We start from the raw sequence: 104,352 nt of genomic DNA on the forward strand, positions 1-104,352 counted from the left end.
GCAAGGTGTCGTTGGCGTTGCAGGCGAAGAGCACATCGCCGATCGGCAGGCCGATCTCGCGCGCCCACAGGCAGGCCACGGCATTGCCGAGATTGCCGGTCGGAACGATCACGTTCATCGGACCATCCGCATTCAATGACGCGTGGCCGAAGTAGGCCATCTGCGGCAGTAGCCGGCCAAGGCTGATGCTGTTCGCCGAGGACATCGGCACGTCGGCCTGGAGGGCGACATCGCCCAATGCGCCCTTCACGAGACGCTGGCAGTCGTCGAAGCTGCCTTCCACCCGCAAGGCACGCACGTTGCCGCCGAAGCTACCCAGCTGGTGGGCCTGGCGCGGCGACACGCGGTTGTCGGGGTAGAGAATGGCGACCCGCACGCCGGGCAGGTTGTGGAAGGCGGCACCCACCGCCGCACCGGTATCGCCCGATGTCGCGACAAGAATCGTCAGCGGCCGATCGCTGTCGCGACGCAGGCGACTCACGCAGGCGGCAAGGAAGCGTGCGCCGAAATCCTTGAACGCCGCCGTCGGCCCGTGAAACAGCTCGAGCACATGCGCCCCGTCGATACCCAGTTCGCGGCGGGGAGCGGGAAAGGCGAAGGCTTCCGCACAGATGGTCGGCAGGTCGTCCTCGAGGGGATCGCCGTCGAAAAACGGCTCGAGCATACGTAGCGCGGTACCGGCGAGGTAGCCGTTCGCTGGCGGCAACGCCACGCGCGGCATCTTCTCGGGTACGTAAAGGCCCCCATCGGGCGCGATACCCGCGGCGATCGCATCGGAAAGACGGGCGGGCGCGGCGCCGCCGCGCGTACTGATATAGCGCATGGTCAGAGCACGCGGGCGGCGGGGCCGTCGACAGGGGCGACGAGAACGTCGCTGTCGTGTCCGGCGGCTTTGAAAGCGGCGCGCATATCGTGCGAAGCGGCTTCGGCCGACGCACGATCCTCGAACCAGCCGAACACGCTCGGACCGGCGCCGGAGATGCTGGCACCCATCGCGCCATGATCCAGGGCGGCTTGCTTCACGGCGGCGAACCCTGGAATCAGTGGCGCGCGGCGAGGTTCGACCAGTACATCGGAAAGGCCTTCGCGAACGAGGGCGGCTTCGCCCCGATAGCAGCCAGCCATGACCAGCGCGAGGTTGGCACTCTGTGCAACGAATTCCCCCAGCGCGTAATGACCGGCGAGCGCGGCGCGGGCGCGGCGGGTTTCCAGCACCACGTGCGGATGAACCAGTGCGCAGTGCCACTCAGCCGGCACCGGAATGCGCACGAGGCGCTTGTCGGTGGCGAGTACGAGGCCGCCGAGCAGCATCGGTCCGAGGTTATCGCCATGACGGCTGCCGCTGGCGACGACTTCGCCGTCCAAGGCAAAGGGATATAGGGCTTCGCGCGGCAACGGATCATCCAACAGCGCGTTGGCGGCAACGACGGCGGCCACACAGGAGGCGGCGGAGCCCCCCATGCCAGAACCAAGAGCGATGCCCTTGTGCAGCACCAGCTCGAAACCGAAGGGCAGGTTCAGGCCGCGGATCATCGATAGCAGCGCGGCGCCGGCCGTGTTATCGGCGGCGGCCATCGGCAGGTCGGTGATCACGCCGTCGATGGCGACGATGCGTACCTCGCGCTCGGCGATTCGGCGTACTTCGGCGCGATCGCCGGCACCGGCGATGCAGTGGCCCAGGATGTCGAAGCCGATGCCGACATTGCCGACACTGGCATAGGCCTCGGCGACGGCGACATCCGCACGGACCAGGGGCGAGGATTCTTCTTTCAGCATGCGCACCGTTTTACTCCCATGGCACCGGCCACGCGCAGCAGGTCGGTGAAGACCGCCGCGGCAGTGACCTCGGGACCGGCACCCGGCCCCTGGACGACAAGCGCATTGTCGCAGTATCGGCGCGTGGCGAAACGCACCACGTTATCGGTGAGGCGCGAGTGGGCGAAGGCATGGTCGGCACCGATCACCTGGACGCCGACGGAGGCGTGGCGACCGTCGAGCCGGGCAACGTGGCGGAGTACACCACCGGCACCACGGGCGTCGGCGAGCAGGGCGGCCATGGGCGCATCCATGGCTTCGAGGTTGTCCATGAAGTCGTCGCGGCTACCGTCCGCGAGCGCGGCCGGGATCAGGCTGCGTACGTTCACGTCATCCAGCGAGAGGGCCACGCCGGCTTCGCGGGCGAGGATCACCAGCTTGCGGGCGACGTCCATGCCGGAAAGGTCGTCACGCGGGTCCGGCTCGGTGTAACCCATGGCATGGGCCTCACGGACCAGGGCCGAGAACGGCACCGAGCCGTCGAAGCGATTGAACAGCCACGCCAGCGTGCCGGAGAGCATCCCTTCCACGGCGAGCAACTCGTCGCCCGTGTCGATCAGGTCGCGCAGGGTCTGCACCACCGGGAGGCCCGCGCCCACCGTGCCTTCGTAGTGCAGGCGGGCGCCGCTGGCGTCCGATGCGCGGGCGATCTTGTGCCAGCGATCGAGGGGGCCGCTGGCGGCGCGCTTGTTCGGGGTGACGACATGGATGCCCGCGGCCAGCCAGCCGGCGTAGTGATTCGCAACGATGTCGCTGGCCGTACAGTCGGCCAGCACCGCCACTTCGCCCTCGCGACCGGCCACGTAGGCGGCGAACTCGTCGAGCTCGGCAGGGCGCCATATCTGGGCCCCATGCTGGCGGCCGTTGAGGGCGTCGTCATCGCAATCGAGCCACATATGGCGGCTGTCGCTGACGGCCCGCAGGGTGAGCTGCAGGTTGCACTCGCGTAGCAGGCGGGGTGCGGCCAGGCGCAGCTGGGTAAGGAAAGCACTGCCGACCTTGCCGGGACCGACCACGCCGATATTGACCACGAGGGGCGCGACGGCCGCGCGGACCGGCGCGACACGTAAGGGCGAACGGGGTAACGCGATAGCGATGGACACGATCAAAGCCTCCGGTGAGAGGCCCTTCGTCACATCAGGTGAGAGATCTTGGCTGGGAGTCCCGGCGCCGATCCCGTCCTGCGGGAGGTCGGGGCCGGCAGCGACAAGGAACTAGGCGCGCGCGAACTCCGATCCTCCGACCAGGGTAGTGGTCGTTGTCGTTGTAGTCGCGGTGGTGGATGCGGACGCAAGCGCGCCGGCCGGGAGGGCCGAAGTGGAACGCAGCGCTGGCGCGTTGGGATGCATGGCCCGACGTTATGCCCGCGTGTACGGGGCTGTCAAGCGGGTCGGTGCTGGCCGGATGGCCTATGTGGATTCCGGCAAGGCTGCCGGGGCCCCGCTCGGTAGGAGCCGATTTATCGGCGATGGGGGGCTATGGCGAGCACCCGTTCGCCGATAAATCGGCTCCTACCAAGCGCAGCGGTTCCTGCCGAAGCGCAGCGGTTGGTGTTTAGCGTTTGGAGAGATCCAGGGCGTAGACCGCGGTGCCGTCGCCGTTGTCGCGGAGCTGCTTGATGGCGAGGTGCTGCGCCTTGGCGACGTCTTCCTTGTTAGATGCCGCGGTGAAGACCACCGTGCCCTTGGTCTTGACCGGGATGAAGCTCCACGAACGCTTGTCGACGTCCTTGGCGGTGATGGTCTTCTTCGCTTCCACCCACTTGATCACGACTTCACGGTTGCCGTCCGGCGCGTTCAGCACGACGGATTCGCCATTCATGCCCGGGAAGCCGCCACCGCCATTCGCACGGTAGCTGTTGGTGACGACGATGATCGGCTGGCTGTCCTGGATCAGCTTGCCCTTGTAGCGGAGGTTGCCGATGCGCTGGCCTTCCGGCTGGGTGATGTCGATCGTGTAGGTGATGCCACCCTGCATCTGGTCGAAGTTGTACGCCACGAACTTGCCGGTCAGCGGCTGCTCGCCTTCCTTCGACGGATCGATCTGATTGAAACGTCGCGCCGACTCTTCCAGCCACGCTTTCACGCCGGCGCCGTCGATCTTCACCGCGGCGAGCGTGTTCGGATAGAAGTACAGGTCGGCCGCGTTGCGGATCGTCATCGGACCCTTCGGCACGTCGGTGTAGTCGTCCGGACCACCGAAACCCGTGCGGAACGCCGAGGCCGCGGAGACTACCGGGACGTCCTTCCACTCCGGGTGGGTACGGCTCAGTTCGTCACGTGCGTAGTCGGCCTGCGCGGCGTTGACCACGGCGATCGCGCTCATGTTGCCCTCGTCGGCGAAGTAGCTCGACAGATCGTGGTCGGTCGCGCCGATGGGCGTGTTGACGTAAGCGATCGCGGCTTCGTGCGCTTCCTTCACGATCGGCGCGATGGTCGGATCGACCGGCACGCATTCGTTCTTCTTCGGACAGATCGGCCGGACCTGGCTGTGGCTCTTGTCCTTTTCCACCACCCAGCGATCACCCTCGCGCTTGAGCGTCATGTTGATGACGCCGAGATCCTTGCCGAAGAAGCCGCCCATGACGGCAGGCACGCCGCGCACGATGCCGCGCTTCGCGTCCACGTCCTTCATGTCCATGTAGCGGGGGCCTGGGAACTCGGTATGCGAGTGACCGAGCAGCAGCGCGTCGATGCCTGGCACGCCGGCGAGGTACCAGCCGCCGTTTTCCATCTGCGGCGTATATGGCGCCGTGTTGAGGCCGCCGTGCAGGATCGCGACGACGAGGTCGGGCTTCTGCGCGAGCACCTCGGGCATGTAGCGGTTCGCGGCCTCGACGACGCCGTCGACGGTGACCTTGCCCTGCAGGTTGTGCTTGTCCCAATCCATGATCGGCGGCGGCGTAAAGCCGATAATGCCGATCTTCAGCGTCGTCGGCACCACCTTGCCTTTCGCCGTGGTCACGTTGACCGTCTTGGTCACGATGGTCCACGGCTTGAAGATGGGCTTGCCGTCGCGTGCGCTGTAGACGTTGGACAGCACCAGCGGGAATTTCGGGCCGGCGCACTGCTGTGCCTTGACGCCATCGACGTTCATCGCGGTATTGGTGACCTGCGCGAGGAAGGGCAGGCCGTAGTTGAACTCGTGGTTGCCGGCGGTTCCGCCGTCGTAGCCGACCGCATCCATCGCGGCGTAGATGCCCAGCTCCGTATCGCAACTCACCGGCTTGACCATGGCCTGGTAGTCGGCCAGCACGGAACCCTGGATGGTGTCGCCGCTGTCGAACAGCACCGTGTTCGGAAACTCCTGGCGGGCCTGACGAATCAGGGTCGCAAGGCGCTCGTAACCGAAGGTCGGGTCATCCTTCTGCTTGTAGTAGTCGTACGAAAGGATGTTCGAATGGACATCGGTCGTCTCGAGGATGGCCAGGTCCAGCGTGGCACCGTCGTTGATGGCGGCGGGCTGGGCGGTCTTGTCTTTCGGCGCGCCGGCGCAGGAGGCGAGCAAGGCGGCCGAGAGCGTGGCCATCGCGAGATGCTTGAGCATGGGGGTATCCGGTGGGACGGGGTTATCGGGCTGGAAAACTAGCAGAAACGCACGCTTATTGTAGGAGCCGATTCATCGGCGATCCCGCGGCAGCGGGCCGGGTTGCCGCGACCTGGTCTTCGCCGATGAATCGGCTCCTACAGTAAGCGCGTGTTTGGTCAGGGCAGGTGTTCGGCCTTGGCCTGGTCGAAGTACGTGTACACCTTGTCGTTATCGTTCAGCTGCTTGGTCTTGAGGACGAAGCGGTAGCCGGTGCGGTTCATCGGTGAACCGTCGACCCGGCGGACATCGAGACCGGTGGCACTGTCCGTGGTCACGTCGACGGGTTTCACCGCGAGGCCGTCGCTGCTGCGACCTTCGATCGCCTCACGCAGCACGCGACCGTCCGGCTTGCCGAAGTCCAGCTTGAGGACAGCCGCCAGCGTGGGCGCGAGATCCACGTTGCCGCTGGGCAGCTCGCTGCGTACGTTCCTGCGGAAGTCGGGGCCGCTGACCAGCAGCAGGTTATGCACGTCGACGGGACTGAAGCTGCCGTGCATGCCGCGCTCGTTCGACATGCTGGTGTAGACGGTGCCCTTGAAGCCTTGCACCGTCGCGTCTGCATCGAAGTCGTAACTGGCCACGATGTCCGGCGCGCGCTTGTTCGCCAGGTGCACGCTGCCGAGCGGCAGGGTGCCTGGGATCTTGCCGTAGCGTGCATCGACGAAGATCGCGCCGAACGCCTCCTGGCTCTGCAGGAAGCGCACGGCCTTGAGTATCTGCGCGCGATCGTGTTCGGGCTGATAGAGGTATTCGCTACCGCCGTTGGGTGCGATGACGAAGGCCTGCTTCGGCAGTTCGGCGGGCACCTTGTACGCTGGCGTGGTGTACGGACCCGGTTTGCCACAGAGCTTGCCATCGTCGTCGAACCGCGTCGGCCGCCTTGGTTTGCCATCGGCCGCGATGCCGGACATCACGGGTACGTAAAGGCAGCCGTAGCCGTCAAAAGCCGTAAAGCCCGCACGCGTCATTTCATCGGCCAGTCGGATAGCGCCGGAGACGGAGTAGCCCCACTCGCCATCGGCCTTGCCGACGCGGCCATCCGAGATCGTCCGTAGCGGGAACTGCTCTACCGGCGCCGACACGTTGCTGTGCGCATGGTCGGAGACGATGACCAGGTCGGTGTCCGCATCCATGCCCAGTTCCTTCAGGCGCGCCTGCAGCTTGCCGAGCAGTTCGTCCTGCGCGCGCAGCGCGAGGTGGAAGTTCGGCGAGCCGACGCCGTAGAGGTGCTCGGTGGAGTCGGGATTACGCAGCCAGACGAAGCTCACATCCGGCTTTTCCACCGGAAGGATGTACGTCAGGAAGGCATTCATCAGGTATGCGTTGGCCGCCGTCGGCGGCGCGCCCGCCGCATCGGACGCGTCGGAGGTCACGCCGTCCTTCAAGGTGACCAGGGGCAGCTGTGCGGTCGGCGTCCCATTGTCGGGCTCGAGCTGGAAACGATCCGCGTCGTAGGCGTGAACGGTGTTCGCGGGGAGTGGCAGACCCGCCTTGGTCAAGCGCCTGGCGAAATCCAGCGGCAGTGCCACGTTCTCGTCAAGGATGACGCCGCCCTCGTGGATGTCCTGCATGAACGCGGGTCCGGACTTGCCGACCACCGCGGTCTTCAGGCCGGCCTTGCGTGCGCGTTCGAGTAGCGTCGGCGCCTGCAGCAGGTCGTGGTGCCAGTGATCGTCGAGGGCGCGAAGGACGGCGTAATCCTCCGTATAGATCGGCGCGTTGTAATCGCTCGGCGCGCCCTTGGCGTCGAAGCCCGTGGCGCCCGGTGCCCAGAAACGGTTGCCGAAGAACCCGATCGTCCCCGGGAACGAGCCGGTGGCGAAGCTCGACGCGTTGATCATGGTGAAGGTGGGGTAGGTCGCGTGGTTGTCCGCGAAGAACGTGCCTTGCTTCGCCAGCCTGGCCAGGTTGGGCGTGTCGTCCTCGCTGATCGCATCCGGTCGCATACCGTCCCAGACGAAGACGATGACCCGATGCGCGTGGGCATCCACGGAGACCGCCGCAAGGAGGAGGGCGGCCAGTGTAGCGAGTCGACGCATGACGGGTTTCCGTGAGGATAAAAAGGTGAGCATGTTGACGACGGCGTGTTTCAGTTCGGGGACGGTGTGCCGGTAGTGGGATGCGCGTCACCCCTTCGCAAGAATCACATCGTTTCGTAAGAAAACATACATATCGCATCCGCAGGCTAGCCGGCTTCCCCCACGACGAGCTTCCTGTCGATGATGCTTTCCCGCCGTACCTTGTTCCTCGCCCTTGCCTCGGCCATGGCCCTCCAGGCCCACGCCGAGGACGTACCGCCGCCCGCTGCCGCCGACCAGGCACAACAGCTCGAAGGCGTCTCGGTGATCGGCCAGGGCGAGACACGACAGGTGCAGCGCATCACGCCCGCCGACCAGGCGATCCTGCCGCCGGGCACGAGCCCGCAGAAGATCCTGAACCGGCTGCCCGGCGTCTCCGTACAGTCCAACGATGCCTTCGGCGCCAACGAAGAGTCGCAGACGATCACCCTGCGCGGTTTCAACACAACGCGGCTGGGCTATACGATGGATGGCCTGCCACTCGGCGACAACGCCTATGGCAACTACAAGGGCCTGAACATCTCGCGCGCCCTGATCGCCGATAACATGGCCACGGTGGAGCTGTCCGAAGGCATTGCCGCGCTCGGCACGGCATCGACCAGCAACCTCGGCGGCGCGATCCAGTATTTTTCGTCGGATCCGGCGAAGACCTTTGGCGGCAAGGTCGCGCAGACCTTCGGCAGCGACCACAACCGTCGCAGCTATGCGCGCATCGATACCGGCGATTACAAGGGCTTCTCGATGTACCTGTCCGGCGCGCATACCGACGCGGACATGTGGGCCAACCCCAACTCACCGACCAACACCAAGCAGTTCAACGGCAAGGCCGTCTACGAGTTCGGCGAAGGCAATCGCATCACCGGCTTCGCCGATACATCGCGCACCAGTCAGGCGGATTATGCGTATCTCTCCAAGAGCGGCATGCAGCGGGGCCTCGGTTGGGACTGGAATCTTTATGCGCCCGACTGGAAGCGGGCGTTGGCGGCAGCGTATTGCGCGCCTGCCTATACCAAGGGTGGCGTGAGCGATCCGCGTTGCGGCTTCTCCGGTGGCGTCGACAATATCGACGATGCGTATTACCAGAGCCGTGCCTTGCGCAGCGACGACCTCTACTACCTTGCCGGCGACTTCGCGGTATCCGATGCAGGCACCCTGCACACTCAGGTCTACCATCACGAAGATGCCGGCCAGGGCCACTGGTGGTCGCCGGGCCAGAAATCGTATCCGGGCACCGCGCAGGAGCTACCGATCTCGATCCGTAGCACCAACTACACGATCAACCGTAACGGTGCGATCGCCTCGCTGGCGTGGGATCTCGGCGGCCATCATGTCGAAGGCGGACTCTGGTACGAAAAGAACGACCACCACGTCGAGCGTAACTTCTATTACATCGACGGCCCGGTGAGTGACGACCGCTATCTGTCCGACCCGAATCGCCGCCTGTTCGCCCAGGACTACGTGATCACAACCAAGCAGGCCTACCTGCAGGATAGCTTCAAGGCGTTCGACGATCGACTCAGTGTCGACTTTGGCGTGAAGAGCCCGCACACCACCATGACCGCGCGCGAGTTGCCCGGTGTGGAGAGCCCGTACGCCAACGGTACGCTGAAGGCCGAAAAATCCTTCCTCCCGCAGGCGGGCCTGGCCTACCAGCTGGCGCCCGGCCAGGAGCTGTTCCTGTCTTATGCCAAGAACATCGCTGCCTTCCAGGGCGGCGGTGCGGGTGGCCCACTCTCCGTATCGCAGGCCGCGTTCAACGGTACCAAGTCCAGCCTGAAGCCGGAGGAATCGCGCAGCATCGACGGCGGCTTCCGTAGTGTCGGTGCGTGGTACGAGGCATCCGTCGCCCTCTATGACGTGAAGTTCGATAACCGCCTGCTTTCACTCAACCCCTGCCCGAGCATCGAACAGGGCACGCGTCCCGAATGCAATACGGCCTTTGTCAACGTGGGCTCGGTCAGCAGCCGCGGTGCGGAGTTCACCTTTATCTGGAAGCCCATCCACGGCTTCCAGTGGTACAACTCGGCCTCGTTCAACCGCTCGAAATACGACGATAACTACATCGCCAACGGACAGGTCGTGCCGGTGAAGGACAAGACCACGGTCGATACGCCCAAGCGGATGTTCGCCAGCGAGATCAGCTATACCTATGGTCCGTGGTCGGCCAGCCTGCAGGGCAAGTACACGGGCAAGCGCTATTACACCTATACGAACGACCAGAGCGTTGCCGGTGCCACTGCCTTCGACTTCGGCGCGAGCTACAACTTCGGTCCGATCGCCAGCCTCAAGGCACTCACCCTGGCCCTGAACATCACGAACCTCACGGACCACCGCTATGCGACCAACCTGACCGCTTTCGCGGCCACGGATCCCAACGGCCGTGCGCTCGCCTTCCATGCCAGCGCCCCGCGCCAGAGCTTCGTCACCCTGACGGCGGATTTCTGATGAAGGAAGAAACACGCATCTTGCATGGCCACACCCCGGGTGCTCGCCTGCTAGGTGGCCGCTCGCTTCGTGCACTATCCTCGTGCGCTCTCGTCCTGGCGCTCGGAGCGTTCGCGATGTCCACGCATGCTTCACCTGCGAAGCCACTTGCCGCAAAGGTCCTGGTCATTGGCCACCGCGGTGCCAGCGCGCTGCGCCCGGAGCACACGCTCGCCTCCTACGCCGTCGCGATCCAGGACGGTGCGGACTTCGTCGAGCCTGACCTGGTTTCGACGAAGGACGGGGTGCTCGTGATCCGCCATGAAAACGAGATCGGCGGCACGACCGACGTCGCGGCGCATCCGGAATTTGCCGGGCGGCGCACGACGAAGACGGTCGACGGCGTGCAGATCACCGGATGGTTCACCGAGGATTTCACCCTCGCCGAGCTGAAAACCCTGCGGGCCCGCGAGCGCCTGGCTGATATCCGCAAGGCCAATACCGCGTTCGATGGTCAGTTCAGCGTGCCGACCTTCGACGAGATGATCGAGTTCGTCGCCGCGGAGTCATCGGCGCGCGGGCGTGTCATCGGGATCATTCCGGAGATCAAGCACGCCACGTATTTCCACGGCGTGGGCCTGCCGATGGAAGACAAATTGCTGGCGACCCTCGCGGCGCACGCCTATACGCGTTCCGCGCCCATCGAGATCCAGTCCTTCGAGATCGGCAACCTGAAGTACCTGCGTGGCAAGCTCGGCAAGGCGCATCCGAATATCCGCCTGCTCCAGCTGATCGACGACCCGGCGGAGCATCCGGCCGACGACGCCGGCACGACGTATGGCGCGATGATGACGCCGAAGGGGCTCAAGGCGATCGCCGCCTATGCCGACGCTATCGGTCCGTCCACGCGCAGCATCATCCCGCTGGGCAAGGATGGCCGGTTGGCGCCGGTGGCCCCGCTGGTCCACGACGCACATGCGGTGGGCCTCGAGGTCCATCCGTACACGTTCCGGCCGGAGAACCACTTCCTGGCTGCGGATTTCCGTAACGAGGCCGGCGATGCCGCGCGCAACGAGGCGGGGTCGGTGGCGGAGATCCGGGCGTACCTGGCCACCGGCATCGATGCCTTCTTCACCGACGATCCCGCCCTGGGCCGCAAGGCGCTCGACGGCAAATAGCTCGCACAGACGACAGGCCCCGGCCACACCGCTATGATCCCGGCTCAGCCAGTCCCAGGGATCCCCCGATGTCGTTAGCCAAGTTCCTCCGCCACAAGTCCGTCGAGCAGCTGCAGGCCGAGGTTGGCCAGCGCAAGGACTTCAGGCGGGTGCTGGGTCTGTGGCAGCTCACCGCCATCGGCATCGGCGGCATCATCGGCGTGGGCATTTTCGTACTCGCTGGCCAGCAGGCGGCGCTCAATGCCGGACCGGCGGTGGCGCTCAGCTTCATCATCGCAGGCCTGGGCAGCGCCTGCGCCGCGCTCTGCTACGCCGAGTTCGCCGGTCTGATCCCGGTGACGGGAAGCGCCTATACCTACGGCTATGCCGTCCTCGGCGAAGGCGCAGCGTGGATCATCGGTTGGGATCTCCTGCTCGAATATGCGCTGGTGGTCGCGGTCGTCGCCATCGGCTGGTCCGGCTACGTGCAGGTGTTGCTCTCGTCCGCAGGCGTGCACCTGCCCGAATGGGCGCAGAAGAGCATGAGCGCCGACACCATGACGTACTACTGGCAGCAGGCCATCGGCTCGTTGGGCGTGAGTGTCGCCCATCCCGTTGCCGCACCGACCGATGGACACCGATTCAACATCATTGCCGCCGGCATTTCGCTGTTCGTCGCCATCCTGCTTTCGGTCAAGACGGAGTGGGGCGCGCGGCTCAATACGGTCATCGTCGGTATCAAGGTGATCGGCGTGGCGTTGGTGATCGGCGTCGGCGCGTTCTACATCAATACGGCCAACTGGCACCCGTTCATCCCCGAGCGCGTGTTCGACGCCAAGGGCATGGGTCACTTCGGATGGCAGGGCGTGCTGACCGGCGCGAGCGTCGTGTTCTTCGCGGTGTTCGGCTATGACACGCTCACCACGGCCGCCGAGGAAGCGAAGAACCCGCAGCGCGATCTTCCACGCGCGGTGCTGCTGTCGCTGGCGGTCGCCATGGTGCTCTATATCGCGGTATCGCTGGTGCTCACCGGCATCGTTCCCTACGGCACGCTCAACGGCGAGGCTTCGGTCTCCGACGCCTTCAACGCCATCGGCCTGCCGTGGCTGAGCAATGTCATCGCCGTGGCCGCCGTCATCGGCGTCATCAGCGTGCTGTTCGCCTTCATGCTGGGTGCGGCGCGCATCTGGTTCGCGTTGTCGCGCGACGGGCTTCTTCCCGCCTGGTTCGCACGCGTGCATCCCCGCTTCGGTACCCCCGCACGACCGACCATGATCCTCGGCATCTTCACGGCCGTGGTCGCTGGCCTGTTGCCGATCGGCGAGGTGGCCGAGCTGGTGAACATCGGGACGCTGAGCGCGTTCATCCTCATCTGTGCGTCCGTGCTCGTGCTGCGCGTGCGCAAGCCGGACCTCGAACGGAAGTTCAAGACGCCGGCCGTATGGTTCGTCGCGCCGCTGGGCATCCTGTTCTCGCTGGCGCTGATCTGGGGCCTGCCGTGGATCACCTTCGAGCGCTTCGCCATCTGGATGGCGATCGGGTTGATCGTTTACTTCACCTACGGCGTGAAGCACAGCAAGCTCAACCGCGCGGACTGATCCGGTGCATGCGAGGGAGCGGTCGCCCAGCACGACCGCTCCCTTGCGCTCAGAACCTCATTTCGACGCTGGCACCCACGACGTTGGCGTTCACGTCTTCGTTCACCGAGTAACCTCGTCCGCTCGCCGAGTAGTGCGTCACGTTCAGGCCGAGGTCGATGTTCGAGGTCACGGCGTAGCCGACGCCGACGCCGGCATACATCGCGTTGCGGACGAGCGTAGCCCGGTGGGATGTCGATGTTTTGCCGGCATCGATCCGGTCGACCACGCGCGTGCGGGCGTGGGCGAGGCCAAGACGTCCCGTGAGTGACCACGCGGGGCTCATGTTCCATCGGACCGTCGGGCCGAAGAGGAAGCTGCGCGTGCCGAGCTCGCTACGGATGGTCACGGGCTGGCGGCTCCCGTTTGCTCTGAACAAGACGCCGTCGGAACGATCCTTGACCGTGCCGAGGTTCATGTAGCCGGCCTCGATACCGAGTGCGACCGGCTTGGAGACCTGCCAGCGGTAGCCGGCCGTGACACCGAAGGCGCGGGCGGACTTGCCGTCGTACTGTGTGCTGTCGATGTCGTAGTTCGCCTTGCCACCTTCGAGGCGAACGAATGCGCCGCTCGAGGTGGCCGTGGCGGCAACTGAAACGAGGCAGAGCGAGAGTGCGACCGCTGTCGCGAATCCTGTCCTTTTCATGACAAATCCCTATGTGATTGGATGACACACCGGCATCGATGCCGATGACCCCGCGGGGCACCGAAAGTCTACGTGCGATCGGTCGCTTGGGACGCCGCCGGGATACGTCCGAATTCTTCGCGTGACGGACGGACGACAAGCAGTCACCCGTGCGGCGCGGTCTCCGGGACATGCTCAGCGTCATCCCAGGCATCCGCGCACAAGTCGTGCTGCCAAAGCCCTACTCGACACCACGGTCATCGCCGAGATGAATCTTCAACTATGCCTACACGAGCTCAGGGCTGGTCTTGTCCGGAGCGCCGGAAGTGGCCGCTTTTTCGGCCGAGCCATTGAATCCGGTCCGTTGACGACCTACCTTCGAACTTCACGGCCCGAAGGAAAGGCACCATGTCAGATCTGTCCGCGTTCCCCATCACCTCGCGCTGGCCCGCCGCGCACCCCGACCGTATCCAGCTCTACTCGCTGCCGACACCCAACGGGGTGAAGACCTCGATCTTGCTCGAGGAACTCGGGTTGCCGTACGAGGTTCACCTCGTCGACATCATGAAAAACGAGAACAAGACACCCGAGTTCGAGTCGCTCAATCCGAACGGCAAGATCCCGGCAATGATCGATCCGAATGGTCCCGACGGTAAGCCGATCGGTCTTTTCGAATCCGGTGCGATCCTGCTCTACCTCGCCGAGAAGACCGGCAAGTTCATTCCGGCGGATGCGGCGAAGCGCTGGGAAACCATCCAGTGGGTGTTCTTCCAGATGGCTGCGATCGGGCCGATGTTCGGCCAGGTGGGTTTCTTCCACAAGTTTGCCGGCAAGGAGTTCGAGGACAAGCGTCCGCTGCAGCGCTATGTGGATGAGTCGAAGCGTCTTCTGGGCGTGCTGGATCGTCGTCTCGACGGTCGCCAGTGGATCGTCGGCGACGAATACACCATCGCCGACATCGCCACGCTGGGCTGGGTGAACAACCTGGTGACGTTCTACGGTGCACGTGAGCTGGTTGGCTTCGATGACTTCCCGAATGTCATTGCCTGGCTCGAACGGGGTACATCGCGACCGGGTGTGGAACGAGGGCTGACGATTCCGTCGCGTACCTGAGCGACTCGGATGCAGAAGAAAACGGCCGCGAAAGCGGCCGTTTTCGATCATACGGACTGGGGGTGGATCAGAAGCGGAATTCTGCCGCCGCGCCCCAGACGCCAACGTTCACCGTGCGTTTGTCATCGGTGATGCCCTGCGCCTTCAGCGAGTAGTTGTCGTAGTTGACCGTCACGCCGAAGTTCTTCGTGAAGTCGTAACCGAAGCCGACGCCGGCGTAGATGCCGTTGTCATTTGAGCCGTCGTGGAACGATTCCTTCTGGACCACGGTGCCGTCGATCGTCTCGTTGAACTTCGCATCATAGGACGTGTGCGAGTGAGCAAGGCCGAGGCGCGCCGTGATCGTCCAATGGTGCGGCAGTTCCCACTTGCCGTTGGCACCAACGAGGATGGCCCGGCCCTTGAGCTCGTCCTTTTCGTGGAAGGCGTCGACGTGTGGATTGGCGGCAGTGCCGAACGTTTCCGTCTCGTCGTACTTGCTGGTGATCTTGCCCAGGTCCACGTAGCCGGCTTCAACGCCGAGGTAGAACGGACGATCCACCGCCCAGCGATAGCCCACCACGGCGCCGAAGGCGGTATCGGACTTGTCGTGGAAATCGGAGTGGCTGATGTCGTAGTTGGTACGACCGCCATTGATACCGATGAAGGTGCCTTCGCTGGATGCCTGGGCACCGAACGAAGCGAACGTAAGTGCGGCAGCCGCGGCTGCCGTGAGGAGAAGCTTTTCCATGAGGATCCCTGTGTTCCTGATAGTGCGCACCGGCCCCTTCGCCGGGCGGCCCCTTAACTGGCCGCGCGATATTACGATCTTTTAACTTTCCACGCCAAGTACTTTTTGGGTCTGATCGCGTCGTAAGTTATTGCGATAGGGCGAATTATCCAGACAGGGCGCGCCCTGACCGCGACGCTGATCAGCCATGCGCCTGAGCGTCGTCCGTGACCTCTGGCATGGGGAACCCCGGCCCCCGGCGTTTAGCATCGAAGGCTTGCGCGAACCGCAGGGGCTCGCGCCGACCCGCTCGCATGGATGGCCGGGCGACCCACACGTTCCTCGGGAGAATTCAGTGAAATCCACCCTTCTTGCCTCCGCGCTGCTGGCGGCCCTCGCCGGCGTTGGCGCGACGGCTGTCCAAGCGGATGATGTCCCCGCTCCGCAGGACATTGCTTATAACGGCACCCTCAAGCTCGCTGTCGACGCGACCGATCTCGATCACCGCGTCCTGCGTGTCCGCGAGACCATTCCTGCGCAGGCGGGTCCGCTGACCCTGCTGTTCCCGCAGTGGATCCCCGGCCATCATTCGCCGACCGGTCCGATTGACCAGTTCGCCGGCCTCGTCGTGACCTCGGGCGGCAAGCGCATCGAGTGGAAGCGTGACGAATTCAACGTCTACGCCTTCCATGTGGATGTGCCGGCAGGCGCGTCTTCTGTCGATGTCGAGTTCCAGACGCTGACTCCGCAGGACACGCGCCAGGGTCGCATCGTCATGACGCCGGACATTGTCAATGTCGAGTGGAACCAGGTATCGCTGTACCCGGCCGGCTACCGCGCCGACCGCGTCCAGGTCGACGCGAGCGTGACGCTTCCGGCCGGCTTCCAGTACGGCAGCGCGCTGGAAGAAGCGAGCAAGAGCGGCGACACGGTCAACTTCAAGACGATCAATTACGACGACCTCGTCGACTCGCCGATCTTCGCCGGCCGCTACTTCAAGCGCGTCGATCTCGATCCGAACGGTCGCTCGCCGGTGCATCTGAACATCGTGGCCGACAACGCCAAGTCGCTCGAGATCAAGCCGGAAGCGCTGGAGATCCACCGCAAGCTCGTCCAGCAGATGGACAAGCTCTACGGTGCACGCCACTACAACCACTACGACTTCCTGCTCGCGCTGACCGACAAGCTCGGCGGCATCGGCCTGGAGCATCACCGCTCCTCGGAGAACAGCGCCGCGCCGGGCTATTTCACCGAGTGGGACAAGAACTGGCTCGGCCGCGACCTGCTCGCCCACGAGTACAACCACTCCTGGGACGGCAAGTACCGTCGTGGTGCCGATCTGGCCACGCCGAGCTTCAATGTGCCGATGGGTAACAGCCTGCTGTGGGTCTATGAAGGCCAGACGCAGTTCTGGGGCAATGTCGTCGCTGCACGTTCGGGACTGGTGACCCAGGACCAGGCGCGCGACCTGCTCGCCTTCGTCGCCGCGACGTACGACAAGGGTCGCCCAGGCCTGTCCTGGCGCACCATCGAAGACACCACCAACGATCCCACCATTGCCCAGCGTCGCCCGCTCTCGTATCGCAATTACCAGATGAGCGAAGACTACTATCAGGGCGGCCAGATGGTCTGGCTGGACGTGGATACCCGACTGCGTGAGCTGACCAAGAACAAGCGCAACCTGGACGATTTCGCCAAGGCGTTCTTCGGCATGAAGGACGGCGACTGGAAGGTCAATCCGTACACGTTCGAAGACGTGGTCTCGACCCTCAACGGCATCGCGCCATACGACTGGGCGACTTACCTGCGCGACCGTGTGGATGGCCACAAGGGCGACATCGAAGGCATCGAGCGCGGTGGCTGGAAGCTGGTCTACAACGACAAGCCTTCCGACGCGATCAAGGGCTTCGAGACGCGCCGCATGATGACCGACCTGACCTACTCGGCGGGTTTCGCCGTGTCGTCGAAGGGTGATATCTCCGACGTGCGTTGGGACGGTCCTGCGTTCAAGGCCGGCCTCTCGCCGGGCATGCACATCATTGCGGTGAACAGCAAGGAGTTCTCCGGCGACGTGCTGAAGGACGCCGTCACCGACGCGAAGACGAGCAAGGCGCCGATCCAGCTGCTGGTCAAGAACTTCGACCAGTACAAGACGATCAACGTCGACTACCACGACGGCCTGATGTACCCGCATCTGGAACGCGACAAGAGCAAGCCCGACTGGCTCGGCGAGCTTTACAAGGCAAAATAAGACAAAGGGCCCGCAAGGGCCCTTTCTCGTGATGTAGGAGCCGATTCATCGGCGATGCTCCTGACTTTGTGGAAGCCGATTCATCGGCGAAGCTCTTGTGGGAGCCGCTTCAGCGGCGATGCCTTCAGGCGCCTTCGCGAGCACCCATCGCCGATGAATCGGCTCCTACAACAGCTACAGCGGGCGGTCGCTTCACCGCTTTCAACCCGAACAGCGGCCGGATGAACGCCACGCGCCGGATCACGAATTCGTGCAGCACGTAGCAGCCGGCAATCGTCCCGCTGATCACCAGCGCCGGTTCCAGCCACGGCCCCAGAGACATCGGCTTCAGCCAGAACACCAGCAGGATGATCAGGCTCTGGTGCAGCATGTACCAGGGATACACCGCCTCGGTGCAGTACGGCAGCCAGCGGAAGGGACGGTCGAGGAAGACCTTGCCCCAGCCGAGAATCGTCAGCAGGGCGGTCCACAGGTACAGGCAATGCGACACCTCCGTCAGCCTGGTCCACAACGCGTCCGGTACGTGGTGCACCCAGGAATCGGCGGTGACCAGGTGCCCGGCCAGCCGCAGGCCCAGGTAGACCGCGATCGCCACGCCGGCCATCATCAGGGTTGCCTTGCGCATTGCCACCACGCGGGTCCAGAAACCCGCCTCACGGGCCAGCAGGTAACCGGCGAGGAAGATCGTCCCGTACTTGGCGTGCTGGTACCAGTCACCGACGAAGGCATTCGTTCCCGGGAAGAAAGGATCCAGGGTCAGGACGTAGAACTCGAGCAGCGCGGCCGGCGCGACGATCACGACCCAGGCTGGTGTGCGGCAGAACGCGGCGACGCCTGCACGCACGCGCGCCATCCCGAGCAAGGGCATCAAGGCGACGAGGCACAGCGTATACGTCCACAGGTAGGGCAGGTACCAGAGGTGGTTCCAGGTGATGCCGTACTGCCAGCCGCCGAAGCTGTCCTTCGGCCAGGGCTGGACGTGCCAGTAACGGACCAGGAAGTTCCAGAAGCCCGGACTCAGGTGGCCGTTGGCGACACCTTCGCAGTACGGCTGGATCGGCACCACCACGAACATGCCGAAGATCAGTGGCAGCATCAGTCGCCACGTGCGCTCCCTCGCGAATCGCCAGAGGCGGCCCTCGGGAGCGGCCAGGGCGATTGCCGCGCCGGAGATCAGGAACAGCAGGGACATCCGCCAGCGGTTCACGAAGAGCATCGGCCACTGCAGCCACTCGGCGGTGTAGGCGCTCTTGATGTGGAAATCCCAGCCGACAACGTAGGCCATGCCCGTGTGATAGAGGATCAGCAGTGCGAAGGCGAAGATGCGCAAGGCATCGATGTCGTGGCGGCGGGTCGTGCTCATGGCCATACGTCCTGTCGTGAAGGCGGGCGACAGGATTGGCTTCGCGACAGGTCTGGCACCATCGCGAAGGGCCGAAAACAAAGCTTTCAGGGACGAACGGTGGGACGGTGGGGATGGTTTTCCTAACAGGCCGCCACGACGACGCTATGATTCCCGCATGGAAGCGACTGCCCCGACACCCCCCGGTAAGGAACTGGACCAGGCCCATCGACGCCGTCGTTGGCTGATGATCGGTTTCTGGCTGCTGGTCTTCGTCACCGCCGCCATCGGCAACACGATGACCAGCCGGATGGACGCGATCCGCTACGACATCGCGGCGCCGACCTGGCAGATCGCCACCAACGAATTCAGCAGCATCACCATCGGCCTTTTCATCCTGCCCTTCCTGTTGTGGGCCTGCGATCGCTGGCCCTTGCATGCGGATACGTGGCGTCGCCGTTTGCCGTTGTACTTCCTGGGCAGCGTGGCCTACTCCGTCCTCCACGTGGTCGGCATGGATCTGATCCGGTTCGTCGTGTATGCCACGTTCGGATCGAGGTACGAGCCGGGCCCGTGGACCACCCAGGCGGTCTACGAGTACCTGAAGGATGTCCGGACGTTCTTCCTGATCGTCGCCGTCGGTCACATGGTGGAATGGTTCGGCCGGCATATAAAGGGCGAAGCCAGCCTGCTGGACGTCCCCGATGAGGGGCCGCCGGTGGAGGCCGTCGACCGCCCGGAGCGCTTCCTCGTTCGCAAGCTGGGACGGGATTTCCTCGTCGCCACGGCCGACATCGAATGGGTCCAGTCGGCGGGCAACTACGTCAACCTGCGGGTGCGTGGCCGGGACTATCCACTGCGCAGCACGCTCGCCGCACTGGAAACCCGGCTGGATCCGACCGTATTCGTCAGGGCGCATCGGAGCTATCTGGTCCAGTTGGCGCAGGTGACCGCCATCGAGCCGCTCGATGCGGGCGATGCCCGCCTGCACATGACGGACGGCACCGTCCTTCCGTGCAGCCGGCGCTACAGGGAAAGCCTGCGCGCCGCTGCGGGAGGCGCCGAACCCGCACTAGCCCGGGCCTGACCGCTCAGGCTAGGCCGCCCACGGTCATTCGGCTACAATCCCGGACCTGCAAGACGCGCTCGTAGCTCAGCCGGATAGAGTAGTGGCTTCCGAAGCCATTGGTCGGGGGTTCGAATCCCTCCGGGCGCACCATCTTCCTCAAGGCACCGCTCCCCCGTAGGAGCCGCTTCAGCGGCGAGCTCTTCCAGCCAGCCGCGCCCTGCCTCACCCCGCAAACCCACCCCCCTCGAGAAACGCCCGCTCTTCCGGCGAAGTCTCGCGCCCCAACTCGCCGTTCCGATGCGGGAACCGTCCGAAGCGCCGGATGATGTCCCGGTGTGTCGCCGCATACGGCTGAAACGCACCACCCAGCGCATCGAACAGCCTCACAGAAAGCTCCTGGTCCGCCATGTCTTCCGAATGCTCGAAAGGCAGGTAGACGAAGGCACGCATCTCGTGGTCCAGCTGCTGGTCGAAGCCTCGCTCCAGCACGTGCCGCGCAATCGAGCGCGCCAGTGGGTCGGTCGCGTACATATGACCGCAACCGCGGAAGGCGTTGCGCGGAAACTGGTCGAGAAGGATCAGCAGGGCGAGGCAGCCCTCGGCCGTCTCTCGCCACGCATTCAGATCGCCACGGGCAGCGGCAAGATGCGCCCCCATGAAGTGCTCGCTGAACACGCGATCGAAGCCGGCGTCGCTCTTGAACCAGCGATCGAAGCCGGCGTCGCGCCAGAAACGCACGACGCGTTCAGTCGTTTCGGGGAGGGGGAGGGAAGGGGTCATCGGCCATCCTGCGTCATGGGATCGCCCGATGATAATGCGCGGCGTCTCGCGGGGCGGCAGCGGATGGGCGAAATTTGCCAATCCTTCCCAGCGCACGCGTGCTCTGCTGTCTGGCGCCGCACAACGTCGACCTTCGTGGAGCACTGGTCATGAAAATGCGCGTATGCGCGTCGTTCTCAGCGATCATGCTGGCAGCATGGATCGGCTTGGCGCTCGCTTCGCCAGCCAAGGCCGCGACACCCCTTCCCGACCCGGCAAGAGCCGGCTTCGCCGATCGGCTGTATCGGCTGGATTGCGGCCGCTCCCTCGCGAACGACGAATCGGTGTGGACGCCGGGACAAAACGTCGGCAAGCCAATCGCGTTCTCCTCGACATGCTGGCTGATCAAGCACGGCGACACCTGGCTGATCTGGGATACCGGCGTGCCGGAATCCGCCTTGAACGACCCGAAAGGCTGGTCGACCCTTCCCCAGTTGATCGTGTACCACCTCGATCAGTCGATCTCCGGCCAGCTTTCCGCGATCGGCCTGACACCGGACGATATCCACTACGTCGCGATCTCGCATACGCACGGCGACCATATCGGGAACGTCGCACTGTTTCCGAAAGCGACGGTCCTTATCCAGCGCGTCGAGTACGCATGGATCCGTTCGCCGGATGGACCGAACGCCAACGTGAATCAACTGAAGGCGTTGGCGCGAAAACTGATGGGATCGCCGAAGCATCTCCAGCTTCTCGACGGCATCACGGCCGTGTTCGGCGACGGCAGTGTCACGCTCTTCCCCACGCCGGGACACACGCCGGGAAGTCAGTCCCTCCTCGTCCATCTGAAGCAATCCGGCTTCATCATCCTGTCGGGTGACGTCGCCCATTCCGCCGCGAATCTGCGCAACGACGTCGTGCCCAGCCTGAATACCGATAAGACCGCGTCGGTCACTTCGATGGATAACGTCAAGGTCATGATGGATCGATACCACGCGCAGCTATTCATCAATCACGACAAGGCGCAAACCGACACGCTGAAGATCCTCCCTGCCTTCTACGATTGACAGCGGCTCGTCACGTCACCATCGGTACGAGAAGCCCGCATAGATCTGTCGATCCGGCGTCACGCTGTTCACGCCCATATTGGCGCCCAGATCAAACTGGAAGTCAGGGCTCGCCAGGTAGGTGAACGCGATATCGGCGGACTCCTGCTTCACATGGCCCGAGGGATCGCGATTGTCCTGGCGCCAGTACTCCAGGGCCACGGAAAGCGCGTTGGTCAACGGGTGCGCGATATTCACGAGATTGGTCACGGCCAGATGTCGACCGCGCCCATCGGCGTCAGCCAAGGCATCGAGCTCCGGTCCGATCGTCAGCGTGAAGCCACCACCCACCGCGGCGCTGATCGGTGCCGCGACGCCGCCCTCCCAGTGGTCGTTACCGATGCCGTGCGATGCGGTCGGCGCTTTCACGAAGGGGATGATCGAGGCGTTGAACACGTCGCCGCTGTAGAGGCTGGTTTTCAGGCGAACCGTCAGGTCGCCCGCGCCGCGCGTGGTGTGACGGTCGCCGTCGCTCTTCGTCGTGACGCGCACGGCCGGTGCCCAGTTCACTTCGATGTCGGTATGCGCGCCGATGCCGTACTTGATGTATGGATTCACGAGGTACAAGGTGTCGGAGCTACTCCCTGCGCGCGCGTCGTGCGTGTCGTTGCCCACGTCGGTCTCGAGTTGCCACGTGCCTTCTGGCACGGTGCAGGCGCTATTGGCCTTGGTCGGACGGTCCGTGCAGATGGGAGGGGCATCGTCGGCGTGGGCAACGAAGACCGGGAGAACGGCTAGCAGGACGACGGGTAGGAGCATGGTACGGAGGATCATGGTCAAGCCTTGGGATCAGGAATGACCACCCATGCTAGGCATCGTCGTCTAAGGGCGGCGCTGTATTGGCCGCCCCGACATCAAGGCCCCATCAAGACGCCTTAGTCGAGGCCCGCCAGCCGATAGCCAACCTGGAGTTCGGTCACGAGGTGGCGTGGCCTTGCCGGTTCGTCCTCGAGCTTTTGCCGGAGGTTGGCCATGTAGACACGCACGTAGTGCGGTCGCGTGGCGTAACCCGGACCCCATACGTCATGCAGCAGTTGCCGATGGGTCAGCACCTTGCCCTGCCCGCGGACCAGCGCGGTCAGCAGGCGGAATTCGATCGGTGTCAGGTGCACGGCTTCGCCGCGACGCGACACTTCGTGCGTGGCGAGGTTCACTTCGATATCTCCGAAGCGAATACGCGCGCTGGCCTGGCCGCGATCGCCGGCCAAGCTCGCCCGGCGCAGCTGCGCACGCACCCGCGCCACCAGCTCGGGCACGCCGAAGGGCTTGGAAAGATAATCGTCCGCCCCCGCCTCCAGCGCGGCGACCTTCTCCGCTTCGCTGTCACGCGCGGAAAGCACGATGATCGGCGCCGACGACCAGCCGCGCACGTCGCGGATCACGGCCTTGCCATCGTCGTCGGGCAGGCCGAGATCCAGCACGATCAGGTCGGGCTGGCGGCTCGCAGCTTCGATCCGGGCACGCAAGGCATCGCCGGCTTCGAACACGGTCATGTCCTCGCGCTCGAGGGCCAGCTTGAGGAACCGACGGATGTCCGATTCGTCTTCGACGATCAGGATGCGCGGCTTGTTCATTCGGGGTCTTCCAGGTCGATCGTCGGCGGGTCGCCGGCGACCAGGGTGATTTCGAAGCGTGCGCCATGCGGGGTGACCCTCGACGCGGTGATGCTGCCACCGTGTGCTTCCACGATGCGCCGCGACAGCGACAGGCCGAGCCCGACACCGGGAATGGACGATTCGCGTGCGCCGCGGAAAAACGCGTCGAAGAGGGTATCCGCGTTGATGCCCGTCGGAAAACCCGGGCCGTCGTCCTCGACGGTCAAATGGAGACGCGTACCGACACGGTCGGCGCGGATGCGAAGCATCGCGTCGTCGGGGGTGTACTTGGTAGCGTTGTCGAACAGATTCGCCAGCACCCGCTCGAACAGGGTGGCGTCCAACGACACCAGCGGAAAATCTTGCGACATCTCGACCATGACGCGGCGCCCGCCGAGATCGATCGATGCCAGCGCGGAACCGACGACCTCGTCCAGCGCCTGCCATTGCAGATCGAGGCGTACGCCTTCGCCCTGCATGCGCGCCGCATCGAGAAGGTTCACCACCTGGCGTTGCATGCGGTCGGCCTGGTTCGCGATGGCACGGGCGACGTCGTTGTCGCCGAGCGTGCCTGCCATGCCACGGATAGCCGTCAACGGAGTGCGCAGGTCGTGGGACACGGCGGCGAGCAATGTATTGCGCAGCCGCTCACCTTCCATGCGTAGCTGTGTTTCGTGGGCCACGTCGACGAAATGCACGCGCTCGATGGCCAGGGCGACCAACGGCTGGAAGGCCCGGAGCAAGGCGACCTGACCGGCGTCCAGCGGCGCCTTTGTCGCGCGTTCGAGCATGAGGACGCCACGCGTGCGCATCGCGGTGGTAAGCGGAAGATACGTCGCATCGTTCGCAAGCAAGGTTTCTGTGTCGTGTCCCGCGGGAAGCCCTTGCTCGAGCACCCATTGCGCGATGCCGGCATCAGCGGTGCCCTGTGGCGGCATGCGGTCATGGCCGTCGGGAAGCAGGAGGGTCGCGCTGCCGTCGAACAAGGGGCCGATGCGTGTGGCGCATACCCGGGCGATGTCTTCGTTGCGAACGGCCACCGACAGGTCGGTCGCCACGGCGGCCAGTGCACTCGCGCGTTTCTCTCCGGCCGCCGCGGTGACGGCTTCGTCGCGCAGCCGGGCGGCGAGCTGTCCGATGACCAGGGCCACGACCAGCATCAGAAAGAAGGTAAAGACGTATTGCGTGTCCGAAACGTGGAACGACCAGACCGGCGGCACGAAGAAAAAGTCGAAGCTGCCGACGGCGACGAAGGCCGCCAAGGCGCCCGCGGCACGGCCCCAGCGCAGCGCCACGAGCACGACGGTGAGCAGGAACACCATCACCACGTTCGACAGGTCGAACACGCGCAACAGGAGTGCCGCGATGCCGGTGGTGGCGGCGCAGGCAGCCACCGCATAAGCCAGCACGCGGTAGCGGAACGGGCGCGGTGTCACCTCGAGGCTGTACGGAATCATGGTCAGCCATGATAGCGGCGCTCTCGTGGGTGCGGCTATCGGTACGGGGTCTCCGCGGCGTCGATTACCGCGACGCCGTCAGGTCGCTTGACAGCCTGCCGGCCCCCTTGCGATCTTCCGTCGCACAGCGCCGACGGACCATTCGCCGGCCCACCAGGGGGCAGCATGGAAGACAAGGGAACACCTGACGATTTCGCGCGCGCAATGGCAGACAGGCTCAAGAAGCCTGAGTACGCCACGGGTACGTATGAACCACCGAAGCGTAAGGGCGGGAAGTCCGCCGTCATGGCGAAGATCGAGAGTCGCGCTGACGCGCTGGCGATCGTCAGGGAAACATCGATCCTGTTTCTATGCCTTGCGGGCCTTCAGGCGTTCCTCGCGATGTTTATCGGCCGTGCCTTGATCATCGACGCGGTGATCTACGTGGTGCTCGCCGGTCTGCTCTGGCGCTTCAATAGTCGGGCCGCCGCGAGCATCCTGGTGCTCTTTGCCGCCTTGGTCGCGGCTGTGACGGTGGCCCACCTGATGGGTGCCAAGATGCCTGGTGGAACCAACGTCTTCCTTGCGGGCATAGCGCTTTGGTCGGCGATCCGCGCGGTGGAAGCCACCTACAAGCTGCGCGGACAATTCGCCTCCGCGGATGCTGCGGCACCCACGTAACGATCGATCACCCGGGCGCTTGTGCGCTCGGGGCCGCCATCAACATCGCCGCTTCATCGGCGATGATTTGCGCCGCTTCCTGCACGTACGGATCCTTCGACGGTTTGGTCGGCTCGGGGCGCTTGTCCAACGCGACGCTGCGCTCTTCCGGATCCAGGCCGTCGTCACCCTGAAGCGCGGTGTCGTCGTCGGTGGGAAGGCCATCCGCCAGATTCAGTGCCTTGCGACGCGCGCGGAAGTCCGCCGAGACTTTCAGGTCGGCCTCGCGGGTCGCCTTGCGCTCATCGAGATTCAGTGAGACGGTCGTGCGCGCCGCCGTCGCCTGGAAGGCGGCGAGCTCGTCGATGGTGAGCTGCCAGCGTGCCGTGTGCTGTACGCGTGCCAGGTGCGCGCTATCGAGTCTGGGGAAGAGCGGCGCGAGCGTCTTGTCCTGCGCGTGCGGAACGGCCGCGATCGACGACGCTGGTAGCGCGTTCTTATAGGTCGACTCGCCGAAATCCTTCTCGTCTTCCGTCGCCGGGAACGCGATATCCGGCGTCACGCCGAGGAGCTGCGTGCTATCGCCGTTGATGCGATAGAACTGGGCGATCGTCATCTTCAGCTCGCCGAGATTGCCGTCGTGCGCGTCCTCCACGGCCTCGTCGAGGTCGAGCAGGTTCTGCACCGTGCCCTTGCCGAACGTGCGCTGGCCGAGGATGACGCCACGACCGCGGTCCTGGATCGCCGCGGCGAAGATTTCCGAGGCAGAGGCCGAGCCATGATTCACGAGAACGCCCAGCGCACCCGACCAGGCCGGTGCGGCGTTGGTGGCACCTTGCACCTCGACCTTGCCGTCCGCGCTGCGCACCTGCACGACCGGGCCGGCACCCGTGAACAGGCCGACCATGTCCGAGGCTTCAGTCAATGATCCGCCGCCGTTGTCACGCAAGTCGATGACCACGCCGTCGACCTTCTGCTTCTTCAGCTCGCCGAGCATGCGCGAGACATCGCGCGTCACGCTACGGTAGTTCGCGTCGCCCGCACGCCTTGCGTCGAAGTCTTCATAGAACGACGGCACGGTGATGATGCCCAGCTTGTGAGCATGGCCCGGTTCGCCGACCTGGAGCACGGTCTGCTTCGCGGCTTCGTCCTCGATGCTGATGTGGCGGCGGGTGAGGGTGATGGTGTGCGGGGCGACATCGCCCTTGCTCTCGTCGGGAAGCAACTCGACGCGTACAGAGGTGCCGCTCTTGCCTTTGATGAGCGCAACGACATCGTCCGAGCGCCAGCCGATCACGTCGGTCAGCGGACCGGCGGTGCCCTGGCCTACGCCGGTGATGCGGTCGCCGACATGGATCTTCCCGGACTTCGCGGCCGGACTGCCCGGGATCAACTCGGTGACCTGGGTGTATTCGTCGTGCTCGCGCAGATAGGCGCCGATGCCTTCGAGCGACAGGGACATTTCCGTGTTGAACACGGTCGCGGCCTTCGCCGCGAAGTAGTCGGTGTGCGGATCGGTCGACTCGGCGTACGCCGTCATGAACAACTGGAAGGCGTCGTCGGTGCTGGTCTTCTCGATGCGCGAGATGAGGTTTGCGTAACGATGGCCAAGCGTCTTGCGGATGGCATCGTCACCTTGTCCGGCCAGTTTCAGGCGCAGCCAGTCTTCCTTGGCGCGTTCACGCCACAGTTCATGGAGTTCGTCGGTCGACGCAGGCCACGGTGCGGCCTTCCGTTCGGTAGCGATGGACTCGTGGGCCGTGAAGTCGAAGCCATCCTTCAGCAGCGACTGCGCGTAGCGCGCCTCGTCGACAACGCGATTGAGATAGAGATTCACCGGCTCAAAGGCGGGCGTCAGGTCACCCTGGTCGATGGCGTTGCCAAGTGTGGGCCGAAGCGGCGCGAAATGAGCGATGTCGGCCTGGGTGAAGTAGCCGCGCTCCGGGTCGAGCGTTTCGACCAGCTTGTCGAAGACGACGGCGGAGAACGTCGCATCCAGCGGTCGGGGCCGGTAGTGGAATCGGCTCAGGAATAGGGTGGCAACCTTGCCGGCGACGGCTTGCTGGTCGCTGGCGACGAGCGCGATCGGTCCCTGGGTATCGGCGTGCGCCGCTGCGCCCGTGCTGGTCGGTGCCGCCTGGGGTGCGCCGGTGGCTGTGGCGAGAGCTAAGGTTGCACAGAGCGCCAGGGCGGCGAAGACGGTGGTGCGGGGCGAGGTCATTGGGGGGAATTCGGTCGGGATGCGATGGGGTCATTCTGGCATGGGCAACCCGGATGGAGGGGGCAAATGGCAGCGAGTTCTTGCGTTTCCGTGAGGTGGTGAGGGTGCTGGGGATCGCCGATGAATCGGCTCCTACAAGGCGCGGGTGGAGTGGGTGGCCTGGGATTGGCCGCGTAGTGCGCCGGCGCGGCCGGGTGACTCGGCAAGTGCGGTCTTGAAGGCGGTCGCGGCGAGGTCGGGCTGGTTCTGCACAAGGAGCAGGTCGCCGAGTTGCTCTCGCGCGGGAAGGATCGGGCCGGGGGTCACCGGTCGCTTCTCCAGCGCATCCTCCTTGTCCGCCGCCGAGGTGAGTAGCGCCACGGCGTTCGCGCTGTCACCCGCGGCCTGCGCCGACCATGCCTTGACTTCATCCGCCAGCACGGCGGTCTGTACCGACCAGTAGGTGTCGCCGCTATCGCTCAGCTGTTTCGCGATCTGCTCGAGGCGCGTCGCCTCCCGGCCTGCGTCGTTGGCGTGGCCGGTACGGGCCAAGCCCATGCCTCTGGCCCACACGGCGATGGCGACCACCGAGGGTGGTGCACYCGCGGGGTCCTTGATGGTGCTTGCCGCCACCCAGAGACCCTGTTCGACCGCGACGCGGATCGGCATGGCGGTGGCCGCATAAGCGACGCCGAAATCGGTCATGTCGAGCGATGGCATGGCGCGCATGTCGTTCACGACGCCCGCCGCGTCCTTGGCGCGACCGGTCTGCATGTACGCATAGACCAGGTAATCCATCGCATGCAGTTGGCCCATGACATCGCCGTGTTCACGCGCGGACGTCTCCGAGGCGAGATTGGATCGAACCGAGTCGTCCCACAGGCCCAGCCGCGTGAAGATGTGCGAGGGCATGTGCAGGGCATGCGGTGCGGACGGCGCGATGCCCGCGTACTTCCTGGCGGCGGGAAGGCCGCGCTGCGCCAGCTCGGCGCTGTCGCAGGCGTGGATCAGGTAGTGGGCGATGCCCGGATGGTCGGGATTCACGCGAAACAGCGGCTCGAGAATATCGATGGCCTGCTTCTGCTTCGCGTGGGTCTTGTCGGAAGGAGCGGCATTGGACAGCAGTGCCAGGGCGTAGAACACCTGCGCCTCGACGTCCTTCGGGTTGTCGTGGGCCAGCACCGCCATGGCCTGTTCGTATGCCAGCGTGCGCTGCGCGGGTTTCAGGCCGGGATCGACCTTGTAGAGCTGACTGAGCGCTCCGATGAACTGCTTCTCGCGGGGGCTCGTGGCGCCCAGGCGGGTCGCCTCGAGCATGGCCTTCTGGCCCGCCGCGAACGTGTCGGGTGGAAGCGACGGTGCCCAGACCGGATGGAAATAGGTCATCGCCTCTCCCCAGTGCGCCATGGCGCAGGTCGGGTCGGCGGCGGCGATATCGCGAAACGCCTTGGCGGCGGGCCCATAGGCAAAGGAGTGCAGCAGGGCGACCGCACGGTCGAAAGGCTGCTGCACCTTGGGATCGCAGGAGATGGGAAACGTGACTTTCCCGAGTTTCTCGGGCATCCCGTGGTCGTGCATCTCCTGGCCATGTGCCGCTGCGGCGATCAGCAGCGACACCCACACGAACCACGACCGACGAAACATACGCATCTCCGTTCGTTACCGGGAGCCACGGGCGTCGTGGCTCGCGATAATTTACGCCGGTCGGGCGCTGGCGCACATAGCCATTCCGGCCATGTGTATCGACCTCAGACGAGGGTGGTTACGATGTCGATGTTGCCGTGCAGCGCCTTCGAGTAGGGGCAGGTGCGGTGCGCGGTGTCGACGAGTGACTGGGCCACCTCGCGATCCAGGCCCGGCAAGCTCACGTTGAGACGGGCCTGCAGGAAGTACTGGTCGCCGGCCGTGCCGAGGTCGACCTCGGTATTCACTTCGGTGTCCTTGGGCAGGGCCGCGTGCTGCGCACGGGCGGCCAGGCCCATGGCGCCGATGAAACAGGCGGACCAGCCGGCGGCGAGGAGCTGCTCGGGATTGGTGCCTTCGCCGGCCGTGCCGGGCGGGGACAGCTTGATGACCAGGCGGCCGTCGGAACTGCGCGACTCGCCGTCGCGGCCGCCGGTGGTGCGGGTCTTGCCGGTATAGAGGACGTTTTCGATGCGTGTCATGGTGGTCTCCCGTTCGGTTTGAGGTGGTGACTAGGAGACGCCCGTGGCGTATCCCGGTTGTGTCGCCATGCCTGCCGAAACGCGTCGGAATGTGTAGCGGCCACCGCGGGATACATTGGGATACATACGGGTTGGCCCGCTACGTTGCGATACAAAACGGCACTCCCGGCGACACGCCCGGGATACGTGGCGGGGCTTCAATAAGTCATCCTCATTCACAGGTGACGCGCCATGACCTCCTCCCGTCTTCTCATCGGCTTCTCTGCGATCTGCCTCGCCCTGATCGCCGCCTGGCCCGCCGGCTGGGCCCGCGACCGTGCCGGCGACACCACAGCCGCTTCCGCGTCCGTGCCTGCGCCGGATTTCGTCGGCATCGACCACTGGTTCAATTCGCAACCGCTTTCCGTCAAGGACCTGCATGGCAAGGTCACCCTGGTGGAGTTCTGGACGCACGAGTGCATCAACTGCGTGCATGTCGTGCCGCATACCGAGGCGCTGTACAAGAAGTACGCGAACGACGGTCTGGTCGTGGTCGGCGTGCATACGCCGGAGTACGACGAAGAACATGAGCTTCCCGGGATCGCATCGGCCATCAAGGCGCAAGGCATCACGTATCCGGTGGCCGTCGACAACGGTTACGCCACCTGGAACGCCTATGGCAACCGGTTCTGGCCTGCGCTATATCTGATCGACCAGAACGGCAAGATTGTCTACAGCCACTATGGCGAGGGAAACTACGACGAAACCGAAGCACGCGTCCGCCAGCTCTTGGGCAAGGCGTGACCAGGGCCTGACTCTGCCTGACATCACCCACGGGAGCCTTTCATGGACCACGTCGACCATATCCTCGTCGTCGATGACGATCGCGAAATCCGCACGGGTGTCGCGCAGTACCTGCAGAAGAACGGGCTGCGCACCAGCGTAGCGGCCGATGGTCGCGAGATGAACGCCCTGCTCGATACCACCGCGGTGGACCTCATCGTGCTCGACATCATGATGCCTGGCGATGACGGGCTGGTGCTCACCCGTAACCTGCGCGCGAGCAAGCACCGGGCGATTCCGGTGCTCCTGCTCACGGCGCGCGACGACGAGACCGACCGGATCATCGGCCTGGAGATGGGCGCCGACGATTACGTGGTCAAGCCGTTCTCGCCGCGCGAACTGCTGGCGCGCATCAACGCGGTGATCCGCCGCACGCGCATGCTGCCGCCGAACCTCCGCGTGACCGAAGCCAGTGGCATGCTCGGCTTCGGTCGCTGGCGCCTGGACACCACCGCGCGCCACTTGCTCGACGACGAGGGCACCATCGTGTCGCTGAGCGGTGCGGAATTCCGCCTGTTGCGCGTGTTCCTCGATCACCCGCAGCGCATCCTCTCGCGCGACCAGCTGCTCAACCTCACCCAGGGGCGCGACGCGGAGCTGTTCGATCGCTCGATCGACCTGATGGTGAGTCGTCTCCGCCAGCGCCTCGTCGATGACGCCCGCGAGCAGGCCTATATCAAGACCGTGCGCAACGAAGGCTATGTCTTCACCATGCCGGTTGTCGTGCTCGGGGAAGCGTCGTGAATGCGACGCTGGCGCGCTGGATGCCGAAGAGCATCGCATCGCGCCTGTACCTGATCATCTTTGCCGGGTTGCTGCTGGCGCACGGCATGTCGTTCGGGCTGCTGTTCTTCGAGCGCTACCAGAGCGCGAAGACGGTCATGCTCAATACCCTCGAGCACGACGTCGGTACATCGGTGGCGATTCTCGATCGCCTCCCGGCTGCGGAGCGCCCGGCGTGGCTGGGTCGGCTCCAGCGCGACAACTACCGCTACATCCTCGGTCCGGGCCAGGGTGGCACCGATCCGATCTCAGAGCGTGCGCGTGTCGTCACCGGTCTGATCCAGCGCGAAGTCGGCCCGTCGTTCGCGGTCAGGGCGAACACCGTCGCGATGGGGCCGGAGCGTTACCAGGTGCATCTCACCCTGCACGACGGCGCCCCCCTGGCTATCGAAGTCACGCCGCGCGTGATGCCCCTCGCCGACTGGCTGCCCTTCGTCTTCATCCTGCAGATGATCGTGCTGGTGGTGATCACCTGGCTGGCCGTGCGCCTGGCTACGCGTCCGCTGGTACGACTGGCTCGTGCCGCCGAGTCCATCACCCCGACGAACGAAGGACCGCGCATGGCCGAGGACGGGCCGACCGAGGTGGCGCAGGCGGCGGTGGCGTTCAATGCCATGCAGGATCGCATCGCGCTCTACGTGAAGGAGCGCCTGCAGATACTCGCCGCGATCTCGCACGATCTGCAGACGCCGATCACCCGCATGCGTCTGCGCGCCGAGGCTCTCGACGATTCACAGGAGCGCGGCAAGCTGCTACAGGATCTGCACGAGATGGAGCACCTGGTGCGCGAAGGCGTGGCGTATGCGCGCAGTGCGCATGGCGCCAYGGAGACGCCGCGCAAGATCGATCCGGCCGCGTTCGTGGAAAGCCTCGTCTTCGACTACCAGGACACCGGCAAGGCCGTGAGTCTTTCCGGCAGCGTCGACGGCACCGCGATCGTCCGGCCGCAGGCACTGCGACGGGTGCTCGGCAACCTGATCGACAACGCGTTGAAGTACGCCGGCACGGCGGAAGTAGGCATGGCGCGCACCGCGGCCGGCACGTTATGCATCGAAGTCGCCGATCGCGGTCCGGGGATTCCCGAGGACGAACTGGGGCGCGTGCTCGAGCCGTTCTACCGGCTGGAGAATTCGCGCAACCGCGATACGGGTGGAACGGGCTTGGGCCTGGCGATCGCCGCGCAGCTGATGCTGTCGATCGGCGGGCGGCTTACCCTGGCGGCTCGCCCCGGCGGCGGTTTGATCGCGCGCGTGGAGTTGCCTTGAGGTAGGAGCCGATTCATCGGCGATGGGGCAGCGATCACCCCACCAGATCCTCGCGATACGCATAGAGGCCAGGCTGCCCACCCGTCGCAATGAACAACACATGCTCGCCATCGCGCACGGTCCCATCGCTAAGCGCCTGCACCAACCCCGCGAACGCCTTCCCCGAATACACCGGATCCAGCAGGATGCCTTCAACGCTCGCCATCAGACGCAGGGCGTCCTTCATGGCGGCGGTCGGCACGCCATACCCATCGCCGAGTTGTGACCCATCCATGCGCACATGCGGGTCGGACAACTCGGCCGGCGAGCCGAGCAAGCCCAGCGCCTCGCGTGCCAGCCCGAGCGTCGTCGTTGCCGCGGTGTCGCGTGCGGCAAGAACGGAATACGCCGTCACCCGCTCCGGTTGGCGGCCCAGCGCGGCGAAGCCGGCGATCAGGCCCGCATGCGTTCCCGAGCTGCCATTGGGCACGATGATGCGATCGAAGCGCAGGTCGAGTTCGTCTTCCTGCTGCGCGATTTCCCGCGCGCAACGCGCGTAGCCCAGTGCGCCGCGTGGCGTCGAGCCACCGGTCGGAAGAATAACCACGACATGGCCTTTCGCCTGTAGCGCTTCCGCGCGCGCCGTCGCATGGACCAGTGCATTCTCGCCACGCGGCAGTAGCGTCACTTTCGCACCGAATAAGGCGTCGAGAAGCACATTGCCGTTCTTCTCGTAGTCGTCACCGTCCTTGGGAACCATGCGTGCGAGAAGCATCTCGCAATCGAAGCCGTGCCGTGCGGCCGCCGCCGCCGTCAGACGCGCATGGTTGGACTGAACGCCGCCGACCGTAATGATCGTGTCTGCACCGATGTCGCGCGCATGGCCCAGGTGATACTCGAGCTTGCGCAGCTTGTTGCCGCCGCCGCCAAGGGCCATGACGTCGTCACGCTTGATGCTCAGGCGAATGCCTCGCCTGGCGAGGCCAAGCCGCTCTTCGATGCGCTCGAGGCGATGGACCGCTGTCGCGGTGTCGAGCAAGGGAATGCGGGGAAGACGGTCGAGCGCGTTGAGGGCGTCGTATGACATGGCGGTGTCCGGGGAGACGTAATGGCGGATCCCCGATGATCCGCCGATTCGCCGTCCACGGCGAGCCCGGCCACGGTCAGAATGGTGGCAACGAATCTGCCAGCTTTTCGTGTTCGCGCAGGAGCGGAAGCGTGTCATGGGCAAAGGCGCGTATGTCGGTGTCCTCGCCCTTGCTGGCCTCCAGCTCGTAAAGCCCCGTCGTCAGCTTGTGCGAGCGCACCATGAGGTCGGAATACGCGCGGTCGAAATTTGCCCCGTCGAGGCCCTTGAGGCGGTCGATGTCCTGCTGCTGCGCCACATCCGGCGCGGTGGCGATCTGGATGCCTTTGCTTCCCGCCAGCTTGCCCAGTTGTGCGTTTGCCTGGGTGTGATCGGTCACCATTTGAGCGGCGTACTTTTTCACATCGTCCGAGGACGCCTGGTCCGCGGCGAGTTTGCCAAGGGCAATCTCGGTAAGGTTGCCGCTACTGGCCTTGCGGACGAAGTCGGTATCCGCGGCGCTGCTCCGCGCGGACTCGGCGGACGCTGTGCCGGCAAGGAAGAGGGCGATGATGAGGCTGGCGAACGTGCGCATGGAAGGACCCTCGTTGGCGACGTCCGGATAAGACAACGCCCCGGTCTGGGGCCGGGGCGTTGTCCCTCTTACTCGGTGTGCGCGTGACTTATATCCTGGGACCGCGACGCAGGCCGCCGAACAGCAGCGACAGGATGAACAGGATAAGGAAGACCACGAACAGGATCTTGGCGATGCTGGCGGCGCCGGCGGCGATGCCGGTGAAGCCGAAGACCGCCGCGATGATGGCGATGACGAAGAAAACTACGGCCCAATGCAGCATGTCGATGACTCCTCTCTGGTGACGCGGTAGAAACGGAATAGGGTGGGTGGAGCGATGGTGCCGCCCGGGCGGCATCACTTGCTGCTCCAGGTCGGGTGCCATTCGACCATCGCCTGCCTGAAGTCCGTGTCGTCAACGGGTGAGTCCGTGTCTCACCGGGTCTATGCATTTCCTACACGCCGGACGGCAGTTGCGGCGCTGCCGCCAAGGCGCGATGGTGTGCGCACCTTCTCGCCAGGAACGTTTTCCATGAGTGCCCAACGCCTTCGAGACCTTCATCGCGGTAACGAACTTCTCGTGCTGCCCAACGCCTGGGATCCGGCCAGCGCCGCAGTCGTCCAGCATGCCGGGGCCCCGGCCATCGCCACGACCAGCGCCGGCGTGGCCTGGTCGTGCGGCTGGCCCGATGGTGATCAGCTGCCTGCCGCCGAGATGATCGGCGCCGTGCGCCGCGTCCTGCGCGTGGTGGAGCTGCCCCTGACCGTCGATATCGAAGAAGGGTGTTCGGACGACCCGGAGGAAGTGGCCCGGCTGGTCGCCACGCTGGTGGACGAAGGCGTGGCGGGCATCAACATCGAGGACGGATCGAAGTCGCCGGACCTGCTCGTCGCGAAGCTGCAGGCGATACGCGCCGCGCTGGGTAAGCGTGACCTCTTCATCAACGCGCGCACCGACGTGTATCTCCGTGGCATGGCGTTGGGTGACGCGGCGGTCGAGGAAGTCCTCGCGCGGGCGAAGCGCTACATCGACGCCGGAATCGACGGCATGTTCGTTCCTGGCATATCGGTGATCGAAGAGATCCGACGGGTTGCCGAGGGCATCGCGCCGGTTCCGTTGAACGTGATGCTGGTGCCGGGGTTGCCGTCGCACGCAGAGCTCTACTCGGCCGGCGCGCGGCGCCTGAGCGCGGGTATCGCGCTGTCGTTGGAAGCCTATGCGGCTACCGCACGGAAGGCGGCCGAGTTCATGGGCAAGGACGCGCCGACTGCGGTGACCTATCCACTCCTGAACACGCTGCTGAAGAAGTAAGCAAAGCCCGGCTTTCTGTACGCAGACCGCTCTGTGTGGGAGCCGATTTATCGGCGATCTCGCGGCAGCGGGCAAGGGTGAGGCAAGCACCCGATCGCCGATGAATCGGCTCCTACCAAGGCAAGAGCAGGTGGGTCCACGAAAAAGGGGGTGGCTTTCGCCACCCCCTTTTCAACGCACTCGCGGAAGAAGGATTTACTTCTTCTTGACCTCGAACGCTTCGTTGCCGACGGCCTGGCCGTTGAGCGAGATGGCGACCTTGTACTTGCCTTCCGGCCACTCGTTCGGATTCTGGATCTTGAACGTGGTGACGGCCGGGCCGTCCGTGCTGATCGACTGGCTGATGTCGCTGACCGTGGTGGCGGTGTCGCCATCCTGGTAGGTCCACTTGGCATTCAGCGTGGCGCCGGCGGTCGTGCCATCGGTGGCGACCGAAGCGTAGATGGTCTTGTCGGACGGAGCGAACGCGTTCTTCGCCTTGGCGACCTTCTTGTCGGCGCCGACGGCGTTGCCGAGGGTGACCGCGCCGACCTTCAGCGTGTCGGCAGCGGCGGCCGGTGCGGCGGGCGCGGCAGCGGGCTGGGCGGCCGGGGCAGCGACAGCGGCAGCCGTCGTCGCAGCGGCGGGAGCAGCAGCCGGGGCGGTGCTGGCGGCAGCCGGAGCGGTAGCAGCCGGCGCCGGAGCGGCGTTCTGCTGATCTTCCTTCTTGCCGCAGGCGGTGAGGACCAGCAGACCGGCGACAGTGGCCGTGGCGAGGGCGGACGAACGGAAGGAAAGCTTCATGTCTGGATTCCGATAGTGCTGATCAAAGTCGAATGGGACGAGGCACAGGGACCGATCCCCTTGGCCGCGGCAGGTTACAGGCTACACAACTAAAGGCAAGACCAATGAAGAACGCATGAACGGTGCATTCATTATTGGCGCGCGCCACGCGGATTACCGGGTACCGCGGCCGGGTCCGTGCTGCGGAACGGATTGATGTCGAGGCCGCCACGGCGCGTGTAACGCGCATACACGGCCAGCTCTCGCGGCGCGCAGCGTTCGCGGATGTCCATGAAGATGCGTTCGACGCACTGCTCGTGGAATTCGGTATGGCTGCGGAACGAAACCAGGTAGCGGAGCAGACCGGCGCGATCGATCGGCGCGCCCGTATAGGCGATCTGCACGCTGCCCCAGTCGGGCTGGCCGGTGACCGGGCAATTGGAGCGCAGCAGGTGCGAGACCAGCACTTCCCGGGCGTCGCCTTCGTGGGTCGCCAGGAAATCCGGGCGGGGCGGGCCGTAGCTGTCGAAGTCGAGCTCCTGGACGTCCAGGAGGGCGCCTTCGGGCTCGGCGATCGGCGTCCCGTCGAGCTCGCCCAGTGCCCGCAGGATCACCTCGGCGGGGCCCCCGGCGGCTGCCGACAGGTCGCGAACGAGGGTCGCGCGCACGGCGGCCGCATCGGCCACGCGTTCCTGGGCGAAGCTGTTCAGGTACAGCTTGAACGACTTCGATTCGACGATGTTCGGCGTCGTCGCGGGGAAGCGGAATTCGGCGACCGCGACGACGGGCTTGCCGCGCAGGTCCAGCCAGGACAGCTCGTAGCCGTTCCAGACATCCACACCATGGAACGGCAGCGCATCGGCGGAGACGCCGATCTCGTCGCGCTTGACCTGGCGGGGAATGGGGTAGAGCAGCCCGGCGTCGTAGCGGTCGGCGTAGACGGTGGCCTTGCCCAGCGGCGAATGATCGGGAGATGACATCCGCCCATTATAGGGAGGGAAGCCCCACCCCCGTTAACTGGGGGCGGGGCTGCCGTTCACGGATCAGGCGTTGATGAAACCCATCATGTTGGCCTGGTAGCGCTCGCCGGCGGCGGAATCTGGCGGGAAGATCGCGTCGATCTCGGCGACCTCGGCCGCGCTCAGCACGACGTCCACAGCGCCGGCATTCTCGTCCAGGTAGGTCCGGCGCTTGGTGCCCGGGATCGGGATGATGTCCTCGCCCTTGGCCAGCACCCACGACAGGGCCAGCTGGCCGGGCGTGCAGCCCTTGTCGGCGGCGAAGGTCTTAACCTTGTCGACGATGGCGACGTTCTTCTGGAAGTTCTCGCCGACGAAGCGCGGGTTGAGGCGGCGGTAGTCGTCCTCGGCGAAATCTTCCGGTCGGGTGATCGCGCCGGTGAGGAAGCCACGGCCCAGCGGGCTATAGGCGACCAGGGCGATACCGTGTTCGCGGCAGGCGGCGAGGGTGCCCGTCGTCTCCGGGTCGCGCGTCCACAATGAGTACTCGCTTTGCAGCGCGGCGATGGGATGCACGCTGACCGCCTTGCGGATGGATTCGGCCGAGGCCTCGGACAAGCCCAGGTGGCGCACCTTGCCTTCCTCGACCAGGCGCGCCATGGCGCCGACAGTTTCCTCGATCGGCACGGTCTGGTCGACACGGTGCTGGTAGTAGAGATCGATGACGTCGGTCTTCAGGCGGCGCAGGCTGCCTTCGACGGACTGACGCACGTACTCCGGGCGGCCGCTGATGCCGCGCTTGGTCGGGTCGTTCGGATCGCGCACGATGCCGAATTTCGTGGCGAGGAAGACCTGGTCGCGACGGCCGGCGAGCGTGCGGCCGAGCAGTTCTTCATTGGTGTGCGGGCCATACGCGTCGGAGGTGTCCCAGAAGGTGATGCCCAGCTCGAGCGCGCGCTCGAGGGTGGCGATCGATTCCTTCTCGTCACCGGCGCCGTAGAACTCGCTCATGCCCATGCAGCCGAGGCCGAGCAGGGACACCTGCGGTCCATGCGTTCCAAGTTGGCGGGTCTTCATGCATTTCTCCTGCGTTTCGAGGGGATGGCAGCCGGCACCGGCGCGGGAGGCGTCGGCGCTTCGGCGGGGGAAGGGGCGCCGTCTTCGACGTACATCGAGCGATACAGGGCGATCTTCTCGTCCAGCCGGCCGATCGTCTCGGTGAGCGTGACCAGCTCGTCGCGCAGCGTCGCGGCATGGCGCGCCAGGAGATCACCGCGCAGGCGGATGCTCTCGGGCGTCTCGCCCTGGCGACGCAGCTCGGCGTATTCCTGGATCACCCGCATGGGCATGCCGGTGGCGCGCAGCTTGAGCACGAAATGGATGAAACGCATCTCGGCCTCGCCGTACACACGCTGGCCACTCCGCCGCGGCACCGGATCGATCAGGCCGATCTGCTCGTAATAGCGCAGCGTATGCGTGGTGAGGCCGGTGGCGAGAGCGGCCTCGGCGATGGTCATCGAATTGGGCATTCGAAGAGCGTACGCCTTCGAGTGCGCTCTAAGTCAACAGGGTGGGAGCCGATTCATCGGCGAACCCGCGGCAGCGGGCAAGGTCGCGGCAAGCACCCATTCGCCGATGAATCGGCTCCTACCCCGAGCAAGGCCGTCGCAGGAACCGATTCATCGGCGAAAGGGCGCCAGCGTCAGGCCGGAAGCGGCTGTACGGGCGTCGGCTTGTGATCGGCATCGAGCGCGATCATGGTGAACGTGCCACGCGTGCACAGCTCGCGCGCACCGGTGAGCAGGTCTTCGGTGTACATGGCGACGTCGATCTTCATCGAGGTGCGGCCGACCGAGACGACCGTGGCGATCAGCTCGACCATCTGACCCTTGCGTACCGGGACGTGGAAGTCGACCTGCTCCGAGCGGGCGGTGACGACGATCTTCCGGGAGTAACGCGAGGCGGCGAGGAAGGCCGCCTTATCCATCCAAGCCAGCGCCTGGCCACCGAATAGCGTGCCGAGGTGGTTGGTGTGGTCGGGGAAGACGATCTCGAGGACGCGTGCCTCGATGGGGTGGGCGATGTCGGTCATGGCAGTTCCTGTTGCAGTGCAGCAATGATACAGCCACCGCTTCCAGGCCTGCTCGTGTAGGAGCCGATTCATCGGCGATAAGGTGCTGGCGACACCCTGGCCCGCTGCCGCGGGATCGCCGATGGATCGGCTCCTACCGAGCCAAAGAACGACTTAGAACGACTGGTCGAAGGCGACTTCGCCTTCCACGCCGACCTGGTACGAGGAAACCCGGCGCTCGAAGAAGTTGGTCAGTTCCTGGACGTCCTGCAGGTCCATGAAGTCGAACGGGTTCTTCGAGCCGTACTTCTTCGGCATGTCCAGCTGCACGAGGCGCTGGTCGGCGCAGTACTCGAGGTACTGGCGCATGTCGGTGACCGACAGGCCGGCGACGCCGCCGGAGAGCACGTCCTGGGCGAACAGGGTCTCGCAGGCGATGGCGTCTTCGAGCATCGCTTCGACCTGCAGGCGCATCTCGTCGTCGAAAAGGTCCGGCTCCTGCTCGCGCACGGTGCGGACGACTTCGAAGGCGAAGGCCATGTGGCCGGACTCGTCGCGGAAGACCCAGTTGGTACCCGAGGCCAGGCCGTGCAGCAGGCCGCGCGAACGCAGGTAGTACACGTAGGCGAAGGCGGCGAAGAAGAACAGGCCTTCGATGCAGGCGGCGAAGCAGATCAGGTTGAGCAGGAACTGGCGACGGTGCTCGCGGGTTTCCAGGCGATGGAGGTTCTGGATGGAATCAATCCACTTGAAGCAGAACTCACCCTTGGCCGCGATGGACGGAATGCTTTCGATCGCCGCGAACGCCTTGTTGCGCTCCGACGGTTCCGGAATATAGGTGTCGAGCAGGGTGAGGTAGAACTGCACGTGCAGCGCTTCCTCGTAAAGCTGGCGCGAGAGGTACATGCGCGCTTCGGGCGAGTTGATGTGCTGGTACAGGTTCAGCACCAGGTTGTTCGACACGATCGTGTCGCCGGTGGCGAAGAAGGCCACCAGGCGATGGATGAGGTGACGATCCGCGTCCGACATCTTCGACTTCAGGTCCGACGTGTCCAGCGAGAAGTCGACTTCTTCCACCGTCCAGGTGTTACGGATGGCGGAGCGGTACATCTCGTAGAACTGCGGGTACTTCATCGGCCGCAGCGTCAGTTCGAAGCCGGGATCGAGGATGTTGGAGTCGCGGGTGATCGGTGCAGCGGACATCGGGTACCTCGGAAAAGAATGAGCGGCGCAAGCTGGCGCCAGCGTCGGTATTCGGAATCTCTGTAGGAGCCGATTTATCGGCGATTCCTGCGGAGACGGGAGCCTGGTGATGTCGCGGGCACCCATCGCCGATGAATCGGCTCCTACAAAAGATGTTGTTGCTGTTGTTGCTGTTGTTACTGGCAGGCTTCGCAGTACTCGGGGTTCTCGAGCGAGCAGAACACCGCGGCTTCGGCCTGTTCCTGCGCATCGGCGACCRGAGCGATCGGTGCCTGGACGGCGGCCGGGGAGCTCACTGTGGTTTTCGCGATACGCGTGGCAGGGCGCGAGCGCAGGTAGTAGGTCGTCTTGACGCCCGACTTCCACGCGTACATGTACATGGAGGAGAGCTGGCCGATGTTCGGGTTCTCCATGAACAGGTTCAGCGACTGGCTCTGGTCGATGTACGCACCGCGTGAGGCGGCGAGGTCGATCAACGCCTTCTGCGGCAGCTCCCACGTGGTGCGGTACACCTCGCGCAGCGCGGCCGGAATCGCGTTGATGCCCTGCACCGAACCTTCGGCGAGCTTGATCTGGTCGCGCACTTCCGCGGTCCACAGGCCCAGCGTCTTCAGCTCGTCGACCAGGTAGCGGTTGACCACGAGGAAGTCGCCCGACAGCGTCTCGCGCTTGAACAGGTTGGACACCTGCGGCTCGATGCACTCGTAGCAACCGGCGATCGAGGCGATCGTCGCGGTCGGTGCGATGGCGATGAGCAGCGAGTTGCGCAGGCCCTTGGCCTTGATCTTCTCGCGCAGTTCGGCCCAGCGGCCGTCGACGTCGGTCGGCGTGGCGGCCGGCCAGTAGTCGAACTGCATCTCGCCATTGGCCGAACGGGTTTCTTCGAAGCCCGGCAGCGGACCGTCGCGCTCGGCGATCTCGTTGGACATGGACAGCGCGTGGAAGTAGATCTCTTCCTGGATGCGCGTCGACAGCTTGCGGGCTTCTTCCGAATCGAACGGCAGGCGCAGCTTGAAGAAGACATCCTGCAGGCCCATCACGCCGAGGCCGACCGGGCGCCACTTCATGTTTGCCGTCTTCGCCGTGGCGATCGGGTAGAAGTTCAGATCGATGACACGGTTGAGCTGGCGCACGGCGGTACGCACCGTGGTGGCGAGCTTGTCGTAGTCGAACTGGCCGTCGACCACGTGGCGGGCGAGGTTCACCGAGCCGAGGTTGCACACGGCCGTCTCGCCTTCCGAGGTCACTTCGAGGATCTCGGTGCACAGGTTCGACAGGTGGATCACGTTCTGCGGCAGCGCGGTCTGGTTGCTGGTCGCGTTGGAGCGATCCTTGAAGGTCATCCAGCCATTGCCGGTCTGGGCCAGCGAACGCAGCATGCGGGCATAGAGCTCGCGGGCCTTGATCGACTTCGCGGCGAGGCCTTCGGCTTCCGCCTTTTCATAGGCGGCGTCGAAGGTCGGGCCCCAGGTGTCGACGAAGTGCGGAACGATCTTCGGATCGAACAGCGACCAGTCACCGTCGATCTCCACGCGACGCATGAAGAGGTCGGGAACCCAGTTGGCCAGATTCAGGTTGTGCGTGCGGCGCGCGTCGTCACCGGTGTTCTCGCGCAGCTCGAGGAATTCCTCGATGTCGGCGTGCCAGGATTCCAGGTACACGCAGGCCGCGCCCTTGCGCTTGCCACCCTGGTTCACCGCGGCCACGGACGCGTCGAGCGTCTTCAGCCAGGGCACGAGGCCGTTGGAGTGGCCGTTGGTGCCCTTGATCAGCGAACCGCGCGAACGGATGCGCGAGTAGGCCAGGCCGATACCGCCGGCGAACTTCGACAGCTGGGCCACGTCGCCGTACTTGGCGTAGATGGATTCCAGCGCATCCTGCGGCGAGTCGAGCAGGAAGCACGATGACAGCTGCTCGTGCGCCGTGCCGGCGTTGAACAGGGTCGGCGAGCTGGCCAGGTACTCGAGCGACGACAGCATGCGATACAGCTCGAGCGTCTCGGCGACATCGTTGCCGCCAAGCGCGCAGGCGATGCGCATGAAGAAGTACTGCGGCGTTTCGATCACGAAGCGCTTGGTCGGGTGGCGCAGCAGGTAACGGTCGTACACCGTGCGCAAGCCGAAATACTCGAAGCGGCGCGAACCGGTGGTGTCGATCGCATCGTTGAGCTTGCGCGCATTGATCAGGACGAAATCACGCAGGCGCTCGTTGAGGATGCCCAGGTCGAAGCCGGTGGAGATCGACTGCGAGAACGACTGGATGTCCTGGCCCGACACTTCCTTGTCGACGAAGGCCGAGAGCAGGCGCGCGGCCAGCTGGCCGTACTCCGGCTCTTCGGCGGTGAGGGCCGCCGAGGTGCGGATCGACAGCTGGTCGAGTTCCTGGGTGGTGGCGCCGTCGTACAGGCCGCCGATCGTCTTCAGCGCCACGCGCATCGGGTCGACCGCGAACAGGCCATCGGCGCTGCGCGTCACCGCGCGCACGATCTTGTTCACGTCGACCACTTCGTGGCCGCCATTGCGCTTGGTCACGCGCATCTGGCCGGGGTTGTGCGGCGGGGTCAGCGCGAAGGCCGGCGGCGCGTCGTTGTTCTTGTAGCCGGCGGCCAGCGCCTTGTCCGTTGCTGCAGGGGAGGTGGCGGCCGTATCGGCCGTCTCGGTGCGCTCGCGCGCTGCGGAATCCATCGTCGTCATTGTGTTGGCAGCCCCATGGCCTTGGTCAAACCCCGTTCCCGAGGAACCGGCTCGATGCGATGGCGGTGAAACGCGGGAATCGTCGAGGACGGAGCGCCGCGAAGGGCTCCGGTCCGCGACGTGCTTCCCCGCGGAAGCCGTCACTGCTATCGAGGCCGCTCGGGCTCCGATTGCTGGCAGGTCTTCGGACTTGTGGACGTGGGCCTCTCGGCCCGCCTACCCGTCGCTTCCCAGTCCCCGGAGGACCAGTGCATAGAACGGGATCGTTTCCACTTACCGCTGCGGGGCAGTTCCGGATTCACACCGGTATTCCCTATTAAGTCCGACGGGCAGTCGCGCCTCTCCGGACACCAACGGGACACACGATATAGCTGGCCGGGGGGTGCGTCAACACAAGATGTAGGGTGTTTGCCCTAGGTGCTTGATCGGCTTGGGAGTCGCCTTTGTCAAGCGGTTTTCGTGCCCTGGGGGATGAGGGTTTTGTGAAGACCGTCTACACAAAGGGAACCACCACGAACCGATAAAATCGCCGCCCATCTCCAACCCACGATTGCATTACCGATGCCCTCATCGTTCGCATTGCAGGACCAGACCCTCCTTTCCCATGCGCTCGATGGCCTGCCATTCGGCTTTGCGGCCCTGTCCGCGACGGGGGACCTGCTCTACGGCAACGCCTGGGTCACGGCGCGCCTGCGCGAACACGAGCCAACGGGGTTCCTGGCCTTGTGGGACGAGGAGAGCCGGCGCCGCCTTCTCGCGGCCCTGCCGCTGGTCGTGCCGGGCAACGGCGTGCGCGAACTGGCCCTGGGCACCGCCGATGGCGTCCCTGTGCGCGTGTCGCTGGAAGCACGCCCCGGTGTATCCGCGAGCGTGGTGGTGACGATCCGTCCGGCACACGATGGTGCGAACGGCGCCAGCGCGGCTGACGATCGCCGGCTCGCCCTGATCGAGATAGGGAACCTGCTGCGCGACCTGGAAGATCCGGCCGAGATCGCCTATCGCGTCGCCGAGGTGCTGGGTCGCACCCTGAAGGTCAGTCGCGCCGGCTACGGCACGATCGATCCGGTCGCGGAGACGATCACCGTGGAGCGCGACTGGAACGCGCCGGGGATCACCACGCTCGCCGGCGTGCTGCGCTTTCGCGACTACGGCACGTATATCGAGGAGCTCAAGCGCGGCGTAACCGTCGTCATCACCGACGCCCGGACCGACCCGCGCACCGCGGTCACGGYCGATGCGCTGGACGGCATCAGTGCCCTGTCCTTCATCAATATGCCGGTGACCGAGCGGGGCGGCTTCGTCGCGCTGCTTTATCTCAACGATGAACACCCCCGTGAATGGCTGCAGGAAGAGATCAGCTTCGTCAGCGAGGTGGCCAGCCGCACGCGGGTGGCCGTGGAACGGCGCCGCGCCGAGCACGAGTTGCGGCTGCTCGCCAAGGACCTGGAGCGCCAGGTCGTCGAGCGCACCTACGAGCGCGACCGGGTCTGGACCCTGTCCAGCGATATCCTGGTCGTCGCCGACACCGACACGCGCCTGCTGTCGGTCAATCCGGCGTGGACCGCCATCCTGGGCTGGAGCGAGCGCGACACGGTCGGCCGCTCCTACCTCGACTTCGTCCATCCGGACGACATTTTCCGTACCCAGGACGAGACCGGCCATCTTGCCGACGGTGAGACCACGCTCCGCTTCGAGAACCGCTATCGCACCGCCGACGGCGGCCTGCGCACGCTTTCCTGGCGCGCTGTGCCGAGCGAGGGCCTGATTTTCGCCGTGGCGCGCGATGTCTCGTCCGAGCGCGAGCGCGAGGCGGCGCTGGAGATCACCCAGGAACAGCTGCGTCAGGCGCAGAAGATGGACGCCATCGGTAACCTGACCGGTGGTGTCGCCCATGATTTCAACAACCTGCTTCAGGTCATCAGCGGCAATCTGCAGTTACTCGCCACCGATGTGTCGGGCAACGAGCGGGCCGAACGCCGCGTCGCCAATGCCATGGCCGGTGTCACGCGCGGGTCCAAACTCGCCGCCCAGTTGCTCGCCTTCGGCCGCCGCCAGCCGCTGGCGCCGAAGGTCGTCAACATCGGTCGCTTTGTTCGCGACATGGATGAGCTGCTGCGTCGGGCGCTCGGCGAGGCCATCGACGTGGAAACGGTGATCGCGGGTGGTTTGTGGAACACCCTGGTGGATCCCTCCAACGTCGAGAACGCGCTGCTCAATCTGGCGATCAACGCGCGCGATGCGATGAATGGGCAGGGCCGCCTGACCGTTGAGGCGGGTAACGCGCTGCTCGACGACGCCTATGCCAAGGCGCATGGCGACCTGCGTCCCGGCCAGTACGTGATGCTCGCCGTGACCGATACCGGCGCCGGCATACCGCAGGACATCCTTGGCCAGGTGTTCGATCCGTTCTTCACGACCAAACCCGAAGGTCGCGGTACGGGCCTGGGGCTGTCGATGGTCTACGGCTTCGTGAAACAGTCCGGTGGCCACGTGAAGATCTATAGCGAGCCGGGCGAAGGCACGACGGTGAAGATCTACCTGCCGCGCTCGGTGCAGGGCGAGGACCGCGTGGTCGATATCGAGGAAGAAGGCGTACGCGGCGGCGACGAAACCATCCTCGTCGCCGAGGACGATGAGGCGGTACGCGAGACCGTGGTCGGCTTGCTCGCCGACCTCGGATACCGCGTGTTGAAGGCGCGTGATGCGGAAAGTGCGTTGTCGATCATCGAGAGCGGCATCGCCATCGATCTGCTGTTCACCGATGTCGTCATGCCCGGTCCGCTGCGCAGCCCGGAACTGGCACGCAAGGCCGCCGAGCGTCAGCCCGGCATCGGCGTGCTGTTCACCTCGGGCTATACCGAGAACGCCATCGTGCACGGCGGCCGCCTGGACGAAGGCGTGGAGTTGCTGAGCAAGCCGTATTCGCGTGAAGCCCTGGCGCGGAAGATCCGCCATGTGCTCGCCGGGCGCGTGCCGCGCACGCCGGTCGATCCCAGGGCCGCACCGGCACCGTCGCTACCGCCGCCGAAGGGCGCCCCGGCTTCGTTGCGTGTGCTGGTGGTCGAGGACGATGCACTCATCCGCATGTCGATTGCCGAGATGCTCGAGAGCCGCGGGCACATCGTCTTCGAAGCGGGCGACGGCGTCGAGGCCATGCGCTGGCATGGCGCCGAGGATATCGACATCCTGCTCACCGACGTCGGCCTGCCCGGGATGAACGGTGTCGAGGTCGCCGAGCGCATGCGTGAGGTACAGCCGTCGCTGCCGGTGCTTTTCGCCACGGGCGACCAGACCGCCAATGGCGTCGAGCGCGATGCGCGGACAGCGATCATCGTGAAGCCGTATGGGGTGGCGGACCTGATCGAGGCGATCGGGCGGATTACGCGGGAATCGTAAAAGCATCGCCGATGAATCGGCTCCTACCGAGCAGGTTCTCGTGCTTTGGTAGGAGCCGATTTATCGGCGAAGGGTGCTCGCCTCAAGGCAGCGCCCTCATCAAGGCAACATATGCCCCCCGGTCACCCCATACGTCTCGCCGGTAATAAAGCTCGCCTCCTGCGACGCCAGCAGGACGTACACCGGCGCACACTCCACCGGCTGTCCCGGGCGCTTCAGCGGCACGTTCTTGCCGAACTCCACTAGCTTCTCCTGCGGCTGTCCACCACTCGGCTGCAACGGCGTCCACACCGGACCCGGCGCCACCGCATTCACGCGGATGCCTTTCTCAGCGGCCTGCTTGGCCAGCGCCTTGGTGAAGGCGACGATGGCGGCCTTCGTGGGCGCGTAGTCGAGCAGGATGTCCGAAGGCTCATACGCCTGGATCGAAGCCGTATTCACGATCGCCGCGCCCGGCGGCATGTGCGGCAGGGCCGCCTTGCACAGCCAGAAGAGCGCAAACACATTCGTCTGGAAGGTTGCCTGGAACGCTGCGCTATCCAGTTCGGCGATGGATTTGGCGAACTGCTGGCGCCCCGCGACGTTCGCAAGGATGTCGAGGCCGCCAAGATCCTTCACGGCCCTGGCGACGAGCTGCTTGCAGAAGGCTTCGTCCTTCAGGTCACCCGGTACGCCAATCACGGTATGGCCTTCGCCGGTGAGCAGGGCGATCACGTCGTCGGCGTCTTCCTGTTCTTCGGGGAGGTAGTTGATCATCACGCTGGCGCCTTCACGCGCGAACGCGATTGCGGCGGCGCGGCCGATGCCGGAGTCGCCACCGGTGACCAGGGCCTTGCGACCCTTCAGGCGACCATTGCCGCGGTAGCTGGTCTCGCCGTGGTCGGGTTTCGGCACCATGTCGGCCGCGAGGCCGGGTGCCGGCTGGGGCTGCTTGGAAAAATCCGGCTGCGGATACTGCGTCCGCGGGTCGCGCATGGCATAGGGGTCGTACGTGGCGTGCTTCGCCATGGGGAGATCCTCGGGGTGGGAGGTCTCCCGGTTTACGGGGCGGGACGTCCATGTCCCGTCCACGTCATGTCATTTGCCCATGCCGCCGAGCATGCCCTTGCCCTGCTTGAGCACGACATCGCAGGCCTTCTTGGTGACCTTGGCTTTCATGTCGCCCATGGGGGAGCTGTCCGAGCCGCCTGCGCCACCCAGATCCACGGTCTTGCCGTCCTTGGATTTGAGCAGGCCCTTGGCGCCGTCGAGATACCCCTTGTCCTGCGTCGGCGCGGCGGCGGTCGCGGACGAGCCGCCACCCAGCTTGCCGAGCAGTTGATCCTTCACGCCCGAAGCGCCGCTGTCGCCGCCGAGGTAGTTGTTGGTGACGCAGTACTGCAGGATGCCGGCGACGTTGCCCATGCTGCCGGAGGTGAGCGAGCTGCTGGACGATCCACCCATCAGCTTGTCGAGCTGACCGGCGGATGCCACGGGAGCGGCGATGGCGAGGGTGAGGGCGATGCCGGCGAGGACGGTCTTCATGACGTTGGCTCCGGAGGGTCGAGGTCCGGAAGGGATAAACCTTCGCGCGTTAGACGGATGTAAGCGGTCCGCCGCCAGCCCGTCTTCGTGCCGGTTATGCTCGACCGTCCCTCCTCGCATCGGTCCCGGCCTTGCCAAGCACCCGCCTCCTGCCCATCGCCCTCGCGCTCGCCCTCACGGCCTCGCTCTTTGTGGGAGCCGATTCATCCGCGAAGGGTGCTAGCGACGGACCATCCATCCAATCCCCCCGCGTGGAACGCAGCAACACCCCCAGCTACGTAGACACACCCACCCCACGCTTCTCCTGGCTCATCGCGTCACGCGTCAACGGCACCCGCCAGACCGGCTACCGTATCGTCGTGACACACGACGGCAAGGCCGTCTGGGACAGCGGTGACGTCCCCTCGCCGCAATCCTTCGACATCGACTACGCAGGTCCCGCGCTCTTGCCAGGGCAACGCTACGAATGGCGCGCCGATGTGCATACCTCGGACGGCGACGGCAGCACGACATCGCACTTTGACACGGCACTCGACGAGCCGGGCTGGCACGGCGCGCAATGGATCGGCAAGGCCGACGCGACAAGCGTGCCCGCACCGTTGCTGCGCAAGTCGTTCCATGTCGATGCGAACGCCACGCGCGCAACGCTTTATGTCGCCGCGGGCGGATACGCCGACCTTTCCATCGATGGGCGGCCGGTCGGCGATGCCGTGCTCTCCCCCGGCTTCACCGACTACGACAAGCGCGTGGAAGTGGTCGCCACCGATGTCGCGCTGACGCCAGGCGAACATACGCTCGCTGCCGAACTGGGTCGCGGTTTCTACGGCATGACCAACCCGAACGTCTGGCATTGGGAACGCGCGCCCTGGCACGGGCAACCGCGCATGCGTGCGTTACTGCGCATTCGCTATGACGACGGACACGTGCAGGACATCGTCACCGACGACAGCTGGCGCATGGCCGACGGCCCGACGCGTCTGGATGATCTCTACGGTGGCGAAACCTACGACGCACGCGCATCGACGCCGACGATGTGGGCGCCGGCGGCGGAGCTTCCCGCACCGCGCGGCAAGCTCGTCGCGCAGACCGAACAACCGATCCGCGTGATCGACACCTTGCACGCCACCTCGGTGACCGAGCCGAAGCCCGGCGTGTTCGTCTTCGCTTTCGCGCGCGTCATCGCAGGCTGGGCGAGTTTCGACGTGACCGGTCCGGCGGGGACGACGATCACGGCGCATTACGGTGAGAAGCTGATGCCCGATGGCACGGTGGATGCGCGCGACGAGCATCACTATTTCAAGGCGGGATTCCAGACGGATCGGCTCACGCTTGCCGGCACACGCGAGCGCTGGCATCCGCGGTTCTCCTACAAGGGCTTCCGCTACGTGCAGGTCGAAGGCTGGCCGGGCGACAAGCCGGCACTCGGCGCCGTCACCGCGCAGGTCGTGCATACCGACGTCGCCGTGACCGGCCGCTTCGAGAGCGCGAACCCCTTGCTCGACTGGATCCATCGCGCCGCCGTCGACACCTTGCTCAACAACCTCTACGGCATCCCCACTGATACACCGATGTACGAAAAGAACGGCTGGACCGGCGACGGCATGCTCGGTGCGGATATGTTCCTGCGCAACGTCGATGCCGATCGCCTGCTGGCGAAGTGGGTGCGCGACATCGCCGATACGCGCAAGGCGGATGGTTCGCCTTTGCTGATCGCGCCGAATCCCGGCTGGGGCGACGTCCGCGCGCCGACCTGGCACGCCGCCTATGTGCTGGTGCCGTGGTCACTCTGGATGAACGCGGGTGATCGTCGCCCCATCGATGAACATATCGAAGGCATCGCGCGCTATGTGGCGATGGAGAACGCGCGTTCGCCCGGAGGTATCGCCGATACCGAACTGGGCGACTGGGTGAGTCCGGAAACCGACCCGGGTGGTGAGAATGCGCCGGAAGACAAACGCGTCGCCGCCACGGCGTACCTGTATCGCATGCAGCGCGTCACCGCGGACATGCTTCGCCTGCGCGGCGACACAACACGTGCGGCGGGATTCGATGCGCAGGCGGATCTCGTGCGCGACGCCTTCAATGCACGCTTCCTCGATCGCGTAGCCGGTCACTACCGGGGCGAGGGCGATGAGGGCTATCGCCAGGCGCACAACCTGCTGGCGCTGGCCTTCGGGCTGGTGCCCGACGACTTGCGCGATCGCGTCGCCGCCGGCGTGGCGGAGGATGCGAAGGCCCGGGGCGACCACCTCGATACCGGCGCCCTGGCGACCAAGATTATCCTCCCGGTGCTCACGGCGACCGGGCACGCCGACGAGGCCTGGCGCATCGCTACCCAGGTGAGTTTTCCGAGTTGGGGCTTCTGGCGGGCGAACGGCGCGACCAGCCTGTGGGAGCACTGGAAGCTGGCCTCGCGCTCGCGGGGACATTATTTCCTCGGCACGGTGGATGACTGGCTGTTTGGCGACGTTGCCGGGTTGCGGCCGTTGGAACCGGGTTGGCGCCGCATCGAGGTGCGGCCGGCGGTGACCGCGTGGCTGGATCATGCTTCCGCCGCTGTGATGACGCCATATGGGGAGGCTTCGGTGGCTTGGCGGAAGGTGGGTGGGCGGGTGGAGCTGAATGTGCATGTGCCGGTGGGGGCGGAGGCGGTCATCGGGCTGCCTGGGCGGTCGGACAGGGTTGTGGGGTCGGGGGATCATCATTTGGGCGCTCCGTAGGGATCGCCGATGAATCGGCTCCTACACGGGGCCGGTCGGGTGCGTCGTTCACAAAAGTGTCGTAAAGACCTGCGAATTCCGGCCGTTAATGCATACACGGGGAAAGCACAGGGTGACGGTACATGTCCGCATTGAAGAACTGGTTCGGCCGCACGACGTTGAACGCGCGCGTGTGGATGGTGATGACCGTGGTGGTGCTTGGTCTGGTCGGGCAGACCGTCATGTCGGGCGTGGAAAGTCGCCATGTGCAGATGACGCAGCTGGCCGACACGCTGGAGCAGCACGTGACCGCCGCGATCGCCGTGGCGGAGGCGTATCACGCGCGCGCTGAAAAGGGCCAGATGAGCGATCTTGAAGCGCGCGTCGCCGCACTCGACGACATCCAGGCGATGCGCTGGTCGAACAACACCGGATACGTCTTCGCGTTCGACTCGGCGCTGACGATGCGCATGCATCCGCTGCGCGCCGACGACATCGGCAAGAACATTCGCGACGACAAGGACGGCAAGGGTTTCCATCAGTACGTGGCCATGCTCGACGCCGACACGAAGGACGGCCATGGCATGACGCGTTACACGCAGGTCATGCCCAAGACCAACGAGCTCAGGGACAAGATCAGCTATTCCAGCTGGTACAAGCCCTGGGACCTGCACTTCATCTCCGGGGCCTATTTCAGCGACATCGACGCGGCCTTCCACGCGCAGCTGCAGCGTGACCTGCTGAAGTCCGCGGTCATCGCCGGTCTCGCCCTGCTGGTGATCTGGCTGTCGATGAGCAGTATCCGGGCGACGGTCGGTGGTGAGCCGCGTGACGCCGTGCATATTGCCGGCCGTATCGCCGGTGGCGACCTGCGCAGCGACGGTGGCGAGTACGCCCCGGCCAGCCTGCTCGGCGCACTGGAGCGCATGCGCGGTACCTTGTCTTCCATTGTTTCCGAAGTGCAGCAAGGGGCGCATGTGGTCGCCACGACGTCCGCCGAGATTGCGCGTGGCAACGACGACTTGTCGCAGCGCACGCAGGAGCAGGCGTCCAGCCTCGAAGAAACCGCGGCATCCATGGAAGAAATGACCGCCACGGTGAAGCAGAACGCGGAAAACGCCACCGCCGCCGACCGACTCTCGCGTCATGCGCGCAGCGAAGCGGAGAAGGGTGGCGACGTGGTTGGCGAAGCCATGGCCGCCATGCGTGAGATCGGCGACTCCAGCCGCCGCATTGGCGACATCGTCGGTCTGATCGACGAGATCGCCTTCCAGACCAACCTGCTGGCGCTCAACGCTGCCGTGGAAGCGGCACGCGCCGGCGAACAAGGTCGGGGCTTCGCGGTCGTGGCGGCGGAAGTGCGTCGACTGGCCCAGTCCAGCGCCGCGGCGTCGCGCGAGATCAAGGGACTGATCGCCGAAAGCGGTGAACGTGTCGAGATCGGTGCCGCGCTGGTCGAGCAGTCCTCCGGGGCCTTGCGCGACATCGTCGCCAGCGTGAAGAAGGTGACCGACATCGTCGCCGAGATCGCCGCGGCCAGCGCCGAGCAGTCGGCAGGCGTGGATCAGGTCAACCTGGCCATCGCGCAGATCGACCAGGTGACCCAGGAGAACGCCGCGCTGGTGGAAGAGGCTGCCGCCGCGGCCAAGTCCATGCAGGACCAGGCGCACTCGCTGAGCGATCAGGTGGCGTTCTTCACCGTGGACGGCACCGCCAGCGCCGAGCGGCGAGCCCCTGCTTCGGCGGTGGAACGGGCGGCGCACGACCTCAGTTTCGGCCAGTCGGCGCCAGTGAAGAAGGGCAGCGATGCCTGGGCGGCATTTGCCTGAGGTGACAGAACGTCACTAAAGCGCTGCGAATAAGTCGCTTCAGTCAACAGTCCCGTCGGCCTATCGTCCTCCTCGTCGCTATCAACACGAGGAGAACGTCATGTACGCCATTACCGGAATCACCGGCCAGGTCGGCACCGCCCTTGCCGACGCGCTGTTCGCCGCAGGCAAGCCTTTCCGCGCGGTCGTTCGCGATGCAGCGAAGGGTGTGGTCTTCGCCGAGCGCGGTGCCGACGTCGCCGTCGCCGACGTGGATGACACGCCGGCGCTGACCCGTGCCTTCGAGGGGGCGGAAGCGATCTTCGTCCTGTTGCCGCCGCTGTTCGATCCGTCGCCGGGCTATCCCGAATCGACGCGTAGCATCGCCTCGATCCGCGACGCCCTGCTTGCCGCCCGTCCTGACCGCGTCGTCGTCCTGTCGACCGTCGGTGCGCACGCCACCGAGGAAAACCTCCTCTCACAGCTGGGTCGCATGGAAGATGTGCTGGGCAAGCTGCCCATGCCGGTGACCTTTCTGCGCGCCGGCTGGTTCTTCGAGAACGCCCAATGGGATGCTGCCGCGGCGCGCGAGACGGGTGTCATCGACAGCTATTTGTACCCGCTCGATCGCAAAGTGCCCATGGTTGCCACGAAGGACATCGGCGAGCTGGCCGCCACGCTCCTGGGTGAGGCCTCGACGGGCGTCCGCGTGGTCGAACTCGAAAGTACCGAGCGGACCAGCCCGGACGATATCGCTGCGGCCTTCGCCAAAGCGCTCGGTCGCGACGTGGTCGCCCGTGTCGTGCCGCGTGACGAATGGGAATCGCGTTTCGTCGCCCAGGGCATGACGAACCCGACCCCTCGCACGCGCATGCTGGATGGCTTCAACGAAGGCTGGATCGACTTCGAAGGGACCCCGGTGAAAGGCCGTACGGGTGTCGACGAGGTGATCGCCCGGTTGGTGAGTCGCGGCGGCTGACCTATCCTGCGTTGCAACGCCGCTGCTCGAGGAACGCCCGCATGGATCACACCGCCAGTTATGTCCACGGTGCGAGCGCGACGCCGTTGCTCGGTGAAACGGTCGGGACCATGCTCGACCGTATCGCCGCACGCTGGCCGGACCGGCCGGCCCTGGTCGTACGCCAGCAGGGCATTCGCTGGACGTACGCGGCGTTCCACGCCGAGGTGGAGCGGGTGGCGGCCGGTCTGCTCGCGCTCGGCCTGGAACGCGGCGATCGCGTCGGTATCTGGGCGCCGAACCGGGCCGAGTGGGTCGTGGCGCAGTTTGCCGCGCCGAAGGCCGGCCTCATCCTCGTCAACATCAATCCGGCGTATCGCTCGCACGAGCTGGCCTATTCGTTGAACAAGGTGGCCTGTCGCGCCCTGATCCTGCCGCGGGCGTTCAAGAGTTCGCGCTACCTCGAGATCCTCAGCGGCCTCGCGCCGGAGCTCGCCAGTTCGATACCCGGCGGCCTGCGTGCCGCCGCATTGCCGGACCTGCGTCACGTCATCCTGCTCGACGATGAGCCGGCAGCAGGCACACGACGCTGGGCCGACATCGTCGCCGACGCGGAAGCGCGGGCACGGCTCGCCGCGATCGAAACCGAGCTGTCGTTCGACGACCCGGTGAATATCCAGTTCACCTCCGGTACGACAGGCGCACCGAAGGGTGCCACGCTCACGCATCACAACATCCTCAACAACGGCTTTTTCATTGGCGAGGCCATGCGCCTCACCGAAGAGGACCGGCTGTGCATCCCGGTGCCGTTCTATCACTGCTTCGGCATGGTGCTGGGCAACCTTGCCTGCGTGACGCACGGTGCCTGCATGGTCATCCCCGGCGAAGGCTTCGACGCGCTGGCGACGCTGGAGGCCGTGGCCGAGGAGCGATGTACAGGCTTGCATGGTGTGCCGACCATGTTCATCGCCGAGCTGGAACATCCCCGTTTCCACGAGTTCGACCTCACCTCGCTGCGTACCGGCATCATGGCAGGCTCGCCGTGTCCGATCGAGATCATGCGTCGCGTAGTGCGCGACATGCACATGGCCGAAGTGACGATCGCCTATGGCATGACCGAGACGAGTCCGGTGAGTTTCCAGACCGTCGCGGAAGATCCGCTCGAACTTCGCGTCTCGACGGTCGGAAGGGTGCATCCGCATGTGGAGGTGAAGATCGTCGATGAAACCGGGCGTGTCGTGCCGCGCGGCCAGACAGGCGAACTTCTGACGCGTGGCTACTCGGTCATGCGCGGCTACTGGGGCGACGAAGCCAATACGCGCACCGCGCTCGACGAGGCGCGCTGGATGCATACGGGCGATCTGGCCACGATCGACGCCGCCGGGTACTGCACTATCGTCGGTCGCCTGAAGGACATGATCATTCGCGGTGGCGAGAACATCTATCCGCGCGAGATCGAGGAGTTCCTCTACGGCCATCCGGATATCCAGGATGTGCAGGTCTTCGGTGTGCCGGACGAGCGCCTGGGCGAGCAGGTCTGTGCCTGGATACGCCTGCGCGACGGGTCGTCCGTATCGGCAGCCGCCATCCAGGATTACTGCCGGCGACATCTCGCGTACTTCAAGGTGCCGCATTACGTGCGCTTCGTCGATGCCTTCCCCATGACGGTAACCGGCAAGGTGCAGAAATACCTGATGCGCGAAGCGATGCTGGCCGCGCTTGCCGAAAAGGCGAGTGCGTAACGGCGTTCGCAAGAAAGTGTGACGTCGCACCTCTACCTCGGATTCACGCCCTGAGCACCACCCTGTACGCAGGGGTGGGGGTACTGCTCATGACGAGGCGTCACGTGAAACGAGTCAGAAGATTTCATCCGGCAACGCTGTTTACGGCGTTCCTGTTCGCGCTGGCCGGTGTCGCGACCTTGCTCGGTGGCATACGCCTCGTCAGTCTCGGCGGCTCCATCTACTATCTTGTGGCTGGCGCGATCCTGCTGGTCGTCGCCCTCCTGTTGCTGCTGCGACAACGCCTCGCTGTCGGCCTCTACGCGCTCATGCTGATCGGCAGCGCCGCCTGGTCGGTGTGGGAAGTCCACTGGGATTTCTGGCAACTGCTGCCGCGCCTCGACGTGTGGTTCGTGCTTGGCCTGTGGCTACTGTTGCCCTGGCCGCGACGTGGGCTTGGGCGCGATCGCTATTACGACAGCGCGCGCGATACCGGTGGCGGCTTTCTCTTCGTATCTTTGCTGATCGTGGCAGTCGTCGGCGTTGTCGGCGTGTTTCATGTCGATCACGAGCTGCCCGGCGAACTGCCGATGGCCGATGTGTCCGGCCCGCAGGGCGATCGCGCCGCGCGTGCGGATGCCGACTGGACCGACTACGGCAGCTCGCCGTATGGCCAGCGCTATTCGCCGCTGACCCAGATCACGCCCGACAACGTCGGTCAGTTGCAGGTCGCGTGGAAGATCGAGACCGGCGACAAGGTGGGTCCGGACGATCCGACCGAGACGACGTCCGAAAACACCCCGCTCAAGATCGGCGACACCGTCTATCTCTGCACGCCACACAGCCGCGTCATCGCGGTCGATGCGGCCACCGGACAGAAGCGCTGGGAGTTCGACCCGAAGATCCAGAGTCCGGTCGGTTTCAAGCACTGGGAGCACATGACGTGCCGCGGCGTCTCGTACCACGACGATGCGAAGTACGCGTCCGCCGTGATTCCCGCGCCGGCAACGACAGCCGCCGGCGCTCCCGCCGCCGCGTCGACCGCGCCGTTGCCGCCGACCGCCACGGCATCGGCGACGTGTCCGCGTCGTCTGTTCCTGCCGACCGCCGATGCACGCCTCATCGCGCTCGATGCGGATTCCGGTCAGCCCTGCGCCGATTTCGGCGACAAGGGCACGATCAACCTGCGCAGCAACGTCGGCCCGTTCACGCCGGGTGGTTATTACTCCACCTCGCCGCCGGCCGTGACCAGGGATCTCGTCATCATCGGCGGTCACGTGACCGACAACGAATCGACCAACGAGCCGTCCGGCGTGATCCGCGCTTACGACGTGCACGACGGTCACCTGGTCTGGAATTTCGATCCGGGCAATCCGGACGCGACCGCGCCGATCGGTCCCGATGGGATCTATACGCGTAATTCGCCCAACGTCTGGTCGCTCTTCAGCGTCGACGAGAACCTGGGCATCGTCTACTTGCCCATGGGTAACCAGACGCCGGACCAGTTCGCCGGTGGTCGCACGCCCACCTCGGAGAAATTCGGCGCGGGCCTTGTCGCCCTCGACATCGCCACGGGCAAGGTGAAGTGGAACTACCAGTTCACGCACCACGACCTGTGGGACATGGACGTGGGCGGCCAACCGACCCTCGTCGACCTGCAGACGGCCGACGGTGTGAAGCCCGCTGTGCTCGCGTCGACCAAGCAGGGCAGCGTCTACGTGCTCGATCGTCGCGACGGCACGCCTATCGTCCCGATCAACGAAGTGCCGCGTCCACAAGGTGCCGTGCCGGGCGACCACACCGCACCGACGCAGCCGCTGTCCGATCTCAACTTCGCGCCGCCGCAGATTCGCGAGCAGGACATGTGGGGAACCACGCCCTTCGATCAGCTGTGGTGTCGCGTGCGCTTTCGTTCGCTGCGCTACGAGGGCATGTTCACGCCGCCGTCGGAGCAGGGATCGCTGGTTTTCCCGGGTAACTTCGGTGTGTTCGACTGGGGCGGCATCTCGGTCGATCCGACGCGTCAACTGATGCTGATCAATCCCAGCTACATGGCCTTCCAGTCGAAGCTGATTCCGAAGGAGAAGCTGGCGAAGATGGAAGTCGGCCCCGCGAAGAGCGAGACCGAAGGTGTGAAGAAGGCCGAAGGCATTCCCTACGGCATCGAACTCTCGGCCTTCCTGTCGCCGCTGGGTATTCCGTGCCAGGCGCCGCCGTGGGGTTACGTGGCGGGTGTGGACCTGCGCAGCGGCAAGATGCTCTGGCGGCACAAGAACGGCACGATCGTCGATAGTGCGCCGCTGCCGATCCCGATGCCGCTCGGCGTACCGAGCCTGGGTGGCATGGTCACCACCGCCGGTGGCGTCACCTTCCTCAGCGGCACGCTGGACTACTACGTGCGCGGCTACGACGTGCGCACGGGCAGGAAGCTGTGGGAGTCGCGTCTACCCGCAGGCGGGCAGGCCACGCCGATGACGTATGCGGATAGCAGCGGTCGTCAGTACCTGTTGGTGACCGCCGGTGGGCATGGTTCGCTGGGCACGAAACAGGGTGACTGGGTGATTGCTTACGCGCTGCCTAAGCCGTAAAGCATCGCCCCGTGTGTGAAAAGCATCGCCGATAAATCGGCTCCTACCAGAGCGGGGTAGGAGCCGATTCATCGGCGAAGCTCTTCAGGATTACCGCGCCGCCTTCCGCGTATCCGGCAGAAACGCCGCCAGCAGCCCAATCAACGGCAGGAACGCGCAAATCCGATACACCGCTTCGATGCCGATATGGTCCGCCAGCTCGCCGAGCACGGCCGCGCCCAGCCCGCCCATGCCGAACGAGAAGCCGAAGAACAAGCCGGAAATCATGCCGACCTTGCCCGGTACGAGTTCCTGTGCGAACACCACGATCGCCGGGAAGGCCGACGCCAGGATCAGCCCGATCGCCACCGTCAGTGGCGCCGTCCAGAACAGGCTGGCGTAGGGCAGGAGCAGGGTGAAGGGCAGGGTGCCCAGGATCGAGAACCAGATCACCCGCTTGCGGCCGATGCGATCGCCGAGTGGCCCGCCGAGGATGGTGCCCACGGCCACCGCGCCGAGGAACGCGAACAGGTGCAGCTGCGCGTTCTCCACCGACACGTTGAAGCGGTGGATGAGATAGAAGGTGAAGTAGCTGGTCAGGCTGGCCAGGTACACGTACTTCGAGAAGATCATCGCGAGTAGCACGGCGATACCGCGTTTGGCCTCGGCGCTGGTGTGCGTCACCGGTGCCTGCTTCGCCGCGCTGGCCTTCAGTCGCGGCAGGCCATGGTGCTTGTACCACTGGCCGACGTTCCAGAGGATCGCACCGGAAAGCAGGGCCAGCAGGGCGAAGAAGGCCAGGCTCGACTGGCCCCAGCGCACGACGACGACCGCAGCGGCGAGCGGGCCCAGCGCCTGGCCGGCATTGCCGCCGACCTGGAACAGCGACTGAGCCAGGCCGTGCCGGCCACCGGAGGCCATGCGCGCCACCCGCGAGGATTCCGGATGGAAGACCGATGAGCCCATGCCCAGCAGCGAGGCGCCGACGAGCAGCATCGGATAGGTGTGTGCGATGGACAGCACGAGCAGACCGGCCAGCGAGAACAGCGTGCCACCGGGCAGCGCGAGCGGCGTCGGCCGGCGATCCGCATACAGGCCGACCAGCGGCTGCAGGATCGAGGCGGTGATCTGGTAGGTCAGCGTGATCAGGCCGATCTGGCCGAAGTCCAGATGAAAGCCTTCTTTCAGGCCTGGATAAATCGCCGGCAAGAGCGATTGCATCATGTCGTTGAGCAAATGGCAGAAGCTGATCGCGAAGATCACGCCGAACACGGTCGGGTCCGCGCGCGGTGTGTCCACCGTCGCGCTGGCGGGCGCTTGCATGGGGTCGTCCTGGGGATCGGGGAGGCCTATGAGACCACGCTTCCGGGCGTCCCGCGCTAGGATATGGGTCAGACACGTTTGAGATCGGGACAATGATCGTCAAGTACGACCCCGTGGCCTTCGAGGCCGTGCCCCGGCCGGTGGTGTCCCGTGGTCATGAATACCCGGCCTCGTTCGAAATGGCCACGCACCAGCACCGGCGGGGCCAGCTGCTTTATGCGGCGGCGGGCACGGTGGCGGTGACGACGCCGGAGGGTGCCTGGATCGCCCCGCCCGAGCGCGCCGTGTGGATTCCCGGTGGTACGCCGCACTCGGTGCGCATGGTCGGCAGCGTGAGCACGCGCAGCGTCTACATCGAGCAGTCCGCCAGTACCGCCCTGGGCAATCACTGCCGCGTGCTGGCGGTGGCGCCCTTGCTGCGTGCCCTCCTGGTTGCAGCGGTGGATGTCCCACGCGAGTACGACCAGGATGGACGCGACGGTCTGCTGATGTCCCTGGTGGTCGAGGAGATCGCCCGCGCGCCGACCATCCCGCTGGCCTTGCCCTTGCCTACGTATGCGCCGCTCGCCGCCCTTTGCGCGGCCTTCCTCGAGCAGCCACGCATGAGCGAGACCATCGACGACTGGGCGGCCGACCTGGGCATGCACCGACGTCGCTTCACCCGGTTGTTTCGCCGGGAAACGGGCACGAGTTTCGCGCAGTGGCGACAGCAGGCCTGCCTGCTGGTCGCCTTGCCGCGGCTGGCGGCCGGGGAGCCGGTGACCACGGTTGCCCTGGACCTTGGCTACGAAAGCCCGACCAGCTTTTCGACCATGTTTCGTCGGGTGCTGGGCAAGTCACCGAGTCACTACCGGCCTTGAGGTGCCTGCAACGATCGTACCCGCGAACGGTTGACATTCGCGGAATACTAACGCAGCATGCAATCTCGTTAAGACTTTTAGACGTCTATACTGCCGACTGACACACAGGCAACCATCTTGATCATTCAGCCCTCAACGCGCACGCACCTTCTGATCGATATCGTTTCGATCGGTGCGTGTCGCTGTTGTTGTCGCGGCTGATCCTCCTGCGCCCCTGAGCGCACCCGCCCTACGGGCGGTCGAGTAACCCCCTCCCTCTTTCTTTCGATCCTCCGGTCGCGACGACGCGTGCACGATGTGCTGCGCGTTCGTGCCGACGTCGTGCCCGTTGCGGGCGTCCCTGCTTGACTTGATGAGGCACCACCGTGCAAACCAGAATCACCCTTCGCCGTCCTCTCCTTTTTGCCGCGCTGCTGACGGCGCTCGGCACCGGGGCGGCGCTCGCGCAGTCCACCACGGGCGGCATCTCCGGCCAGGTCAACGATCCCCAAGGCGCGACCGTGGTCGTCCGGGGCAGTAGCGGCCTGACACGCGAAGTGAACGTGGATGCCAAGGGACGCTACAGCGCGAGCCAGCTGCCCCTCGGCACCTACTCCGTCACGCTACGGCGCAACGGCGCCGACGTGGAGACGCGGAAGGACGTAGGCCTGAGGGTCGCCGCATCGACCGACGTGTCGTTCGGTGCGGCGACGGCCAACCTCGAGGGCGTCAACGTCAGCGCATCGCGACTGCCGGATATCGACGTCACCACGGTGGATTCGCGCTCTGTCATCACCGCGGAGCAGTTGTCCCGGCTGCCGCTGGCGCGCAACGCCGACGAGATTGCCCGGCTTGCGCCGGGCGTAGTGTCGAACAGCGGTGGTTACACCGGTCCCACCGGGGCGTCGTTGAACAGCTTCGGCGGTTCCGCCGCCAGTGAGAACGCGTATTACATCAACGGCTTCAACGTGACCGATCCGCAGCGCGGGCTGGGTGGCATATCGCTGCCCTACGGCGCGATCGACCAGCAGGAAACCTATACCGGCGGCTACAGCGCTCAGTACGGTCGCTCCGATGGCGGCGTCATCAACCAGGTCGGCAAGCGCGGCAGCAACGAATGGCATGTCGGCGGACAGATCCTGTGGGAGCCCGCGTTTGCGCGCGCCGAGACGAGCAACACCTATTACACCAATGGCCTGCCATCGTCGCCGGTCGCCGGCGAACTGTATCGACCCAATGCGCAGGACCGGAGCTGGGTCACGACGGTCAGCAGCTATGTCGGCGGTCCGCTCATCAAGGACAAGCTGTTTTTCTTCCTCGCCGGGGAGTTCGAACGCCAGGAAGGCTCGACGCATAACGCGGTCGACAGCACGAGTCCGGACGTCCAGTACCGCTACAACTCGCCGCGCTGGTACAGCAAAGTCGACTGGAACATCACGGACAACAACATCCTCGAGCTGACCGGTGCGTCGAACACGCGCAAGACCAGCGGCAGTGTCTACGATTACGACTACACGAACCTGACGCGTGGCGAGCAGATCGGTTCGGCCGACAACATCAAGACCGGTGGCCACGTCTTCTCCGGAAAATATACCGGTTACATCACCGACAACCTGACCGTGTCCGCCCTGTTCGGCAAGATGAAGCTGAGCCAGTACGACCAGCCGGGTGCATACGATCCGAGCCTGACCTACGTGGATGGCCTCATCAACCAGAATCCCGCGTTGAACAACGGTTCGCCACGCGGCAACAACCAGAACGTCTCCACGCTGTACAACGCCGACCGTAGCCAACGCACCACGAACACGCGATTCGACATCACCTATGTACTCGGCGACCACACCCTGAGCGCGGGTATCGACAACGAAGTGACGCGCGCCATCGACCAGGGCTCGCAGGCCTCGGGCGACGGCTACTACTGGACGTACGGCCGTGCCGATCCGAACACGCCGATTTCGACAGGTCTTGGCGTTCCGGCGACGGGTGGCATCGCGAACGGCCAGGACGGCTATTACGTCGTTCGTCATGTGTCCAGTTCGCTCGCCAGCGTCCGTTCCAGCCAGCGCGCGCAGTACATCGAGGACAAGTGGCAGGTGGACGATCGCTGGCTGCTGTCGCTCGGTCTGCGCAACGATCAGTTCGAGAATTACAACCGTGACGGCGACGCCTATGTCACCCAGCACCGGCCCCAGTGGGCGCCGCGACTCGGCTTCAGCTGGGACGTGAACGGTGACGCGAGCTTCAAGGTGTATGGCAATGCCGGTCGCTACTACCTCGGCCTGCCGCTCAACCCGGGACTGAACGCTGCGGGCGCGGCCCTGAGCACCTCGCAGTACTTCACCTATAGCGGCATCGACGGGCAGGGCCTGCCGACCGGCCTTACGTCGTTCTCGCAACCGGTGTCTTCGAACAACTACTACGGCGTCCTTCCGGATCCGCGGACCGTGACCGCGAAGAACCTGAAGTCCGAGTACCAGGACGAGTTCATCCTCGGTTTCACGAAGACACTCGGCCATGACTGGGTCTATGGCGCGAAGCTGACCCAGCGCATCCTGCGCAGCGCGATCGACGATTACTGCGACACGGACCGGATCATCGCCAAGGCGGCCTCGCTCGGCTATGACGTCGCCACGACCAACAGCTGCTACCTGTTCAACCCGGGTCGCGCCAGCACGTTCAACCTGATCGACACCTCGGGACAGCTGGTCAGCGTGCCGATGACCAACGCCGAGTTCGGCTTTCCTCGTCTCGAGCGTCGTTACTACGCACTGGAAAGCTTCCTCGAGCATCCGTTCGACGGCCGTTGGTACGGCAAGGTGGACTACGTCTTCTCGCGCAGCTACGGCGATACCGAAGGCCAGCTGCGCTCCGATGTCCAGGCGACGGCCGCCTCGACCAGTCCGGACTGGGACAACAGCTACCTGATGGAGAACAACAACGGCCCGACCAACAACGACCACACCCACCAGCTCAAGCTCTACGGCTACTACCAGCTGACGCCGGAATGGCTGGTATCCGCGAACCTGAGCTTCGTCTCGGGTGCGCCGAAGGTCTGCCTGGGTTACTACGGCCCCAACCTCACCGATCCGGGCAAGTACGGCGGCCAGTACCACTACTGCGATGGCGTCGCCGCGACGCCGGGGTCGCAGGGCAGGCTGCCGTGGATTCGCCAGCTGGATCTGGGCACGACCTACCGGCCCGCGTTCGCCGAAGGCAAGTTGTCGTTCACGGCGAGCGTCTTCAATGCCTTCAACGATCAGCGGGCGCTCAACCGCTACCCGTACTCGCAGACGGACCCGGGTGTGGCCGATCCGCAGTACGGCCAGGCGGTGGTTCGCCAGTTGCCGCGTTACGTGCGGCTGGGTGTGAGTTACGACATCTGACGGATGTCGCAAACGAGTGCACGGACGATGCCTTCGATGGTTTCGGCAGGCGTATTTCCCACCTCTACGCGGAAGGCCTCCTCGGCCGACGGCTCCTCGAGCGTGGCCAGCTGGCTGTCGAGGAGGCTGGGATCGAAGAAGTGGCCGCTGCGGTGGCCGAGGCGCTCGGCCAGCAACGCACGCGATACGTGGAGGTAAGCGAAGCGCACGTCGTTGTGCCCGACGCGCAAGAAATCGCGGTAGCGTCGCTTCAAGGCGGAGCACGCGAGCACCAGCGATTCGCCGCGCTCGCGGTGGCGATCCATCGTCGCCACGATCGCTTCCAGCCAGGGCTGACGGTCCGTGTCGTCCAGCGGAATGCCGTGCGCCATTTTCTCGCGGTTGGCGGCGGGGTGGAGGCTGTCGCCGTCGATGAAGGGCTGGCCGAGTCGGGTCGCCAGGCCTTCGCCGATCGTGCTTTTGCCGCTGCCGGAGACACCCATGACGATAATGATCATAGGAACAATGATGCCACGCGAACTGTGGGAGCCGCTTCAGCGGCGAAAAGCCAACGAAGCGGCAAAGCAGTAACCTCGCTGGCGTAGTATCCACAGCGCCCCCTCAACGACCCCACCCACCATGGCCATGATCGACCTCCGCAGCGATACCGTCACCCAGCCCACCGAGGCCATGCGCGAAGCCATGTTGCGCGCGCCGGTCGGTGACGATGTCTACGGTGAGGACCCCACGGTCAACGCCCTGCAGGAACGCCTCGCCGGGGAGCTCGGTTTTGCCGCCGCGCTCTTCGTGCCCACGGGAACGCAAAGCAACCTGCTCGCCCTGATGAGTCATTGCGAACGTGGCGACGAATACATCGTCGGTGCGGACGCCCATACGTATCGCTTCGAAGGCGGTGGTGCCGCGGTGCTCGGGTCGATCCAGCCGCAGCCGATTCCGCAGGACGCCGACGGCAGCCTGCCGCTGGACAAGGTCGAGGCGGCGATCAAGCCGATCGACCCGCACTTCGCCCGCTCGCGGCTGCTCGCGCTGGAGAACACCTGGCATGGCCGGACGCTCGCCTTCGGCTATATGGCGCAGGCTCGCGAACTGGCGACCCGTCGTGGCCTCGGCCTGCATCTCGACGGTGCGCGCCTGTACAACGCCGCGATCGCCTACGGCCGACCGGCCCGCGATGTGGCGGCCGGCTTCGACAGCGTCTCGGTGTGTCTGTCCAAGGGACTGGGCGCCCCCGTCGGCTCGGTCCTGCTCGGGAACGCCGCCTTGATCGAGCGTGCGCGTCGCTGGAAGAAGGTCACCGGCGGTGGCTGGCGTCAGGCTGGCATGCTCGCTGCGGCGGCCATGCATGCGCTGGATCATCATGTGGAGCGCCTTGCCGATGATCATGCCCGTGCCAGCCGGCTCGCCGACGGCTTGCGCCGTATCGAAGGTCTCAAGGTCACGGCCTGTCACACCAACATGGTGTTCCTCGACGTGCCCGCGGCACGCCTGAAGGATCTCGCGGCACACATGACGAACGCAGGTGTTCGCCTGAGTATCGGCTACCTGCCGTCGGTCCGGCTCGTGACGCACCTGGATATCGACGATGCGGCGATCGAGCAGACGATCGCTGCTTTCGGATCGTTCGCTTACTGATCCGGACTCAGCGGCGAGGGCTTACTGGCGCGGCGCCATGAGCTTGCGCTGCAGCGAGTAGAGAATCGCGGCGTCGGTCGCATCGAGCGCATCGGTTTCCATCGCGCGGTAGTGGCGATGGAAGGCGATGATCGCGTTGCGCGGGTTGCTGACGTCGTAACCGACCAGACGCATTGCCGCGAGGCTGTCGAAGTTGGGTGGCGCTGGTATGAGCGTCGCGTCGGGCCACAGTCCGAACCCATAGCGGGCCAGCGTCGCCCAGGGAAACTTCACGCTGGGATCGTTCTTGCGTCCCGGCGCGATATCGCCATGGCCGACCACCGCATCGCGTGGAATGCCCAATCGCGAGGTGAGGTCGGCGAGCAGGTTCACCAGCGCCTGGATCTGCGGCTGGGTGAAGGGTGAGTTGCCGTCATTATCGATCTCGATGCCGATGGACGACGAGTTGATGTCGGTCATGCCAGCCCAGCGCGATGCGCCGGCGTGCCAGGCACGCGCATTGTCGTCGACGAGCTGATCGATGCGACCGTCCGCTTCGACCAGGTAGTGCGCGCTGACCGGGCCTTCGCTATTGCGCGTGCTGAGCACGCGCAGGGCGGCGGCGGGATCGCCGATGGACGTGTGGTGCAGCACGATCAGCTGGGCCTTGCGCACGTTGAAGTTCGGCGAGGGGGTCCAGTGCGCGAGCGCGCTGCGTTGCGGTGCGACGGGCGGTGCGGTGGCGCAACCCGCCATCGTGAGCAGGAGAAGGGCGACCGCCGCAAAGCGCGCAGGCCTGGCGACGGTGGAGGCCCGATGCGTCATTCGACGCGGAAATCGCTGCTGGTGATGACCCATTCGATCTCGTCGCCGACGTCGCCGGCATCTTCCCGGGAGGCGACGACGATCTGCAGGTCGACGCAGTCGTGTCCCTCGGACAGCCACTGGGTCTTCTCCAGCGCCATGCCAGCCTTCTTCAGGGCGACACGCAAGGCGGGCAACGTGGTGGCGATCAGCTCGATGCCCTCGTGGACGAGGTTGCCGCCCAGGACCTCGATATCGCAGAGCTTGTCGTCGAGGAAGCGCAGGCGGAGCCAGTCGTTGCCGTCGGGCGTGCTGTATTCGTCCTCGTCGTCCCACATGTTCTCGCCGCCGGCCTTCCAGCCGAGCGAGTCACGGAGCTTCTTGCGTGGCATGCCGAAGAAGATATCGGTGTCGTCGCGGCGAATACCGCGACCGGGAACCAGTTCGTAATGTTCCATGGCTGTCCTCTCAGGTGGCGCGGGTGACCCGCCCGCAAAGCATGAAGGTGGCGGACAGCGAGCGAACAGGCGTCCGCGTCCGCGCTGAATCAGGGTTTATGGTCACGGCCAAGGTAGTCCTCGCTCTGCATCTCGATCAGGCGCGATTCGGTGCGCCCGAACTCGGCGCGAACCTTGTTGCCGTCGTAAAGTTCGGTGATCGGCGCGGCGGCGGAAAGCACCAGCTTGACGTGCCGGTCGTAGAACTCGTCGACCAGAAGGACGAAGCGTTTCGCTTCGTTCTCCGAGTAGACGGTGAATTGGGGCACGTTGGAGACGATGACCGTGGGAAAGGTGCGGGCCAACTCGATGTAATCGGCAACGGCGCGCGGCCCTTCGCATAGCGCGGCGAAATCGAACCAGACGATGTTGTCGGCGCGCTTGCGCACGGGGATCTCGCGGCTGTTCAGCGCGATCGAGCCACCGTCCGCCACGTCGCCCTGCGCCTGGCCGCCGAAGATGCGGGCAAGCGAGCGTTCCGCTTCGGCGCCTGGGGGCACCATGTACACCGATGCCTGGGACAGGGCACGCAGGCGCCAGTCGCGGGGCGAAATCATTTCGTGCACGACGCACTGGGCTTCGATCGCCGCGATCGCCGGCAGGAAGCGGGCGCGCTGCAGGCCACCCTTGTAGAGACCCGAAGGCGGCGTGTTCGACGTGGTGACGAGGGTCACGCCGCGAGCGAACAGGCCATCGAGGAGGCCGGCGAGGATCATCGCATCGCCGATGTCGGACACGAGGAATTCGTCCAGACACAGGACGCGACACTTCGCGGCCAGGCGATCGGCGACTTCGTCGAGTGGATTCTGCCGTTCGCCGAGCTCGCGCAGCATGGCGTGTACCTCCAGCATGAAGCGATGGAAGTGGCGGCGCAGGGCCAGGCCCGGCGCGAGGCTCGAGACGAACAGGTCCATCAGGAAGGTCTTGCCGCGACCGACGCTGCCCCAGAGGTAGAGGCCCGGAACGGCCTTGCGGGGTTCGCTGCCGAGCATGTTGCGCAAGCGGCCGAAAAGACCGGATGCCGGTGGCTCCGGCGTGCAGAGCGCGGCATGCAGGCGGTCGAACTCGGCGATGACGGGCAACTGCGCGGGATCGGATTCCCAGCGATGGCCGGCGATACCGTCGCGGTAGCGCTCGCCCGGTGTCGATTCCGTGCAGTTCATGCGGGGCGGGGTCCCGGCAACCAGTCCTTCACGGCGTGCTTGATCGCACCGCGCAGGTCCATCAGGCGGCGATGGAAGAAGTGACTGGTGTCCTCCATCCGGATCAACTGCGGTCGACGATCCTCCGGCAGGCTATCGATCCAGTCGTAGACGGCCTGCGGCTCGACGATCTCGTCGGCATCGCCCATCACGACCAGCCACGGGCAGGTGGGCAGGTCCAGCGGCCCGAAGTCCCAGCCACGGCCCGCGGCGGGCGGCGCGACGCTGATCAGCGCCTCGGCGCCAAGGCTTACGGCATTGCGCAGCGTGACGTAGCTGCCGAAGGAGAATCCCGCCAGCCACAACGCCGCACCGGGGCGCGTCTTGCGCGCCCAGGCGACCACGGCGGCGAGGTCGTCGCTTTCACCGTGACCGCTGTCGAACTCGCCTTCGGATCCGCCCACGCTGCGAAAGTTGAAGATGACCGTGTCGACGCCGGCTTCGCGCAGCGAGCGCTCGATCATCGTCACGACCTTGTTGCGCATGCTGCCGCCGTCGGTGGACAGCGGATGGCAGATAACCGCGATGGCGTTGCGGGCGACATCGGGGTCGGCGGCCCGGGCTTCGCATTCCAGCTTGCCCGCGGGGCCCGCGAGCGCGAAGCTGGCGGTCTCGTCCGGAAAACGCTCCGGCGCTTCAGATAGATGTTCGCTCATGCCCTTCATGATACCCGCCCCGTGAACGTCCTGGCCCACGCCCTGCTGGCGGGCGACGACGCGGCGCTGCGGCTGGGCGGCGTGATGGGCGATTTCATTCGCGGCACGCCCGATCTGGCCTTGCCGCCGCGCGTGCGTGACGGCATCTACCTGCACCGTGCGATCGACGGCTTCACCGACAGCCACGACGAGGTCCGCGCGGCGCGCGAGCGCCTGCCCGCGCCGTTTCGTCGTTACGCGGGCATCCTGCTGGATATGTGGTTCGACCATTGCCTGGCAAGGGATTTCGCCAAGTGGTCTGCTCATCCCCTGGCCGAATTCTCGACCGGGCTGCGCGACGAGATGCATGCGGCGATGCCGATACTCCCCGATTCGCTTAGGCGCTTCCTTGGCTACATGGACGCCAACGACCTGCCGGCCGGGTACATCGAGCCCGCGGCGATCGGCAAGGCCTTAAGCGGTATCTCGCAGCGTCTGTCGCGCGCCAATCCGGTCGCCGAGGCGATGCCGCTTCTTCTTTCCGAAGACACGATGCTGCGCGGGACCTTCGAGCGGTTCTTTCCGCAACTGAGGGATTTCGCCCGCGAGTGGGTCGTACAGCGCTCGTCGCTTGCGGGATTACGGTAGGAGCCGATTCATCGGCGAATGGGTGCTCGCCTCAGACTGGCCCGCTGCCGCGGGATCGCCGATGAATCGGCTCCTACTTGGCCTGGTCGACCATCCACTTCACCGTGTTGCCGACCTGCTCGTCGGTCAGGGACGGATTGCCGCCCTTGGCCGGCATGTGGTTGCCGTCCGGGCCGGTGTAGCCCTCGATCGCGTGCTTGGTCAGCACGGCGATGCCCTCGGCGATGCGGGCGCCCCAGGCGGACTTGTCGCCGACCTTCGGTGCGCCGGCCACGCCCGCCGTGTGGCAGCTGTGGCAGAGGTTGTCGTAGATCGTCTTGCCGTCGGTGCTACCGCCGTAAGCCACCTGCGAGGCAGCGAGCTTGGCGGCGGCTTCCTGGGCGGCCAGCATGGCGGCACGGCCCGTGTCACCGGCGTATACGGCGCCGACGGGGGCGATCCGGGCCTCGGTCCGCTTGGCGACGGCGGGGTCCTGGTCCTTGGGGATATTGCTGTAGATGATGTACGCCAGCACCATCAGGACGACGGCGAGGACGCTGAGGCCAGCGGTCAGCAATGAGAACTGACGCATGAAGTTCTGGTCGGACTTGCTCGGAGAACCGCTCACGCATTGACTCCACTGAATTTGGGTGTGCCGTCCCCCTCCCCGGGCTCCGGCGTGCCTGCGGCCGCGATGCGGCGTCGAACCGGGCGAGTATAACGGAACCCTTGCTTGAGTCAGCGGTCTTGAGATCGGCGCTGGAACGGTTCATGCGGAAAGGGGTAAACATGCCGTCAGTCATGGGGGACCCCTGTCAACCGGCATTGTTCAATTCCGTTCCCCAACACCTAACATTGGCGCCGTCGATCCTTAACCTTCGGGGGGTATAACCCCCCCATGGCGCACGGCGCGCCCGGTCGGAGCGGTGCCTTCGACCGGTTATTCATCTGGGAGTGTTACATGTCGCGTTTCTGGAAAATCGCGCTGGCCGTCATTGTGGTCGTGCTGATTGCGGGCTTCTTCCTTATCAGGAGCCATCAGGCCAAGGGGGGCGACGCTGCGGCGGGTGCCCAGGCCAACGGCGAGGGGCAGGGCAAGGACCAGCCGCCCGTGCCGGTCACGGTCGTGCCCGTGGCGACGCAGGATGTGCCGGTGTACCTCACGGCCCTCGGGACCGTGCAGGCACGTAACACGGTCACCGTGCGCCCGCAGGTGGGCGGCCAGCTGATGAAGCTCAACTTCCAGGAAGGCCAGGAAGTGAAGAAGGGCGACGTCATCGCGGAGATCGACCCGCGCACGATCCAGTCCCAGTACGACCAGTCCGTCGCCAAGCTCAAGCAGGACCAGGCGCTCGCCGCCACGGCCAAGAACAACCTCGACCGCTCGACCAACCTGGTCAGCAAGGGCGGCCAGCAGTACGTGTCCAAGCAGGACCTGGACAACCTCAAGAACAGCCTCGACCAAGCCGTGGCGACCGCCAACGCCGACCAGGCCGCGATCCGTGCCGCCCAGGTGCAGCTCGGCTTCACCAAGGTCATCGCGCCGATCGACGGCCTCGCCGGCATCCGCTCGGTGGACGCCGGCAACATCGTCGCCACCACGGACGCGATCGTGACGCTCACCGAGCTGCACCCGATCTACGTCATGTTCTACCTGCCCGAGAAGAACCTCGACCTGGTCCGTGGCTCGACGACGGACGGTTCGCTCTCCGCGCTGGAAGTCTCCGCGCTCGACCGCGTCGATTCGCATGCCATCGCCACGGGCCATCTGGACGTCCTCGACAACACCATCGACACCAGCACCGGCACGTTCCGCCTGCGCTCGCTGTTCGATAACGAGAAGACCCAGCTCTGGCCGGGCCAGTTCGTCAACGTGCAGCTGAAGGTGCGCACGGTGAAGAACGGTCTGGTGGTGCCTGCGCAGGCCGTTCAGCGCGGTCCGGACGGCGATTACGTTTACCTCGTGCAGGGCGACAACACGGTCAAGATGCAGGCGGTGGAAACCGCGACCGAGGTCGGCGACAGCCACGTCATGCTCAGCAAGGGCGTGAAGGTCGGCGACAAGGTGGTCACCGAAGGCCAGTTCCGCCTCAAGCCGGGTTCGAAGATCCAGCCGCTGGCGCCGGGCCAGGTGCCCGAAGCACCCACCGCCGAAGAGCTGCAGAAGTCGAAGACGGCAGGCAAGCAGGGTCGCCAGGGCGGCAAGCGCGGCGGTTGACAGAGCGCGCGGCGTGTCCATGACGGACGCGCCGCCCACGGACCGCAAGGTCCCGACACCAGGACACAAACGTGGGTTTTTCGACACTCTTCATTCGCCGACCGATCGCAACCTCGCTGCTGATGGTGGCGGTGCTGTTGCTCGGTATCCTCGGCTACCGCCAGCTACCGGTGTCGGCGCTGCCGGAGATCAGTGCGCCGAGCATGGTCGTCACCACGCAGTATCCGGGTGCCAGCGCCACGACGATGGCCGCCCTGGTCACGACGCCGCTCGAGCGTAACTTCGGCCAGATTTCCGGCCTGACCTCGATGAGCTCGGATTCGTCGGCGGGCCTGTCGACGATCGTGCTGCAGTTCGCCATGGATCGCGACATCGACGTGGCCGCGCAGGACGTGCAGGCGGCGATCAACCAGGCGCGCGGCACGCTGCCGAACAACCTGCCGTATCCGCCTGTCTACAATCGCGTGAACCCGGCCGACGCGCCGATCATGACCCTCATGCTCACCTCGGACAGCCTGCCGCTGCGCGACGTGAACAACTACGCCGACTCGATCATCGCGCAGAAGCTGGCGCAGGTTCAGGGCGTCGGCCTGGTCTCGATCGCCGGTAACGTACGTCCGGCCGTGCGCATCCAGATCAACCCGGCGCAGCTGGCCAATCTCGGCCTGACCATGGAGGACGTGCGCAGTTCGCTCACGCAGGCCAACGTCAATGCGCCCAAGGGCACGCTCAACGGCAAGACCCAGTCCTACAGCATCGGCACCAACGACCAGCTGGCCGATGCGGCCGAGTACAAGGGCACCATCATCGCGTACAAGAACGGCGCACCCGTGCGCCTTTCCGATGTCGCCAACGTGATCGATGGTGTCGAGAACGACCAGCTCGCCGCCTGGGCGAATGGCAAGCCCGCCGTGCTGCTCGACATCCGCCGCCAGCCCGGTGCGAACATCGTGCAGACGGTGCAGCAGATCCGGCAGACGATTCCCGACCTGCAGAAGGTGCTCCCGGCCGACGTCCACCTCAAGGTGTTCTCCGATCGGACCATCACCATCCGTGCCTCGGTCGAAGACGTCCAGTTCACCCTCATCCTGACGATCTTCCTCGTCGTCGCGGTGATCTTCGTCTTCCTTCGTCGCCTGTGGGCGACGGTCATTCCGTCAGTCGCCGTGCCGCTGTCGCTGGTGGGTACGTTCGGCGTGATGGCCTTCGCCGGCATGTCGCTGGACAACCTCTCGCTGATGGCGCTCGCGGTGGCCACGGGCTTCGTCGTCGACGATGCGATCGTGATGATCGAGAACATCGTCCGCTACATCGAGCAGGGCCACGACGCCAAGACCGCGGCGGAAATCGGTGCGAAGGAAATCGGCTTCACCGTCCTGTCGCTGACCGTCTCGCTGATCGCGGTGTTCCTGCCGCTGCTGCTGATGCCGGGCGTGACCGGTCGCCTGTTCCACGAGTTCGCCTGGGTGCTGACGATCGCCGTCGCCATCTCGATGTTGGTCTCGCTGACCCTTACCCCGATGATGTGCGCCTACCTGCTCAAGGCCGACGAGCTGCCGGACGCGGAAGACGCGCACGAGCATGCGTCGGCCTCGGGCAAGCACACCACCTGGTCACGCATCGTCGACGGTTACGGCAGCAGCCTGGACTGGGTGCTCGACCATCGTCCGCTGACCATGGTCGTCGCCGCGCTCACGGTGGCTCTGACCGTTGTGCTCTACATCATCATTCCCAAGGGCCTGCTGCCCGAGCAGGACACCGGCCTGATCACCGCCGTGGTCCAGGCCGACCAGAACGTGGCCTTCCCGCAGATGGAGCAGCGCACCAAGGCCGTGGCCGACGCGCTGGCGAAAGACCCGGCGGTCGCTGGTGTCGCCGCCTTCATCGGTGCGGGCTCGATCAACCCGACGCTCAACCAGGGCCAGCTGTCGCTGGTGCTGAAGGATCGTGGCGATCGCGCCTCGCTCGACGAACTCCTGCCGCGCCTGCAGAAGACCGTGGAGAACATCGCCGGTGTCGCGCTGTACCTGAAGCCGGTGCAGGACGTGACGCTGGACACCCAGGTCTCTGCAACCGAGTACCAGTACTCACTGTCCGACGTGAACTCCACGGAACTCGCCGGCTACGCGCAGCAGATGACTTCGGCCCTGCGCAAGCGCAAGGAGCTGTCGGATGTCGACAACAACCTGGCCGACCAGGGCACGGCGCTGAAGCTGACCATCGATCGCGACAGTGCCAGCCGCCTCGGCGTGCCGGTGCAGACGATCGACGACACCTTGTACGACGCCTTCGGCCAGCGCCAGATCTCGACCATCTTCACCCAGTTGAACCAGTACCGCGTGGTGATGGAAGTCTCGCCGGAGTTCCGCACCAGCTCGGACCTGCTCAACAAGCTGACCGTGCGCGGCAACGGCAACGGCGCGCTCACCGGTTCGAACGCCACGAGCTTCGGCCAGCTGGCATCGAGCAACTCGGCCACGCCAGCCGGTATCGGCAATACCGGTAACGTCGGTTTCCAGGTCGGCGGTGGCGGCACGATTCCGATCACCGCGCTGGCCAGTTCCGTCGTGACCAGTGCGCCGCTGGTGGTCACCCATCTGCAGCAGCTGCCGGCGGTGACGATCTCGTTCAACCTCGCGAAGGGCGAATCGCTGTCCGAGGCAGTCGCAGCGATCCACGAGGTCGAGAAACAGCTCAACTTCCCGCCGCAGGTGCGCGGTCAGTTCATCGGCAAGGCCGCGGAGTTCTCCTCGTCGGTCGGTGACGAAGTGCTTCTGCTGCTGGCCTCGATCATCGTCATCTACATCGTGCTGGGCGTGCTCTACGAGAGCTACATCCACCCGCTGACGATCATCTCCACGTTGCCGCCGGCAGGCGTCGGCGCGCTGCTCGCCCTGCTGATGTGCGGCATGACACTCTCGGTCGACGGCATCGTCGGTATCGTGCTGCTGATCGGTATCGTGAAGAAGAACGCGATCATGATGATCGACTTCGCGATCGAGGCGAAACGCACCGGGCTGAATGCGCAGGAAGCGATCCGTCGCGCCTGCCTGCTGCGTTTCCGCCCGATCATGATGACCACCGCGGCGGCGCTGCTCGGCGCCTTGCCGCTGGCCCTCGGCACCGGCATCGGTTCGGAACTGCGCAAGCCGCTGGGTGTGTCGATCGTCGGCGGCCTGTTGCTTTCGCAGCTGGTGACCCTCTACACCACGCCGGTGATCTACCTCTACATGGAGCGATTCTCCGACTGGCTGGCGGAGCGCAAGGCGCGACGAGAGCTATTGCTGGCAGACGCCCGGCCCGCTTCCTGATGCGAAGCGTCGCCGGGGGAGACCGCACCACCCTCATTCGCCGGACGGTTCGCCGCCCGGCGAAACCTTTTTCCGGGATACGCGTTGATACAGGGACGATCGACGCGATCCAGCACGAGAAAAGCCGTCCCACTGCATGAATATTTCCGGCCCGTTCATCCGCCGACCCATCGGCACGACGTTGCTCGCCATCGGGCTTTTTGTCGTCGGCATGATCTGTTACTCCCTGCTCGGCGTCGCCGCGCTGCCGAACATCCAGTTCCCCGCGATCTTCGTCCAGGCACAGCAGTCCGGCGCCGATGCGAGCACCATGGCCTCCACCGTCGCCGCACCCCTGGAGCGCCACCTGGGTCAGGTGCCGGGCGTGGAGTCGATGCGTTCGAACAGTTCCGAGGGCAGTACCTTCGTGCTGCTGTTCTTCCAGAACGGGACCAACATCGACGCCGCCGCGCGCGACGTGCAGTCGGCGATCAACGCGGCCCAGCCGGACCTTCCCGCGGGCTTGCTCAATGCGCCCTCGTACCAGAAGGCCAACCCTAACGACGATCCGGTGATCGTGCTGGCGCTGACCTCGGACACGGTCGCGCCGACCGAGTTGTACAACGTGGCCGACTCGATCCTCGCGCAGCGCCTTCGCCAGCAGGAGGGCATCGCCTCGGTGGACATCGCCGGAAGCGCCACGCCGGCCATTCGCGTGGACGTGAACCTGCGCGCGCTCAACGCCATGGGCCTGTCGCCGGACCAGCTGCGTAACGCGCTCACCGCCGCCAACGTCACCTCGCCACAAGGCTTCCTCACCGACGGTTACAGCAACATCGCCGTGACCGCGACGGACTCCCTGCATACGGCCGATGATTTCGGCAAGCTGGTGATCGCGGTCAAGAACAGCGTGCCGATCCGCCTGTCCGACATCGCGCATGTGTACGACGGTCAGCAGGACGCCTACCAGGCCGCATGGTTCAACGGTAAGCCCGGGATCCTGATGTACGTGTATCGCAAGTCGGATGCGAACGTCATCGAGACCGTCGACCGCATCAAGGCGCAGATCCCGACCATGCAGGCCTGGTTGCCGGCCGGCGTCAAACTGCACTCGTTCTTCGATGGCACGCCGACCATCCGCGCTTCACTGCACGAGGTGCAGGCGACCCTGCTGATCAGCCTCGGCATGGTGATCATGACGATGGCGCTGTTCCTGCGCCGCCTCGCGCCCACCGTCATCGCTGGCCTTGCCGTGCCCCTGTCGCTGGCAGGCGCGTTCGTGGCCATGTATTGCTTCGGCTATACATTGAACAACCTGACCCTGCTGGCGCTGGTGATCGCGATCGGTTTCGTCGTCGACGATGCGATCGTGGTCATCGAGAACGTCATCCGGCACATGGACGAAGGCCTTTCCCGATTCGAGGCCGCCTTGCTCGGCGCGCGCGAGATCGGCTTCACCATCGTGTCGATCACCGCCTCGCTGATCGCGGTATTCATCCCCCTGTTGTTTGCCGGCGGCATCACCGGCATGTTCTTCAAGGAATTCACGGTCACCCTGGTCGCTGCGATCGTCGTTTCGGCCCTGGTGTCGCTCACGCTGACGCCGTCGCTCTGCGGCCATTTCCTCACGGCACACAAGAACGACAAGCCCGAGTCGAGGCTGGGTCGCGCGCTGGAGCGCGGGCAGGAGCGACTGATCGGTGTCTATCGTCGCGCGCTGGACTGGTCGCTGCGCCATGCGTTGCTGATGGCGCTCACGCCGCTGGTGCTTGTCGGCATCACCTTCGTGCTGGCCGGTATGGTCAAGGGCGGTTTCTTCCCGCCGCAGGACACCGGCCTGATGGCCGCGCGCGCTACGGCAAGTTCCACCGTGTCGTTCGGCGAAATGAAGTCGCGCCAGGCACGTCTCACCGAGATGTTGCTTGCCGATCCGGACGTGAAGTCGGTCGGCTCCCGTCTCGGTACGAGTCGTACCGGTTCGACCGGCTCGTTCAATATCGAGCTGAAGACCGTCGCGGATGGCCGTGAAGACACCACCTTCGATGCGCTCGATCGCATTTCGGCGAAGGCCAACAAATACCCCGACCTCAACCTGCGGCTGCGCCCGATCCAGGACCTCCCCACGGGCGGTGGTGGTGGCACCTCTCAGGGTGGCCAGTATTCGGTATCGCTCAAGGGTAACGATGTCGCCGAATTGCAGGAGTGGCTGCCGAAGCTGGTCGACGCGCTGAAGAAGAACAAGATGCTCAAGGACGTCGGCAGCGATATCGATGCCGCCGGCCTGCGCCAGAACATCGTGATCGATCGTGACACGGCGGGGCGCCTCGGCGTCTCCATCGGCAACATCGACGGCGCGCTGTACAACGCCTTCGGCCAGCGCGCGGTGTCGACGATCTACTCGGACATCAACCAGTACCGCGTCATCGTCAACGCGTTGCCGCAGATGGCGGCCACGCCGGAGTCGTTGAACCAGATCTACGTAAAGGCGGACTCCGGTGCCATGGTGCCCATGACTGCGGTGACCAAGCAGGTGCCGGGCCTCGCACCGACCCAGATCGTGCACGAGGACCAGTACACGAGCATGGGCGTGAGCTTCAACCTGGCGCCCGGCGTGAGCATGGGCGAGGCGATGGAGATCATCCAGAAGACGATCAATGGCATGCGCATGCCGGGCGACATCCGTCTCGATGCAGGCAGCGACTTCAGGCGCTTCCAGCAGTCGCAGAGCGACATGCCGCTGCTGATCCTTGCGGCCATCATCGTCGTCTACCTGCTGATGGGCATGCTCTACGAGAGCCTGATCCATCCGGTGACGATTCTGTCCACGCTGCCGGCGGCCGGCGTCGGCGCGCTGGCGGCGTTGGTGATCACCGATACCGAGCTATCGGTGGTGGCGATGATCGCGCTGGTCCTGCTCATCGGCATCGTGAAGAAGAACGCGATCATGATGATCGACTTCGCCCTCGTCGCTGAGCGCGAGCATCACCTGAACTCGAGGGAGGCGATCCGCGAAGCCTGCCTGGTCCGTTTCCGCCCGATCATGATGACCACCATGGTCGCGATCCTCGCCGCACTGCCGCTGGCCATCGGCCTGGGCGAAGGCTCCGAGCTGCGTCGCCCGCTGGGTATCGCGATGATCGGCGGCCTGATCATTTCGCAGAGCCTGACCCTGCTGTCGACCCCGGCGCTGTACGTCATCTTCGCCTGCCTGTCGGAGCGCTGGAAGGCCCGCAAGGCCCGCCGCCGCGAAGCACGCCTCCTGCGACTGAGCGCCCGGTAGGAGCCGATTTATCGGCGATGGGTGCTCGCCGCACCCCGGCCCGCTGCCGCGGGATCGCCGATGAATCGGCTCCTACCAAGCGGGGTGTCGCGTCGGGCGGGTGCGATCCGTACCTGCCAGGCATAACTGCCATGCTGCGTAGCGGCTTTCCCGCCTGCCGCCATCCGCGCCACAATGGTCCGGTTTCCCGCTCGCCGGTGCGCCCTTGAGGCTTGCGCCGGCGGCCCCATGACCTGGCCCACTCAAGCATAAGGCTCGCCGAATCATGTCCAGCTCGCCCAAGATCATCTACACCCTCACCGACGAAGCGCCGTTCCTCGCCACGGCGTCGTTCCTGCCGATCATCGAGGCCTTCGCCGGCACCGCCGGCGTCGCTGTCGAAACGCGCGATATCTCGCTCGCCGGCCGCATCCTCTCGCAGTTTCCGGATTACCTCACCGACGCCCAGAAGATCGGCGATCACCTGGCCGAGCTCGGCGCCCTGGCGACCACGCCGGACGCCAACATCATCAAGCTGCCCAACATCAGCGCCTCCGTGCCGCAGATGAAGGCCGCGATCCGCGAACTCCAGTCGCAGGGTTACAAGCTGCCCGATTACGTCGACGCCCCCTCCACCGACGAGCAGAAGGACACGAACGCTCGCTATGGCAAGGCCATGGGTAGCGCCGTGAACCCCGTGCTGCGCGAAGGCAATTCCGACCGTCGCGCGCCGCTTTCGGTGAAGAACTTCGCACGCAAGCACCCGCACCGCATGGGCAAGTGGTCGAGCGAGTCAAAGTCGCATGTCTCGCACATGGACGGCGGCGATTTCTACGGCAGCGAGAAGTCGGCCACGCTGGAAAAGGCGGGTAGCCTGCGCATCGAATTCACCGCCGCCGATGGCGGCGTGAAGGTGTTGAAGGACAAGGTCGCGGTCAAGGCGGGCGAGATCGTCGACGCCGCGGTGATGAGCAAGAAGGCCCTCGCCAGCTTCATCGATGCGCAGATCGCCGATGCACAGGCCAAGGGCGTGCTCTTCTCGCTGCATCTGAAGGCCACCATGATGAAGGTCTCCGACCCGATCATGTTCGGCATCGTCGTGCGCGAATTCTATAAGGACGTGCTGGGCAAGCACGCCGACGCGCTCAAGCAGGTCGGTTTCGACGCCAATAACGGCATCGGCGACCTGTATGCGCGTCTCGACAAGCTCGACGCCGCCACGCGCTCGGCGATTGAAGCCGACCTGAAGGCCGAGTACGCGCACCGCCCGGCGTTGGCCATGGTCAACTCCGACAAGGGCATCACAAACCTGCACGTACCCAGCGACGTGATCGTCGATGCGTCCATGCCGGCGATGATCCGTGACTCCGGTGGTATGTGGAATGGCGAAGGCAAGCTGCAGGATGCCAAGGCCGTCATCCCGGATCGCTCGTACGCGGGCGTGTACCAGGCGGTGATCGAGGACTGCATCGCGCATGGCGCGTTCGACCCGGCGACCATGGGCAGCGTGCCCAACGTCGGCCTGATGGCGCAGAAGGCCGAGGAATACGGTTCGCACGACAAGACCTTCCAGATGTCAGCAGACGGCAAGGTTCGCGTCATCGCCGATGACGGCAGCGTCGTCTTCGAACACGCCGTCGAGACGGGTGACATCTGGCGCATGTGCCAGACGAAGGACGCACCGATCCAGGATTGGGTGAAGCTTGCCGTACAGCGTGCTCGCCTCTCGGCGACGCCGGCCGTGTTCTGGCTGGACAAGCATCGCGCCCACGATGCGCAGGTGATCGCCAAGGTTGAACGCTACCTCAAGGATCACGACGCCAGTGGTCTGGACATCCGCATCCTTGATCCGGTGGCGGCGACGAAGCTGTCGCTGGAGCGTATCCGCAAGGGCGAGGACACCATCTCGGTCACCGGCAACGTGCTGCGTGATTACCTGACTGACCTGTTCCCGATCATGGAGCTTGGCACCTCGGCGAAGATGCTTTCCATCGTGCCGTTGATGGCCGGTGGTGGCCTGTTCGAAACCGGTGCCGGTGGTTCGGCGCCGAAGCACGTCCAGCAGTTCGTCGAAGAGGATTACCTGCGTTGGGATTCGCTCGGCGAGTTCCTCGCGCTCGCCGCGTCGCTCGAACACCTCGGCGAGCGCTACGACAACAAGCACGCCCGCGTGCTTGCGAAGACGCTCGACGTGGCCAACGGCCGTTTCCTCGACAGCAACAAGTCCCCGGCGCGTAAGGTCGGCGAGATCGACAACCGTGGCAGCCACTTCTACCTGGCCATGTACTGGGCCGAAGCACTTGCTGCGCAGAACGACGATGCGGACCTGAAAGCCCGGTTCACGGCCGTGGCGAAGGAATTGGCCGACAACGAGGCGACCATCATCGGTGAGCTGAACGGTGCGCAGGGCAAGCCGGTCGAGATCAAGGGTTACTACCACCCGGACATGGCCCTGGTCAGCGCAGCGATGCGTCCCAGCGCCGCGTTCAACAAGGCGATCGCGACCCTGCTCGCCTCGCGTTGAGCAGCATCCCCGCGGGACGCCGCCTAAGCGGCGCCCGCAGGGTCTGTTTTTACTCTCCCCGCAGGCCCCAGCTTGCAGGCATTGCTTCGATCGCCCACTGGGCCATCAGCTCATGCACACGCGTGGTGGGGTGCAGGCTATCCCAGAACACATACGCTGACGGATCGGTGCAGGCGGCTCTCGGTATCTGCGTTTTGAGATAGGTGAGCGAGTTGGGCGAATCGATCTTAAGGCACGATTCTCTCGCGTTCGTGAAGCCGGATGTCGCCGGGCTGGCGATAAGCTCGTCGAAACGTTTGCGCGCATCCACGATGTGGATCTCCACACCCTCGGTGCGTGCGACGATCCGGGCGGCCACATCGCGAATCCGCGCGTTGTAGTACTCGACTTTTCCCAGCACCGTGCCTTCATCGGTGCGCCCACCCGGCATGGTGAACGCCGGGGCGAGGGTCAGGTCCGGCAGGTTCACGATGAGAATCCGGCGTGCGCCACCGGCAACAAGCTTGTCGAGCAGTTTTTCCTGGTCGCTGACCACTTGCCTCGCGGCCTGGGTGTCGTTGACGAAATCGTTGCCGCCGATCAGGAAGGTGAACAGGGTGCGTGCCGGCTCGTAGTCGGCCGCTTTCGACGCGTACTCGAAGAAGCTGTCGATCTGTTTTCCGACGCCCTGGATCAATCCGACCTGAGCGTCTTTCGTCTGTGCGCCACCGACCGCCCAGTTATTCAGCGTGAGTCCCGTGCGCATGGCGAGGTGCTCAACCCAGATGGGGCCGTTGCTGAAACGGCCCACGTACCACGAGGCCCGGTAAGGCAGGAGCCATTGGGACTCGTTATACATGTTCCGGGAGTCGCTCAGGCTGTCCCCGAACGACACGATGCGCTCGATGGGCCTGCCTTTCGCCAGATCGCCGTTATGCCAGATGTCGTAGTTGTTGCTCACGCCGCCGCTGGTCGCGCTGATCAACGCCAACTGGTTGGCCGCGGCGATCCTGGCGATCCTGGCGACGCAGGCGTCGTGGAGCTCGGTCGGCGACGCGCGAGTGAAGAACATGCTGCGTGACTTGAGGATGCTCGCGGAGTGCCAGTATCCCTTCAGTCGTATTCCCGCGTCGACGAAATCGGTCTTCACGTTCATCGGGTCCGACCCGAGCGTGAAATGGCAACGCACGTCGGTGGTCGTCAGCGCGTTTAGCGAGGCGGGCGCCTCATCGACGACGGTGGCGGCCCTGCCGGGCGACGCGCTGATGCAGGCGAGGGCTGCGAGCAGCATGCGGTGTCCGTTCCTGGACATATGAGTCTCCTTGAGAATAGAGCGCCAGCTAGCGCTGGCGACAGCTATCCTGCCTCCCGGCAGCCGCCTCGGGATGTCGGCGGATGCCTAGTGAGGGAGTCATCAATCTCCTCGCGTCGTCAGTGACGGCCTCTAGGGGGTATGGCTCGCATGGCGCAGCGAATCGAGTTCGTCGCCAGTCAGTGCGAGTGTCGCGGACTTCGCCAGGTCGGCCAGCTGCTCCACGGTCGTCGCGCTGGCGATGGCGGCGGAAATCCCCGGCTGCGCGATCACCCATGCCAGTGCCACCTGGGCCGGTGTCGCCGCATGCGAGGCCGCGATCGCGTCCAGGGCAGCCAGCACGCGCAGACCCCGAGCGTCGAGATATTTCTTCACGGCGCCACCGCGTACCTTGCTCTTCTGCAGGTCGGCTTCGCTACGGTACTTGCCACTGAGGAAGCCACTGGCCAGTGAGTAATAGCTGATCACTCCGATATCTTCCTTCACGCACAGCGGCTGCAAGCCTTCTTCGAAGCCAGCGCGGTCCATCAGGTTGTACTCGGGCTGCAGGGACTCGTAACGCGCGAGTGACTTCGACGCGCTCGTGGCGACGGCGTCGGCCAGCCGGTTGGCGCTGTAGTTCGAAGCACCGATCGCGCGCACCTTGCCGGCCTTCACCAGGTCATCGAACGCGCGCAACGTCTCTTCCAGCGGCACTTTTGCATCGTCCTCGTGCGACTGGTAAAGGTCGATGTAGTCGGTCTTCAGGCGACGCAGCGAATCCTCCACCGCCTCCTTGATGTTGGTCGGTGACAGCCCGGGATAGCGCGCCCACTTGCCAACCTTGGTGGCGATGACGACGCGGTCGCGCTTGCCGCTTCTCTTGAGCCAGTTGCCGATGATTGTCTCGGACTCGCCACCTTCGTTGCCGGGCACCCAGGCCTCGTACACATCCGCGGTATCGATCAGGTTGAAGCCGTGATCGACGAAGGCGTCGAGGAGTTCGAACGAGCGGGACTCATCCGCGCTCCATCCGAAGACATTACCGCCGAAGGCGAGTGGGGCGACCTGCAGGGATGAACGGCCAAGGGGGCGAAGCGTCATGCGTCTCTCCGGAATAGGCGGAAACCCCTATTTTGGCGGACGCAAGGTTCAGGCGATGTATCGGTCGGCGGATCGCTCAGCAGGTAGCGCAAGCGGGGCGGGCAGGAACCTCTAGTGATGCCTTGCGCTCGGCTGTGCGGGACGTTGGCGCTGCCTGCTTCGAGCCCGCGCCACCATCGGCGGTGAGTTCTTCGCGGCCGAGGCGGAAAATGAGTTCGCGGTCGACGATATGGCCGTGCATGAAAGCGAGGCCGGTGAAGATCGAAGCCATGACGTACTCCTTGCGGGTGAAGTCGCAACCCCTTGCGACTATCGGTGGAGTTAAGGGTGCCCGTTCCGCAGCCCGCCAAAAAGCGATATGTTTGCAACCTGGACTTGAGGATTTTTCACATGCCTCGCTTGCCGCTCGGTCAGCTTCAGGGGTTCGTCCTGGTCGCCCGGACCGGCAAGCTGTCGCTCGCCGCCGAGCAGCTCAACCTCACGGTGAGCGCCCTCAGCCACCAGATCCGCCATCTCGAGGAGCGCCTCGATCGCTCGTTGTTCGATCGCGGGCCGCGCGGCGTCACGCTCACTGCCGATGGCAACAATCTGCTCGATGCGATCGGCCATCATTTCGACGGCATCGAGCACGCCCTGAGTCGCTATGCGAGTCGTCACCAGGACACGGTCACCCTCAGTGTCCTTCCCTCGGTCGCGTCGAGTTGGCTGGTCCCACGGCTTCCCAGGCTGGTGGGTGCGCATCCGGAACTGGAGCTCAGCCTGTCTTCGTCCGTGTCGGTCGTGGATTTCGATCGCGAGCCGACCATCGACGTCGCCTTCCGCTATGGGTTGGGCTCATGGCCGCGAACCAAGGCGGACAAATTGTTCGCCGAGTACATCGTGCCGATTGCCAGCCCGTCGCTGGTTCGCAAGATGGGTGGGCTGCCAACGACGTCGCTGGAAGGCTGGCCGCTGCTCGGCGACCCCTCGGGCCGCTGGAACGACTGGGCCGAGGCGTTCGGCATGCCCTTGCCTTCGCGCTACGTCGCCCGCTTCGACAACACGGAGCATCTCCAGCGTGCCGTACTCGAAGGGATGGGTGTAGCCCTGGGTCGCCTCGTCATGGCCCGCTCGCTGATCGAGTGCGGGGCGCTCACGGTGCTCTGCAAGGAGCGGCTGCGGGTGGCGGAGGCCTATTACGTCGTCTACCCGAAGCGGTCCGAATCGCATAGCGGCGTGACCCGGTTCCGTGACTGGCTGATGGGGGAGGCCCGGGAGTACGAGGCAGGGATCACGGATGGCCGCCCCACCGCCGAGGTCCCCTGATGCTTCGGCAGGAGCCGATTCATCGGCGATGGGGCTTGCGGCAATCTGGCTATCGCCGATGAATCGGCTCCTGCGGAGAGCTCGCAAGATCGCTCTTGGTGCTTGACCGATCCTCGCTGCGGCGCGACAATTCCCGGGCTACCGCTCCGCTCTTATCGTGCGGTGGCACCCTTCTTAGCTTATCCAGGCTTATGGACGTCTACCCTAGTCGACGCGCCGGCTTCCGCTCGCATCGGAGCCCGGCGCTGGCAAAACTCATCGCCCGCGGCGACCGCACCCGGTCTGTCGGCGCTTTCCTCCGCTAGGGAAAGTCCGGCTCTCCTCGTCGGAAGCTCGCGAGCTTCCGTTATTTCGAGGATTGAGCCATGTACATCCAGCTCGAAAAGACCGGTCCGCGCATGTTCGGCCGCCGTCTCGCATTCGCTCTTGCCCGTCGTCGTGCCAACGAGGCCTCCCCGGCCAAGCGCACGATCACCGTTCCGCGCTCGCTCGACACCGCTGAAAGCAATTTGAAACGGGCTGACGGCAAACTGCCGCAGGCATGAACAGCGACATAGACTCTACGGCGCGGCTTTCGCCGTCCGCCGTCACGATTACCCGGAAACCGAACGTCGGCTCCGCGCCGGCGCGCACGCCTTCAGCTGCCAGCTGAGAGCCGCTCGCGCCCGTCCGGAGAGGTCGTCCGGAAAGGCAGTGAGCCATGAAGAAGCACATCTCGCAGGCGGCCGTCGCCGCTAAAGCCTTCACCAACGCCAGTGCCGACGCCTACCGTCCGGCCGATGAACTGCTGCGCTCGCTGGACGCCCGCACCGACGGTCTGGACGAGGCCGCCATCGCCGAGAGGCTGGACCGCGACGGCATCAACGAAGTCGGCCACGAGAAGCCGCCGCACTGGTCGATCCAGCTGCTGCACGCCTTCCGCAACCCCTTCATCATCGTTTTGCTCGTGCTTGCGGTGGTTCAGCTCGTCACCGCGCCGGATGATCTCACCGGCCCGGTGATCATCGCGGTGATGGTCGGCATCAGCGTGCTCCTCTCGTTCTCCCAGGAGTTCCGCTCCTCGCGAGCCGCCGAGAAGCTGAAGGCGATGGTCCGCAACACGTCCACGGTGACCCGCCGTGCCGAGGACGGTCACGCCGAGCGCATCGAAGTGCCAGTCGAGGAACTAGTGGTGGGCGACATCGTCCACCTCGGCGCCGGCGACATGGTGCCGGCCGACCTGCGACTGCTGGCCGCCAAGGACCTGTTCATCAGCCAGGCCATCCTCACCGGCGAATCGCTGCCGGTGGAGAAGGCCGCACCGAACGCGACCACCGGCGCGGGCACCGCCGATGGTCCGCTGGACCTGCCCACGGTCTGCTACATGGGCACCAACGTTGTCTCCGGCACGGCGACCGCCGTGGTGCTTGCCACCGGCGCACGCACTTACCTCGGCTCGCTCGCGCACACGCTGTCCGGCGAGCGCGTGCAGACCAGTTTCGATCGCGGCATTTCCTCGGTGAGCTGGCTGCTGATCCGCTTCATGGCGGTGATGGTCCCGGTGGTCTTCCTGATCAACGGTTTCGACAAGCACGACTGGCTCGAGGCCTTCATGTTCGGCCTCTCGGTCGCGGTCGGCCTGACGCCGGAAATGCTGCCGCTGATCGTCACCGCCAACCTCGGCAAGGGCGCCATCGCCATGTCGAAGCGCAAGGTGGTGGTCAAGCGCCTCAACGCGATCCAGAACTTCGGCGCAATGGACGTGCTCTGCACGGACAAGACCGGCACGCTGACGCTGGACAAGATCGTGCTCGAGCGCCACGTGGACCTCAACGGTGACGACTCCGACGACGCCCTGGCATACGGCTACCTCAACAGCCGTTTCCAGACCGGCCTGCGCAACCTCATGGACAAGGCGGTGCTCACGCATCGCGACCTCGAGCCGATCGCGTCCCGTTTCCATGTGGTTGACGAGATCCCGTTCGACTTCCAGCGCCGGCGCATGTCGGTCGTGGTTTCCGACGGGCGGGGCGAGCAGCTTCTCGTCTGCAAGGGTGCCGTCGAGGAGATGCTGCAGATCTGCAGCGAGGCGCGTATCGGCGACGTGGTCGAGCCGATGACCTCGGAGAAGCGTGCCGAGATCCGCGCGATGACGCGCGAGCTCAACGAGGATGGTCTGCGCGTGCTCATCGTCGCCATTCGCCGTGATCCGGCGGGTGAGCGGGCTTATGGCGTGGCCGACGAATCGGGTTTGACCGCGGTCGGCTGCCTGGCCTTCCTCGATCCGCCGAAGGATTCGGCGGCGACAGCGATTCGTGCGCTGAACCATCACGGCGTCGCGGTGAAGGTCATCACCGGTGACAACGAAGCGGTGACGCGCAAGATCTGTACCGAAGTCGGTCTCGACGTCACGGCATCCGCTCTCGGGCGCGATATCGAACAGCTGGATGACGATGCGCTCGACGCGATGGTCGAGAAGACCACGGTGTTCGCCAAGATGTCGCCCGTGCAGAAGGCGCGCGTAGTCAAAGCGCTGCAGCGGCGCGGTCACACCGTCGGTTTCCTGGGTGACGGCATCAACGATGCGCCGGCACTGCGCGAAGCGGATGTCGGCATCTCGGTCGACACGGCGACGGATATCGCCAAGGAATCGGCGGACATCATCCTGCTCGAGAAGAACCTGATGGTGCTGGAGGAGGGCGTGATCGAAGGTCGCGTCACTTTCGGCAACATCATGAAGTACATCAAGATGACGGCCAGCTCGAACTTCGGCAACGTGTTCAGCGTGCTGATCGCGAGTGCGTTCCTGCCGTTCCTGCCGATGCTGCCGCTGCAGATCCTCGTGCAGAACCTGCTGTACGACCTGTCCCAGCTATCGATTCCCTTCGATCGCATGGACGAGGAATACCTGCGTCATCCACGCAAGTGGGATGCCGGCGATATCGGTCGCTTCATGGTCTGGATCGGGCCGGTCAGCTCGGTGTTCGACGTCACCACGTTCTGGCTGATGTGGCATTACTTCGGTGCCCACGACGTCGCCCACCAGTCGCTGTTCCAGTCGGGCTGGTTCATCGAAGGCCTGCTCTCGCAGACCCTCGTGRTGCACATGATCCGTACACGGCGCGTGCCGTTCCTGCAGAGCGTGGCCTCCGCGCCGGTGCTGGCCCTGACCGGTGCGATCATGGTCATCGGCATGCTGATTCCCTACTCGGGTCTCGGTGCGCGGATCGGCATGGTGCCGCTGCCGGGCATCTACTTCGCCTGGCTGGCCGTCACCCTGGTGAGCTATTGCGTGCTGACCCAGCTGATGAAGACGATCTACATCCGCCGCTACGGACGCTGGTTGTAAGACTACGAACAGGCATGGGCGTCGATGGACAGACGCCCATGCGCGGGTACGGTGTCATGTGTGCTCCCCAACCAAGGAGACACCACGATGCTTCGAAACACCCTCGCCGCCGCCCTGCTGTTCGTTCCCGCCGTTGTCATGGCCCAGGCGGATACCCCACCGAAACCGGCCCCGGCTCCCGTTCCCGCACGCTACGTCGACGCGATCGACTGGCCGGCATCCGAAGCCGGTCTCGAGCGCTTCCAGAAGCTCGAAGAGCACCTCTCGGGTGCGTTCGCCAACGTGTGTGGCGACACCTTCTGCGAAGGCGACTACGGCAACCTGCGGCCGATGCAACTGACGTGTTCGGTCGATTCCACCAAGGGCACGATGAAGCAGTGCCTGTGGACCTTCGCCGGCAGCTTCACGCAGGTCAATGGCAAGTCCGGTGCCGTGCAGGTCAACGCCAAGCTGTTCAAGTGCAAGCTGGCGCTCGCCAAGGACACGCCGGTCGAGTCGTTCTACGAAACGCTTATGACGGCGAAGGATCCGCTGGAAGTGAAGCTTCCGATGACCCGTAAGACGATCTACGAAGGGCTCCTCGGCTGCCTGTAACCGTCTCATCGCAGTAACGCAACGCCCTGCCGCGGGTTCCCTTGCGGCAGGGCGTCATTGTTGGTCCTCTTCGAATACCCACTCCGTCGAGGCCAACGCTATGCGCATCACCTTTCCGTTTGCCGTTCTCCTGCTCGCCGTCGCCGCGCCCAGCGTTGCCGGCGAGTCGCCCAAGACGCAGGTCCAGCAGGTGGTCGACAGCTTCCAGGCATCACTGAAAGCGAAGGACACCAAGGCCCTTGGCGAGTTATTCCTGCCCGAGAGCAAGGCCTGGATCACGACCCTCGGCGAGCCATCCTTCACCAACGTCAAGGCGAAGCACCCCGAGGTGACGCGGTACAAGCAGGGCAGCTGGCAGGAGTTCACCGACTTCGTCGGCAAGGCCAAGGGCAGTGTCGAGGAGCGTTTCCACAACGTACGCATCGACACCGACGGCTCGGTCGCATCGGTCTACTTCGATTTCGAGTTCCTGATGGACGGCAAAGTTGGCAACCATGGCGCGGAAACCTGGCAACTGGTCCGTACCGACCAGGGTTGGAAGATCGCCGCCATGCTCTACTCCTCGAACTTCTGACCGATAGAATCGGCGGGAACGAACGGGAGTCATCGTGCAGGAAGATCGTAACGTCACGGTATCGCCGGGCATGGCCTGGATCGCGGGCCTGCCCATCTTCGGCTGCATGCTGGTGATGGGCTTCCCCTCGTCGATCAGCGATCCGAAGGCGCTGGAGTTCCGGCTGTTCTACACGCTGTCCTACCTTGCGTGGATCGTCCCGCTGGGCTGGTTGCAGCGTGTGTTGTGGAGCCGCGGCGCGAGCTGGTGGACGATGGCGGCGGTACTGCTGCCGGTGAGCTACGCCATGTCGGTGATCAACGCGGTGGCCGCACTGGAGAGCCTGGCCAGTGCGGAGATGCGGGCAAAAGTCACCTGGGTATGGATCTTTGGTGGCCTCGACGGCTGCTGGCTGGCCCTCATCGCGTTCTGCGGTCTTCAGGCTATGGTGCTGCATCGCGCTGCGCTGCGCGCCGAAGGCGAACGGCTGGTGCTTGCCGCGCAGGCGACACGCGATGCCGAACTTCGCGCGCTGAAGTACCAGCTGCAGCCACATTTCCTGTTCAACACTCTCAACGCCATCTCCGCGCTGGTCAACGACGATCGCAAGCGCGATGCCAGCCGGATGATCGCCCGCCTCGGCGATTTCCTTCGTACCACCCTGGAGGAAACACGAGGGCACGAAGTGACGGTGGGCGACGAGGTGGTCTTCACCTCCGCCTACCTGGACATCGAGAAGGCCAGGCTGGGCGATCGCCTGCGTATCGACATCCAGACCGGCCCCGACACCCTGGACGCGCTGGTACCCCACTTGCTCCTGCAGCCCTTGGTCGAGAATGCGATCCGCCATGGCATCGCCCCACGGACCGAGGGCGGCACGGTGTCGATCCGCGTTCAACGTGAGTCCGGGACACTGCGCGTCGTCGTCGAGAACGACTGGCTCCACGTGGCGGCGAGCGAGGGGCAGGGTGTCGGTCTTGCCAATGTGCGTGCCCGTCTCGACGCCCTGCACCCTGGCGCGCATGCCATGGAAGCGGGCCCGCTCGGGACTCGCTGGCGAGTGGCCGTGACCTTGCCCTGGCGGCTGGCCCCGCCGGTAAGGGAGGCGGGATGATTCGCGTGGCCGTGGTAGACGACGAGCCGCTCGCGCGCAGCGGCGTGCTTTCACGTTTGCGTGCCGATCCGGACGTCACGGTGGTGGCCGAGTGCCACGATGGTCACACGCTGGCGACGCTGCGCAGGGCCGAGGTGGACGTCGCCTTCGTCGATGTGCAGATGCCCGGCTTGAGCGGCCTGGATGCGTTGGCAGCCATCCCTGCGGCGGAACGTCCGCTGGCGATCCTGCTTACCGCGCACGACAACTTCGCCTTGCGCGCCTTCGAACTGAATGCCATCGATTACCTGTTGAAGCCGATCGACGACGAACGTTTCGCCGAGGCGATCGACCGCGCGCGGCGCCAGCTAGGCCACATGGTGACGAGCTCCTGGCCTGAGCGCTTCAGCATTCGTATCGGCACGCGCCTGAGTTTCGTCGAGGCGGCGGACATCACCTGGATTGAAGCGGATGGCGATTACGCCGCGCTGTACGTGAACGGCCAACGCCATCTCCTGCGTGAAACCCTGACGACGTTGTCGCGCAAGCTCGATCCGTCGCGATTCCTTCGCGTACACCGCTCGGCCATCGTCCGCGTGGATCAGGTTGCGGAGTTCCAGCCCCGTCCCAATCGCGATGCCGTACTTCGTCTGCGTGACGGCACGACGTTGCGAGCGAGCCGCACGTATATCGACGCCTTGCTCGCCGCCCTTCACCAGCGCACCCATGGCTAGCGACCCGCATCGCACGGTGCTTCGGATGCGTCGTGCCTCCGAATCGCCATAACCCGGCCCGCGATTGCGCCCGGCGCTCCCGCACATTCACGCTCAGCCCCAAGCAAGGAACGCGCATGACCCGTCTACCCGGACTCGACACGCTGCGCGCCGTCGCCATCGCGTGGGTGCTCCTGTTCCATAGCTACCTCATCGGTGGCCTGGGTGACGGCTACGGTCTGCTGCAGTGGTCCGGGTGGATGGGCGTGGACCTCTTCTTCGTGCTCAGCGGTTACCTGATTGGCACGCAGGTCCTGAAGTCCTTGTCCCGGACCGGCACGCTCGACTTTCCCGCGTTCTACGCGCGCCGCTTCGTGCGTATCCTGCCGGCCTTCTTCGTCGTGCTGGCGCTCTACAAGCTGTGGGCAGCGTGGCCCGAGACGCCGGGCATGCAGCCGCTGTGGCAGTTCCTCACCTTCACGTTCAACCTCCAGTACGACAACGGCGACAACTATGCGTTCTCGCACGTGTGGTCGCTTTGCGTCGAGGAACACTTCTATCTCGTCTTCCCCTTCCTCGCTTTCGCGCTGACGCGCAAACCGGCCGCGTGGAAATTCGCCACGGTGGCGGTGGTCGTTGTCGTGGGTGGTGTCCTGCTACGTGCCTGGTTGTGGACTCACTTCGTGGGCCCGAATGACAGCCCGGTCGGTGGTCCCGCCGACGAAAGGGGAACGAGGTATCTGCGTTATCTGTACTACCCGACCTGGGCGCGACTGGACGGTCTCGTTGCCGGTGTCGCGCTGGCGGCCTGCGGTGTCTACCGTCCCGCGTGGTTCGCCTGGATCCGCGCCCGTGTGAACCTGCTGCTGGCGCTCGGCGGCGCGCTGCTTGCCGCGTCCATCGTGCTCTTCGACAACGCACGCGCCGATTTCTGGCCCTGCGTCGTCGGTTATCCGTTGGTCGCCCTGGCGATGATGGCCTTCGTCGCTGCCGGTAGCGGCGGAACGTGGTTCGCACGTCTGAAGATTCCCGGCGCCGGCTGGCTGGCATCGGCGTCGTACAGCATCTATCTCAGCCACAAGGGCGTGTTCATGCTGGTGCAGGCAGCGCTCGTCGGCCGGCCGGTGGAGCATGGCCCGTTGCGCTTCGGCATCTACGTGGTGGCGACGTTGGTGGGCGGCGCGGTCCTCCACTACGCCGTGGAGCGGCCGTTCCTGCGTTGGCGCGATCGCCGATCGCAAGCGACGGGGACGGCGACCCTGCCGACCGCCACCGCCTGATCCCGCCCCGGCCGGAGAGGGACGGCGGGTGCCGCGGCACCCCGGTCGTGCCCGTTTGCCGCCTCGAAATCGCCACGAGGTCATGCGACACTTTGCCCACTCACAGGGAACCAACATGTCGAACCATAGGAAGGTCCGCCGTATCGGCGGCATCGTTGTTGTGTGCGGTCTGCTGTCCATCGTTAGCCTCTTGAGCGCCTGTCGGCACGACGAGGGAGATAAACCTGCCCTGCAGGGGGCCGCCCCGGCCGCGGCCAAGGGCGGCAAACAGGATTTCGGTGTGGCCTCGGCGAGCAGTCGTTTTCGCGACGGGCGCAGTGAGCTGGTGCTGACCTTCACGGCGCCGCTCGTGGATGCCCAGCCCTTCGACGAACGGATCGTCGTCACCGGCCCCAACGGAGGGGGCGTTACCGGCAGCTGGACGCTCGACAGCGATCGGAAGACGCTAAGTTTCCCGTTCGTCATGGCGAATATCCACTACGCCGTGACGGTGAAGACGAGCCTTCTGGCCGCGGACGGTCGCACGTTGGCGGCCGACCAGCGGCACGATGTCTTCTCCGGCGACCTCCCGGCTGCCGTGGGCTTCGCTTCCAAGGGCAGTGTGCTGCCGGCACGCGGTACACGCGGTCTGCCGATCGTTTCGATGAACGTCCAAGACGCAAGTATCGAGTTCTTCCGGATCAAGGACGACCAGCTCTCGAAGCTGTTCTGCACGTATTCGGTGGGAAAGCGGCAGGAGAGCTACGAGCTCGACTTCGAACCGACCAGCTATCGCACCTGTAACGCGGGCACCAGCAGCCCGATGCCGCTGACCGACATCGGGCAGTCGGTGTATGCCAACCATTACACGTTGCCTGGCGAGAAGAACGCGCGCTCGGTGAGTTTCATCCCCGTGCAGGACATTCCCCAGCTGAAGGAGCCCGGTGTTTACATGGCGGTCCTTCGGCGCGGCGGCTCGTTCAGTGACGCCTATGACACGTCGATCTTCTTCGTCAGCGACCTCGGCCTGCACCTGCGCGTCTACAAGGACAACGCATTGCTCCATGTCGCCTCGCTCAAGGATGGCTCACCGGTCAGCGGTGTCCAGGTCGAGATCGATGGTGAGGGTGGGAAGGCTACGCTTTCAGCGACCACGGATGACAAGGGTAACGCCCTGCTTGCCTACAAAGTCGATGTCAACGATGTGCTCGTCGCGCGTCATGGCAGTGACGTGTCCGTGCTTCCGTTCAATCGACCGGCGCTGGACGTCTCCAACTTCGAGGTGACGGGTCGACGCCAGGCGCCGTTCGAAGTGTATGCCTGGTCTGGTCGCGATCTCTATCGTCCGGGTGAAGACATGCGCGTCTCCGCCTTGCTGCGCGACTACGACGGCAAGCCGATGAAGCAGCAGACGCTGTACGTGCGACTCAAGCAGCCTGACGGCCGGGCGCTGGTCGATACCAAGATCGAGCCCGGCGAACTCAACTACTACGAGCTGAAGCAGACCATTCCCGCCGACGCCCCGACCGGTCTGTGGCAGTTGGAGTTCCGGCTCGATCCGGCCGGCAAGGAGTCCGTGCAGGCCTTTCCTTTCCATGTCGAAGAATTTCTTCCCGAACGCCTGAAGGTGGCCCTCACCAGTCCGCAGACGCACGTCGTGCCGGACGAGCCGCTGCGGCTCAAGGTGGAATCGAGCTACCTGTTCGGCGCCCCCGCGGCAGGCAATCGATTCACGGCGAAGCTCTTCGTCGCCCCGGAAGTGCACCCTGTGCCTGCCATGCAGGACACGTTCTTCGGTGACCCGCTGGTCGCTCCGCACAAAAGCGCCGACGACGTCGTCGACCAGCCCCTCGATGACAAGGGTCAGCTCGAGCAGGACATCGCCGTCCCCGATGACGTGAAGCCCATCAGCCCGATGAGTTTCGTGGTTTCCGGTAGCGTGTACGAGTCCGGTGGTCGCGCCGTCACGCGCGTCATGAACAAAGTCTATTGGCCGGCAGCGAACCTGGTCGGCGTGCGTCCCCTGTTCGATCCGAAGCAGGGCGCGCCGAGCGAGAGCAATGCGTCGTTCGAGATCGTCCGCGCGAACGCTGACGGCAAGCTGGTTGCGGGGCAGCATCTGAAAGTACGGCTGCAACGCGAGATACGCGAGTTCTACTGGTTGTACGAGCACGGTGACGATTGGAAGTCGAACGCCAATGTCAGCCTCGAGCTGATGGAAGAGCACGATGTCGATGTCGCCGCCGGCAAGAGCGTGAAGCTCGACCTCCCGGTCCTGTGGGGCGCGTATCGCCTGGAGGTGTTCGATCCGGAAACGAAACTGACGACGGTGTTCCCCTTCTTCGCCGGCTACAGCTGGGACGACGAAAACACGGGCAAGGAAGCGCGGCCGGACAAGGTCAAGGTGGCGCTGGACAAGGCACGCTACCGTGCCGGCGACACGATGAAGGTGACGATCACGCCGCCGCAGCCCGGTCCTGGCGTCCTCCTGGTGGAGTCGGATCATCTGCTCTACACCCGGAATATCGATGCGAAGGCCGGAGCGACGTTCGACATCCCGGTGACCGCCGAGTGGGAGCGCCACGACGTCCACGTGGTCGCGCTCGTGTTCCGCGGCGGTCAGGCCAGCGACAAGACGACGCCGGCGCGCGCCATGGGTATCGAGCACGTCACCATGGATCGCAACGACCGCCGCATCCCGCTGACGTTAAGCGTGCCGGCGACGATGCGTCCGGGCAATCCGCTGGACGTGACGGTGCAGGCGGCGGGGCTTGCCGGCAAGCGCGCCTTCGTGGCCGTAGCGGCCGTGGACCAGGGTGTACTCAACATCACGAACTACCCCGTGCCGGATGCCTGGGCGTGGATGTTCGCCAGGCGCGCGATGGTGATCGATGCGTACGACCTCTATAGCCGCGTTATCGAGGCGATGGACGGCGCCACGGCGAAGCTGCGCTACGGCGGCGACATGGGTGGCAAGGGCCTGCCCAAGGCCACGCGCCTGAATCCGAAGGTCAAGATCGTCGATCTCTTCGCCGGCCCAGTGGCTTTCGATGCCAGCGGCAAGGCCGTCGTGCATGTCGACGTGCCGGACTTCAATGGCAGCCTGCGCGTGTCGGCGCTCGCCTTCAGCGACGATCGTTTCGGCAACGCCGACGGCCAGGTTACCGTGCGTGCGCCGCTGGTAGTCGAACCAGGTACGCCACGGGTCATGGCCGGTGGCGACAAGGCACGGATCACGATCGATCTAAAGAACATGTCGGGCAAGGACGGTATCGCGAAGGTCACCGTGAAAGGCAGCGGTCTGATCCACGTCGACAACACCACGCAGTCGGCCACCCTGAAGAACGGTGCGGGCACGGTGCTGACCATGCCGGTCACCGCGGCCGCGGGTGTCGACGTGGCCAAGGTCGACATCCACGCCGAACTCAACGATTTCAGCGTGGATCGGCATTTCGAGTTTTCCGTCCGCAGTGCGTGGCCCGAGGAAGTGAAGTCGGTGCCGATGGCGATCGAAGGTGGCAAGGCGACGCGCCTGGATGGCTCGCTCGCCGCCGGCTTCGTGCCGTCGACCGTGCTCGGCCGCATCACGCTCAGCACGCTGCCGCCCCTGCCGTACGCCGCCGCGTTGAAGAGCTTGCTGACCTATGCCTACGGCTGCATCGAACAGACGACCAGCAAGGGCTACGCGGCGTTGTACATGGACCAGAAGACCGCAGCGATGCTCGGGACGACGGGCCTTAGCCCGGCGGCGCAGCGTTCCTCCGTTGACACGGCGCTGGCGCGCATCGCGTCCTTCCAGGCGAGCAACGGTCACTTCAGCTTCTGGGGTGGTACCAGCCCGATCGAAACCTTCATCACGCCTTACGTCATCGACTTCATGCTCGATGCACGCGAAGCGGGTTACGCCGTGCCGGACGACGTACTGCAGAAGGCCTTGCAACGCAGCAGTGACGATCTCCTCGCCGGTGGGCATCCTTACTACGGCTACGAGCACCACGACCATATGCGTCTCGCCGACGAGGCGTATGCCGGCTTCGTGCTCGCCCGCGTGAACAGGGCGCCGCTGGGTACGCTGCGCAATCTCTTCGACAACGACCGCAGCAAGCTCGTGGCTCCGCTGCCGCTGGTGCACCTGGGTATCGCGTTGAAGCTCATGGGTGACAACGAGCGGGCGCAGAAGGCCGTCGATGAAGCCTTCGCCTGGACGAAGGAGCGCCCGTGGTACGTCGGTGACTACGGTTCGGACCTCCGTGATCTCGGCACCATGGTTGCGCTGACCCACACGTACGGCATGGGTAAGCCGGAGTACGACGCCAAGCTGATCGACTGGGCGCGGAACGCGACGGCCAACGTACGTTCCATGCAGGCGAAAGTGCCGTATTACCACTGGTCGTGGTCGTACCTCAGCACGCAGGAGCAGGTCGCCATCGCACGCGTGGCCCACGTGTTCGGTGCCGCGGACAATCGTCCCCTGTCGGCGTCACTGCAAGTGGGCGCGACGAAGGAAGCGGTGCCCGGTGGCCGCTTCCTGTTCACCCGCGATGTCAACGCTGCCGAACTCGCTTCCGGCATCTCCGTTCAACCGGAAGGCGACGCGACGATCTTCGCGACGCTGGACGTGGCGGGCATTTCGCAGAAGGCGCCACCTGCCGATGACACGCAGATCGACGTCCGACGGGACTACTACACGACCGATGGGCAGGCCTGGTCCGGGGACTCGCTGAAAGAGGGCGATACCCTGATCGTGGAATTGCGGATCGAGGCACGCATGGACATGCCGGACGCCCTGGTCAGCGACCTCGTTCCCGGGGGCCTTGAGATCGAGAACCTCAACCTCGGTGGCGCGCAGCAGTGGAAGGGCGTGGTCGTCGACGGCATCAATCTGGACGAGCACGAGGGTGAGGCGGAAATCGTGCACGAGGAATATCGTGATGACCGTTATGCGGCCGCCCTGAAGCTGCGACGTGGCCAGGTCGCGCATGTGTTCTATCTGGTTCGCGCGGTGACACCGGGGACGTACGTGGTGCCGCCGCCGCTGGTGGAGGATATGTACCGCCCGGCTGTCCGCGGCATCGGCAAGACCACCCTGACGACGCTCACGGTGGGCGAGCCGTGACATCCGGAAAAGCCCGTCGATGGCGACGGGCTGTCCTGATCGTGCTGGGATCGGTCGTGCTCGCGGCGGTGCTGTTGGATCGCGTGTTCCCGCTGCGGTTGCCTGGCCCCGACGGGATCAGCAGTATCGTCGTCGCGCGTGACGGCACACCGTTGCGCGCTTTCGCCGATAGTGACGGCGTATGGCGTCAGCAGGTCACGGTGGCACAGGTGTCGCCGCTCTACCTCGATGCCCTGCTTACGTACGAGGATCGCTGGTTCTGGTGGCACCCGGGGTTCAATCCCTGGGCGCTGCTTCGCGGCGCGGCGGGTGGCGTGTGGCGAGGCCATGTCGTCTCGGGTGGCTCCACGCTGACCATGCAGGTGGCGCGGAGCATCAATCCGATCCCGCACACCTTTGCCGGAAAAATCGTGCAGGTCTTTCGGGCGATGCAGCTCGAAGCCCATCTGTCGAAGGCGCAGATCCTCGATCTGTACCTGACCCATGCGCCGTACGGCGGCCCCATCCAGGGTGTCGAAGCGGCTTCCTGGGCGTACCTGGGCAAACCTTCCAGCCGTCTGTCACATGCGGAAGCGGCGTTGCTCGCGGTGTTGCCGCAGTCGCCAAGCCGCTTGCGTCCCGATCGCCACGCTACGGCGGCACGGGAGGCGCGCGACAAGGTACTCCGGCGCATGCGCGACCTCGGACGGTGGAGCGATGCCGAGGTGCGCGATGCGGCGATCGAACCCGTGGTGGCCCGCTCGTTGCGCTCGCCGCTGGATGCCGCCCTGCTAGCCGAACGGCTGCACCAGCGCGAACCGCAGGCACGGCGCATCGTCACCACGGTCGACGCGCCGTTGCAGCGGGCGATCGAGGATCGCGTGAGCGACTACCTTTCCCGCCTTCCACCCCATACCTCGGCCGCCGTACTCGTCGTCGACAACGCGACGATGGAGGCGCGTGTCTACGTCGGCACGGCGGCGTTCGCCGATCCCCTCCGCTACGGTCATGTCGACATGGTTCGTGCGCAGCGCTCACCGGGCTCGACGCTCAAGCCGTTTCTTTACGGCCTGGCCCTCGATGATGGATTGATCGGCTCGGGCAGCCTTCTGGTGGATGCCCCTCAGGATTTCGGCGGCTATCGCCCGGGCAACTTCGACGAAGCCTTCCGTGGTCCGGTCAGCGTTGCCGATGCCTTGCAGTCGTCACTCAACGTGCCAGCCGTGGACGTTCTGGATCATGTGGGGGCGAATCGCTTCGTGGCGCGTCTCGCTGCAGGCGGTGTCGACCTGCACCTACCCGAGGGGGCGCAACCGAATCTCTCGGTCATCCTCGGCGGTGCCTCCGCGCGACTCGAAGAACTCGTCGGCGCGTACAGCGCGTTCGCCAACCGCGGCGTGGCCGCGCCGCCACGCTTCACCGCCACGGACCCCTACCAGCCGCGCCATCTGCTTTCGCCGGGGGCGGCGTGGATCGTGCGCGATATCCTGGCCAATAACCCGGCCGCCGTGGAGGGTGCGCCGTTGGAGGGCTCGGCCAGCGCGTCCGCGCCGCTGGCATGGAAGACCGGAACGAGTTACGGCTACCGTGACGCCTGGGCGATGGGTGTCACCGATGACTGGACGATCGGCGTGTGGATCGGTCGACCCGATGGCACACCGTCGCCCGGGCAATACGGTGCGGTGACGTCGCTGCCCTTGCTCTTCGCCGTCAATGGCATGTTGCCCGTGACCCGTGCAGGCACGCGCGCCACCCAGCCGGCAAGCGTCAGCAAGGTCGATATCTGCTGGCCGCTCGGGGGTACGGTCGCCGATACGCCGCCGGCACAGTGTCGCCAGCGGCACGCGAGCTGGATCCTGGGCAAGACCGTGCCGCCCACGTTCGCCGAACGTGGGATCACCGCCTGGGCAAGCGGGCGCATCGTGCTTCACGTCGACGACAAGGGGCACCGGCTCAGCGGTGGTTGCGGCGCTGCGAGTGCGCGTACCGTGACCGTGGCGCGGTGGCCTGCGTTGGCGACGCCATGGTTGTCGACGGACGATCTCAGCGCATCGACCCTGCCGCCGTTGGCGGCAGGATGCGCACCGGATTCTCTCGACGCAGCGAGCCCTATCCGCATCGCCGGCGTCGCCGATGGCGTGACGCTTCGCAAGCCACCTGACGTGACGAATCCCCTGCGCGTGACGGTCAATGCACTGGGCACCGTCGACGACGTGCAGTGGTTGCTCGATGGACGTCTGCAAGGCACGAGCACCGGCGCCAGGCCTATCCAGATCGCACTTCCGCAGCCCGGCGATCACCAGATCACGGCGGTGGCGCAGAACGGGCCGTTTGCCCGCATCACGCTGCATGTTTTGGGCGCGCGGGGCGCCCTGTAGGAGCCGGCTATGCCGGCGATGGCGCCGAGGTGACCTGGCTATCGCCGCTGAAGCGGCTCCCACACGGAGCTCTCCTGCATCAGTAACGCGGGACGGTCGGGTCTACTTCGCGCGACCACGCATCCATGCCGCCTTCGACGTTGAACAGCTGCGTGAAACCGTGCGCGGCGAAGCGCTCGGCGGCGGCGCGGCTGGAGACGCCGTGGTGGCAAATGAAGGCGATCGGCGCATCCTTAGGCAGCTGGGCCAGCGCTTCGTAGCCTTCCTCTTCGAGGATGCGCGCACCGGCGAGCGGAGCGGCGATGGCGCGGGCGTGAGCGGGGCGCACGTCGACGAGGGTGATGTCCCCGGCGGCGAGACGGTCCTTCAGCTGGTGAACGTTGAGCGTGCCGATCTCGACCGCGCCCGGGAATTTCAGGCTGAGGCCTTCACCCTGCACCGTGGTGACCCAGTCGATGACCACGCCCTTGGCGCGCGCGGCGCTGCCCGGATCGAAGTGCACTTCGATGCCGCTGGCGACCACGACGATGTCGAAATCGCCGGCGGGAGCGAGCTGGAAGCCCGCGCTATGGTCCGGTCCGATCTCGAGGTGCAGTGCCATGCCCTGGGCGTTGGCCATGCCACCGCGGATGGCTTCGGCGGCCTTCTCGGTGATGGTGATTTCCGGCGGCGTGCGATCCGGCGCGCTGGCGCCGAACAGGGTGTACAGCTCGCCGCTGGTGTACATCTGGCGGATGATGTCCGARCCGCCGAYSARTTCGCCYTTCACGTAGAGCTGCGGAATGGTCGGCCASTKGCYGWAYTCCTTGATGCCSTSGCGGATTTCCKSRTCTTCCAGCACGTTGACCGTGTGGTAGGTCGGGATGATGTCGTTGAGCGTGTTCGTCGCCGCGGCCGAGAAGCCGCACATCGGCTGCTGGCGCGTGCCCTTCATGAACAGCACGACGTCGTGCTGACCGAGGAGGGTTTCGATGCGCTCGCGGGTAGGTGTATCGAGGGCCATGGGGTCACCGCGGAAAGAAAGGGGGCCATTTTACCGGCATCCGTGGCACATGGGCCCCCCGACAGTCCGTTTCAACCCGCTAGTGACACTTCCGTGGTCAATTCGGTCAAATCGGCCCGGCAGTCGGCCAACGGCGCGAAGCCCCGCACGGCCTCGGGGGACGGCAACACCGTCTCACGGCTGGCGCGACCCAGATGGGTGCAGCGCTCGGTCCAGTGGATCAGCTCCATGGCGCCGCTCATATCCTCGACCAGGGCGGTGCAGTGCTCCACCCAGTCGCCGTCGTTCATGTACAGGATGCCGTCCAGTGAACGGATGTGGCCGAAGTGGATGTGGCCGCAGATATGTCCGTCGAAACCGCGTTCCCGGGCGTCTGAAGCCACCCGCTGCTCGTAGTCACGGATGTAGGCCAGGGCGGCACCCACATGCGACTTCAGGATGATCGAGAGCGGCATGTAGGGCAGTTCGAGTCGCTTGCGCACGGCGTGCACGCGCCGGTTCGCCCAGCAGATGAAGCGGTGCAGGTTGTCGCCGAGCCAGGCGATCCAGCTGCGCCCGATGTGTTCGGGGTCGTACTCGTCGCCGTGGCTGACCCGGTAGCGGCGGCCGTCGGCGCCCTCGTGAACCGCATCGAGCTCTACCCGGATGCCGGCGATGGTCGAGCCAGCGAGGCCGCGCATCTGGAAATCGTGGTTGCCCGGCAGGTAGATCACCTCGACGCCCTTCGCCGCCATCGCGATGAGCTCGGCGATCACGGCGCTATGGTCAGGATGCCACCAATGGCGCTTGGCGAGAGCCTCGAGATCGACGATGTCGCCGACCAGGTAAAGCCGCTCGCAATCGAGATGCTTGAGGAAGTCGAGCAGATAGGCGGCCTTGCAGTCCGGCGTGCCCAGATGCACGTCGGAAATGAAGGCGCTGCGGCAGGAGAGCTTGGCCATGACGTCGGTTTCCCGGGTTGTCCCGGGACGTCAGTGTCGGCCTGCGAAGTAACCGGGCCGTGGCGGGGGTGTTTCAGCGATGTTGCGGGGGAGAGGGATTCTGGCCGGTGCTGATGCACCGGATCGCCGATGAATCGGCTTCCACAAGGAGAAGGATGTGCCGGCTTTGTGTGGGAGCCATTCATCGGCGATGCTCTAGCTCGGTAGGAGCCGCTTCATCGGCGATCAGCGCCGAAGTTCCCTCACCGCCGCCTGCGCCTCCGGCAGGATCGCCTGCACCCACAGCGCATACTGCGCCGCCGACGGATGCAGCCCATCCTCCACCAGCATCTCCGGCTTCGCGCCTGCCGCTCGCGAGGCAGGCGTCACATCCGCCCAACGTGCATGCGCACGAATCGCCTCGTCGTGCGCGATGGCGTTGAAGGTGTCGATCTCGCTGCCGATCGCCGCACGGTCGCGGCCTTCGGCGAACGCGGTGACGCCCCAGTCGGGAATCGACACGACGACGACCCGCCGCGAATCGCCGGCCAGGGCGATCGCGCGGTGGAGCAGGGCGAGGAACTGGTCGCGATACTCGCTGGCGGAGCGGCCGCGGTACTGGTTGTTCACCCCGATCAGCAGGGTGACCAGGCCGAAGCTGCCACGCAGACCGGCCTCGTCCATCGCACCGGATAACTCGTCGGTGGTCCAGCCCGTGGTCGCGATGACGCGTGGGTCGCCCACCATGACGCCGCGCTCGCGCAAACGCGCCACCAGTTGTTCAGGCCAGCGGCCCTGGGCCGGCACGCCTTCACCGATGGTGTAGGAATCGCCGAGGGCGAGGAAGGTCGCTTCCGCCACGGGTCAGGCGACCGCGCTGGCGGCGGGCGTGGCTTCGTTGGCCATGCGGGTCAGCACGCGATCCATGCGTACGAAGACTTCCGCAAGCTGGGCCGGCTCGGGCAACAGGGTGAGTCGCAGATGACGGCTCGCCGAGAGGTTGAAGCTGGTGCCCGGCACGACAAGGACGCTTTCTTCTTCCAACAGACGCAGGGCGAACGCCGTGTCGTCGAAATGGGCGATGGCGTCCTGGCGGATCTGCGGGAACGCATAGATGGCACCGCCCGGTGCGACGACGTCGAGGAAGGGACTGGCGGCAACATGGTCGAGCACCGTCTGGCGTGCCTGGTACAGCCGGCCGCCGGGCGAGGTCAGTGCGCCGATGGTCGGTTTATCGAGCAAGGCGGGGCGTACCGCCCACTGGGCGGTCACGTTGGCGCACAGGCGCAGGGCGGCGAGCAGCTGCAGTGCGTCGCGATACTCGGCGGTGCGGCGGGGATCGCCGGAGAGGCTCATCCAGCCGACACGATAGCCGCAGGCGCGATGCACCTTGGAGAGCCCGCCGAAGCTGACGCAGGGGTGATCGCCGGCGATCGCCGCCAGGGGCTGGAATGGTGTGTCGTCGTAGAGGATCTCGTCGTAGATCTCGTCGCAGAGCAGCAGGAGACCGTGACGCCGGGCCACCTCGACGATGCGTTCCAGAAGGGCCTTCGGGTAGACCGCGCCGGTGGGATTGTTCGGGTTGATCAGCACGAGGGCGCGCGTGCGCGAGCCGATCAGCGACTCGATCTCGTCCGGATCGGGCAGATGCCCGTTCTCCGCCAGGCAGCGGTAGTAACGCGGGCTGCCGTCGTTGAGGATCGTTGCCGCACTCCAGAGCGGGTAATCCGGGCTGGGCAACAGTACCTCGTCGCCAGGCTGGAGCAGCGCGCGCAGGGAGATGTCGATGAGCTCGCTCACACCGTTGCCGATGAACACGCGCTCGACGTCGATACCGACCGATCCACGGGCTTTCTGCTGGGCGACGATGGCCTCGCGGGCCTCTTCCAGGCCCTGTTCGTGACCGTAGGCTTCGCTATCGGTCAGATGGGCACCGATCGCCTCACGCAGATGCGGCGGGGTGGCGAAGCCATAGCGGCCGGGGTTGCCGATATTGAGCTTGATGATCGGCTGGCCGGCCGCTTCCATGTCGCGGGCACGCCGGGTGAGGGCGCCGCGGATTTCGTAGCGCACTTCCGCCAGGTGCGCGCTGGGCTTGATCGAGGACACGTGCAGGACTTCCGGTGTATGCCGCCGGGCGCGTTCCCGACGGTCGTCATCGGATCGTAACAGCGTCCGTAAGGGCTCGCGAGGCGGAAAGCGGCCCGGAAGCGGGCATAATCACGGCCATGACCGACTCATCGGACCTGGCGCGCCTGCGCCGTATCGGCTGGCGCGACCCCGCCCTGCCCGACGATCCACGCCGCCTTGCCCGCGTCGTGGCGCAGCATCGCGCCGGCTACGAGGTTCACGACGGCTCGGTCGCGTTCAATGCGCAGCCGGCCGGCCACTTCCTGAAACGCGGGCTCGATCCCTCGTTGCGGCCCTCCGTGGGTGACTTCGTCCTCCTCGATCATGCCAATCATCCGGTCATCGAAGAGGTGTTGCCACGGCGTTCCGTCCTGACGCGTGCCGCGGCCGGCGAGCGCTACGAGCGCCAGATCATCGCCACCAACATCGACTATGTGCTGGTGATCACTGGTCTGGACGGCGACTTCAATCCGTCGCGTATCGAGCGCTACCTCACTCTCGTTGAAGGCTCCGGCGCCCGTCCGGTCGTGTTGTTGAGCAAGGCCGACACCGAGGTCGACGTCGAAGGGGCGGTCAATGCCCTGCGCGAGCGCCTTCCCGGCGATGCCGCGGTGCATGCGATCAATGCGAAGGATCCGGGCACCGTCGCTCTCCTGGCCGGGTACCTCGGGCCGGGCTCGAGCGCCGTTCTGGTCGGTTCGTCGGGCGCGGGTAAATCGACGCTCACCAATACGCTGCTGGGTGAGGAGCGCATGGCCACCGGCGCGGTGCGCACGCACGATAGCCGCGGCAGGCATACGACGACACACCGCGCGCTGCTGAGTTTGCCGACGGGCGGTTGCCTGATCGATACGCCGGGGATGCGTGAGCTGAAGCTGACTGGTGAGGAGAATCTCGACCTCTTCGCTGACATTGAAACTCTTTCGTCGCAGTGCCGTTTCGCCGATTGCGGCCACAGCAACGAGCCGGGCTGCGCCATCCAGGCGGCCCTGGCCTCGGGCGAACTCTCGCCGCAGCGCTGGCGCAACTACCTCAAGCTGCACGACGAACGCGAAGAGCAGGCCGCCACGCTGGAGGCACGCCTGAAGCGCAAGGCAGGTCCGAAGCCAGTTGCCAAGCCCAAACGCGGCGAGTGGCGTCGAGGCGACGGCTGACTCATCGAGCGACAGCCCCCGACATACGCGGCATACATCGATAACTAAGTTGCTTTCCTCATCGACGAAACGAGGAAGGCATCATGGCCATGTGTTCGTACGCGCGCGGCACGCTCGCCCTGGCATGGCTCGGCGTGCTCGTCGCGCCGGTGCAAGCCACCGACTATCCCTATACCGTCGTCGTCGATCCCGGCGAGGCATATTCGCTGGGCCGCGGCGACAGGATCACGATCGTCGGCCCCGGTGCCGGTCGTGCCATCGAAGTAAAGAAGCGCGCCTCGTTCGATGCCTACGATGTGGACATCGTCAATCGCAGCTCGGGCAATCGCACGCGCCATGCCTATGGC

General features: G+C 65.2%; 79 protein-coding genes, 1 tRNA gene and 1 riboswitch (1 of these 81 cut by a window edge). Of the genes, 39 read left to right on the plus strand and 41 right to left on the minus strand.

Translation table 11 applies throughout. The annotated features are described in order from the left end of the window. The 5 genes from thrC to AC1DYM_RS06125 all read right to left on the minus strand — a co-directional run. Positions 1-823, minus strand: the 5' portion of a protein-coding gene (thrC, locus tag AC1DYM_RS06105; RefSeq protein ID WP_477336962.1) for a threonine synthase. 455 nt of this gene lie to the left of the window's left edge; 823 of the gene's 1,278 nt are visible here — the first part of the coding sequence; it begins with the start codon at positions 821-823; its stop codon lies off the left edge, out of view. 2 nt (positions 824-825) lie between these two features. Next, positions 826-1,776 (minus strand): homoserine kinase, encoded by a 951-nt coding sequence (locus AC1DYM_RS06110; RefSeq protein WP_477337105.1) that lies wholly within the window; start codon positions 1,774-1,776, stop codon positions 826-828. Further along, on the minus strand, positions 1,770-2,921 hold the full coding sequence (locus AC1DYM_RS06115; protein WP_477337107.1) for a homoserine dehydrogenase family protein: 1,152 nt from the start codon (positions 2,919-2,921) through the stop codon (positions 1,770-1,772). The genes AC1DYM_RS06110 and AC1DYM_RS06115 overlap by 7 nt, the downstream gene beginning before the upstream one ends. A 448-nt stretch (positions 2,922-3,369) precedes the next feature. Beyond that, positions 3,370-5,361: a bifunctional 2',3'-cyclic-nucleotide 2'-phosphodiesterase/3'-nucleotidase gene (locus tag AC1DYM_RS06120; RefSeq protein WP_477336964.1), complete on the minus strand. Its 1,992-nt coding sequence runs from the start codon at positions 5,359-5,361 to the stop codon at positions 3,370-3,372. Positions 5,362-5,519: 158 nt separating this feature from the next. Then, a complete protein-coding gene (locus AC1DYM_RS06125) occupies positions 5,520-7,442 on the minus strand; it encodes an alkaline phosphatase family protein (RefSeq protein ID WP_477336966.1) in 1,923 nt (640 codons plus the stop codon). A gap of 183 nt (positions 7,443-7,625) precedes the next feature. On the opposite strand from AC1DYM_RS06125, the gene AC1DYM_RS06130 reads away from it, so the two are divergent. From AC1DYM_RS06130 to AC1DYM_RS06140, 3 genes are all read left to right on the plus strand, one after another. Continuing rightward, positions 7,626-9,926, plus strand: a complete 2,301-nt coding sequence (locus AC1DYM_RS06130) for a TonB-dependent receptor (RefSeq protein ID WP_477337109.1) — start codon at positions 7,626-7,628, stop codon at positions 9,924-9,926. A gap of 116 nt (positions 9,927-10,042) precedes the next feature. After that, on the plus strand, positions 10,043-11,083 hold the full coding sequence (locus tag AC1DYM_RS06135) for a glycerophosphodiester phosphodiesterase (RefSeq protein ID WP_477336968.1): 1,041 nt from the start codon (positions 10,043-10,045) through the stop codon (positions 11,081-11,083). 68 nt (positions 11,084-11,151) lie between these two features. Continuing rightward, positions 11,152-12,660, plus strand: a complete 1,509-nt coding sequence (locus tag AC1DYM_RS06140; RefSeq protein WP_477336969.1) for an amino acid permease — start codon at positions 11,152-11,154, stop codon at positions 12,658-12,660. A 49-nt stretch (positions 12,661-12,709) separates the two neighbouring features. Here AC1DYM_RS06140 and AC1DYM_RS06145 read toward each other — a convergent pair whose 3' ends face one another. Next, positions 12,710-13,345, minus strand: a complete 636-nt coding sequence (locus tag AC1DYM_RS06145) for a porin family protein (RefSeq protein WP_477336971.1) — start codon at positions 13,343-13,345, stop codon at positions 12,710-12,712. A 387-nt stretch (positions 13,346-13,732) separates the two neighbouring features. On the opposite strand from AC1DYM_RS06145, the gene AC1DYM_RS06150 reads away from it, so the two are divergent. Beyond that, positions 13,733-14,437, plus strand: a complete 705-nt coding sequence (locus AC1DYM_RS06150) for a glutathione binding-like protein (RefSeq protein WP_477336973.1) — start codon at positions 13,733-13,735, stop codon at positions 14,435-14,437. Between the two features lie 67 nt (positions 14,438-14,504). Here the strand turns inward: AC1DYM_RS06150 and AC1DYM_RS06155 are convergent, their stop codons facing one another. Further along, positions 14,505-15,167 carry an outer membrane protein gene (locus tag AC1DYM_RS06155; protein ID WP_477336975.1) on the minus strand — a complete coding sequence of 221 codons (663 nt, stop codon included), beginning with the start codon at positions 15,165-15,167 and terminating at the stop codon, positions 14,505-14,507. A gap of 334 nt (positions 15,168-15,501) precedes the next feature. Here AC1DYM_RS06155 and AC1DYM_RS06160 point away from each other — a divergent pair, with 334 nt between their 5' ends. Next, the gene (locus AC1DYM_RS06160) at positions 15,502-17,397 is read left to right on the plus strand and encodes a M61 family metallopeptidase (RefSeq protein ID WP_477336977.1); all 1,896 of its coding nucleotides are present in this window, start codon (positions 15,502-15,504) and stop codon (positions 17,395-17,397) included. A 124-nt stretch (positions 17,398-17,521) separates the two neighbouring features. Here the strand turns inward: AC1DYM_RS06160 and AC1DYM_RS06165 are convergent, their stop codons facing one another. Beyond that, positions 17,522-18,760, minus strand: a complete 1,239-nt coding sequence (locus AC1DYM_RS06165; protein ID WP_477336979.1) for an acyltransferase family protein — start codon at positions 18,758-18,760, stop codon at positions 17,522-17,524. Between the two features lie 157 nt (positions 18,761-18,917). Between AC1DYM_RS06165 and AC1DYM_RS06170 the strand changes: the two genes are divergently transcribed. Continuing rightward, positions 18,918-19,826 (plus strand): LytTR family DNA-binding domain-containing protein, encoded by a 909-nt coding sequence (locus AC1DYM_RS06170; protein WP_477336981.1) that lies wholly within the window; start codon positions 18,918-18,920, stop codon positions 19,824-19,826. A 55-nt stretch (positions 19,827-19,881) separates the two neighbouring features. After that, a tRNA-Arg gene (locus AC1DYM_RS06175) sits at positions 19,882-19,958 on the plus strand. 72 nt (positions 19,959-20,030) lie between these two features. On the opposite strand, the gene AC1DYM_RS06180 is transcribed toward AC1DYM_RS06175, so the two are convergent. Then, positions 20,031-20,588, minus strand: coding sequence for a DUF924 family protein (locus AC1DYM_RS06180; RefSeq protein WP_477336983.1), 558 nt, complete (start codon positions 20,586-20,588; stop codon positions 20,031-20,033). A 149-nt stretch (positions 20,589-20,737) separates the two neighbouring features. Here AC1DYM_RS06180 and AC1DYM_RS06185 point away from each other — a divergent pair, with 149 nt between their 5' ends. Continuing rightward, positions 20,738-21,637, plus strand: a complete 900-nt coding sequence (locus AC1DYM_RS06185) for an N-acyl homoserine lactonase family protein (RefSeq protein ID WP_477336985.1) — start codon at positions 20,738-20,740, stop codon at positions 21,635-21,637. Positions 21,638-21,652: 15 nt separating this feature from the next. Here AC1DYM_RS06185 and AC1DYM_RS06190 read toward each other — a convergent pair whose 3' ends face one another. The 3 genes from AC1DYM_RS06190 to AC1DYM_RS06200 form a co-directional block, all read right to left on the minus strand. Next, a complete protein-coding gene (locus AC1DYM_RS06190) occupies positions 21,653-22,450 on the minus strand; it encodes a transporter (protein ID WP_477336987.1) in 798 nt (265 codons plus the stop codon). 101 nt (positions 22,451-22,551) lie between these two features. Continuing rightward, on the minus strand, positions 22,552-23,250 hold the full coding sequence (locus AC1DYM_RS06195; protein ID WP_477336989.1) for a response regulator: 699 nt from the start codon (positions 23,248-23,250) through the stop codon (positions 22,552-22,554). Then, positions 23,247-24,728, minus strand: a complete 1,482-nt coding sequence (locus tag AC1DYM_RS06200) for a DUF4118 domain-containing protein (RefSeq protein ID WP_477336991.1) — start codon at positions 24,726-24,728, stop codon at positions 23,247-23,249. The genes AC1DYM_RS06195 and AC1DYM_RS06200 overlap by 4 nt, the downstream gene beginning before the upstream one ends. Before the next feature lie 165 nt (positions 24,729-24,893). On the opposite strand from AC1DYM_RS06200, the gene AC1DYM_RS06205 reads away from it, so the two are divergent. After that, on the plus strand, positions 24,894-25,388 hold the full coding sequence (locus AC1DYM_RS06205; RefSeq protein WP_477336993.1) for a hypothetical protein: 495 nt from the start codon (positions 24,894-24,896) through the stop codon (positions 25,386-25,388). A 7-nt stretch (positions 25,389-25,395) separates the two neighbouring features. On the opposite strand, the gene AC1DYM_RS06210 is transcribed toward AC1DYM_RS06205, so the two are convergent. The 3 genes from AC1DYM_RS06210 to AC1DYM_RS06220 form a co-directional block, all read right to left on the minus strand. Then, positions 25,396-27,588, minus strand: coding sequence for a carboxy terminal-processing peptidase (locus tag AC1DYM_RS06210; RefSeq protein ID WP_477336995.1), 2,193 nt, complete (start codon positions 27,586-27,588; stop codon positions 25,396-25,398). Between the two features lie 132 nt (positions 27,589-27,720). Then, positions 27,721-29,211 carry a tetratricopeptide repeat protein gene (locus AC1DYM_RS06215; RefSeq protein WP_477336997.1) on the minus strand — a complete coding sequence of 497 codons (1,491 nt, stop codon included), beginning with the start codon at positions 29,209-29,211 and terminating at the stop codon, positions 27,721-27,723. Between the two features lie 104 nt (positions 29,212-29,315). Beyond that, entirely contained in the window at positions 29,316-29,732 is a 417-nt protein-coding gene (locus tag AC1DYM_RS06220; protein WP_477336999.1) for an organic hydroperoxide resistance protein, read from the minus strand. A gap of 231 nt (positions 29,733-29,963) precedes the next feature. On the opposite strand from AC1DYM_RS06220, the gene AC1DYM_RS06225 reads away from it, so the two are divergent. The 3 genes from AC1DYM_RS06225 to AC1DYM_RS06235 are packed head-to-tail and all read left to right on the plus strand — an operon-like array spanning position 29,964 to position 32,602. After that, positions 29,964-30,515: a redoxin family protein gene (locus AC1DYM_RS06225; RefSeq protein ID WP_477337001.1), complete on the plus strand. Its 552-nt coding sequence runs from the start codon at positions 29,964-29,966 to the stop codon at positions 30,513-30,515. A 42-nt stretch (positions 30,516-30,557) separates the two neighbouring features. Next, positions 30,558-31,298, plus strand: coding sequence for a response regulator (locus tag AC1DYM_RS06230; RefSeq protein WP_046968319.1), 741 nt, complete (start codon positions 30,558-30,560; stop codon positions 31,296-31,298). Next, complete coding sequence (locus AC1DYM_RS06235; RefSeq protein ID WP_477337003.1) at positions 31,295-32,602, plus strand: sensor histidine kinase; 1,308 nt, start codon at positions 31,295-31,297, stop codon at positions 32,600-32,602. The genes AC1DYM_RS06230 and AC1DYM_RS06235 overlap by 4 nt, the downstream gene beginning before the upstream one ends. Positions 32,603-32,636: 34 nt before the next feature. Here the strand turns inward: AC1DYM_RS06235 and AC1DYM_RS06240 are convergent, their stop codons facing one another. From AC1DYM_RS06240 to AC1DYM_RS06250, 3 genes are all read right to left on the minus strand, one after another. Continuing rightward, positions 32,637-33,668 carry a D-cysteine desulfhydrase family protein gene (locus tag AC1DYM_RS06240; RefSeq protein ID WP_477337005.1) on the minus strand — a complete coding sequence of 344 codons (1,032 nt, stop codon included), beginning with the start codon at positions 33,666-33,668 and terminating at the stop codon, positions 32,637-32,639. A gap of 76 nt (positions 33,669-33,744) precedes the next feature. Further along, complete coding sequence (locus AC1DYM_RS06245) at positions 33,745-34,242, minus strand: DUF4142 domain-containing protein (RefSeq protein WP_477337007.1); 498 nt, start codon at positions 34,240-34,242, stop codon at positions 33,745-33,747. 88 nt (positions 34,243-34,330) lie between these two features. Beyond that, positions 34,331-34,504 carry a DUF1328 domain-containing protein gene (locus tag AC1DYM_RS06250; RefSeq protein ID WP_046968321.1) on the minus strand — a complete coding sequence of 58 codons (174 nt, stop codon included), beginning with the start codon at positions 34,502-34,504 and terminating at the stop codon, positions 34,331-34,333. A gap of 249 nt (positions 34,505-34,753) precedes the next feature. Here AC1DYM_RS06250 and AC1DYM_RS06255 point away from each other — a divergent pair, with 249 nt between their 5' ends. Continuing rightward, the gene (locus AC1DYM_RS06255) at positions 34,754-35,533 is read left to right on the plus strand and encodes an isocitrate lyase/PEP mutase family protein (RefSeq protein WP_477337009.1); all 780 of its coding nucleotides are present in this window, start codon (positions 34,754-34,756) and stop codon (positions 35,531-35,533) included. A gap of 195 nt (positions 35,534-35,728) precedes the next feature. On the opposite strand, the gene AC1DYM_RS06260 is transcribed toward AC1DYM_RS06255, so the two are convergent. The 7 genes from AC1DYM_RS06260 to AC1DYM_RS06290 all read right to left on the minus strand — a co-directional run bounded on the left by AC1DYM_RS06260 (position 35,729) and on the right by AC1DYM_RS06290 (position 43,212). Then, positions 35,729-36,316 carry a hypothetical protein gene (locus AC1DYM_RS06260; protein ID WP_477337011.1) on the minus strand — a complete coding sequence of 196 codons (588 nt, stop codon included), beginning with the start codon at positions 36,314-36,316 and terminating at the stop codon, positions 35,729-35,731. A gap of 131 nt (positions 36,317-36,447) precedes the next feature. Next, positions 36,448-37,275, minus strand: coding sequence for an NADPH-dependent 7-cyano-7-deazaguanine reductase QueF (gene queF, locus AC1DYM_RS06265; RefSeq protein WP_477337013.1), 828 nt, complete (start codon positions 37,273-37,275; stop codon positions 36,448-36,450). A gap of 63 nt (positions 37,276-37,338) precedes the next feature. Then, positions 37,339-38,331, minus strand: coding sequence for an aldo/keto reductase (locus AC1DYM_RS06270; RefSeq protein WP_477337015.1), 993 nt, complete (start codon positions 38,329-38,331; stop codon positions 37,339-37,341). Beyond that, the gene (locus AC1DYM_RS06275) at positions 38,328-38,783 is read right to left on the minus strand and encodes a MerR family transcriptional regulator (protein WP_477337017.1); all 456 of its coding nucleotides are present in this window, start codon (positions 38,781-38,783) and stop codon (positions 38,328-38,330) included. The genes AC1DYM_RS06270 and AC1DYM_RS06275 overlap by 4 nt, the downstream gene beginning before the upstream one ends. Before the next feature lie 173 nt (positions 38,784-38,956). Beyond that, a complete protein-coding gene (locus tag AC1DYM_RS06280; RefSeq protein WP_046968327.1) occupies positions 38,957-39,346 on the minus strand; it encodes an acyl-CoA thioesterase in 390 nt (129 codons plus the stop codon). A 153-nt stretch (positions 39,347-39,499) separates the two neighbouring features. Further along, positions 39,500-40,528, minus strand: coding sequence for a ribonucleotide-diphosphate reductase subunit beta (locus AC1DYM_RS06285; protein ID WP_477337020.1), 1,029 nt, complete (start codon positions 40,526-40,528; stop codon positions 39,500-39,502). 176 nt (positions 40,529-40,704) lie between these two features. Further along, positions 40,705-43,212, minus strand: a complete 2,508-nt coding sequence (locus AC1DYM_RS06290; protein ID WP_477337022.1) for a ribonucleoside-diphosphate reductase subunit alpha — start codon at positions 43,210-43,212, stop codon at positions 40,705-40,707. 167 nt (positions 43,213-43,379) lie between these two features. After that, a riboswitch (cobalamin riboswitch) is annotated at positions 43,380-43,591 on the minus strand. A 191-nt stretch (positions 43,592-43,782) separates the two neighbouring features. On the opposite strand from AC1DYM_RS06290, the gene AC1DYM_RS06295 reads away from it, so the two are divergent. Continuing rightward, on the plus strand, positions 43,783-46,617 hold the full coding sequence (locus AC1DYM_RS06295; protein WP_477337024.1) for a hybrid sensor histidine kinase/response regulator: 2,835 nt from the start codon (positions 43,783-43,785) through the stop codon (positions 46,615-46,617). Between the two features lie 99 nt (positions 46,618-46,716). Here AC1DYM_RS06295 and AC1DYM_RS06300 read toward each other — a convergent pair whose 3' ends face one another. Beyond that, positions 46,717-47,625, minus strand: a complete 909-nt coding sequence (locus AC1DYM_RS06300; RefSeq protein WP_477337026.1) for an SDR family oxidoreductase — start codon at positions 47,623-47,625, stop codon at positions 46,717-46,719. Between the two features lie 69 nt (positions 47,626-47,694). After that, entirely contained in the window at positions 47,695-48,141 is a 447-nt protein-coding gene (locus AC1DYM_RS06305; protein WP_477337028.1) for a DUF2501 domain-containing protein, read from the minus strand. Positions 48,142-48,392: 251 nt separating this feature from the next. Here AC1DYM_RS06305 and AC1DYM_RS06310 point away from each other — a divergent pair, with 251 nt between their 5' ends. The 5 genes from AC1DYM_RS06310 (at position 48,393) to AC1DYM_RS06330 (ending at position 57,915) form a co-directional block, all read left to right on the plus strand. After that, entirely contained in the window at positions 48,393-50,861 is a 2,469-nt protein-coding gene (locus AC1DYM_RS06310) for a family 78 glycoside hydrolase catalytic domain (protein ID WP_477337030.1), read from the plus strand. A 122-nt stretch (positions 50,862-50,983) separates the two neighbouring features. Further along, positions 50,984-52,669, plus strand: coding sequence for a methyl-accepting chemotaxis protein (locus tag AC1DYM_RS06315; RefSeq protein WP_477337032.1), 1,686 nt, complete (start codon positions 50,984-50,986; stop codon positions 52,667-52,669). Between the two features lie 100 nt (positions 52,670-52,769). Beyond that, a complete protein-coding gene (locus AC1DYM_RS06320; protein WP_477337034.1) occupies positions 52,770-53,627 on the plus strand; it encodes an NmrA family NAD(P)-binding protein in 858 nt (285 codons plus the stop codon). 41 nt (positions 53,628-53,668) lie between these two features. Continuing rightward, positions 53,669-55,348 carry an AMP-binding protein gene (locus AC1DYM_RS06325; protein ID WP_477337036.1) on the plus strand — a complete coding sequence of 560 codons (1,680 nt, stop codon included), beginning with the start codon at positions 53,669-53,671 and terminating at the stop codon, positions 55,346-55,348. Between the two features lie 104 nt (positions 55,349-55,452). Further along, a complete protein-coding gene (locus tag AC1DYM_RS06330; RefSeq protein WP_477337038.1) occupies positions 55,453-57,915 on the plus strand; it encodes a membrane-bound PQQ-dependent dehydrogenase, glucose/quinate/shikimate family in 2,463 nt (820 codons plus the stop codon). Positions 57,916-58,005: 90 nt separating this feature from the next. Here AC1DYM_RS06330 and AC1DYM_RS06335 read toward each other — a convergent pair whose 3' ends face one another. Next, a complete protein-coding gene (locus AC1DYM_RS06335) occupies positions 58,006-59,217 on the minus strand; it encodes an MFS transporter (RefSeq protein ID WP_477337040.1) in 1,212 nt (403 codons plus the stop codon). A gap of 92 nt (positions 59,218-59,309) precedes the next feature. On the opposite strand from AC1DYM_RS06335, the gene AC1DYM_RS06340 reads away from it, so the two are divergent. Next, complete coding sequence (locus AC1DYM_RS06340) at positions 59,310-60,077, plus strand: AraC family transcriptional regulator (RefSeq protein ID WP_477337042.1); 768 nt, start codon at positions 59,310-59,312, stop codon at positions 60,075-60,077. A 365-nt stretch (positions 60,078-60,442) separates the two neighbouring features. Beyond that, complete coding sequence (locus AC1DYM_RS06345; RefSeq protein ID WP_477337044.1) at positions 60,443-63,439, plus strand: TonB-dependent receptor; 2,997 nt, start codon at positions 60,443-60,445, stop codon at positions 63,437-63,439. Here AC1DYM_RS06345 and AC1DYM_RS06350 read toward each other — a convergent pair. Then, positions 63,427-63,936 (minus strand): gluconokinase, encoded by a 510-nt coding sequence (locus AC1DYM_RS06350; protein ID WP_477337046.1) that lies wholly within the window; start codon positions 63,934-63,936, stop codon positions 63,427-63,429. The two genes, AC1DYM_RS06345 and AC1DYM_RS06350, sit on opposite strands and share 13 nt — an antisense overlap. 121 nt (positions 63,937-64,057) lie before the next feature. Between AC1DYM_RS06350 and ltaE the strand changes: the two genes are divergently transcribed. Continuing rightward, positions 64,058-65,071, plus strand: coding sequence for a low-specificity L-threonine aldolase (gene ltaE / locus AC1DYM_RS06355; protein WP_477337048.1), 1,014 nt, complete (start codon positions 64,058-64,060; stop codon positions 65,069-65,071). A 21-nt stretch (positions 65,072-65,092) separates the two neighbouring features. Here the strand turns inward: ltaE and AC1DYM_RS06360 are convergent, their stop codons facing one another. The 4 genes from AC1DYM_RS06360 to AC1DYM_RS06375 form a co-directional block, all read right to left on the minus strand. Next, on the minus strand, positions 65,093-65,875 hold the full coding sequence (locus AC1DYM_RS06360; RefSeq protein WP_477337050.1) for an N-acetylmuramoyl-L-alanine amidase: 783 nt from the start codon (positions 65,873-65,875) through the stop codon (positions 65,093-65,095). Continuing rightward, on the minus strand, positions 65,872-66,312 hold the full coding sequence (locus tag AC1DYM_RS06365; protein ID WP_477337052.1) for a hypothetical protein: 441 nt from the start codon (positions 66,310-66,312) through the stop codon (positions 65,872-65,874). Before AC1DYM_RS06365 ends, AC1DYM_RS06360 begins: the two co-directional genes overlap by 4 nt. An 89-nt stretch (positions 66,313-66,401) precedes the next feature. Beyond that, complete coding sequence (gene zapE, locus AC1DYM_RS06370; RefSeq protein ID WP_477337054.1) at positions 66,402-67,514, minus strand: cell division protein ZapE; 1,113 nt, start codon at positions 67,512-67,514, stop codon at positions 66,402-66,404. After that, positions 67,511-68,209 (minus strand): alpha/beta hydrolase, encoded by a 699-nt coding sequence (locus AC1DYM_RS06375; RefSeq protein WP_477337056.1) that lies wholly within the window; start codon positions 68,207-68,209, stop codon positions 67,511-67,513. The genes zapE and AC1DYM_RS06375 overlap by 4 nt, the downstream gene beginning before the upstream one ends. A gap of 21 nt (positions 68,210-68,230) precedes the next feature. On the opposite strand from AC1DYM_RS06375, the gene AC1DYM_RS06380 reads away from it, so the two are divergent. Beyond that, the gene (locus AC1DYM_RS06380; RefSeq protein WP_477337058.1) at positions 68,231-68,836 is read left to right on the plus strand and encodes an acyl carrier protein phosphodiesterase; all 606 of its coding nucleotides are present in this window, start codon (positions 68,231-68,233) and stop codon (positions 68,834-68,836) included. A 73-nt stretch (positions 68,837-68,909) separates the two neighbouring features. Here AC1DYM_RS06380 and AC1DYM_RS06385 read toward each other — a convergent pair whose 3' ends face one another. Then, positions 68,910-69,407 carry a c-type cytochrome gene (locus AC1DYM_RS06385; protein ID WP_477337111.1) on the minus strand — a complete coding sequence of 166 codons (498 nt, stop codon included), beginning with the start codon at positions 69,405-69,407 and terminating at the stop codon, positions 68,910-68,912. Between the two features lie 369 nt (positions 69,408-69,776). Here AC1DYM_RS06385 and AC1DYM_RS06390 point away from each other — a divergent pair, with 369 nt between their 5' ends. The 4 genes from AC1DYM_RS06390 (at position 69,777) to AC1DYM_RS06405 (ending at position 80,106) form a co-directional block, all read left to right on the plus strand. Further along, positions 69,777-71,033, plus strand: a complete 1,257-nt coding sequence (locus AC1DYM_RS06390) for an efflux RND transporter periplasmic adaptor subunit (RefSeq protein ID WP_477337060.1) — start codon at positions 69,777-69,779, stop codon at positions 71,031-71,033. Positions 71,034-71,104: 71 nt separating this feature from the next. Beyond that, positions 71,105-74,344: an efflux RND transporter permease subunit gene (locus AC1DYM_RS06395; RefSeq protein WP_046968220.1), complete on the plus strand. Its 3,240-nt coding sequence runs from the start codon at positions 71,105-71,107 to the stop codon at positions 74,342-74,344. Positions 74,345-74,480: 136 nt separating this feature from the next. After that, positions 74,481-77,603, plus strand: a complete 3,123-nt coding sequence (locus tag AC1DYM_RS06400) for an efflux RND transporter permease subunit (protein WP_477337062.1) — start codon at positions 74,481-74,483, stop codon at positions 77,601-77,603. A gap of 265 nt (positions 77,604-77,868) precedes the next feature. Continuing rightward, positions 77,869-80,106, plus strand: a complete 2,238-nt coding sequence (locus tag AC1DYM_RS06405) for an NADP-dependent isocitrate dehydrogenase (RefSeq protein ID WP_477337064.1) — start codon at positions 77,869-77,871, stop codon at positions 80,104-80,106. A gap of 49 nt (positions 80,107-80,155) precedes the next feature. Here the strand turns inward: AC1DYM_RS06405 and AC1DYM_RS06410 are convergent, their stop codons facing one another. From AC1DYM_RS06410 to AC1DYM_RS06420, 3 genes are all read right to left on the minus strand, one after another. Next, entirely contained in the window at positions 80,156-81,397 is a 1,242-nt protein-coding gene (locus AC1DYM_RS06410) for an SGNH/GDSL hydrolase family protein (protein WP_477337066.1), read from the minus strand. 132 nt (positions 81,398-81,529) lie between these two features. After that, complete coding sequence (locus AC1DYM_RS06415; protein WP_477337068.1) at positions 81,530-82,480, minus strand: aldo/keto reductase; 951 nt, start codon at positions 82,478-82,480, stop codon at positions 81,530-81,532. 76 nt (positions 82,481-82,556) lie between these two features. Then, positions 82,557-82,751 carry a hypothetical protein gene (locus AC1DYM_RS06420; RefSeq protein WP_477337070.1) on the minus strand — a complete coding sequence of 65 codons (195 nt, stop codon included), beginning with the start codon at positions 82,749-82,751 and terminating at the stop codon, positions 82,557-82,559. A 119-nt stretch (positions 82,752-82,870) separates the two neighbouring features. Between AC1DYM_RS06420 and AC1DYM_RS06425 the strand changes: the two genes are divergently transcribed. The 10 genes from AC1DYM_RS06425 to pbpC all read left to right on the plus strand — a co-directional run bounded on the left by AC1DYM_RS06425 (position 82,871) and on the right by pbpC (position 98,798). Beyond that, a complete protein-coding gene (locus AC1DYM_RS06425; RefSeq protein ID WP_477337072.1) occupies positions 82,871-83,785 on the plus strand; it encodes a LysR substrate-binding domain-containing protein in 915 nt (304 codons plus the stop codon). Between the two features lie 365 nt (positions 83,786-84,150). Further along, positions 84,151-84,330, plus strand: a complete 180-nt coding sequence (locus AC1DYM_RS06430) for a hypothetical protein (protein WP_046968214.1) — start codon at positions 84,151-84,153, stop codon at positions 84,328-84,330. A 155-nt stretch (positions 84,331-84,485) separates the two neighbouring features. Beyond that, positions 84,486-87,113 carry a magnesium-translocating P-type ATPase gene (mgtA, locus tag AC1DYM_RS06435; protein ID WP_477337075.1) on the plus strand — a complete coding sequence of 876 codons (2,628 nt, stop codon included), beginning with the start codon at positions 84,486-84,488 and terminating at the stop codon, positions 87,111-87,113. Positions 87,114-87,200: 87 nt separating this feature from the next. Then, entirely contained in the window at positions 87,201-87,707 is a 507-nt protein-coding gene (locus tag AC1DYM_RS06440) for a hypothetical protein (protein ID WP_477337077.1), read from the plus strand. A gap of 100 nt (positions 87,708-87,807) precedes the next feature. Beyond that, positions 87,808-88,281 carry a nuclear transport factor 2 family protein gene (locus tag AC1DYM_RS06445; RefSeq protein WP_477337079.1) on the plus strand — a complete coding sequence of 158 codons (474 nt, stop codon included), beginning with the start codon at positions 87,808-87,810 and terminating at the stop codon, positions 88,279-88,281. Positions 88,282-88,315: 34 nt separating this feature from the next. Then, entirely contained in the window at positions 88,316-89,374 is a 1,059-nt protein-coding gene (locus AC1DYM_RS06450) for a sensor histidine kinase (RefSeq protein WP_477337081.1), read from the plus strand. Beyond that, on the plus strand, positions 89,371-90,087 hold the full coding sequence (locus AC1DYM_RS06455) for a LytR/AlgR family response regulator transcription factor (RefSeq protein ID WP_477337083.1): 717 nt from the start codon (positions 89,371-89,373) through the stop codon (positions 90,085-90,087). Before AC1DYM_RS06450 ends, AC1DYM_RS06455 begins: the two co-directional genes overlap by 4 nt. Before the next feature lie 116 nt (positions 90,088-90,203). Then, positions 90,204-91,346, plus strand: coding sequence for an acyltransferase family protein (locus AC1DYM_RS06460; RefSeq protein WP_477337085.1), 1,143 nt, complete (start codon positions 90,204-90,206; stop codon positions 91,344-91,346). Between the two features lie 115 nt (positions 91,347-91,461). Then, positions 91,462-96,441 carry an alpha-2-macroglobulin family protein gene (locus tag AC1DYM_RS06465; RefSeq protein WP_477337087.1) on the plus strand — a complete coding sequence of 1,660 codons (4,980 nt, stop codon included), beginning with the start codon at positions 91,462-91,464 and terminating at the stop codon, positions 96,439-96,441. A gap of 41 nt (positions 96,442-96,482) precedes the next feature. Then, positions 96,483-98,798 carry a penicillin-binding protein 1C gene (gene pbpC / locus AC1DYM_RS06470; RefSeq protein ID WP_477337113.1) on the plus strand — a complete coding sequence of 772 codons (2,316 nt, stop codon included), beginning with the start codon at positions 96,483-96,485 and terminating at the stop codon, positions 98,796-98,798. A gap of 79 nt (positions 98,799-98,877) precedes the next feature. Here pbpC and grxD read toward each other — a convergent pair whose 3' ends face one another. The 4 genes from grxD to AC1DYM_RS06490 form a co-directional block, all read right to left on the minus strand. Further along, the gene (grxD, locus tag AC1DYM_RS06475; protein ID WP_477337089.1) at positions 98,878-99,801 is read right to left on the minus strand and encodes a Grx4 family monothiol glutaredoxin; all 924 of its coding nucleotides are present in this window, start codon (positions 99,799-99,801) and stop codon (positions 98,878-98,880) included. 71 nt (positions 99,802-99,872) lie between these two features. Next, the gene (locus AC1DYM_RS06480) at positions 99,873-100,742 is read right to left on the minus strand and encodes a UDP-2,3-diacylglucosamine diphosphatase (protein WP_477337091.1); all 870 of its coding nucleotides are present in this window, start codon (positions 100,740-100,742) and stop codon (positions 99,873-99,875) included. A gap of 225 nt (positions 100,743-100,967) precedes the next feature. After that, positions 100,968-101,582, minus strand: a complete 615-nt coding sequence (locus AC1DYM_RS06485; RefSeq protein ID WP_477337093.1) for an SGNH/GDSL hydrolase family protein — start codon at positions 101,580-101,582, stop codon at positions 100,968-100,970. A gap of 3 nt (positions 101,583-101,585) precedes the next feature. Then, positions 101,586-102,830: an aminotransferase class I/II-fold pyridoxal phosphate-dependent enzyme gene (locus tag AC1DYM_RS06490; protein ID WP_477337095.1), complete on the minus strand. Its 1,245-nt coding sequence runs from the start codon at positions 102,828-102,830 to the stop codon at positions 101,586-101,588. A 119-nt stretch (positions 102,831-102,949) separates the two neighbouring features. Between AC1DYM_RS06490 and rsgA the strand changes: the two genes are divergently transcribed. Both rsgA and AC1DYM_RS06500 read left to right on the plus strand, forming a co-directional pair. Then, on the plus strand, positions 102,950-104,005 hold the full coding sequence (gene rsgA, locus AC1DYM_RS06495; RefSeq protein WP_477337097.1) for a ribosome small subunit-dependent GTPase A: 1,056 nt from the start codon (positions 102,950-102,952) through the stop codon (positions 104,003-104,005). Between the two features lie 83 nt (positions 104,006-104,088). Continuing rightward, the coding region (locus tag AC1DYM_RS06500) for a hypothetical protein (protein ID WP_477337099.1) at positions 104,089-104,352 on the plus strand (264 nt) is incomplete at its 3' end.

It is taken from the genome of Luteibacter sp. P1_D3 (genome assembly GCF_056406135.1).

What these genes read in the sequence shown, in the direction of transcription:
- AC1DYM_RS06110 (WP_477337105.1), bottom strand. Translation starts at nt 1,776, where the DNA reads ATGCTGAAAGAAGAATCCTCGCCCCTGGTCCGTGCGGATGTCGCCGTC.
- AC1DYM_RS06120 (WP_477336964.1), bottom strand. Translation starts at nt 5,361, where the DNA reads ATGCTCAAGCATCTCGCGATGGCCACGCTCTCGGCCGCCTTGCTCGCC.
- AC1DYM_RS06125 (WP_477336966.1), bottom strand. Translation starts at nt 7,442, where the DNA reads ATGCGTCGACTCGCTACACTGGCCGCCCTCCTCCTTGCGGCGGTCTCC.
- AC1DYM_RS06130 (WP_477337109.1), top strand. Translation starts at nt 7,626, where the DNA reads ATGCTTTCCCGCCGTACCTTGTTCCTCGCCCTTGCCTCGGCCATGGCC.
- AC1DYM_RS06135 (WP_477336968.1), top strand. Translation starts at nt 10,043, where the DNA reads ATGTCCACGCATGCTTCACCTGCGAAGCCACTTGCCGCAAAGGTCCTG.
- AC1DYM_RS06140 (WP_477336969.1), top strand. Translation starts at nt 11,152, where the DNA reads ATGTCGTTAGCCAAGTTCCTCCGCCACAAGTCCGTCGAGCAGCTGCAG.
- AC1DYM_RS06145 (WP_477336971.1), bottom strand. Translation starts at nt 13,345, where the DNA reads ATGAAAAGGACAGGATTCGCGACAGCGGTCGCACTCTCGCTCTGCCTC.
- AC1DYM_RS06150 (WP_477336973.1), top strand. Translation starts at nt 13,733, where the DNA reads ATGTCAGATCTGTCCGCGTTCCCCATCACCTCGCGCTGGCCCGCCGCG.
- AC1DYM_RS06155 (WP_477336975.1), bottom strand. Translation starts at nt 15,167, where the DNA reads ATGGAAAAGCTTCTCCTCACGGCAGCCGCGGCTGCCGCACTTACGTTC.
- AC1DYM_RS06165 (WP_477336979.1), bottom strand. Translation starts at nt 18,760, where the DNA reads ATGAGCACGACCCGCCGCCACGACATCGATGCCTTGCGCATCTTCGCC.
- AC1DYM_RS06170 (WP_477336981.1), top strand. Translation starts at nt 18,918, where the DNA reads ATGGAAGCGACTGCCCCGACACCCCCCGGTAAGGAACTGGACCAGGCC.
- AC1DYM_RS06180 (WP_477336983.1), bottom strand. Translation starts at nt 20,588, where the DNA reads ATGACCCCTTCCCTCCCCCTCCCCGAAACGACTGAACGCGTCGTGCGT.
- AC1DYM_RS06185 (WP_477336985.1), top strand. Translation starts at nt 20,738, where the DNA reads ATGAAAATGCGCGTATGCGCGTCGTTCTCAGCGATCATGCTGGCAGCA.
- AC1DYM_RS06190 (WP_477336987.1), bottom strand. Translation starts at nt 22,450, where the DNA reads ATGATCCTCCGTACCATGCTCCTACCCGTCGTCCTGCTAGCCGTTCTC.
- AC1DYM_RS06195 (WP_477336989.1), bottom strand. Translation starts at nt 23,250, where the DNA reads ATGAACAAGCCGCGCATCCTGATCGTCGAAGACGAATCGGACATCCGT.
- AC1DYM_RS06200 (WP_477336991.1), bottom strand. Translation starts at nt 24,728, where the DNA reads ATGATTCCGTACAGCCTCGAGGTGACACCGCGCCCGTTCCGCTACCGC.
- AC1DYM_RS06205 (WP_477336993.1), top strand. Translation starts at nt 24,894, where the DNA reads ATGGAAGACAAGGGAACACCTGACGATTTCGCGCGCGCAATGGCAGAC.
- AC1DYM_RS06210 (WP_477336995.1), bottom strand. Translation starts at nt 27,588, where the DNA reads ATGACCTCGCCCCGCACCACCGTCTTCGCCGCCCTGGCGCTCTGTGCA.
- AC1DYM_RS06220 (WP_477336999.1), bottom strand. Translation starts at nt 29,732, where the DNA reads ATGACACGCATCGAAAACGTCCTCTATACCGGCAAGACCCGCACCACC.
- AC1DYM_RS06225 (WP_477337001.1), top strand. Translation starts at nt 29,964, where the DNA reads ATGACCTCCTCCCGTCTTCTCATCGGCTTCTCTGCGATCTGCCTCGCC.
- AC1DYM_RS06230 (WP_046968319.1), top strand. Translation starts at nt 30,558, where the DNA reads ATGGACCACGTCGACCATATCCTCGTCGTCGATGACGATCGCGAAATC.
- AC1DYM_RS06240 (WP_477337005.1), bottom strand. Translation starts at nt 33,668, where the DNA reads ATGTCATACGACGCCCTCAACGCGCTCGACCGTCTTCCCCGCATTCCC.
- AC1DYM_RS06245 (WP_477337007.1), bottom strand. Translation starts at nt 34,242, where the DNA reads ATGCGCACGTTCGCCAGCCTCATCATCGCCCTCTTCCTTGCCGGCACA.
- AC1DYM_RS06250 (WP_046968321.1), bottom strand. Translation starts at nt 34,504, where the DNA reads ATGCTGCATTGGGCCGTAGTTTTCTTCGTCATCGCCATCATCGCGGCG.
- AC1DYM_RS06255 (WP_477337009.1), top strand. Translation starts at nt 34,754, where the DNA reads ATGAGTGCCCAACGCCTTCGAGACCTTCATCGCGGTAACGAACTTCTC.
- AC1DYM_RS06260 (WP_477337011.1), bottom strand. Translation starts at nt 36,316, where the DNA reads ATGAAGCTTTCCTTCCGTTCGTCCGCCCTCGCCACGGCCACTGTCGCC.
- queF (WP_477337013.1), bottom strand. Translation starts at nt 37,275, where the DNA reads ATGTCATCTCCCGATCATTCGCCGCTGGGCAAGGCCACCGTCTACGCC.
- AC1DYM_RS06270 (WP_477337015.1), bottom strand. Translation starts at nt 38,331, where the DNA reads ATGAAGACCCGCCAACTTGGAACGCATGGACCGCAGGTGTCCCTGCTC.
- AC1DYM_RS06275 (WP_477337017.1), bottom strand. Translation starts at nt 38,783, where the DNA reads ATGCCCAATTCGATGACCATCGCCGAGGCCGCTCTCGCCACCGGCCTC.
- AC1DYM_RS06280 (WP_046968327.1), bottom strand. Translation starts at nt 39,346, where the DNA reads ATGACCGACATCGCCCACCCCATCGAGGCACGCGTCCTCGAGATCGTC.
- AC1DYM_RS06285 (WP_477337020.1), bottom strand. Translation starts at nt 40,528, where the DNA reads ATGTCCGCTGCACCGATCACCCGCGACTCCAACATCCTCGATCCCGGC.
- AC1DYM_RS06300 (WP_477337026.1), bottom strand. Translation starts at nt 47,625, where the DNA reads ATGGCGAAGCACGCCACGTACGACCCCTATGCCATGCGCGACCCGCGG.
- AC1DYM_RS06305 (WP_477337028.1), bottom strand. Translation starts at nt 48,141, where the DNA reads ATGAAGACCGTCCTCGCCGGCATCGCCCTCACCCTCGCCATCGCCGCT.
- AC1DYM_RS06315 (WP_477337032.1), top strand. Translation starts at nt 50,984, where the DNA reads ATGTCCGCATTGAAGAACTGGTTCGGCCGCACGACGTTGAACGCGCGC.
- AC1DYM_RS06320 (WP_477337034.1), top strand. Translation starts at nt 52,770, where the DNA reads ATGTACGCCATTACCGGAATCACCGGCCAGGTCGGCACCGCCCTTGCC.
- AC1DYM_RS06325 (WP_477337036.1), top strand. Translation starts at nt 53,669, where the DNA reads ATGGATCACACCGCCAGTTATGTCCACGGTGCGAGCGCGACGCCGTTG.
- AC1DYM_RS06335 (WP_477337040.1), bottom strand. Translation starts at nt 59,217, where the DNA reads ATGCAAGCGCCCGCCAGCGCGACGGTGGACACACCGCGCGCGGACCCG.
- AC1DYM_RS06340 (WP_477337042.1), top strand. Translation starts at nt 59,310, where the DNA reads ATGATCGTCAAGTACGACCCCGTGGCCTTCGAGGCCGTGCCCCGGCCG.
- AC1DYM_RS06350 (WP_477337046.1), bottom strand. Translation starts at nt 63,936, where the DNA reads ATGATCATTATCGTCATGGGTGTCTCCGGCAGCGGCAAAAGCACGATC.
- ltaE (WP_477337048.1), top strand. Translation starts at nt 64,058, where the DNA reads ATGGCCATGATCGACCTCCGCAGCGATACCGTCACCCAGCCCACCGAG.
- AC1DYM_RS06360 (WP_477337050.1), bottom strand. Translation starts at nt 65,875, where the DNA reads ATGACGCATCGGGCCTCCACCGTCGCCAGGCCTGCGCGCTTTGCGGCG.
- AC1DYM_RS06365 (WP_477337052.1), bottom strand. Translation starts at nt 66,312, where the DNA reads ATGGAACATTACGAACTGGTTCCCGGTCGCGGTATTCGCCGCGACGAC.
- zapE (WP_477337054.1), bottom strand. Translation starts at nt 67,514, where the DNA reads ATGAACTGCACGGAATCGACACCGGGCGAGCGCTACCGCGACGGTATC.
- AC1DYM_RS06375 (WP_477337056.1), bottom strand. Translation starts at nt 68,209, where the DNA reads ATGAGCGAACATCTATCTGAAGCGCCGGAGCGTTTTCCGGACGAGACC.
- AC1DYM_RS06385 (WP_477337111.1), bottom strand. Translation starts at nt 69,407, where the DNA reads ATGCGTCAGTTCTCATTGCTGACCGCTGGCCTCAGCGTCCTCGCCGTC.
- AC1DYM_RS06390 (WP_477337060.1), top strand. Translation starts at nt 69,777, where the DNA reads ATGTCGCGTTTCTGGAAAATCGCGCTGGCCGTCATTGTGGTCGTGCTG.
- AC1DYM_RS06400 (WP_477337062.1), top strand. Translation starts at nt 74,481, where the DNA reads ATGAATATTTCCGGCCCGTTCATCCGCCGACCCATCGGCACGACGTTG.
- AC1DYM_RS06405 (WP_477337064.1), top strand. Translation starts at nt 77,869, where the DNA reads ATGTCCAGCTCGCCCAAGATCATCTACACCCTCACCGACGAAGCGCCG.
- AC1DYM_RS06410 (WP_477337066.1), bottom strand. Translation starts at nt 81,397, where the DNA reads ATGTCCAGGAACGGACACCGCATGCTGCTCGCAGCCCTCGCCTGCATC.
- AC1DYM_RS06415 (WP_477337068.1), bottom strand. Translation starts at nt 82,480, where the DNA reads ATGACGCTTCGCCCCCTTGGCCGTTCATCCCTGCAGGTCGCCCCACTC.
- AC1DYM_RS06420 (WP_477337070.1), bottom strand. Translation starts at nt 82,751, where the DNA reads ATGGCTTCGATCTTCACCGGCCTCGCTTTCATGCACGGCCATATCGTC.
- AC1DYM_RS06425 (WP_477337072.1), top strand. Translation starts at nt 82,871, where the DNA reads ATGCCTCGCTTGCCGCTCGGTCAGCTTCAGGGGTTCGTCCTGGTCGCC.
- AC1DYM_RS06430 (WP_046968214.1), top strand. Translation starts at nt 84,151, where the DNA reads ATGTACATCCAGCTCGAAAAGACCGGTCCGCGCATGTTCGGCCGCCGT.
- AC1DYM_RS06440 (WP_477337077.1), top strand. Translation starts at nt 87,201, where the DNA reads ATGCTTCGAAACACCCTCGCCGCCGCCCTGCTGTTCGTTCCCGCCGTT.
- AC1DYM_RS06445 (WP_477337079.1), top strand. Translation starts at nt 87,808, where the DNA reads ATGCGCATCACCTTTCCGTTTGCCGTTCTCCTGCTCGCCGTCGCCGCG.
- AC1DYM_RS06455 (WP_477337083.1), top strand. Translation starts at nt 89,371, where the DNA reads ATGATTCGCGTGGCCGTGGTAGACGACGAGCCGCTCGCGCGCAGCGGC.
- AC1DYM_RS06460 (WP_477337085.1), top strand. Translation starts at nt 90,204, where the DNA reads ATGACCCGTCTACCCGGACTCGACACGCTGCGCGCCGTCGCCATCGCG.
- AC1DYM_RS06465 (WP_477337087.1), top strand. Translation starts at nt 91,462, where the DNA reads ATGTCGAACCATAGGAAGGTCCGCCGTATCGGCGGCATCGTTGTTGTG.
- AC1DYM_RS06480 (WP_477337091.1), bottom strand. Translation starts at nt 100,742, where the DNA reads ATGGCCAAGCTCTCCTGCCGCAGCGCCTTCATTTCCGACGTGCATCTG.
- rsgA (WP_477337097.1), top strand. Translation starts at nt 102,950, where the DNA reads ATGACCGACTCATCGGACCTGGCGCGCCTGCGCCGTATCGGCTGGCGC.